The organism is Streptomyces sp. ISL-10 (genome assembly GCF_018614575.1).
In the GTDB taxonomy this organism is placed as follows: Bacteria; Actinomycetota; Actinomycetes; order Streptomycetales; family Streptomycetaceae; genus Streptomyces.
In genome coordinates, this window is record NZ_JAGGOJ010000004.1 from 1 (window position 1) to 84,322 (window position 84,322).

Sequence of the window (84,322 nt, forward strand, 5' to 3'; positions counted from 1 at the left end):
CACGATCTTCGCGCTGGTGGTCGACCGGGCCGAACCGCCGCTAGAGCTTGCGAAGTCCACTGAGCACCCTTTCGAGCAGTGTCACATCCGGCGTACCGCCGGCCTCTCCGTTGCCCGGCTGGTGAATCGCCACCATGCCGGCCTCCGCCAGGTCGGCGACGAGGATGCGGGCCACACCCAGCGGCATCGCCAGTAGCGCCGAGATCTCGGCGACCGACTTGACCTCCCGGCACAGGTGGCAGATCCGCTGGTGCTCGGGGAGCAGTCCGGCGAGCATCGCCGGGTCCGCGGTGGTGCTGACCAGCGCCTCTATCGCGAGCTGGTAGCGCGGCCGGGTCCGGCCGCCGGTCATCGCATACGGACGCACCAGCGGCTGGTCGCCCTCGTCCCCGTACGCGTCGTATGACGTGCCGTACGGATCGTGAGAGGCGGGTGGCGGGGTCATGAATCCTCCGGGCGTGACAGCAAGTGGTCGGCTGTGCCGTCTGATGGGGCCGGTGGGGGGCCTTGGGCGGCCGTTCGGTTGGCGTTGCGGTGGCGGCGGCCGGACGGCGAGTGGGGTCGCCGACGGCCGGAATGTCAGTGCAGAAGACTTCCCTGGAGCTCGGCGCGCAGATCAGGGGTCAGGACGCTGCCCGCCCGGTCGACCAGAAGAGCCATCTCATAGCCCACCAGGCCGATGTCGGCGTCCGGGTGGGCGAGAACGGCCAGCGACGACCCGTCGGAGACGGACATCAGGAACAGGAAGCCGCGCTCCATCTCCACGACCGTCTGGCTCACGGGACCGCCCTCGAAGATCCGGGAAGCTCCCGCGGTCAGCGAGGTCAGCCCGGAGGCGACCGCCGCCAGCTGATCGGCGCGGTCACGCGGGAAACCCTCGGACATCGCCAGCAGGAGTCCGTCGGCGGAGACCACCACCGTGTGCGACACCCCAGGGGTGTTGTCCACGAAGTTGGTGATCAACCAGTTCAGGTTCTGCGCCGCCTGGCTCATCGGACTCAACTATCGCTCCTGCTGGTGAGTGGGGCCGGGGTTGAAGCTGCCGGTCGTGGAGCTGTTCTGCTGCCGGCCCTGCTGAATACCCCGGCGCAGATTGGTCAGTCGGCCACGCACGTCATCGGGTGCGCGCGAGACCTGCGGACCGGACTGGTGGTTCTGCTCCTGCGCGGTGCCCGGGACGAGGTTCGCTCGCGGGACGCGACGGGGCAGACCCGAAGTGGTGACACCGCCGGCCGCGGGCTTGCGCACCCGCTCGGCCTGGCGCACCAGCTCGTCGTTGGGCGAGGTGCGCCACGAGGCGCCGTTCGCCGAGGGCGCCTCGCCCGGGATCCCCGGGTTCGGCGCAGGGTGGCGCTGCGGCATCTGCGGAGCGGACTGCTGCTGCGGCTGCTGCTCGGCGGGGCCACCGCCCTGCGACCCGTGGAACCAGTTGGTCTCCAGCGTGTCGTACAGCGGCGTGCGGCCGTCCCCCGGACCGGCCGGAGGCAGGGCCTCGGGCTGGTGCGGAGCGGGCAGGGAGGCCGCGGGCCGTGCCGGGGCGAAGCCCTCGTCCCGGCGGCGCGGCGCCTGCTGCTGCGGCGCCTGGAAATCAGGCCGGGCGAACTGCGCCGTCTGAGCCGGGTCCTGGGCGGGCGGCTGCGGGCCGTTCCGGTCCGGCCGGGCGAACTGACCTGACGGCGCCGAGTTCTGGCCGCCGTACACGTCGGGGCGGACGAACTGGCCTGTGGAACCGGGGCCCGCGGGGCCGCTCCGGTCCGGCCGGGCGAACTCGGCCGTGGCACCGGCACCGCGCGAGGCGTCGTGGTCCTCGTGGCCGCGCGGCGCGTCGGCCGCCGGGCGCTGCTGCGGAGCGGGCGCCTGCTCGCTGCCCCAGCTGGTGGTCTGCGGACGCTGCGGACGCGGCTCCTCGCGCCGGGCGGGAGACCCGCCCGGCAGCTCGGCGCGCGGACCGCCGGTCGGCGGCAGCTGCCGGCCGCGGTCGCCCGCGCCCGGCGCATTCTGACGGTAGCTGTTCTGCGGGGCCTCGCCCCGGGCAGGCGCGGGAACGCCCTGGCCGCCACGGCTTGCGCCGAACGCGCCGCCCTGACGTGAGGGGTCCTGCGGGGAGTTCTGGCCCTGGGCCGGACGAGGGGCACCGTCACGCCCCGGGAGCGCGGCGCGGGGGCCCGAGGGGGCGCCGACCTGGCCGCGCGGCGCGCCGGTGCCGAGCCGGCCGCCCGCGGGCGCACCGCCCGCGCCGGGACCGCCGCCGGGACGCCCGCCGCCGGCCGCCGGAGCACCGGGACGGCCCGCGAGACCGGGAGCGCCGCCGCCGGGGCCCTGCGCAGCCGCGCCCTGGCCGCCCGCGCCCGGCTTGCCCGGGAGCTTCTTGCCGCCGTTGGCGACATCGACGGGGAGCATGACGAGCGCGGTGGTGCCACCGGAGTCCGACGGGCGCAGCTGGATACGGATGCCGTGCCGCAGGGACAGGCGGCCGACCACGAACAGACCCATGCGGCGGGAGACCGAGACGTCCACGGTGGGCGGCGACGCCAGCCGCTCGTTGATCGCGGCGAGGTCTTCGGGGGAAAGGCCGATGCCGGTGTCGTGGATCTCGACGAGGACCCGTCCGTCGGGCAGCGCGTGACCGGTGACCCGGACCTTGGTCTGCGGGGAGGAGAACGACGTCGCGTTCTCCAGCAGCTCGGCGAGCAGGTGCACGAGGTCGTTGACGACGCGGCCGGCGACCTCGGTCGCGGGCACGGCCGCGAGCTCGATGCGCTCGTACTGCTCCACCTCGGACGCGGCGGCGCGCAGCACGTCGACGAGCGGGACCGGGCGCGTCCACCGGCGGCCCGGCTCCTCGCCCGCGAGGACGAGGAGGTTCTCGCCGTTCCGGCGCATACGGGTCGCGAGGTGGTCCAGCTTGAACAGCGAGGACAGCTGGTCCGGGTCGGCCTCGCGGGACTCCAGCTCGGAGATGAGCGAGAGCTGGCGCTGGATGAGGCCCTGGGACCGGCGCGAGAGGTTGGTGAACATCGCGTTGACGTTGCCCCGCAGCAGGGCCTGCTCGGCGGCGAGCCGGACCGCCTCGCGGTGCACGTCGTCGAAGGCCGCGGCCACCTGGCCGATCTCGTCCCGCGAGTGGACACCGACGGACTCGACGGAGGTGTCGACGTCCTGCGGGTCGGCCTCCGACAGCTGCTTGACGAGCTCGGGCAGCCGGTCCTGGGCGACCCTGGTCGCGGTGTCCTGCAGACGGCGCAGCGAGCGGATCATGGACCGGGCCACGACGAACGCGCCGACGAGCGAGACGCCGAGGACGACGAGGATCAGCGCACCGTTGATGATGGCCTCGCGCTGCGACTCCTCGCGCAGCTCACGGGCCTTGCTCTCCATCTGGCCGAGCAGGGTGGCCTCGATCTGCTTCATCGCGTTGATCCGGACCGAGTAGTCGTCGGTCCAGTCCAGGTGCGAGCGCTTGGGCAGTCTGTCGATCTGGCCCTTGGTGTCGAGCACGCGCTTGGCGTACAGCTCCGACGCGGCGATGGTCGGGTTGCCGCTGTCCAGCGTGGCGGTGAGCTCCTCGGCGTCGCCGCCGGTGGACTCGTAGATCGCCTTGAAGGCCTTGAGCTCGGTCTCGCCGTTCTCCACGGCGGCCTTGCCGTACAGACGGTCGTTCTCCGCCAGGCCGGGCGCCTTCGCGTCGTCACCGCCGGGCAGGGCCGCGGCGATGATCGCGCGCTGGATGGAGGCGTACTCCTTGGCGGACGAGAAGGCCGCCAGAGCGCGCGTACGCTTGATCATCTCCGGGTTGCTGGTCGCCTGGGCCATGTCCTGGGACAGGCTCAGCAGCGACTCGATCAGCCGGCTGTAGCTCTCCACGGTCTGGGAGTTCGGGACGTCGCCCTCGTACGCCGTGGCACGGATCTTGTTGAGGCTGTTGACCTGGACGGCGATCTGGTTCGCGTTGGCGCGGATGCTCTCCAGCGCCTCGTCGTCGTCCGTGTTGGGGATGTCACGGGTGGCGTCGAGGAAGGCCTTCTTGACCAGGTCGGTCTGGGTGCGCGGCCCGGAGACCTTGAAGTCGGTGATGGGAGAGCCGTTGGCGAGCGGTCCGGCGGACAGGTCGCGCTCCGACTGGAGCGCCTGTGCCAGGTCGGTCGCCGCCCGGGTCATCTCCGTGAGCAGCTGCATGTGGTCCAGCTGCTTCATGTCGTCCATGGACTCCTGGATACGGAGTCCGCCCAGCGTGGTCGCGGCGACGACCGGCAGGGTGAGCAGGGAGACCAGACGCGTGCTGATGCGCCAGTTGCGCAGCGCTATTCGGGAGCCGGTGTCCGTCGGACCCTTGCCCGTCGACGGGGCCTTGCCGCTGTCCGCGGAGTGCGCGGACGCACCGGGGCGCGCGGCACGCTCGCCGCTGTCGCCGGGCGCTGCCGGTCCCTGGTTGTGGGTGCGCTGGGGAGAGGCGCCGCGGTCGGTAGCACCGCGCGGCTCCTGTTCTGCCGCAGCTTCCCCTTGGCCCTGGTGGGCCTGGGGACGCCCCATGCCATCCCTCTTGAAACGTCCCTGCACTAGCGTCGCAACCTCTGGACCAGGCGTCCCTCCGCTTGTACGGCGGGACGGTGTCGGCGTCTCGGGGCAATCGCGCCCCATGGTGGTCGTGAGTGACCGGCGCTGCTCCCCCTTCCCCGCCGCCACTCGGCGCTGCGTTGCGCCCATTGCGCGCCGGCCCTGAAACCGCGGCGGTGCGTGGAATTCCAGCACAGTGCCGGATCTCCAACAAGGGCCGCGTACCGGCCTGTGACCTGGGTGACACCTTGTAAGCGTTATGTCACAAACAGTAGAAACTGTTCGTGGAGGAAACGGACTTTACGGCACGAGTCCTTTAGGGGTGGGGGGTGTCCCAGTCCTGATGATCAGGAGCGGAATGGCGCATTCAGTGGCGGAATGTCTGTTCCTGTCAGGAAGACCCATGGTCCGGATTGCCTGAAATGCCTCTCTCGTCGTGAGCAAACTCACACGTAGATCGACGTCTCCCCCTGGCTTTCCGTGGGAATTGAATGTTTAGCCTGACGCTTTACAAGGACGGCCCGTCCGTCAACCGCGCTTCTCGAAGCGTCCCTACTCCGACAAGGTCTGAAGCAGCCGATGAAGACGACGATGATGTTCCGCAACATAGCCAACCCCCGTCGCACGACGCTCGCGCACCTCGAGGACGCCGACGAGCTGCGGACGCCGGAGCAGCCGGAGCACTCGGTCGATCTTCCCACCCAGACGGCCAATCCCCGCCGCACGATCCTGATGGACGCGCCCGCTTCTTGAGGCCTGGTTCTCCCCCTGGCCCCGCCGGGGGGACCCCCGCCGGGGCGCTTTCAGCGTGTGTCGACGGTCGATCGTGCTCGGTCCTCCGTTCCTCAGGACTTTCGCGCTCCCCCCAGCTACCGCTGGGTGGTGCCCCCACTCCCTTTCGACACCCGCGCGCCCCTTCGGCTCACTCGCCACGCGGTGGGCCCGGTCGCCCCGCACCCCTTCGGCTCACTCGTCCCGTGGTGAACGTCCCGCCCGCCCGTCCCGCCCACCCGCCCACGCCGTAATGCGCGAGGCGGGCACGTCCCGCCGCGTTAGCCTGGAGCGTCAGTCTCCGGTCAGCGAGCAGGGCCGGTCAGCGAGTGAGTAGTGAGGGGCGACAGCAACCCGTGCGCATCGCCAGGTTCTCCATCGACGGCAATGTCGCCTTCGGCGCAGTCGAGGAAGGCCCCGACGGCCTCCTCCTCGACATCATCAAGGGCATTCCGTACACAGACTTCGCACTCTCGGGCACCAAGGTCCCCTTGAGCAAGGTCCGGCTGCTGCCCCCCGTGCTGCCCAACAAGGTCGTGGGCATCGGTCGCAACTACGCGGAGCACGCGGCTGAGCTCGGCAACGAGGTCCCGGACCTGCCCGTCGCCTTCTTCAAGCCCACCACCTCCGTGATCGGCTCCGGCGACGCCATCGAGTACCCCTCGTTCTCCAGCGAGCTGCACCACGAGGCCGAGCTCGCCGTCGTCATCGGCCGGATGTGCCGCGAAGTCCCGCGCGAACGCGTCAAGGACGTGATCTTCGGCTACACCTGTGCCAACGACGTCACCGCGCGCGACGCCCAGAAGCGCGAGAAGCAGTGGGCCAGGGCCAAGGGCTTCGACACCTCCTGCCCGCTCGGCCCCTGGGTGGAGACCGACCTCGACCCCGCCGATCTGACGATCCAGTGCACGGTCAACGGCGAACAGCGCCAACTGGGGCGTACGAGCGAGATGGTCCGGTCCGTCGAGGACCTGATCGTGCACATCACCGAGGCCATGACGCTGCTCCCGGGCGACGTCGTCCTCACGGGCACCCCCGCGGGGGTCGGCCCCCTCAACGTCGGCGACGAGGTCGCCGTCACCATCGAAGGCATCGGCACTCTCACCAACAAGGTGATCAAGCGTGGCTAACGGATCCGTCCGCGTACGTTTTTGTCCCTCCCCGACCGGCAACCCCCATGTGGGCCTGGTCCGCACCGCCCTGTTCAACTGGGCCTACGCCCGGCACAACGGCGGCACCATGGTCTTCCGCATCGAGGACACCGACGCGGCCCGCGACTCCGAGGAGTCGTACAACCAGCTGCTCGACTCGCTGCGCTGGCTCGGCCTCGACTGGGACGAGGGCCCCGAGGTCGGCGGCCCCCACGGTCCCTACCGCCAGTCCCAGCGGATGGACATCTACAAGGACGTCGCCGGGAAGCTGATCGACGGCGGCTACGCGTACCCCTGCTACTGCACGGCCCTGGAGCTCGAGGCGCGCCGCGACGCCGCCCGCGCCGCCGGCAGGCCGTCCGGCTACGACGGCAAGTGCCGCACGCTGACCGCCGAGCAGAAGGGCGCGTACGACGCCGAGGGCCGCGAGTCCATCGTCCGCTTCAAGATGCCGGACGAGCCCATCACCTTCACCGACCTGGTGCGCGGCGAGCTGACCTTCACCCCGGACAACGTCCCGGACTACGGCATCGTCCGCGCCAACGGTGCGCCGCTCTACACGCTGGTCAACCCGGTCGACGACGCGCTGATGGAGATCACCCATGTGCTGCGCGGCGAGGACCTGCTGTCCTCCACCCCGCGCCAGATCGCGCTCTACAAGGCGCTGATCGAGCTCGGCATCGCCAAGGAGATCCCCTCCTTCGGCCACCTGCCGTACGTCATGGGCGAGGGCAACAAGAAGCTGTCCAAGCGCGACCCACAGGCCTCGCTCAACCTCTACCGCGAGCGCGGCTTCCTCCCCGAGGGCCTGCTCAACTACCTTTCCCTGCTCGGCTGGTCCTTCTCCGCCGACCAGGACATCTTCACGATCCCCGAGATGGTCGCGAAGTTCGACCTCGCGGACGTCAACGCCAACCCGGCCCGCTTCGACCTGAAGAAGGCCGAGGCCATCAACGCCGACCACATCCGCATGCTGGACGTGAAGACCTTCACCGAGGCGTGCGAGCCGTGGCTGAAGGCCCCGAACGCCAACTGGGCGCCGGAGGACTTCGACCGGGCCGCCTGGGAGGCGATCGCTCCGTACGCGCAGACCCGTCTCACGGTCCTCTCGGACATCACCGCCAACGTCGACTTCCTGTTCCTCAAGGAGCCGGTGGAGGACGAGGCATCGTGGACCAAGGCGATGAAGGGTGACCCCGTCGCCCTGCTGACGACCGCCCGCGAGAAGCTTCAGGCGGCCGACTGGTCCAGCGCAGAGTCGCTGAAGGAGGCCGTGCTCGCCGCCGGTGAGTCCCACGGTCTCAAGCTCGGCAAGGCCCAGGCCCCGGTCCGTGTCGCGGTCACCGGCCGCACGGTGGGCCTGCCGCTCTTCGAGTCGCTGGAGATCCTGGGCAAGGAGAAGACCCTCGCCCGTATCGACGCGGCGCTGGCGAAGCTGACCGCCTGATCCGCGGGTCCCGAGGGGCGGCAGCCGTAACGGCAGCCGCCCCTCGGGTGTTTGTCGTAGCCCCCGGCTAGTGTTCGGACCGATCCGGACCACAACGGCCCCTGGGGGACCACCATGCCCATGCCCGCTCCCGACTTCGCCTGGCACTTCACGCCGGACAACCGGTTCCAGGAGGAGAACGGGGTCACCGGCACGATGTCGGTCGCCGAGGCGGGGAAGCTGTGGCTGCCCACCGGCCGTGTCGTCGCCTGCGACCCGTTCATCTCCCTCGGCTGCGGCGAGGCAGAGCCGTTCACGGCCGCGGTCGCCCCCGGCCGGTACCGGGTGGAGTGCGCCGTGGCGACCCTCACGCGCCCCGACGAGGAGCCGTCCGACACTCCGCACCAGCGAATCGCCGCCGCACGCCTGGTGATCAAGGACACGCCTCCGGTCGCGTGGGAGATCGCTCTCCAGGCCGGCCAGGACGTGAAGGAGCTCTCCGACGACGAGTTCTACGGCTACGGCGTCGACGCCGGCACCGGCTGTTTCTACGACGCCTCGTGCGACGAGTCGTTCCCCGAGTGCGAGGGCGACGAGGGCCCGCTGTGGGACGCCTTCGACGCCGATGACGCCCACCTGGGCCCGCACATCATCACGGCCCCCGACACCGGCCACACCCTGGTCGCCTTCAGCTCAGGCTGGGGCGACGGCGCGTATCCGACCTGGATCGGCCGCGACGCCTCGGGCGAGGTCGTCTGCTTCGTCACCGACTTCTTCGTGGTCCCGCCCGAGGCGGTGGCCTGATCGCCGGCCTCGGCCGTATGCCGATCCGCGCCGTCCTCCGGGGCATCGACGCTGCGTTCATCGGGGGGTGACCCCCGGGCCCCCAGCCGGGCGGTGCCGTGGCGGTACGGTCGGGGCATGCCGATCCGCGCCGTCCTCTGGGACATCGACGACACGATCTTCGACTACGCGAGCGCCGACCGCACCGGCATGGGCAAGCACCTTGAGCACGAGGGCCTGCCCAGCGGGTACGCCTCCGTCGAGCAGGCCCTCGTCGCCTGGCGGGAGATCACCGACATCCAGTGGGCCCGTTTCGCCGCGGGGGAGTCCGACTTCCCGGGGCAGCGCCGCGACCGGGTACGGCAGTTCCTCGGGGCGCCGGAGATGAGCGACGACGAGGCCGACGCCTGGTTCGGCCGGCACGTCGAGCACTATGAGGCCGCCTGGGCGTTGTTCCCCGACACGATCCCCGTGCTCGACCTGCTCGCCGGTGATTACCGTCACGCCGTCCTGTCCAACTCCAGCATCCACAACCAGGACCGCAAGCTGCGCATCCTCGGCGTGCGGGACCGCTTCGAGGCCGTGGTGTGCGCAGTGGAGCTCGGCGTCTCCAAGCCCGAAGCGGCCGCTTTTCTCGGAGCCTGCGAGGTCATCGGCCTCGCCCCGCACGAGGTCGCCTATGTCGGGGACCAGCCCGACATCGATGCCCGCGGCGCCGTCGAGGCCGGACTCACCGGTATCTGGCTCGACCGCGGCGGTCTGGGGGGCAGACCGGAGCTCATCCGGATCACCGGTCTCGACGAGCTGCCCCCGCTGTTGCGCGGAGATACCCGTTTTGGAGCGCCGTCCACCTTCGGGTAATGTTCTTCCTGCGCCAAGGAGAGCGGGCCGAAAGCCCGGAACCGGAAGCGCAAACCCGAACAAGATCCCCGCATCAGGGGGTTGCGTTTTGGTGGCCTATGGTGTAATTGGCAGCACGACTGATTCTGGTTCAGTTAGTCTAGGTTCGAGTCCTGGTAGGCCAGCTCGCAGAGCTCATCTGCAAAGCCCCCGTTGTGTAGCGGCCTAGCACGCTGCCCTCTCAAGGCAGTAGCGCCGGTTCGAATCCGGTCGGGGGTACAGATCCTTCCCGCGAGATCATCTGGGTCGCACCCGGTCGCTCTCGATGCAGGATCGCTAGGGCCCCCGTTGTGTAGCGGCCTAGCACGCCGCCCTCTCAAGGCGGTAGCGCCGGTTCGAATCCGGTCGGGGGTACTGGTCTAAACCACCATGGGCTATGGTGTAATTGGCAGCACGAGTGATTCTGGTTCATTTAGTCTAGGTTCGAGTCCTGGTAGCCCAGCGGATCCAGCACATGGATCACGATCTTGCCCCCGTTGTGTAGCGGCCTAGCACGCCGCCCTCTCAAGGCGGTAGCGCCGGTTCGAATCCGGTCGGGGGTACAGAGACCGAAGGGGTCTCCCACGCAAGTGGGAGGCCCCTTCGGCGTTCCGCGAGCCTGCTCGACGTCGTACCGGCGCGCCATCTCCACCTCCGCGTGGCCGCCGGGCAGGTGTCCCGCAGATCCATGTCGTGCACGGCGGTGGCCTCCATCTGCCGTGCGCAGGAGGCGAGTTGGCCGCCGTGAGGAGACGGCACCGCCAGCGCGGGCCAGACGTCGCCGATGTCGCGGGCGGGTGTCCCACCCGAGCTCCGTCAGCAGCCACTCGACCTCCGCGCCGCTGCGGCCGTCGCGGGATCGTCGTCCGAGGGCGCCTCGGGCTGCTGCGTCAGCGCCGCCATCGCCGCACCGAGTCGGATCGTGAGCCCGAGCGAGTCGTCCTCGACGCGGGAGGGCGCCTTGCGGATCGTCGCGACCGGGAGTGCGGCCGACTTGGATCATCGCCGCGCCGGCCGCAGGCGGAGCTGAGCCGCAGGCGGTGCTGAGGGGACTCGTCGCTCAACGCGATGCCGATGATGCTCAGGGAGCTCACCCAGGAGCGCTCCCTCGGACCGCTGCACCACCTGCTGCGGTCCATGCCGCTGGAGTCCATGCCGCCTTACGGCCCCGACGGCGCGTACGGACCGCCTGCTGGGAGACCGGGGCCAGGCGAAGGGCCGGCCGGCCGCCCGAGGCCGTGTGCGGGCATGCAGGAGCCCCCGGTCGCGGCGGGCGACGGGGGCTCGGGCAGGGCTCACACAGTGAGCGGGACCGCGTGAATCTCGTCCGCGGGGTGGCCCGTGCGCTCGTGGACGCGCTGCACGGCCTCGGCCGAAGGCCCCTCCGACAGGCAGTAGACCGTGCCGGTGTCCGGGTCGGCCCACGCCTGCTTGAAGTGCACGCCCTCCTCGCCCTCGATCGCGAGATCCGCGCGGTGCGCCTCCCTGAGCTGATCGCTCGTGATGCCCTTCATGCCATGGTGAACGTCCATGAACTCGGTCATCGCTCTCACACCTCCGTCGGTCGGCACGTAATTCCATGCTGCACCTGCGAACCGGTCCGGGCTCGGCGGGGAGCGTGCTCCTCACAGGCCCGCCGATAAACGCACGTCCGGCCGGCCCCTGCGGCGTTGGAGGGGCTGGCCGGACATGGACGCAAGGGAAGTCAGCCGGAGCGGCGCAGCGCCTCGCTGAGGCGCGCGGCGGCGTCGATCACGGCCTGGGCGTGCATACGCCCGGGATGGCGGGTCAGGCGCTCGATGGGTCCGGAGACCGAGACGGCGGCCACCACGCGGTTCGACGGGCCCCGCACGGGAGCGGAGACCGAGGCCACGCCCGGCTCGCGCTCACCGATCGACTGGGCCCAGCCCCGGCGCCGTACGCCCGACAGGGCCGTCGCCGTGAAGCGTGCGCCCTGCAGCCCGCGGTGCAGCCGCTCGGGCTCCTCCCAGGCCATCAGGATCTGGGCCGAGGATCCGGCCTTCATCGTGAGCGTGGAGCCGACGGGCACGGTGTCCCGCAATCCGGACAGCCGCTCGGCCGCCGCCACGCAGATGCGCATGTCTCCCTGCCGGCGGTAGAGCTGGGCGCTCTCGCCGGTCACGTCGCGCAGATGTGTGAGTACGGGTCCGGCCGTGGCCAGCAGCCGGTCCTCGCCCGCCGCGGCGGCGAGCTCCGACAGCCGCGGTCCGAGGATGAACCGGCCCTGCATGTCCCTCGCCACCATACGGTGGTGTTCCAGTGCCACGGCCAGGCGATGGGCCGTGGGTCGTGCGAGTCCCGTGGCCGCGACCAGACCCGCGAGGGTGGCCGGACCGGACTCCAGGGCGCTCAAGACAAGGGCCGCCTTGTCGAGAACACCGACGCCGCTAGAGTTGTCCATGCAACGATATTCACGTCTCACTCTGTGAAACGCAAGTTCAATTTTCCGTGGAACTTGCCACGCTGTAGTTGCGGCCCGCGACCAACGGGCGCTGCACAAGATCTCTAGTTGTGTCGGCGGCACAGCCGGCCGGAGGGAAAGCGATGGGTAGGACACTCGCGGAGAAGGTCTGGGACGACCATGTCGTCCGGCGCGCCGAGGGCGAGCCCGACCTCCTCTTCATCGATCTGCACCTGCTGCACGAGGTGACCAGCCCCCAGGCCTTCGACGGTCTGCGGAAGAACGGTCGCCCTGTGCGGCGGCTGGACCTCACCATCGCGACCGAGGACCACAACACCCCGACCCTCGACATCGACAAGCCGATCGCCGACCCGGTCTCCCGCGCACAGCTGGAGACCCTGCGCAAGAACTGCGCCGAGTTCGGCGTGCGGCTGCACCCGCTGGGCGATGTCGAGCAGGGCGTCGTGCACGTCGTCGGCCCCCAGCTGGGTCTGACCCAGCCCGGCACCACGGTCGTCTGCGGCGACTCGCACACCTCCACGCACGGTGCCTTCGGCGCCCTGGCCTTCGGTATCGGCACCTCCCAGGTGGAGCATGTGCTGGCCACCCAGACGCTGCCGCTGGCCCGCCCGAAGACCATGGCCATCACCATCGAGGGCGAGCTGCCCGACGGCGTGACCGCCAAGGACCTGATCCTCGCCATCATCGCCAGGATCGGCACCGGCGGCGGCCAGGGCTACATCCTCGAGTACCGCGGCTCCGCCATCGAGAAGCTGTCGATGGAAGCGCGGATGACCATCTGCAACATGTCGATCGAGGCCGGCGCCCGGGCCGGCATGATCGCCCCGGACCAGACCACGTTCGACTACCTCCAGGGCCGCGACCACGCCCCCGAGGGCGCGGACTGGGACGCGGCGGTCGCGTACTGGAAGACGCTGCGCACGGACGACGACGCCGTCTTCGACGCCGAGGTGTTCATCGACGCCGCCGAACTGGCACCGTTCGTCACCTGGGGCACCAACCCCGGCCAGGGCGCGCCCCTGTCGGCCCACGTCCCCGACCCGGCTTCGTACGAGGACGCTTCGGAGCGACTGGCGGCCGAAAAGGCCCTGGAATACATGGGGTTGACCGCCGGACAGCCGCTGCGTGACATCAAGGTCGACACCGTCTTCGTAGGCTCGTGCACCAACGGCCGCATCGAGGACCTGCGTGCGGCCGCCGGGATCATGGACGGACGCAAAGTCGCCGACGGCGTACGCATGCTGGTCGTCCCCGGTTCCGTACGGGTCGCGCTGCAGGCCGTCGAGGAGGGCCTGGACAAGGTCTTCACCGCGGCGGGGGCCGAATGGCGCCACGCGGGCTGCTCGATGTGCCTGGGCATGAACCCCGACCAGCTGGCCCCGGGCGAGCGTTCCGCGTCCACCTCCAACCGCAACTTCGAGGGCAGGCAGGGCAAGGGCGGTCGTACGCACCTGGTCTCGCCGCAGGTCGCCGCCGCCACCGCGGTGCTCGGCCATCTGGCCTCCCCGGCCGACCTGTCCGACGCCGATGTCTCTACGCCCGCGGGGGTCTGAGGAACCATGGAAGCATTCACCACACACACCGGTCGGGCCGTTCCGCTGCGCCGCAGCAACGTCGACACCGACCAGATCATCCCCGCGCACTGGCTGAAGAAGGTCACCCGCGACGGTTTCGAGGACGGGCTGTTCGAGGCCTGGCGCAAGGACCCCGAGTTCGTGCTCAACCGGCCCGAGCGCCAAGGTGCCTCGGTGCTCGTCGCCGGCCCCGACTTCGGCACCGGATCCTCGCGCGAGCACGCCGTATGGGCCCTGCAGAACTACGGGTTCAAGACCGTCATCTCGTCCCGCTTCGCCGACATCTTCCGCGGCAACTCCCTCAAGAACGGCCTGCTGACCGTCGTTCTCGACCAGCAGACGGTCGACGCGCTCTGGGAGCTGACGGAGGCGGACCCGACCGTGGAGATCACGGTGGACCTGGAACAGCGGAAGGTCCTCGCGCCGGGAATCTCCGCCGACTTCGAGCTCGACGAGAACGCCCGCTGGCGACTGCTGAACGGTCTTGACGACATCAGCCTCACCCTTCAGAACGAAGCGGACATCGCGGCGTACGAGGCGGCCCGGCCGTCCTTCAAACCCCGTACGATTGACGCCTGAGCAGCGCTTTTCCCGTACTGCGCCCTCCACCTCCGGGTTGGGGGCGCAGTCGCATGTTGAGGCCCCGTCGGGCGACAACTCGCCCCAGATGGCACAATCGGTGCATGGAACGTGACAGCCAACTCGAGCTCTACGAGGCGGTCGCGGCCCGATTGAAGGAGGCGCACACAAGAGTGCGCGAACTGCAAGTCCCGGAGGGCGTAAGGATGGCGCTGTCCCGGAAGCTGCTGGTCGTTACGGCAGCGGCGAAGCACGATCTCCCTGACGCGGCAAGGCGTCTGGACCGGTTGATGAAGGACCTCGACGAGGGCCGATTCCCTGAAGGTGACTGACCTCAGAACTCCGCTGAGGTCGACTTCGTTGCGGCACTAGGGTGATTAGCCCGTTTCGTGTTTGATTTGCGGTATATATCTGCCTAACGTGCGAAAAAGCCTGGACTCAATCGTTCCGGCCAAATGTCTCCGAAGGGGAAGACGTGAACAAGGCGCAGCTCGTAGAAGCGATTGCCGACAAGCTCGGCGGCCGTCAGCAGGCCGCTGACGCTGTCGACGCGGTACTTGACGCGATCGTCCGCGCAACAGTCGCCGGAGACCGGGTGTCGGTCACCGGCTTCGGCTCGTTCGAGAAGGTCGACCGCCCCGCCCGTTACGCCCGCAACCCGCAGACGGGTGAGCGCGTGCGGGTCAAGAAGACGTCCGTGCCGCGGTTCCGTGCCGGCCAGGGCTTCAAGGACCTGGTCAGCGGCACGAAGAAGCTCCCCAAGGGAGGCGAGGTCTCCGTCAAGAAGGCCCCGAAGGGCAGCCTTTCCGGCGGGGCTCCGACCCGTACGACGGCCAAGGCCGCCGCCAAGAAGGCCACCGCCAAGAAGGCCACGGCGAAGAAGGCGCCCGCCAAGAAGGCCGCCCCCGCCAAGAAGGTCACGGCGAAGAAGGCGCCCGCCAAGAAGGCGCCCGCGAAGAAGGCGGCGGCCGCCAAGAAGGCGGCGCCGGCGAAGACCACGGCCAAGAAGGCGGCGGCGAAGAAGACCGCGCCCGCCAAGAAGGCCACCGCGAAGAAGGCGCCCGCGAAGAAGGCGACGGCGCGCAAGACCACCGCCAAGAAGACCACTGCCCGCAAGAAGTAGGCGAAGAGCAAGCGGTACAAGGCCACAGGGCCACTCACGCGCCGGGCCGGTCTCCCTCGGGGAGACCGGCCCGCGGCGTGTGCGCGTCCGGTGTCAGAACGTGTACAGCGTCACGAGGGTGATGCGGCGCGCGTCGCCCTCGCCTTCGGTCTCGATCCGCACCCGCTGGCCGGAGCGCAGCAGCCGCAGGCCGCCCGCGTCGAAAGCGGCACGGTCGAACTCCACCGGGGTCCCGTCGTCGAGCAGCACGCTCCCGCTGCGGGTCTCGGGGTCGTACGTGTACGAGGTCGCCTGCATGTGCCCAGCCTACGGGGCCGGGGCCGGGGCCCGCCGGGCGGATCAGGGCCGGAACGCCCCCAGGGGCGTCCGGCGGATCGCGGCCGGGACACGATGCACCCCAGGCGGATGGCACTCCCCGTAGCCCTCCGGCGACGGAAGGGGCCCACGCCGCGTTGCCGGAATACCCTGACAGCTCCGCCATCAGAGCTCTCCGGGGCCCTGCGAGCCTCCCCTCGGCCCTGGCGGCCTGGGCAGCCCCCTCTCCCGGCCCCTGCGGGCCTGGGGAGACCCCATCCGCCAGGGAAAGGCCAGACCTATCCGGCCTGTTCCGCCTGGCACCCTCTAGGGCCCTTCCGGATCTTGCGCTCCCGGAGCCTTTTGGAGGCCGTCCGGCGCGGGCACGCCCGTCGTCAGCCGCCGCGCCGTCCGTGGGCCCACCCCGAGCGCCAGTGCCGCCGACAGGTCCGCCGCCGTATCCACGTCCTGGCGCACGGAATCCACCCCGCCGGCCATGATTTCCGCCGCGCCCGATGCCAAATGCCGACGGCGTGAAGGGCCGCCGAAAGCCGGGCGCAATTCCACACCCGGCAGCGCGCTCAGCAATGTCGTGCCGATTCCCGCGGCATCCGCCAGAAATGCCCGGGTAAATACCGAAGCCGCGCCGAGTACCCGCGCCAATTCCGCAGACCTCAATGCCGGCAGATCCGCGTTGAGTGCGGCGACAGCCGCCGTAGGACACTGCGCGCGCACCGACCGCGCGCCATGCGCCAGCGCCGCGTTGAGGCCCGCGGCAGGCGCGTCCGGCACGATCCGCGCCCCCAGCGCGGCCAGCGACGCAGCGGCCGCCGGGTCGTCCGTGACGACCACCACATCCCGTACCGCGGGGCAGGCCAGCGCGGCGGTCACGGTGTCCTGGGCGAAGGCGAGCGCGAGGCGCGGCCGCAGTACGTCGTCCGCGGCGCCCGCGAGCCTGCTCTTGGCGAGCGCGAGGGGCTTCAGCGGGACGATCAGGGACCACAGGAGGGTCGGCTTGGTGTCCGTGGCGGGCTCTCCGTCCGTGCGCGTCAGGGCCCCATTGTGGCGCGAGACGGTGAAGGGACCGAGGGCCGGGCGCGGCGGCAGGGGCGTACCGTGTCCTCGACAGACCAGGGGCCTGGGGCGACACTTGACCCCCAGCAGCCAGGCGACAGCCCGGTCGTAGAGGAAGGTGTCCGAGTGTCCCGCCGTAGAATCGGCTTCTGGTACCGCCTGGCGGCGGTCATCGCAAAGCCGCCGCTGTTGCTTCTGTTCAAGCGGGACTGGCGGGGAATGGAACATATTCCGGCCGAGGGCGGATTCATCACCGCCATCAATCACAACTCGTACCTGGACATGTTCTCGTACGGGCACTTCCAGTACAACACCGGACGAGTGCCCCGCTTCCTGGCGAAGGCCGCGCTCTTCAAGGCGCCCGGTGTCGGCCTGATGCTGCGCGGCACCGGCCAGATCCCCGTTTTCCGTGAGTCCTCGAACGCCGTCGGCGCCTTCCGCGCCGCCGTCGAGGCCGTGGAGCGCGGCGAGTGCGTGGCCTTCTACCCCGAGGGCACCCTCACCCGCGATCCCGGCCAGTGGCCGATGACCGCGAAGACCGGAGTCGCCCGCGCCGCCCTGCAGACCAAGGCGCCGGTCATCCCGATCGCCCAGTGGGGCGCCAACTTGGCGATGCCGCCGTACGCCAAGGAGAACAAGGTCCGCTTCTTCCCGCGCAAGACGCTGCAGGTGCTGGCCGGCCCGCCCGTCGACCTCACCCGCTTCTACGGCCAGGACCCCACGCCCGACGTGCTCAAGGACGCGACCGAGGAGATCATGGCCGCGATCACCGTGCTGCTGGAGGAGATCCGCGGCGAGAAGGCCCCCGAGACACCGTACGATCTGCGCGAAGTGCGTGCCGAGCAGCGCCGCAAGGCCGCCGGGGAGGAAGTGAAGTGACCCAGCCCGTCAAGGCAGCCGTCTTCGGAACGGGCTCGTGGGGTACTGCGTTCGGCATGGTCCTCGCCGACGCGGGCTGCGACGTCACCCTCTGGGGCCGCCGCGCCGAACTCGCCGACGCCGTCAACACCACCCGCACCAACCCCGACTATCTGCCGGGCATCGAGCTCCCGGAGAACCTGCGGGCCACCACCGACGCGGCCGAGGCCCTGCGAGGCGCCGACTTCACCGTGCTCGCGATCCCGTCCCAGACGCTGCGCCGCAATCTCGCCGCCTGGGCCCCGGAGCTGGCCCCGGACACCGTCCTCGTCTCGCTGATGAAGGGCATCGAACTCGGCACCGCGAAGCGGATGAGCGAGGTCATCGCGGAGGTGGCCCAGGTGCCCGCCGACCGCGTCGCCGTGGTCACGGGCCCCAACCTGGCCAAGGAGATCGCCTCCCGCATGCCGGCCGCCGCCGTGGTCGCCTGCCGTGACGAGGCCGTGGCCCGGCGGCTGCAGTCCGCCTGCCACACGCCCTACTTCCGCCCGTACACCAACACCGACGTCGTCGGCTGCGAGCTCGGCGGTGCCGTCAAGAACGTCATCGGGCTCGCCGTCGGCATCGCCGACGGCATGGGACTCGGCGACAACGCCAAGGGATCGCTCATCACCCGCGGGCTCGCCGAGACCACCCGCCTCGGCCTCGCCATGGGCGCCGACCCGCTCACCTTCTCCGGACTCGCGGGCCTCGGCGACCTCGTCGCCACCTGCTCATCGCCGCTGTCGCGCAACCACACCTTCGGGACCAACCTCGGCCGCGGCATGACGCTCCAGGAGACGATCGCCGTCACCAAGCAGACCGCCGAAGGCGTCAAGTCCTGCGAGTCGGTGCTCGATCTGGCACGCCGGCACGGAGTCGACATGCCCATTACGGAAACGGTCGTCGGAATCGTCCACGAGGGGAAGCCGCCGGTGGTCGCGCTCAAGGAGCTGATGTCCCGCGCCGCCAAGCCCGAGCGGCGCTGACTCCGTTCGGACCAGCGGGTAGTCTCATCGCGATATGAGCACCGAGAACCTCCCCCAGAGCCCCGAGCAGCCGCTCCGCAAGCCGCGCGTAGCCGTCGTCTTCGGCGGCCGCAGCTCCGAACACGGGATCTCCGTGGTCACGGCCGGGGCCGTGCTGCGCGCCATCGACCGCACCAAGTACGACGTGCTGCCGATCGGCATCACCAGCGACGGCCGGTGGGCTCTGACCGCCGATGAGCCGGAGCGGATGGCGATCACCGATCGCCGTACGCCGAACGTCGATGAGCTGGCCGAGTCCGACGAGGGCGGCGTGGTGCTCTCCGTCGACCCCGGCAGCCGCGAAGTCGTCTACAGCGAGCCGGGCTCCGTGCCCAAGGTGCTGGGCGAGGTCGACGTCGTCTTCCCGATGCTGCACGGCCCGTACGGCGAGGACGGCACGCTCCAGGGACTGCTGGAGCTCTCCGGTGTCCCCTACGTCGGCTCGGGCGTGCTCGCCTCGGCCGTCGGCCAGGACAAGGAGTACATGAAGCGCGTCTTCATCTCCTTCGGCCTGCCCGTCGGCCCCTACGAGGTGATCCGCCCGCGCGAGTGGGCCGCCGACCCCTCCGCCGCCCGCAAGAAGATCGTGGACTTCGCGGGCGAGCACGGCTGGCCGCTGTTCATCAAGCCCGCACGCGGCGGTTCGTCGATGGGCATCACCAAGGTCGACGGCCTCGCCGGACTCGACGACGCGATCGCCGAGGCACAGCGCCACGACCCCAAGATCCTGGTGGAGTCGCTGCTGCGCGGGCGCGAGATCGAGTGCGGCGTGCTCGAGTTCGAGGACGGCCCGCGCGCCAGCGTGCCCGCCGAGATCCCGCCCGTCTCCGCGCACGACTTCTACGACTTCGAGGCCAAGTACATCGACTCGGCGGCCGGTCTCGTTCCCGCGCCGCTCACCGGCGAGCAGACGGCCGACGTGCAGCGGCTCGCGGTCAAGGCGTTCGACGCCGCCTCCTGCGAGGGCCTGGTGCGCGCGGACTTCTTCCTCACCGAGGACGGCGAGTTCGTCATCAATGAGATCAACACCATGCCGGGCTTCACCCCGATCTCCATGTATCCGCGGATGTGGCAGGAGAGCGGCGTGTCCTACACCGAGCTGGTTGACCGCCTCATCCAGGCGGCACTGAACCGCTCCACCGGACTGCGCTAGTCCGCAGCCGGGATCACAGGGTGGCCGGGACCGTCTTCTCGACGGGCCCGGCCAGATCGGTGAGCGGGCTCGCGTCGTGCATGTACTGCTCGGCGAGCGTGACCTCGACATAGGTCTCGCGGTAGGTCGTGGTGAAGCGCGGACCGGTCTCCCGCTCCTCCAGCAGCCAGTTGACGCCGTTCACCTCGACCCCCTGCGCCTGGGGATCGGACATCCTCTCCGGCCGCGGCACGCCGCAGCGCAGTACGATCGCGGCATCGCCCCAGCCGGCGGTGAGTTCGGACGCGGGCTCGGGATCGTTGCGTTCCTGCCCCGCGACCGACGGCGGCAGCGCTCGGTCGAGCGCACGGCACAGGGCGGCTTCCCCGGCCGGGGGGCTGGGAACCGCCGCCGACGCCGATGCGTCGCTGGAGGAGCAGCCCGCGGCGGCCACCAGGAGCGCGGCGGCGGACAGGACAAGGGGCCGGCGGTCGAAAGACGTCACCGGCCAAGGGTAGACGGGGGCTACAGGTGGACGACCGGGCAGGTCAGAGTGCGGGTGATGCCGTCGACGCGCTGGATCTTGGCGACCACGATGCGGCCCAGCTCGTCGACCGTGTCGGCCTGCGCGCGCACGATGACGTCATAGGGGCCGGTCACATCCTCGGCCTGGATGACACCGGCGATCTTGCCGATGCTCTCGGCGACCGTCGACGCCTTGCCCACCTCGGTCTGGATGAGGATGTACGCCTGTACCACGGAACCTCCAGGGCGGCAGCAGGATCATGTTCCCAACCGTCGGTGGGGAGATCCCAAGGAGAAGGGTCGCCACGGTATCGCGTCGTCGCGGGCCGCGGGGAGACCCTCGCGGCTGACAGCGCCCGCAGCGTGGCGTACAGAGAACAGAAGTTGACGTATCTCTTGACGGTACCCACGGCAATAACGGGTCGCGACCGCAGTTCACGGGCGCCCGACGCGGCCGTCGGCGCACCGGATACATCGGATACATCGGATACATCGGACACATCGACAATGCGGAGAGGTGAACCTCGGTGAAGGGCACTGTGGGCGAGTTGGGGGAGTTCGGGCTCATCAGGGAGCTCACCTCCCGGCTCACCTCCACCCCCGCGGTACGGCTGGGGCCCGGCGACGACGCCGCCGTCGTGGCCGCACCCGACCGGCGGGTCGTGGCGAGCACGGACCTGCTGCTTGAGGGCCGGCACTTCCGCCGTGACTGGTCGACGGCGTACGACGTCGGGCGCAAGGCAGCCGCACAGAACCTGGCCGACATCGCGGCCATGGGCGCGGTCCCGACCGCTCTGCTCCTGGGCCTCGTCGTCCCCGCCGAACTCCCCGTCACCTGGGCCACCGAGCTGATGGACGGCATCCGGGACGAGTGCCAGGTCGCCGGCGCGGCCGTCGTCGGCGGCGACGTCGTACGCGGCGACGTGATCACCGTCGCGATCACCGCGCTCGGCGACCTGCGCAACCACGAGCCGGTGACCCGCGCGGGCGCGCAGCCCGGTGACGTCGTCGCCTACACCGGCTGGCTCGGCTGGTCCGCCGCCGGGCACGCCGTGCTCTCCCGCGGCTTCCGCTCGCCGCGTGCCTTCGTCGAGGCGCACCGCCGTCCCGAGCCGCCGTACCACGCGGGCCCCGCGGCCGCCGGACTCGGCGCCACCGCCATGTGCGACGTCAGCGACGGACTTGTCGCCGATCTGGGGCACATCGCCGAGGCCAGCAAGGTCCGCATCGACCTGCGCTCCGGGCTGATCGACATCCCCTCGCAGATGAGCGACATCGGCCAGGCCGTCGGCGTGGACCCGCTGCAGTGGGTGCTGACCGGGGGAGAGGACCACGCGATCGTCGCGACGTTCCCGCCGGACGTCAAACTGCCCGCCCGCTGGAAGGTGATCGGCGAGGTGCTCAATCCCTCCGCGCTCCCCCAGGTGACCGTCGACGGCGCACCGTGGACGAGCAAGGGCGGCTGGGACCACTTCGGGGACATCGAGGACGGAAAGCAGCCGGACGCCCCGTAGATCCGGCTGCCCGGTGCGTCCGGGCGCCCAGTAGATTCGGGGCCATGCCTCCGTCCCCTCCTCTCGTGCTCACCGTCGCCGGATCCGACTCCGGCGGCGGTGCGGGCATTCAGGCCGACCTCAAGACGATGCTGGCCCTCGGCGTCCACGGCATGAGCGTGCTGACCGCCGTCACGGCGCAGAACTCGACCGGCGTGCAGGGCGCGTGGGAGCTGCCCGTCGAGGCCGTACGGGCCCAGTACCACAGCGTCGTCGACGACATCGGCGTCCATGCCGTGAAGACCGGCATGCTGGCGTCCGCCGAACTCGTCGAGACCGTCGCCGAACTGCTCGCCGCAACCGACGCGCCCGTGGTCGTCGACCCGGTCGGCATCTCCAAGCACGGTGACCCGCTGCTGGCGGCCTCCGCGCTCGACTCCGTACGCACCAAGCTGCTGCCCAGGGCCACCGTGGCGACCCCCAACCTGGACGAGGTCGCCCAGCTCACCGGCATCGACGTGCACGACGAGCCGGGCATGCGGCGGGCCGCCGGCGCCGTGCTCGGATTCGGTCCCCGCTGGGCGCTGATCAAGGGCGGCCATCTGTCCGGCGACGCCGTCGACCTGCTGACCGACGGCAGCGAGGAGCACTGGCTGCGCGCCTCCCGCCACGACAACCGGCACACGCACGGGACCGGCTGCACACTGGCGTCGGCCGTCGCGGCGGGGCTCGCCAAAGGGATCGCCGTGCCGGAGGCCGTACGCGAGGCGAAGGAGTATGTCACCGGTGCGATCGCGGCCGGCTTCGCCCTGGGCGAGGGGATCGGTCCGGTCGACCACGGCTGGCGCCTGCGCTGACGGGACGCGGGCCGACAGCAACGGCTGCGGAGATGGCGGCGGAAACGACCGCGGAAACGGCTGCGGAAACGGCGAAAAGCCGGTCCACCGAGGTGGACCGGCTTTTCAAGGCAACCGCAGGGGCTGCGCTACGACGAAACGTCGCGGTTAGCGCGAGACCTTGCCGGCCTTGATGCACGAGGTGCAGACGTTGAGCCGCTTCGGCGTCCGACCGACCACGGCACGCACGCGCTGGATGTTCGGGTTCCAGCGACGGGACGTACGGCGGTGCGAGTGCGAAATGTTGTTGCCGAAGCCCGGCCCCTTGCCGCAGACGTCGCAGTTGGCAGCCACGGGTCACTCCAAAGACTTCAGATGCACTTACAGTGAAATCCGGCGTGCCGGAATCAGTGATCTGAAGTGGCCTGCCGGGGGAATGGCCCGATTCTCATCGGGCAACCGGAGCAGCATACAACGGCTGCGTCCGAGACACGAAACTACCATGGCTTCCCCCGCCCCCGCCCCCGTGCCTGGTGGAGGCCGGGGTCTACGCTGCGGGGCAGCCCGCCGCCCACGGCCCCGTACGGGCCGACCGAGGAGGACCACCAGGTGCCGCAGACGATGGACGCCGAAGCGGTGCGCACCTGGTGCTCGCTGGCGCTGGAGGCCCTCGGCCGCGAGCGCGAGGAGATCGACGCGATCAACGTCTACCCCGTCGCGGACGGGGACACCGGCACGAACCTCTACCTGACGGCGGAGTCGGCCGCGCAGGCCGTCGAGGCCGTCTTCGCCGCCCACGAATCCGGCCGGTCGGCCCCCGCGCTCGCCGATGTGATGCGCGCGATGGCCCATGGCGCTCTGATAGGCGCCCGCGGCAACTCCGGCACGATCCTCGCGCAGCTGCTGCGGGGCATGGCCGAGCGCATCGGCGGCGGCGATCACCTGGCCGGCGCGCTGCGACGGGCCGCCGAGATGGCCCGTGAGGCCGTCGCCCACCCCGTCGAGGGCACCATCCTCTCCGTGGCCGACGCCGCCGCCGACGCCGCGGAGAGCGCACCGACCGACACCCTGCACGCGGCCTACGCCGGCGCGCGGGCCGCCCTCGACGCCACCCCGCACCAGCTGGCGGTCCTGGACCGGGCCGGGGTCGTCGACGCGGGCGGGCGGGGGCTGCTCGCGGTTCTCGGCGCTCTGGTGGAGGCCGTCTGCGGCGAGGCCCCGGTGGCCCCCGGTCCCTCGGCCGCCCGGCCGGCGCTCCAGGCGCGCGCCGCCGAGCCGTGCGACGGAGGCGGGCCCGCGTTCGAGGTGATCTACCTGCTGGAGGCGGACGACGAGGCCGTCGCCCGGCTGCGCGCCCGGCTCGACGGGCTCGGCGATTCGCTCGTCGTCGTCGGCGGCGACGGCCTGTGGAACGTTCATGTCCACGTGGACGACGCGGGCGCCGCCGTGGAGGCGGGCGTCGAGGCGGGGCGGCCGTACCGGATCCGTATCACCCACTTCGGCAGCGTGAGCGCCGCGCCGCCGCGCGAGCAGGTGCAGCGGGCGGTCGTCGCCGTCGTCCCCGGCGAGGGCCTCCTCGCCCTGTGCGGCCAGGCGGGCGCGACGACCGTGCCTCTGCGACCGGGGGAGCCGCCGGCCAGCGGTGAACTGGTCGACGCGATCCGCCGGGCGCACGCCCGCGAAGTCGTCCTGCTGCCCAACGACGCGTCCCTGCGCCACACCGCCGCAGCCGCGGCCGAACAGGCCCGTGCGGAAGGTGTGCGGGTCGCGCTCATCCCGACCCGCTCGGCCGTCCAGGGCATCGCCGCGCTCGCCGTCCACGAACCGGACCGCCGGTTCGACGAGGACGTCGTCGCCATGTCGGCGGCCGCGGGCTCGACCCGGTACGCCGAATTCGCCGTCGCCGAACGGCAGTCGTGGACCTCGGCGGGCGTGTGTCAGGCCGGTGACGTACTGGGCCTGATCGACGGCGACGTCGCAGTCATCGGCAACGACCTCACCGACACGGCGCTGATCGTGCTGGAGCGGATGCTCTCCTCGGGAGGCGAACTCGTCACCCTCGTCCTCGGCGACGACGTCCCCAAGAGCCTCGCCGCCCGGCTGGAGGCCCATGTGCGCGAGGGGTATCTGGCGGTGGACACCCTCACCTACGAGGGCGGCGGACGCGGGACGCCGCTGCTGATCGGCGTGGAGTAGGCGTACGCGCCCGAATGACGCGCGTTGTCCACGGGTGCGCGACGGCTGTCGGTGGCGTGGTGTGCAATGGATGGCGTGCCCGCGCTGGATGAACCTCTCAAGAACGCGCTCGGAGCCGCCACCGCGAAGGTGATGGCCGAGCACCTCGACCTGCACACTCTCGGCGACCTCCTCCACCACTACCCCCGGCGGTACGCGGAGCGCGGCGAGCTGACGTCGCTGGCGGAGCTGCCGCTGGAGGAGCACGTCACGGTGGTGGCCCGCGTCGCGGACGCGCGCGTCCTGACCTTCAACCAGGGCCGTGGCAGGCGGCTGGAGGTGACCATCACCGACGGCAGCGGCCGGCTCCAGCTGGTGTTCTTCGGCAAGGGCGTCCACAAGCCCCACAAGGACCTGCTGCCGGGCACCCGCGCGATGTTCGCCGGCAAGGTCTCCATGTTCAACCGCAGGCTCCAGCTCGCCCACCCCGCGTACGAACTGCTGCGCGGCGAGGACGGCGAGGAGGCCGTGGACAGCTGGGCCGGGGCGCTCATCCCGATCTACCCGGCCACCACCAAGCTGGAGTCCTGGAAGATCGCCAAGGCGGTCGACGCCGTCCTGCCCAGCGCGCGGGACGCGGTCGATCCGCTGCCGCCCGCGCTGCGCGAGGGCCGCGGGCTGACCGGCCTCCCCGACGCCCTGCACAAGATCCACCGGCCGCGCGCCAAGGCCGACATCGAGGTGGCCCGGCAGCGGCTGAAGTGGGACGAGGCCTTCGTCCTCCAGGTCGCCCTCGCACGCCGGAGGTTCGCGGACACGCAGCTGCCCGCCGTCGCCCGCAGGCCGGTCCCCGGCGGGCTGCTCGACGCCTTCGACGCCAAGCTGCCCTTCACCCTCACCGACGGGCAGCTCTCGGTCAGCAAGGAGATCTTCGACGACCTCGCGACCGAGCACCCCATGCACCGCCTCCTCCAGGGCGAAGTGGGCAGCGGCAAGACGATGGTGGCGCTCCGCGCCATGCTCGCCGTCGTCGACGCGGGCGGCCAGGCCGCCATGCTCGCACCCACCGAGGTCCTGGCCCAGCAGCACCACCGCTCCATCGTCGAGATGATGGGCGACCTCGCGGAGGGCGGCCTGCTCGGCGGCGCCGAGCAGGGCACCAAGGTCGTGCTGCTGACCGGGTCCATGGGGGCGGCGGCCCGCCGTCAGGCGCTGCTCGACCTGGTGACCGGCGAGGCGGGCATCGTGATCGGCACCCACGCACTGATCGAGGACAAGGTGCAGTTCCACGACCTCGGCCTGGTCGTCGTCGACGAGCAGCACCGCTTCGGCGTGGAGCAGCGCGACGCCCTGCGCTCCAAGGCGCACTCCCAGGGGGAGAGGAGGTCGCCCCATCTGCTGGTCATGACCGCCACCCCCATTCCCCGTACGGTCGCGATGACGGTCTTCGGTGACCTGGAGACCTCCGTGCTCGACCAGTTGCCGGCCGGGCGCTCGCCGATCGCCAGCCATGTCGTCCCGGCCGCCGACAAGCCGCATTTCCTGGCGCGCGCCTGGGAGCGGGTGCGCGAGGAGGTCGAGGGCGGCCACCAGGCGTATGTCGTGTGTCCCCGCATCGGTGACGACGAGGACGAGAAGGCGAAGAAGAAGTCGGCCGAGGACGAAGCGGCGAAGCGACCGCCGCTCGCCGTCCTGGAGGTCGCCGAGCAGCTGACGCGCGGCCCCCTCGCGGGACTGCGTGTCGAGATCCTGCACGGGCGGATGCAGCCCGACGACAAGGACGACGTGATGCGCCGCTTCGCCGCAGGCGACGTGGACGTCCTGGTCGCCACCACGGTCATCGAGGTCGGTGTGAACGTGCCGAACGCGACCGCCATGGTGATCATGGACGCCGACCGCTTCGGTGTCTCCCAGCTCCACCAGCTGCGCGGCCGCGTGGGCCGCGGCTCGGCACCCGGACTGTGCCTGCTGGTCACCGAGATGCCCGAGGCGAGCCCGGCCCGTGCCCGCCTCGGCGCCGTCGCCGCCACACTGGACGGCTTCGAGCTCTCCCGGATCGACCTGGAACAGCGCCGCGAGGGCGATGTGCTCGGCCAGGCCCAGTCCGGGGTGCGCTCCTCGCTGCGGATGCTCGCCGTCATCGACGACGAGGAGATCATCGCGGCCGCCCGCGAGGAGGCCGTGGCCGTGGTCCAGGGCGACCCGGAGCTGGAGCACCTGCCCGAGCTGCGGACAGCCCTGGACGCCCTGCTGGACAAGGAGCGGGAGCAGTACCTCGACAAGGGCTGAGAGACTTGGGACGTCAGCCCGCACAGAGAGGCCCGAGATGACCCGCGTGATCGCCGGCGCGGCCGGCGGACGCCGCCTCGCCGTACCGCCCGGCACCGGCACCCGCCCCACCTCCGACCGTGCCCGGGAGGGGCTCTTCTCCAGCTGGGAGTCCCAGCTCGGCACCCTCGCGGGCATCCGCATCGCCGATCTGTACGCGGGCTCCGGCGCCGTCGGGCTGGAGGCCCTGTCGCGCGGCGCGGCCCACGCCCTGCTGGTGGAGGCCGACGCCCGCGCGGCACGCACCGTCCGGGAGAACGTCCGCGCACTGGGACTGCCGGGGGCCGAGGTCCGCACCGGCAAGGCCGAGCAGATCGTCACGGGCCCGCCCCCCGAGCACCCCTACGACGTGGTCTTTCTCGACCCTCCGTACGCCGTCACCGACGACGATCTTCGCGAGATTCTGCTCACACTCCGCCGCGGGGGCTGGCTAGCAGACGATGCTCTCGCCACCGTGGAGCGCAGCACCAGAGGCGGAGACTTCATGTGGCCCAAGGGTTTTGAGCCGTTGCGGGCCCGTCGCTACGGCGAAGGGACGCTTTGGTACGGTCGCGCCGCCTCTACGTGCGAAGACGCACCATGACCGGACCGGAGAGCGAGGGACTTCAGTTGCGCCGCGCAGTCTGTCCGGGGTCGTTCGACCCCATCACCAATGGACACCTCGACATCATCGCCCGCGCCTCCAAGCTGTACGACGTCGTACATGTCGCGGTGATGATCAATCAGTCCAAGAAGGGACTGTTCACGGTCGAGGAGCGGATCGATCTGATCCGCCAGGTCACCCGCGAGTACGGGAACGTCGTGGTGGAGTCTCACCACGGTCTCCTCGTCGACTTCTGCAAGGAGCGCGACATCCCCGCGATCGTCAAGGGGCTGCGCGCCGTCAGCGACTTCGACTACGAACTGCAGATGGCCCAGATGAACAACGGCCTGTCGGGTGTGGAGACCTTGTTCGTCCCCACCAACCCGACCTACAGCTTCCTCTCCTCCAGCCTGGTGAAGGAGGTCGCGGCCTGGGGCGGAGACGTCTCCCACCTCCTGCCCGAACCGGTCCACCGCGCCCTGGTCGAGCGCCTCGCGCACAAGGGCTGACTCCGTCAGGGGCCGCGCGGTCCCTGACGGCACGTCACCCGGTGTCGAGCAGGCGCCGACTGGCCTTACAGTCGTCCCGTCCGTCTCCGCCGCACTGCCCGGGGGCCGACCCCGGAACTCCGGCAAGAAGAGGTGGCGAAGCACAGTGGATGTGCAGCAGAAGCTCGACGAGATCGTCGAAGCGGTCACGAGCGCCCGGTCCATGCCCATGTCGGCCTCCTGCGTGATCAACAGGGCCGAGCTGCTCGCTCTCCTCGAAGAGGTCCGCGAGGCGCTGCCCGGCTCGCTCGCCCAGGCCGAGGAGCTGATCGGCGGCCGTGAACAGCTCGTCGAGCAGGCCCGCAAGGAGGCCGAGCGGATCATCGAGTCCGCCCACGCGGAGCGCGGTTCGCTGATCTCCGACACCCAGGTCGCGCGCGAGTCCCAGGAGCGGGCCGACCGGGTCCTCGCCGAGGCACGCCGTGAGGCCGAGGAGATCCGCGCCGAGGCCGACGACTACGTCGACTCCAAGCTCGCCAACTTCGAGGTCGTCCTCACCAAGACCATCGGCTCCGTCGACCGCGGCCGCGAGAAGCTGCTCGGCCGCGGCCCCGGCCTCGACGAGCAGGGCTTCGCCGACGAGGACGCCCCCGAGCACAGCAGTGATCCGCAGACGCTCATCCAGCGCGCCGACGAGTACGTCGACGCCAAACTGGGCGCCTTCGAGGCCGTACTCTCCAAGACCCTCGACGCGGTCGGCCGCGGCCGGCAGAAGCTGCACGGCCGGATCGCCAGCGACGATCTCGGTGCCCACATGGCTGCCCAGGACGCCGCTGGCGGCGGCCACCAGCACACGAGCGACGCCGACTATCTGGCGGGCCTGGCCGAGCTGGCCGACCCGGCCCCGGAGCGCGAGCCGCGGCAGTCGTACGCGTCGTACCAGGCGCAGGTGCAGGCCGAGCCGCAGATCCCGGCCCAGCAGGCCCCGTACGACTACCAGGAACAGCAGACGTACGCCGCCGGGGGCGCGGGCGACGGCTTCGCCGGGGGCTATGGGGCCGGACAGCCCGACCCGTACGCCGCCTACCAGGACCAGGGCTGGGACCAGCAGCAGTACGGGCAGCAGGACCCGTACGCCTACCAGCAGCCCCAGCAGCCCCAGCAGCCCCAGCCGCCGCAACCGCAGCACCAGCCGCACGCCCAGCAGGGTGCCGCGCTGGACGAGACCAGCCTCTTCGACACGAGCATGATCGACATGGAGCAGCTGCGCCGGTACGAGCAGGGCCGCTAGCCAGGCCCGTGTCCGCAACGTCTCGCCTGGTCCGCGGCGTCCTGCTTCATCACGGCCTCCGCCGTGGGAGGTGGCCCCGCCCCCGTGCCCTGCCCGGGCACGGGAGGTGCCCCCATGCTGCGTCGGTCAAGAGCCCGAGTAGCTCCGCCAGGAGGGTTTCCGGCCCCGCCTTGCGACATCCCCGTAGCCCTTCATGCACGGGTTGGACCCCCGCACCGGACGCCGCGGACCCCGCCCTGCGGGCGCACGGTGGTACTGCGCGGACAGTGCCCTCGCTCTCCAGGGCCGCCGACCGGCCCGGATTGGGTCTACGGCGGCCGTTCCAGTATCCTGGCTCTTCGGTCGCGCGTAGTTCCGCGATCCCGGCTGCCCGCTTCGCTCCACGGATCGGGACGGCCCCTCCCCACGATCCGAAAGCAGGAAGAGCCGTGAGCACGCGCCTCGACCACCGCAATCCCCTCGTGTTCGACACACACGAGCTGGGACGGCGGCCCGGTGCGCTCCAGCGGCTGTCCCGCACGGTGGATGCGCCGAAGGACCTCGGCATCGAAGGGGTCATCGGTGTGCCCGAGGGCAAGCCGGTGGAGCTGGACCTCCGCCTCGAATCCGTCATGGAAGGGGTGCTTGTCACAGGCACCGCCCGTGCGAGCGCCGAGGGGGAGTGCGTAAGGTGTCTGGAGCCGCTGCGCCAACAGGTCGCCGCGGACTTCCAGGAGATGTTCACGTACCCCGACACCGACGACCGGGGCCGCCACGCGGAGCCCGTCGACGATGCCGAGGACGAGGACACTCTTTTCCTCGAGGACGGCCTGTTCGACCTCGAGCCCGTGCTGCGTGATGCGGTGGTGCTCGCACTTCCGATGCAGCCGGTGTGCCGGGAGGACTGTGCCGGCCTGTGCCCCGACTGCGGGATCAGGCTGGACGACGACCCGGGTCACCATCACGACGCCGTCGACATCCGTTGGGCGGCACTGCAAGGACTCACCGATTCACTCGGGACCGGTGAGAAGGACAACATGAGCGGCGCCGAAGCGGGCGTCGACGAGAAGCAGGAGAAGTAGCCGTGGCTGTTCCGAAGCGGAAGATGTCGCGCAGCAACACGCGCCACCGCCGGTCGCAGTGGAAGGCTGCGGTCCCCACCCTGGTTTCGTGTGAGCGTTGCCAGGAGCCGAAGCAGCAGCACATCGCGTGCCCGAGCTGCGGCACCTACAACAAGCGCCAGGTCCTCGAGGTCTGAGCGGCTGGTGAGAGGCCCGATGTCTGAGCTGTCCAATGCCAAGAAGCAGGCAGACGCAGTGAACACAGTCAACGCAGCCTCGTCCCACACGCTTCTGGAAGGGCGGCTCGGGTATCACCTCGAGTCCGCCCTTCTGGTGCGTGCGCTGACCCACCGCTCGTACGCGTACGAGAACGGCGGTCTGCCCACCAACGAGCGACTGGAGTTCCTCGGGGACTCGGTGCTCGGCCTGGTGGTCACGGACACGCTGTACCGGACCCACCCCGACCTGCCCGAAGGCCAGCTGGCCAAGTTGCGGGCCGCGGTGGTCAATTCGCGTGCGCTGGCGGAAGTCAGCCGCGGCCTCGAACTGGGCTCCTTCATCCGGCTGGGCCGGGGCGAAGAGGGCACGGGCGGCCGGGACAAGGCTTCCATTCTCGCCGACACCCTTGAAGCGGTGATCGGCGCCGTCTATCTCGACCAGGGTCTCGGGGCGGCGTCCGAGCTGGTGCACCGGCTCTTCGACCCGCTGATCGAGAAGTCCTCGAACCTGGGCGCGGGCCTGGACTGGAAGACCAGTCTCCAGGAACTCACCGCGGCCGAGGGGCTCGGCGTTCCGGAGTATCTCGTCACCGAGACCGGACCCGACCACGAGAAGACCTTCACTGCTGCCGCCCGCGTCGGTGGTGTCTCGTACGGCACCGGCACCGGCCGCAGCAAGAAGGAAGCGGAGCAGCAGGCGGCGGAGTCCGCGTGGCGGGAGATCCGTGCCGCCGCGGACGAGCGCGCAAAGGCGGCGGCCGATGCGGCGGCCAAGGCCGCGGCCGAGACGGACGCGGTCGGCGGCGCAGGGGTCGGCGGCGAAGGGGTCGACGAGGCCCCGGCTCCGCCGGACCGGGCCTCGGCCTGAGCCGCGTCTTCGCCTTCCAGCAGTTCCCGTGAGGCCCTTCGTCACTGCGGCGAGGGGCCTCACGGCTGCCCTGCCCTCGGTGCGCGATACGCTGCGGGCATCGCCCCGACCACCGCGGAAGGAGACCCGTGCCCGAGCTGCCCGAGGTCGAAGTCGTACGCCGCGGACTGGCCACCTGGGTCGGCGGGCGCACGATCGCCGACGTGCAGGTGCTGCACCCGCGTGCGGTGCGCCGGCATGTCGCGGGCGGCGAGGACTTCGCGGCTCGGCTGAAAGGCCAGGGCATCGCGGACGTCTGCCGGCGCGGCAAGTATCTGTGGCTGCCGCTCACCGGTATCGACACCTCGGTCCTCGGTCACCTCGGGATGAGCGGACAGCTACTCGTGCAGCGGTACGACGCCCCTGACGAGAAGCATCTGCGCATCAGGTTCCGCTTCGACGACTCCCTCGGCACCGAGCTGCGCTTCGTCGACCAGCGCACCTTCGGCGGTCTCTCCCTCCACGACAACACCCCCGAGGGGCTGCCCGACGTCATCGCGCACATCGCCCGTGACCCGCTCGACCCGCTCTTCGACGACGCGGCCTTCCACACCGCGCTCCGCGCGCGCCGCACCACGATCAAGCGGGCGCTGCTCGACCAGTCGCTGATCAGCGGGGTCGGCAACATCTACGCGGACGAGGCGTTGTGGCGCTCCCGGCTGCACTACGACCGCCCGACGGCGACGCTCACCCGGCCGCGGTCGGTGGAACTGCTGGGACATGTACGCGAGGTGATGACCGCCGCCCTCGCGGTCGGCGGCACGACCTTCGACAGCCTGTATGTGAACGTCAACGGCGAATCGGGTTACTTCGACCGTTCCCTGGACGCGTACGGACGTGAGGGGCTGCCGTGCAACCGCTGCGGCACGGCCATGCGGCGCCGTCCCTGGATGAACCGGTCCAGCTACTTCTGCCCCCGCTGCCAGCGCATCCCGCGCACCACGGCCTGAACCCGCTGCCCCGCCATCCTGCCGAGGCCGCCCGGGACTTCTCTACGGGGACGCCGTCCGGTCGCCGGTCTCCTCGCGTGCCGTGTCGTACCGCTGCCGGGCCTCAAGCACCTCGGGCATCCGGCCCTCCACCAAGTGGATCAGCCCGAGCAGCTGTTCGGCGACGGCCCGGCCCAGCGCGGTGAGTTCATAGTCCACGCGCGGCGGGTTGGTGGGCTGCGCCTCGCGGTGCACGAGCCCGTCGCGCTCCAGCGCGTGCAGCGTCTGGGACAGCATCTTCTCGCTCACGCCGTCGACACGACGCCGCAGTTCGTTGAAGCGCAGCCTCTCCTCGTACAGGGCTCCCACGGTCAGGCTGCCCCAGCGCCCCGTCACGTGCTCCAGCGTGCCGCGCGACGCACAGTGCCGGGAGAACACGTCGAATGCCAGGTCGTCCATGTCGCCAGCCTACTGCGCCGCAGCGCTGACCAATGGAGTGCGCTTCCGAGAAGACAGTGCACGCGAGCGGCACAGTGCGGCAACGGGTCGGGCCCCTGTACACCGAGGTGTCAGGGGCCCGACCCATTGCGCGTCGACTGTCTAGAAGCCGAAGTTCTGCGTCCACCACGGCCCGCCGTCACCCAGGTACACGCCCACGCCCATCGTCGTGAAGTCGCAGTTCAGGATGTTGGCGCGGTGGCCCTCGCTCTGCATCCAGGCGTTCATCACCGCACCGGCGTCGGCCTGGCCGCGCGCGATGTTCTCGCCGCCGAGGCCGGAGACGCCCGCCTTGTCCGCGCGGTCCCACGGCGTCTCGCCGTCGGGGTTGGTGTGGTCGAAGAACCCGCGTACCGCCATGTCCTCGGAGTGGGCGCGCGCCAGGTCCGCCAGCGCGGTGCTCGCCTTGACCGGGGCGCATCCGACCTTCGCGCGCTCGTCGTTGACCAGGTCGAGCACGGCGGCCTCGTGCGCCGACGCACCCGAGGGGGCAGCGGCGGCCGCGGAGGACGGGGGTGACTGAGGCCGGTCCGCTTCACGGGACTCCTCACGCGCCGGCGCGGAGGTGGTCTTCTTCGGCTCGGGAGCCTTGGTCTTCGGGGCGGGCTTCTCGACAGGCTTCTTGGAAGGCGTCGCCGACGGCTTGTCCGACTTGGCCGACTTGGAGGGAGACGGCTTCGCGGGAGGCTTCGACGGCTCCGCGGTCCGGCTCGGCGAGACCGACGCACCAGCCGTCGGCTCGGCGCTCCCCTCCCCCTGTGTCTGGAGCAGTGCGGGCCCCCCGGTGCGTATCTCCGCGGGGCGGTCGCTGCTGGAGGAGCCGATCGTGTACGTGTCACCGCCCGGCAGGATGCCCGAGGTGAAGGCCACGGCGCCTACCGCCATGGCAGCGGAGACGCCGAGCAGCCCGGTGCGTACGGGAAACCCCGTGCGCTTCTTCCGATGGCGACCCATGCGGTGTGCCTTCCTGGTCCCCGACGCCGTCGTGCTCGGCGTCGAACGTCAATGAGTTCACCCGAACGGGTGACGCTCATTGCGTCCGGACTGTACGCCATGGTGCGGTGGGGGCGATGTGATCTGTACGCATTCGGCCGGTTACCGTGCACTCATGAACGACGACGCGCGACTCACCGCGTGGGTACGCGGCCGAGTACAGGGAGTGGGCTTCCGCTGGTTCACCAGGGCGAACGCACTGGAGATCGGAGACCTCAAAGGCTTCGCCCTCAACCTGGAGGACGGCCGGGTGCAGGTCGTCGCCGAGGGTCCGCGTGAGAATTGCCACCGTCTGCTGGACTGGCTGCGCTCCGGCGACACGCCCGGACGCGTCGACGGCGTCACTGAGATCTGGGACACGCCGCGCCATGTCTACGCGGACTTCGCCATCCGCTGAATGCCTCTCTCCCAGGCCGCCCGAGCCGCGCCGTCGGCTCCCTTCGGCATGTGCCTCCGGCATCGGTCCCGGAGGAAAAGAGCCTGGTGGTTGCCAAGAAGAGGCTTGTCGTGCCAGGCTGCGGAGAGAAGGATGATCGCCACGCCCCCAGGGCCCCGCAGGTCAGGCACGCCGCTCGATGGAGAGGCCGTATGCCCCCGGGATGCCCGTCGATACGGGGCGTGATCGTGTTGACCGTCAAACTTTTTGGTGAGACTCTGGAAGCCCCGCGCACCTTAGCTGTTTGGCAGTAAAGAACCACAGCAGGACACCAGCAGTACGACACAAACTGTCAGCACCGCGGGTGCGAATCCCTCACGACCCACACCGCATCGGTCGGTCACTCAGTGTGGAGGACCATCCATCATGGCAAAGGCGCTTCTCGGTTACGTCGGCGGTTCCGACCCGCGACTCCTCGCCGAGATGCGACGGCTTCAGCAGCGCGTCCAGGATCTGGAGTCCGAGCTCGTACGCATCCAGTCCGAGAACGACGCGCTCACGGCTGCCGCCGCTCAGCACCCTGGCGAGCCGCTACTCAACGGCATCGACATCGACGTACACCAGGGGGAGCCAGCGCTCACCTGAGCACGGCTCCGTCGCGCACGAAGATATGCAAGGGACGCCCAGGCGTCCCTTCTTTCTTTTCCCCCGCCTCTCCCCGTCCCCGCCCTGTACATGCTTCCTTTACCGTCTGATGTGCCCTGCGCCTTCAGAGGCGAAACCGCGAGCGAAAGGTAGAGTCCGGCGGCGTGCACCTCAAGGCCATGACCCTCCGCGGGTTCAAATCCTTCGCGTCCGCCACGACGCTGCGCTTCGAGCCGGGGATCACCTGCGTCGTCGGCCCCAACGGCTCCGGAAAGTCCAATGTGGTGGACGCGCTCTCCTGGGTCATGGGGGAGCAGGGGGCCAAGTCGCTGCGCGGCGGCAAGATGGAGGACGTCATCTTCGCCGGGACGACCGGCAGGCCGCCGCTGGGCCGTGCCGAGGTCTCCCTCACCATCGACAACTCCGACGGCGCCCTGCCCATCGAGTACGCCGAGGTCACCATCACGCGGATCATGTTCCGCAACGGCGGCAGCGAATACCAGATCAACGGGGACACCTGCCGGCTGCTGGACATCCAGGAGTTGCTGTCCGACTCCGGTATCGGCCGCGAGATGCATGTCATCGTCGGTCAGGGCCAGCTGGACTCGGTCCTGCACGCTGATCCCATGGGCCGCCGGGCATTCATCGAGGAGGCCGCGGGCGTCCTCAAGCACCGCAAGCGCAAGGAGAAGGCGCTGCGCAAGCTCGATGCCATGCAGGCCAACCTCGCCCGGGTGCAGGACCTCACCGACGAACTGCGCCGCCAGCTCAAACCCCTCGGCCGCCAGGCCGCCGTCGCCCGCCGCGCCGCCGTCATCCAGGCCGACCTGCGCGATGCCCGCCTGCGCCTGCTCGCCGACGACCTCGTCACCCTCCGCGAGGCCTTGCGCGCCGAGATCGCCGACGAGGCCGCCCTCAAGCAGCGCAAGGAAGAGGCCGAGGCGCGGCTGAAGGCAGCCGTCGCCCGCGAGGCCGAACTGGAGGACGAGGTGCGACGCCTCGCCCCCCGTCTCCAGCGCGCCCAGCAGAACTGGTACGAACTCTCACAGCTCGCCGAACGGGTGCGGGGCACGATCTCGCTCGCCGACGCCCGGGTCAAGAGCGCCACCGCCCAGCCCGCGGAGGAGCGGCGCGGTCGCGACCCGGAGGACATGGAGCGCGAGGCCGCCCGTATCCGGGAGCAGGAAGCGGAACTGGAAGCCGCGCTGGAGGCCGCCGAGCGGGCGCTGGAGGACACGGTCGCGCACCGCGCCGAGCTGGAGCGGCAGCTCACGCTCGAGGAACGCCGGCTCAAGGACGTCGCCCGCGCCATCGCCGACCGGCGCGAGGGGCTGGCCCGGCTGAGCGGACAGGTCAACGCGGCCCGGTCCCGAGCGGCATCGGCGCAGGCCGAGATCGACCGTCTCGCCGCCGCACGAGACGAGGCCCAGGAGCGGGCCGCCGCTGCTCAGGAGGAGTACGAGCAGCTCAAGGCCGAGGTCGACGGCCTGGAAGCGGACGACTCGGCCCTCGCAGAACAGCATGACGCCGCCCGTCGTGAACTGTCCGACGCCGAGGCCGCACTGAGCGCTGCTCGCGAGGCCCTCACCGGCGCCGAGCGCAAGCGTGCGGCGGTCGCGGCCCGGCGCGAGGCACTCGCGCTGGGTCTGCGCCGCAAGGACGGTACGGGCGCACTGCTCGCCGCGCGGGACCGCGTCGAAGGGCTCCTCGGACCGGCCGCACAACTGCTCACCGTGACCCCCGGCCACGAGATCCCGGTGGCCGCGGCGCTGGGGGCCGCCGCCGACGCGGTGGTCGTGGCCGACCCGGCCACGGCCGCGGAGGCGATCCGGCTGCTGCGCAAGGAGGACGGAGGACGCGCGGCACTGCTCCTGGCCGACGCGACGGGAGCAGGACAGGGCCCGGACCTGCGGGGCAACGGCCCGTCCGGGCATCCGTACGCCGCCGGTCTGGTGCACGGCCCCGACGAACTGATGGGCGCTGTGCGGCGGTTGCTGCGCGATGTCGTCGTCGTCGGGACGCTGGAGGACGCCGAAGACGTCGTATACACACATCCCGGCCTGATCGCCGTCACCGGCGAAGGTGACGTGCTCGGCGCGCACTTCGCGCAGGGCGGGTCGGCCGGGGCGCCGAGTCTGCTCGAGGTGCAGGCGTCCGTCGACGAGGCCGCCGCCGAGCTCGAACGGCTCGACGCGCAGTGCGAGGAGCTGACCGCCACCCAGCAGCACGCCGCCGCACGACGCGGCGCATGTGCCGCGGCCGTCGAGGAGCTGGGGGAGCGCAGGCGCGCCGCCGAGCGGGAGAAGTCGGCCGTGTCCGGGCAGCTGGGCCGCCTCGCCGGACAGGCGCGTGGCGCCGCGGGCGAGGCCGAGCGGGCCGGCGCGGCTGCCGCCCGGGCCCAGGAGGCGCTGGAGCGGTCGGCCGAGGAGGCCGAGGAGCTGGCCGAGCGGCTGCTCGTCGCGGAGGAGACCCCCGTCGAGGAGGAGCCCGACACGCATGTGCGGGACCGACTCGCCGCGGACGGGGCCAACGCGCGTCAGACCGAGATGGAGGCGCGCCTCCAGGTCCGTACGCACGAGGAGCGGGTCAAGGGCCTCGCCGGCCGGGCCGACGCCCTCGACCGGGGCGCACGCGCCGAGCGCGAGGCGCGGGCGCGGGCCGAGCAGCGGCGCGCCCGCCTGCGCCACGAGGCCGAGGTCGCCGCGGCCGTCGCGAGCGGCGCCCGGCAGCTGCTGGCGCACGTCGAGGTGTCGCTGGTGCGGGCCGAGGCGGAACGCGCGTCCGCGGAGGCGGCCAAGGCGGAGCGCGAGCGGGAGCTCGCGGCCGCCCGTAACGAAGGACGCGATCTCAAGGGCGAGCTGGACAAGCTGACCGACTCGGTGCACCGGGGAGAGGTGCTGGGCGCGGAGAAGCGGCTGCGGATGGAGCAGCTGGAGAGCAGGGCACTGGAAGAGCTCGGCGTGGAACCGGCGGGGCTCGTCGCCGAGTACGGACCCGACCAGCTCGTGCCGCCCTCCCCGCCCGCTGAGGGCGAAGATCTGCCCGAGGACCCGGAACATCCGCGCAACCAGCCGAAGCCGTTCGTGCGCGCGGAGCAGGAGAAGCGGCTGAGGGCCACCGAACGGGCGTACCAGCAGCTCGGAAAGGTGAACCCGCTGGCGCTGGAGGAGTTCTCGGCGTTGGAGGACCGGCACAAGTTCCTCTCCGAGCAGCTCGAGGACCTGAAGAAGACCCGGGCCGACCTGCTCCAGGTCGTGAAGGAGGTCGACGAGCGGGTGGAGCAGGTCTTCACCGAGGCGTTCCGGGACACCGCCCGCGAGTTCGAGGGGGTCTTCTCCCGGCTCTTCCCCGGCGGCGAGGGACGGCTCGTGCTGACCGATCCCGACAACATGCTCACCACCGGCGTGGACGTCGAGGCCCGCCCGCCCGGCAAGAAGGTCAAGCGGCTGTCCCTGCTGTCCGGCGGTGAGCGGTCACTGACGGCCGTGGCGATGCTGGTGTCGATCTTCAAGGCCCGGCCGAGCCCGTTCTACGTCATGGACGAGGTCGAGGCCGCGCTCGACGACACCAATCTGCAGCGGCTGATCCGCATCATGCAGGAGCTCCAGGAGAGCTCCCAGCTGATCGTCATCACGCACCAGAAGCGGACCATGGAGGTCGCGGACGCGCTGTACGGCGTCTCCATGCAGGGCGACGGCGTCTCCAAGGTCATCAGTCAGCGGCTGCGCTGACGGGCCGTGCCGGGAGGGCATGCGTCGTACGAGCGCCTAGCCGTTACAAAACCTTCAAAACTTGAACTCAAGACAACTTCCCTGGTCCCGGATCGGTGCAACCTCTCCTCTTGACTTCGAAACTTGAAGGAATAGTCTCTGCAACGTTGCTTTTACCTTCAAGTGGTGGGCGCGCAGAACCTGTGCGCCACTTGAAGGGCTCGCCCCCCACGCCCGGCGACGCCCGCCGGACGGCCCCAGGAGTACACGTGACCAGCACAGCGCAGCCCCCGCCGGCATCGGGTGCCCGCGAGGCCCACCCCGAACACCTCGGGCATGTCGTCTTCATCGCGGCGGCCGCCGCGATGGGCGGTTTCCTCTTCGGCTACGACAGCTCCGTCATCAACGGCGCCGTCGAGGCAATCCGGGACCGCTACGACATCGGCTCGGGGACGCTCGCCCAGGTCATCGCCGTCGCCCTGATCGGCTGTGCCATCGGCGCCGCGACCGCGGGCCGTATCGCCGACCGCATCGGCCGCATCCGCTGCATGCAGATCGCGGCCACGCTCTTCACCGTCAGCGCCGTCGGCTCCGCCGTCCCGTTCACCCTGTGGGACCTCGCCCTGTGGCGCGTCGTCGGCGGCTTCGCCATCGGTATGGCGTCCGTCATCGGTCCCGCCTACATCGCGGAGGTCTCCCCGCCCGCGTACCGCGGCAGGCTCGCCTCCTTCCAGCAGGCCGCGATCGTCATCGGCATCGCCGTCTCCCAGCTGGTCAACTACGGCATCCTGCAGCTCGCCGACGGTGAGCAGCGCGGTGAGATCGGCGGGCTCGAGGCCTGGCAGTGGATGCTCGGCGTCATGGTCGTCCCGGCCGTGCTCTACGGCCTGCTCTCCTTCGTGATCCCCGAGTCGCCGCGCTTTTTGATCTCCGTCGGCAGGACCGACAGGGCCAGGGCGGTCCTCGCCGAGGTGGAGGGCAAGAACGTCGACCTCGACGCCCGGGTCGAGGAGATCGACCTCGCGATGCGCCGCGAGCACAAGTCGACCTTCAAGGACCTGCTCGGCAGCCGCTTCGGCTTCCTGCCCATCGTCTGGATCGGCATCGGGCTCTCGGTCTTCCAGCAGCTCGTCGGCATCAACGTCGCCTTCTACTACTCCGCGACGCTGTGGCAGTCGGTGGGCGTCGACCCGTCCAGCTCGTTCTTCTACTCGTTCACCACGTCGATCATCAACATCGTCGGCACCGTGATCGCGATGGTCCTGGTCGACCGGATCGGCCGCCGGCCGCTCGCACTCATCGGCTCCGCCGGTATGGCGATCGCGCTCGCCTTCGAGGCATGGGCCTTCTCCGCCGACCTCGTGGGCGGCAAGCTCCCGGAGACCCAGGGCGTCGTCGCCCTGATCGCCGCCCACGTCTTCGTGCTCTTCTTCGCCCTGTCCTGGGGCGTCGTGGTGTGGGTCTTCCTCGGCGAGATGTTCCCGAACAGGATCCGCGCCGCCGCACTCGGCGTCGCCGCCTCGGCCCAGTGGATCGCCAACTGGGCCATCACCGCGAGCTTCCCGAGCCTCGCCGACTGGAACCTCTCCGGCACCTACATCATCTACACGGTCTTCGCCGTGCTCTCGATCCCGTTCGTGCTCAGGTACGTCAGGGAGACGAAGGGCAAGGCGTTGGAGGAGATGGGCTAATCCCCGCTGCCCCTCTCCTCACCACGGAAACTGCCCCGGCTCAGCGCGTGAGCCGGGGCAGTACGTCTTCGCACATCAGCTGCAGGCTCCGCCAGCCCTCGTCCACCGGCAGCCCGCCGCACAGCGGATGCAGCACCAGGCTGTCCGCGTCCAGGCCCACACACTGCTCCGGGGTGACGATCCGGTAGACGCCCTCCTGCCGAAGCCCCTCCACCGTGTCCGCGGTGGAGCGCACCGCGGAGCGGATGTCCTTGGACTGCCAGGACGCGTATGTGCGCGCCTCGTGCAGGAAGTGCTCCCCGTACAGCGCCCACGCCCGGTCCGGGTCCTCGGCGATGTGCAGCAGCGGCGTGCTCCTGGCGGGCATCATGCAGAAGCCCTCGGTGCCGTGCTCGACCCGCCGCTGGTGGTAGTACGCCTCCAGCTCCGGCAGATGCGCGCTCGGGAAGAACGGCAGGCCCAGGCGCGCCGCCCGGCGGGCGGCGGCCCGTGACGAACCGCCGACCAGCAGCAGCGGATGCGGCTGCGTGTACGGACGGGGCGTGACGCGCACCGTGCGTCCGCGGTACGCGAACTCCTCACCGGTCCACGCGGCGAGCAGCGTCTCGAGCAGCTCGTCCTGGAGCGCGCCGCGCCTGTCCCAGTCCACCCCCGCCCGCTCGTACTCCTCCGGCCGGTAGCCGATTCCGGCGACCGTGACGAGCCGGCCCCTGCCGAGCAGGTCGAGCACGGCGATGTCCTCGGCCAGGCGCAGCGGATCGTGCAGCGGCCCGATGGCGGCGGAGACGGTGACGGCGATACGGCGGGTGGTGCCGAGGATCGCGCCGGCGAGGACGAAGGGCGAGGGCAGCCAGTTGTTCGCGGCCCCGTGGTGCTCCTCGGTCTGGATGGTGTCGATGCCGCGGTCGTCGGCGTACGCGGCCATCTCCAGGGCCGCGCGGTAGCGGGCGGCGAGCGTGTCGGGTGTCGCGTCGGGCTCCACCAGGTTGAACCGGGCCACCGTGAAGGCCATGGGTCGTCCCCTCCGCCGGATGTGGGCATGGCGAAGGGGACGGTAGCTGACGCGGCGTCAGGTGAACAGGGGGCGGACCGGCCCCCGCCGCGGATCCCGGGCCGTCCCCACCGCGAAACTCTGGCCGTTCCCGCCTCGATGCCGAGCGGATCCCGAGCCGCCCCCGCCTCGGCCCCGAGTGGATTGGGGGCCGTCCACGGCGCGAACCCGGGGGCCGGATGGCCGACCCGCCCGCCACGGCGACCCACGGCGCAGCGGAGCGAACCGGGAGCGTGGCGGTCGCGCATACTGGACGCGTTATGGAATTCGTCATCCTTGCTGTAGTCATCGCCCTGGTCGCCATCGGCGTGATCAGCGGGCTCGTGGTCAGCAGCCGCAAGAAGAAGCTGCCGCCCCCGGCACCGTCGAGCACGCCGACCATCACTGCTCCGCCCGCCGAACCGCACGTCGGCGACGAGGCGGAGGCACCGCGGGACGAAGCCCGCCGCACCATCGAGGAGGTCGACCTTCCGACGGCCGAAGAGGCCGTCGGGACGCCGGTCGCCGTCGAGGACCCGGTCGTCGCCGAGCCGGTCGCGCCCGAGATCGAGATCCCCGAGCCGACCGCCGGGCGGCTCGTCCGGCTGCGCGCACGCCTCGCCCGCTCCCAGAACACCCTCGGCAAGGGGCTGCTCACGCTGCTGTCGCGCGAGCACCTCGACGAGGACACCTGGGAGGAGATCGAGGACACCCTCCTGACGGCGGACGTCGGCGTCGCCCCGACGCAGGAGCTCGTCGAGCGCCTGCGCGAGCGCGTGAAGGTGCTGGGCACCCGTACGCCCGAGGAACTGCGCAAACTCCTCCGCGAGGAGCTGCTCACGCTGGTCGGCACCGACATGGACCGCGTGGTCAAGACCGAGAGCGGTCTCGACAGCCCCGGCATCGTCATGGTCGTCGGCGTCAACGGCACAGGAAAGACCACCACCACCGGCAAACTCGCCCGCGTGCTCGTGGCCGACGGCCGCTCCGTGGTCCTCGGTGCCGCCGACACCTTCCGTGCCGCCGCCGCCGATCAGCTCCAGACCTGGGGCGAGCGCGTCGGCGCCCGCACCATCCGCGGCCCCGAGGCCGGCGACCCGGCCTCGATCGCGTTCGACGCGGTCAAGGAGGGCATCGCCGAGGGCGCGGACGTCGTGCTCATCGACACCGCGGGCAGGCTGCACACGAAGACCGGCCTGATGGACGAGCTCGGCAAGGTCAAGCGCGTCGTGGAGAAGCACGCTCCGCTGGACGAGATCCTGCTGGTGCTGGACGCCACGACCGGTCAGAACGGACTGGTGCAGGCGCGCGTCTTCGCGGAGGTCGTGGACATCACCGGCATCGTGCTCACCAAGCTGGACGGCACGGCCAAGGGCGGCATCGTCGTCGCGGTCCAGCGGGAGCTGGGCGTACCGGTGAAGCTCGTCGGCCTGGGCGAGGGGGCGGACGACCTGGCCCCGTTCGAGCCGGAGGCCTTCGTCGACGCACTCATCGGGGACTGATCCCGGCAGTCGCAGGGGCCCGGCCGCGTCGTGAGCGGCCGGGCCCCTGTGCGTGTGCCGGGCAAGAACTCACCGGCTGCGCCGGGCGGGAATTCAGCGGCTGCGGTGGCAGATGTACGCCAGTGTGCCGAGCAGCAGCCGGGCCTCGGGCGGTGCCGCCGCCGTGTCCAGGGACGGAGCGCGCAGCCACCGCACCGGGCCGAGGCCGCCGCGGTCGGACGGCGGGGCGGTGATGTGGTCGCCGGGTCCCAGGCAGCGCAGGTCCAGATCGGCGTCGTCCCAGCCCATCCGGTAGAGCAGCCGCGGCAGTCCGGCGGCTGCGCCCGGCGCGACGAAGAACTGGCAGCGGCCCTCCGGCGTCTGCGACACAGGGCCGAGCCGCAGGCCCATGCGCTCCATGCGCACCAGCGCCCGGCGGCCCGCCGGCGCGCCCACGTCGAGGACGTCGAAGGTGCGGCCCACAGGCAGCATCAGAGCGGCGCCCGGCACCTCCGACCAGGCTTTGGCGGTCTCGTCGAGGGTGGCCCCGGGCGGGACCTCCAGCGCGAAGTCCAGGGGGTGGGCGCCCGGTGCGGCGCATCCCGTGTCGCCGCAGGAGCAGCGGCCGGCGGCGGCGCGTGCTCCTGGAATCACGGACCAGCCCCACAGTCCGGTGTACTCGGCCACCGCGGTGGCCTCCGTCGTGCGCCCGCGGCGCCGGGAGCCGGGCCGGATCTGACTGATCCCCCGGGTACCGCCGATCGTGAAGCCCATGCCCCCTCCAACGGGTCGAGCGCGCCGGTGGTTACGACCGGAAGCCCTTCGGTGACGCTCCGTCGCCGTCCGTCGGCGTCGTGCGCGTGATGGCGTCCGGGGGAGTGCGGCATGCGACACGCGCCTGCCCGTGCGACACTGCGCCACCCCGAATCGTGCTGTGTCAAGTGAATCGCGCCTGACCGCAGGTGGCTTCACTCGGAGGGGTGGCGAATGGTGGCGTTTTCTGCAATCCCACCCGCTGACACGTGATCGTGGGATTACTTTCAGTGCACGAACCTGCAATTGCAGCGCACGGGCGTGGGTATGCCAGGGGCAATGCGGCTTCCCGGGCGACCGTGTGCAAGCGGACCGCCGGCAGCCGTGACCCACGGCATCCTGGTGGGGTTCGGGTGAGACGGCACCGGCGGATGGGGGCAATCCAGTGAGCGGCAGCGGCGCAGACGGTACGAGCACCGGCAAGCGCCCGAACGAACAGCTGAGCTCATGGTTCGTGCGCAGCGGCTGGTCGAAGGGCGAGCTCGCGCGCCAGGTGAACCGCAGGGCGCGCCAGATGGGCGCACACCACATCAGCACGGACACCTCCCGGGTGCGCCGCTGGCTGGACGGCGAGCAGCCCCGCGAGCCGATCCCGCGCATCCTGTCCGAGCTGTTCTCCGAGCGCTTCGGCAGCGTCGTCGCCATCGAGGACCTGGGACTGCGCACCGCTCACCAGGCACCCTCCGTTTCCGGTGTCGACCTGCCCTGGGCGGGTGAACAGACCGTCGCCCTGCTGAGCGAGTTCTCCCGCAGCGACCTGATGCTGGCCCGCCGAGGCTTCCTCGGCACCTCGCTCGCCCTCGCAGCCGGTCCCGCCCTCGTCGAACCGATGCAGCGCTGGCTCGTGCCCACCCCCGGGGAGGGAGCGGCACGGCAGGAGCCGCCCACCCCGCTGCGCAGGCACGCCCGGCTGTCCGGCCCCGAGCTCGACCTGCTGGAGTCCACCACCGCGATGTTCCGCCAGTGGGACGCCCAGTGCGGCGGCGGACTGCGGCGCAAGGCGGTCGTCGGCCAGCTCCACGAGGTCACCGACCTGCTCCAGGAGCCCCAGCCCGCCGCCACCGAGCGCCGGCTGTTCAAGGTCGCCGCCGAGCTCGCCGAGCTCGCCGGCTGGATGAGCTACGACGTCGGACTGCAGCCCACCGCCCAGAAGTACTTCGTCCTCGCCCTGCACGCCTCAAAGGAGGCCGGCGACAAGCCGCTCGGCTCGTACATCCTGTCCTCGATGAGCCGCCAGATGATCCACCTCGGCCGGCCCGACGACGCCCTGGAGCTCATCCACCTCGCGCAGTACGGCAGCCGCGACTGCGCCACCTCCCGCACCCAGGCCATGCTGTATGCGATGGAGGCCCGCGCCTACGCCGGCATGGGCCAGCCCAGCAAGTGCAAGCGGGCCGTGCGCATGGCCGAGGACACCTTCGCCGACGTCGGCCTCGACGACGAGCCGGAGCCGGACTGGATCCGCTTCTTCACCGAGGCCGAGCTCAACGGCGAGAACGCCCACTCCTACCGCGACCTCGCCTACGTCGCGGGCCGCAGCCCGACCTACGCCTCGCTCAGCGAGCCGGTCATGCAGCGGGCCGTCGAGCTCTTCGCGCGGGACACCGAGCATCAGCGGTCGTACGCACTCAACCTCATCGGCATGGCCACCGTGCACCTGCTGAAGAAGGAGCCGGAGCAGGCCACCGCCTTCGCCGACCAGGCCCTCGTCGTCGCCAGGAAGGTCCGCTCCGAGCGGGTCAACACCCGGCTGCGCAAGACCGTCGACACGGCGGCCAGGGACTACGGCGACGTCCCCGAGGTCGCCCTTTTCACGGACCGCCTCACCGCCCAGCTGCCCGAGACCGCCGAAGCGGTCTGACCTGCGGCCCTCGTACCCCGGCCGCGGCCCTCACCCCGAACTGTCCGACTCGGCTCCCCCTGTGCCAGGTCTTCGGGTGAGTGTCGCGGCCGGTCCTGTGCTGGCCGAGATGATACGACCGGCCCCGGCGGCGATCAGCCCGTTCATGGCGACGTAACATCCCGGACCTCTTCGTCACGGCCGCGAAACATCGAGCGGCATTTGTGGAAACCGCGCTGCGCCAACCTCATGGCGCATAACCGGCCCGCCTTTACCGCACTGGCTCCGCCCGCACGCGGCCGCACGACGACGAGGAGACGCCGATGCCCCCAGGCATCTCGACCCTTGCCGCAGACGCTCCCGAGCTGTCTGCCGCCAACACAGGGTTCATGCTCATCTGTTCCGCCCTGGTGATGCTCATGACGCCTGGTCTCGCCTTCTTCTACGGAGGCATGGTCCGTGTCAAGAGCACCCTGAACATGCTGATGATGAGTTTCATCAGCCTCGGGATCGTCACCATCCTCTGGGTGCTGTACGGCTTCAGCCTCGCCTTCGGCACCGACTCCGGTTCCGTCATCGGCTGGAGCTCCGACTATGTCGGCCTCAGTGGAATCGGGATCACCGAGCTGTGGGACGGCTACACGATCCCCGTGTACGTCTTCGCCGTCTTCCAGCTGATGTTCGCGATCATCACACCCGCCCTGATCAGCGGTGCGCTCGCCGACCGCGTGAAGTTCACCGCGTGGGCGCTGTTCATCACCCTGTGGGCCACCGTGGTGTACTTCCCGGTCGCGCACTGGGTGTGGGGCGCCGGTGGCTGGCTCTTCGAGATGGGTGTCATCGACTTCGCCGGCGGCACGGCCGTGCACATCAACGCCGGTGCGGCTGCCCTCGGCGTCATCCTGGTCATCGGCAAGCGCGTCGGATTCAAGAAGGACCCGATGCGCCCGCACAGCCTGCCGCTGGTGATGCTCGGCGCCGGGCTCCTGTGGTTCGGGTGGTTCGGCTTCAACGCGGGCTCCTGGCTCGGCAACGACGACGGCGTCGGCGCGGTGATGTTCGTCAACACCCAGGTCGCCACCGCCGCCGCGATGCTCGCCTGGCTCATCTACGAGAAGATCCGCCACGGCGCCTTCACCACCCTCGGCGCCGCGTCCGGCGCGGTCGCCGGCCTGGTCGCCATCACCCCGTCCGGCGGCGCCGTCTCCCCGCTCGGCGCGATCGCGGTCGGTGCCATCGCCGGTCTGCTGTGCGCCATGGCCGTCGGTCTCAAGTTCAGGTTCGGCTACGACGACTCCCTCGACGTCGTCGGCGTCCACCTCGTCGGCGGTGTCATCGGCTCCCTGCTCGTCGGCCTCTTCGCCACCGGCGGTGTCCAGTCCGACGTCAAGGGCCTCTTCTACGGCGGAGGACTCGACCAGCTGGGCAAGCAGGCCATCGGTGTCTTCGCGGTCCTCGCCTACTCTCTGGTGGTCTCCGCGGTCCTCGCCTTCATCCTCGACAAGACGATCGGCATGAGGGTCGACGAGGACGACGAGGTCTCCGGCATCGACCAGGTCGAGCACGCCGAGACCGCGTACGACTTCAGCGGCGCGGGCGGGGGTACCGGCTCCCGCAAGGCCGCGCCCGCACCCGCGGACACCGTCGCAGCCGCAGCCGAGAACAAGAAGGTGGACGCATGAAGCTCATCACCGCAGTCGTGAAGCCGCACCGGCTGGACGAGATCAAGGAGGCCCTGCAGGCCTTCGGCGTCCAGGGGCTCACGGTCACGGAGGCCAGCGGCTACGGCCGGCAGCGCGGCCACACCGAGGTCTACCGGGGCGCCGAGTACACCGTCGACCTCGTCCCCAAGATCCGCATCGAGGTGCTGGTCGAGGACGACGACGCCGAACAGCTCGTGGATGTGATCGTCAAGGCCGCCCGTACCGGCAAGATCGGTGACGGCAAGGTCTGGAGCGTCCCGGTCGACACCGCGGTGCGGGTCCGCACGGGCGAGCGCGGCCCCGACGCCCTCTGACCCCACGACGAAACAGGAGCTGCTGGGTGAGCCTCGACGTGATCGGTGAATCGGAAGACTCGGGACCCAGCGGCTATGCGGCGGCCCGGCTGCGCCTTCTCGACGAGAAGGCGCGGTCCGGGCCGCCGCGCCGTGCGGCCCTCGCCAAGCTGACGGACGACTGGCTGGCCGCCCTCTTCGCCACCGCGGCCCTGGAGACAGGGGTGCGGGGCGCCGCACTCGTCGCCGTCGGCGGCTACGGCCGCGGCGAGCTCTCGCCGCGCAGCGATCTCGACCTGCTGCTCCTGCACGACGGCAACGCGGACCCGGCGGCCGTCGCCACGGTCGCGGACCGTATCTGGTACCCGATCTGGGACCTGGGCCTCGCCCTGGACCACTCCGTACGCACCCCCGCCGAGGCCCGCAGGACCGCCGGCGAGGATCTGAAGGTGCAACTCGGCCTGCTCGACGCACGGGCCGTGGCCGGCGACCTGGGGCTCGTGGCCTCCCTGCGCACCGCCGTCCTCGCGGACTGGCGCAACCAGGCGCCGAGGCGCCTGCCCGAACTCGACGAGCTGTGCCGAGAACGGGCCGCCCGCCAAGGCGAGCTTCAGTACCTCCTCGAACCCGACCTCAAAGAGGCGCGCGGCGGCCTGCGGGACGTCACCGCGCTGCGCGCCGTCGCCGCGTCCTGGCTCGCCGACGCACCCCGCGAGGGCCTCGCAGAGGCCCGCCGCACCCTGCTCGACGTCCGCGACGCCCTCCACCGGACCACCGGACGCGCCACCGACCGCCTCGCCCTCCAGGAACAGGACCAGGTCGCCGCCGAGCTGGGCCTGCTCGACGCCGACGCCCTGCTGCGCCAGGTGTACGAGGCTGCCCGGACCGTCTCGTACGCCACCGACGTCACCTGGCGCGAGGTGGGCCGCGTGCTCAGGTCCCGCGCCGTACGGCCCCGGCTGCGCGCGATGCTGAGCGGCGGGCGCAGCGTCCAGCCCGAGCGCACCCCGCTCGCCGAGGGCGTCGTCGTGCAGGACGGCGAGGTCGTGCTCGCCCGCACCGCACGGCCCGACCGCGACCCGGTCCTGACACTGCGCGCCGCTGCCGCGGCCGCCCAGTCGGGGCTGCCTGTCTCCCGGCACGCCGTGCGACGCCTAGCCCAGGCGGCGGGCCCGCTGCCGGTGCCCTGGCCCGCGGAAGCCCGCGAGGAGCTCGTCACCCTGCTGGGCGCGGGGGAGTCGACCGTCCCCGTCTGGGAGGCACTGGAGGCCGAAGGGCTGATCACCAGGCTCATCCCCGACTGGGAACGGGTGCGCTGCCGGCCGCAGCGCAACGCCGTGCACACCTGGACCGTCGACCGCCATCTCGTCGAGACCGCGGTCAAGGCGTCCGCGCTGACCCGCCGCGTCGGCCGTCCCGACCTGCTCCTGGCCGCCGCACTCCTCCACGACATCGGCAAGGGCTGGCCGGGCGACCACTCCGTGGCCGGCGAGACCATCGCCCGCGACGTCGCCGCCAGGATCGGCTTCGACCGCGCAGACGTGGAGGTCGTCGCCACCCTCGTACGCCACCATCTGCTGCTCGTCGAGACCGCGACCCGGCGCGACCTGGACGATCCGGCCACCGTCGCCTCCGTCGCCTCCCTCGTCGGCTCCGCCGGCACCCTGGAGCTGCTGCACGCCCTCACCGAGGCCGACGCCCTCGCGACCGGGCCGGCGGCCTGGTCCTCCTGGCGCGGCTCTCTGGTCGCGGACCTCGTGCGCCGCGTCACCGCCGTACTCGCCGGCGACCCCCCACCCGAGCCGGACGACGCCGCACCCACCGCCGAACAGGAACGCCTCGCCGTCGAGGCCCTGCGCACCAGGGAGCCCGTCCTCGCTCTGCACGCCCAGGCAACGACACCGCAGGAGGAGGGCGGGACGGAACCGGTCGGCGTGGAGCTGCTCATCGCCCTGCCCGACCAGCCCGGCGTCCTGCCCGCTGTCGCCGGCGTCCTCGCGCTGCACCGGCTCACCGTCCGCGCGGCCGACCTGCGCGCCATCGAGCTGCCGACCGAACTGGGCGACGGCTCGGTCCTCGTTCTCGACTGGCGCGTGGCCGCCGAGTACGGTTCGCTCCCGCAGGCCACCCGGCTGCGTGCCGATCTCGTCCGCGCTCTGGACGGCTCCCTGGACATCCGAAGCCGCTTGGCCGAACGCGAGGCCGCGTACCCCCGGCGGCGCGGCGTCACGGCACCGCCGCCGCGGGTCACGCTCGCACCGGCCGGTTCACGTCGTGCGACGGTCATCGAGGTCCGCGCCCAGGACGCCCCGGGACTGCTGCACCGCATCGGCCGCGCCCTGGAGACCGCGGCGGTACGGGTGCGCAGTGCCCACGTCTCGACGCTGGGTGCGAACGCGGTGGACGCCTTCTACGTCACCGATCCGAAGGGTCTTCCGCTGCCCCCGTCCGAGGCCGCCCAGGTGGCTCAGGCCCTGGAGAGCGCGTTGCGCGCCTAGAGGGTTGGCGGCCGGGCGATGCCCGTGTCTGCTGCGTACTTGCCCGGCCGGATACCCTGGTGGGCGACCGACCGCCCGCTTCCGACCTTTGAGGACCCGCGACCGCCGTGTTCGATACCCTCTCCGACCGCCTTGCAGCGACATTCAAGAACCTCCGGGGCAAGGGCCGCCTCAGCGAGGCCGACATCGACGCCACGGCACGTGAGATCCGTATCGCGCTGCTCGAGGCGGATGTCGCGCTCCCCGTGGTCCGTTCCTTCATCAAGCAGGTCAAGGAGCGCGCGACCGGCACCGAGGTCTCCCAGGCGCTGAACCCCGCCCAACAGGTCATCAAGATCGTCAACGAGGAGCTCATCGGCATCCTCGGCGGCGAGACCCGCCGCCTGCGGTTCGCCAAGACCTCCCCGACCGTGATCATGCTCGCGGGTCTGCAGGGTGCCGGTAAGACCACCCTGGCCGGAAAGCTCGGTCTCTGGCTCAAGGGGCAGGGGCACTCCCCGCTCCTCGTCGCCTGCGACCTCCAGCGCCCCAACGCCGTCAACCAGCTCGCGGTCGTCGCCGAGCGCGCCGGTGTCGGCGTCTACGCGCCGCAGCCGGGCAACGGGACCGGCGACCCGGTCCAGGTCGCCAAGGACTCGATCGAGCACGCGCGCACCAAGCAGTACGACATCGTCATCGTCGACACCGCCGGCCGTCTCGGTATCGACGAGGAGCTGATGCAGCAGGCCGCGGACATCCGCGACGCCGTCAGTCCCGACGAGATCCTCTTCGTCGTCGACGCGATGATCGGTCAGGACGCCGTCAACACAGCGGAGGCGTTCCGCGACGGCGTCGGCTTCGACGGTGTGGTGCTGTCCAAGCTGGACGGTGACGCCCGAGGCGGTGCCGCGCTCTCCATCGCGCAGGTCACCGGCAAGCAGATCATGTTCGCCTCCAACGGCGAGAAGCTGGACGACTTCGACGCGTTCCACCCGGACCGCATGGCGTCCCGCATCCTCGGCATGGGCGACATGCTCTCGCTGATCGAGAAGGCCGAGCAGACCTTCAGCCAGGAAGAGGCCGCCAAGATGGCCTCCAAGCTGGCGAGCAGCAAGGGCAAGGAGTTCACTCTCGACGACTTCCTGGCCCAGATGGAGCAGGTCCGCAAGATGGGCTCCATCTCCAAGCTGCTCGGCATGCTGCCCGGCATGGCGCAGATGAAGGATCAGATCAACAACATCGACGAGCGCGACGTGGACCGCACGGCCGCGATCATCAAGTCGATGACCCCGGGCGAGCGCCACGACCCGACGATCATCAACGGTTCGCGCCGCGCCCGTATCGCCAAGGGCTCGGGTGTCGAGGTCAGCGCGGTCAAGTCGCTGGTCGAGCGCTTCTTCGAGGCCCGCAAGATGATGTCGCGCATGGCCCAGGGCGGCGGGATGCCCGGCATGCCCGGCATCCCGGGCATGGGCGGCGGTCCCGGCCGGCAGAAGAAGCAGCAGAAGCAGGCCAAGGGCAAGCGCAAGAGCGGCAACCCGATGAAGCGCAAGGCCGAGGAGGCAGCGGCCGCGGCCCGCCGCGAGCAGGCCCAGCAGGGCGGCGCGTTCGGTCTGCCCGCCGGGCAGCCGGGCGAGGACTTCGAACTGCCGGACGAGTTCAAGAAGTTCATGGGCTGACGCCCTGGTCACGCGAAGGGGCCCGCGACCGGATGGCCGTTTCCAACGGTCGCGGGCCCCTTTCGCGTACGCGGGGCGTCCGGGGTCAGGGTGTGCGGGCGATCAGATAGCGGAAGACGTTCGGCATCCAGACCGTCCCGTCGGGCCGCACATGCGGGTGCAGCGCCTCGCCGATCTCCTTCGCCACCTGGGCCTGGTCGCTCTCCGCCACCGCCATGTCGTACAGGCGCGTCGACAGCAGGCCGCGTATAGCGCTGTCCACGTCCGCGTAGCCGAAGGGGCACGCCACCCGCCCCGATCCGTCCGGCCGCAGCCCAGCGCGCGCGGCGACGTCCTCCAGGTCGTCACGCAGGGCCGGCCGCCAGCGTCCGCCCTCGGCCCGAGTCCGCCCAGCATGTCCCTCCGCCACGCGGAGCACCCCGGAGGTGGCGCACCGCTCCGGCGGGCCCCAGCCGGTGAGCACCACGGCGCTGCCGCGCTCCGCGAGCCCGACGGCGCCCCGCAGGGCCGGGCCGAGGCCGTCCGCGTCGCCGGCGCGGCAGCCGATCGGCTGGAAGACCGTGATCAGGTTGTACGCGGGCCGCCCGGGATCCGCAGCCGCGCCGGCCTCGCCGTCGTACAGGCGCGCACCCGACACGGCGGAGCCGGGGACACCCATCCGCTCCCGCGCGAGGGCCAGCCGCTCGCGGTCCGTGTCGGTCCCGCTCACCGCGGCGCCCCGCGCAGCGGCGATCAGCAGCGCCAGGCCCGATCCGCAGCCGAGGCCCAGCACCCTCGAGCCCGCGCCGACCTCCAGGCGCTCGTACACGGCTTCGTACAGCGGGACCAGCATCCGTTCCTGGATCTCGGCCCAGTCACGGGCCCGTTCGCACGCCTGAGCAGAGGTCGCCGACGCCGCGTGGGGTCGGTGCTGGACGAGCGTGGATGTCATCTGTACGCCCCATTCCGCCGAGAGAGTCGGTTGTGCCCTGAAGGACAGCCCCCGTGTGCGTTCGCCGCGCGCCCCCCGTATGTCAGGGAACTGCGCGTGCGCCCCCACGTCCAGGGGTTGTGCGGCACTGCTTGTGCGCCCGAGGTGTGCGCCCCGGCCGGCCTGGCCGATTCCCGCTCAGGTCCCGTCCGCCGTACCATGCGCGCCATGGCCAAGACACCTGTCCTGACGCCCCAGGCGGAGGACTTCCCACGCTGGTACCAGGACCTGATCAACAAGGCCGAACTGGCGGACAACGGCCCAGTGCGCGGCACCATGGTCATCCGGCCGTACGGCTACGGCCTGTGGGAGCGGATGCAGCAGGAGATGGACGCCCGTATCAAGAACGCGGGCGCTCAGAACGCCTACTTTCCGCTCTTCATCCCCCAGTCTTACCTGACTCGCGAAGCTGAGCACGTCGAGGGCTTCGCCCCCGAGCTCGCGGTGGTGACCCACGGCGGCGGCAAGGAGCTCGAAGAGCCCGTCGTGGTGCGGCCGACGTCCGAGACGATCATCAACGACTACTTCTCCAAGTGGGTCCAGAGCTACCGGGACCTGCCGCTGCTGATCAACCAGTGGGCCAATGTCGTCCGTTGGGAGATGCGGCCGCGGGTGTTCCTGCGCACCACGGAGTTCCTCTGGCAGGAGGGCCACACCGCACACGCCACCTACGAGGACGCCCGCGACTACGCCGCGTACATCCACCGGGAGGTCTACGCGGACTTCATGGTCAAGGTGCTCGGCATCGACGTCGTGCTCGGCCGCAAGACGCCCAGGGAGCGGTTCGCCGGGGCGATCAACACCCTGACCCTGGAAGGGATGATGGGAGACGGCAAGGCGCTGCAGATGGGCACGAGCCATGAGCTCGGCACCAACTTCGCCACCGCCTTCAACACCCGCTACCTCTCCAGGGAGGGCCACCAGGAGCTGGTCTGGCAGACCTCCTGGGGCACCTCGACCCGGATGGTCGGCGGGCTGATCATGTCGCACGGTGACGACAACGGGCTGCGCGTGCCACCGAGCCTCGCGGCGGTCCAGGTCGTCGTCATGGCGATCAAGGGCGACGAGGCGGTCGCCAAGGTCCGCGAGATCGGCGAGACGCTCACGGCGGCCGGCCTGCGGGTGCATGTCGACGACCGGGTGGACACGCCCTTCGGCCGCCGGGCGGTGGACTGGGAGCTCAAGGGCGTGCCCGTACGGATCGAGATCGGCCCGCGGGACCTTGAGGCGGACAACGCGATGCTGGCCCGCCGTATCCCCGGGGGGAAGGAGCCGGTGCGGATCGAGTCGCTCCCCGCTCTCCTGCCGAAGGTCCTCGACGACGACCAGGCACTCCTGCTGGAGCAGTCCCGCAGGCGCCGCGAGGACCGCACCAGCGAGGTGACGACGCTGGAGGAGGCCGCCGAGGCCGCAGCGGCGGGGGGTTGGGCCCGCATCCCGTGGGCCACGCTGGGCCAGGAGGGCGAGGCCGCGCTCGCGGAGCAGGGAGTGTCCGTACGCTGCCTGGTCGCGGAGGACGGGTCGGTGCCCGAGTCCGACGACGCGCCCGGTACTGTCGCGATCGTGGCCCGCGCCTACTGACCGTGCCGCCGTTCCGGCAGTGGCACGCCCCCGGCGTGAAGGATCTCCCGAGCGCCGGGGGCGTACGCCTTTGGTGGCACGGCCGCCACGTGCGCTACGTACCACCTTGGTGTGAGCTGTGAGACTTCTCCGCAGATCAGCGCACCCGCCCTCGTCCGGATGCATCAACGGCAACTGACGGGTACGTGCAAATTATTTGGGATGCCCCGGAATGGAACCCGGCGGGCTCCCGGCTCGTTATCACGACGTGAGCACGACACCACCTGTTCTCGCCGCAGAGCTGGCACAGGCGTGGGCCGACATTCAGCGGCACCACCCCGAACTGCCGGATCTTGCCGCGCCCGAGTCCCTGATCGGAGAGTCCTCGTCCGCCTGCGGCGCCGAGCTCTCCTTCGAGCGACTGCTCCACGAGGCAGTCCACGGCATCGCCGCGGCGCGAGGCGTCCGCGACACCTCCCGCGCCGGCCGTTACCACAACCGCCGGTTCCTCGCGATCGCTGAGGAGATGGGCCTTGACCACGTGGATGAGCCGCACCCGAGCAGCGGCTTCTCCCTGGTTGCGCTCAACCCCGAGGCCAAGCGGCGCTACCGCCCCACCATCGAGCGGCTGCAGCGTGCCCTGAAGGCGCACACGGCAGCGACGACCTCCGACACCAAGCGCACGTTCCGCGGACCGGCCGCCCGGCACGGCTCCTCGGGCGGAGGGGTGCGGGTGAAGGCCGTCTGTGAATGCGGCCGCAATGTGAGAGTGGTTCCGTCGGTCCTCGCCCAGGCGCCCATCGTCTGCGGGGGCTGCGGGAAACCGTTCCGTATCCCGGAAGCGGTCGGAGCAGCCGGCTGACCGCCCCGGAGCCCGACCACCGAGCCCGCGCCCGCGGGCACGGTGGGCAGGTGAGCGGGCAGGCCCGCCTGCCGGCTTGCGCCTCCCGCTGCCTTCGACGGGGACGGCAGGTGGTGGCGGCCGGTGAGGGCGGCCGGCAAAGAGGCCTCGGTGTGCCGGCGGGTGAGAACAGCCCCCGGCTGTATGGCACAATGGCTAGCTGTACTCGACAGCCGCACAGGAACCCTCTCGCCTCCGGCTGACGCGTCCATCGGGCACTCCGAGTACCGCAACCCCACGTGGCATCCCGTTGTGCCCAACCACGTCAAGACCAGGAGACACCACACCCGTGGCAGTCAAGATCAAGCTGAAGCGTCTGGGCAAGATCCGTTCGCCTCACTACCGCATCGTCGTCGCCGACTCCCGTACCCGCCGTGACGGCCGGGCCATCGAGGAGATCGGCCTGTACCACCCGGTGCAGAACCCGTCGCGCATCGAGGTCGACTCGGAGCGTGCGCAGTACTGGCTGTCCGTCGGCGCCCAGCCGACCGAGCCGGTTCTGGCCATCCTGAAGCTCACCGGCGACTGGCAGAAGGTCAAGGGCCTGCCGGCCCCGGAGAAGCCGCTGCTGGCCCCGGCGACCAAGGAAGACAAGCGCGCCTCCTTCGACGCCTTCGCCAAGGCTCTCGAGGGCGACGACGCCAAGGGTGAGGCCATCACCCCGAAGGCGAAGAAGGCCGACAAGAAGGCGGACGAGGCCGAGGCCGCTCCCGCCGAGTCGACCGAGGCCTGAGCATGCTCGAGGAGGCTCTCGAGCACCTCGTGAAGGGCATCGTCGACAACCCGGACGAGGTGCAGGTCGCCTCGCGCAACCTGCGCCGCGGCCGCGTGCTGGAGGTCCGGGTCCACCCCGACGACCTCGGTAAGGTGATCGGCCGCAACGGCCGCACCGCGCGCGCACTGCGTACCGTCGTGGGCGCCATCGGTGGCCGTGGCATCCGCGTCGACCTCGTCGATGTGGACCAGGTCCGCTGATCGAAGGTGAAAGCGGATCCGGGAGCGCCCGGATCCACGCAGCACCGGCTCGGGCCGGGGAGGGCTTTCGGGCCCGCCCCGGCCCGTCGTCGTATCCCAGGCCCGTCGTCGTATCGAAGGAGAGACAAGCGTGCAGCTGGTAGTGGGACGGATCGGCCGCGCCCATGGCATCAAGGGCGAGGTCACCGTCGAGGTGCGCACGGACGAGCCGGAGCTGCGGCTCGGCCCCGGCGCGGTGCTCGCCACCGACCCTGCCTCCGCGGGGCCGCTGACGATCGAGTCGGGCCGGGTGCACAGCAGCCGGCTGCTGCTGCGCTTCGAGGGCGTACGCGACCGCAACGCCGCCGAGGCGCTGCGCAACACGCTGCTCATCGCAGAGGTGGACCCTCAGGAGCTTCCCGAGGACCCCGACGAGTACTACGACCACCAGCTGATGGACCTGGACGTGGTCCTCGCCGACGGCACGGAGATCGGGCGGATCACCGAGATCAGCCACCTGCCCTCGCAGGACCTCTTCATCGTCGAGCGGCCCGACGGCAGCGAGGTGATGATCCCGTTCGTCGAGGAGATCGTCACCGAGATCGACCTGAGTGAGCAGAAGGCCGTCATCGACCCGCCGCCCGGCCTGATCGACGACAGCGAGGCAGAGGTCGCCTCCAGTCGCGAAGCGCCGGAGGACGAGTCCTGATGCGGCTCGACGTCGTCACGATCTTCCCCGAGTACCTCGAACCGCTGAACGTGTCCCTCGTCGGCAAGGCCCGCGCCCGTGGTCAGCTCGGCGTCCATGTGCATGACCTGCGCCGGTGGACCTACGACCGCCACAACACGGTCGACGACACCCCGTACGGCGGCGGCCCCGGCATGGTCATGAAGACCGAGCCCTGGGGAGAGGCCCTGGACGACATCCTCGCCGGCGGCTACGAGTCGGGCGCCCACGGCCCCGTCCTGGTCGTGCCCACCCCCAGCGGTCGCCCCTTCACCCAGGAGCTCGCCGTCGAGCTCGCCGAGCGGCCCTGGCTCGTCTTCACTCCCGCCCGCTACGAGGGCATCGACCGCCGGGTCGTCGACGAGTACGCGACCCGTATGCCGGTGTACGAGGTCTCCATCGGTGACTACGTGCTGGCCGGCGGCGAAGCGGCCGTCCTGGTCATCACGGAGGCCGTGGCCAGGCTGCTGCCCGGAGTCCTCGGCAACGCGGAATCGCACCGGGACGACTCCTTCGCGCCCGGCGCCATGGCCAATCTGCTGGAAGGGCCCGTCTACACCAAGCCTCCTGTCTGGCGCGGACGCGCGATCCCGGACGTGCTCGTCAGCGGCCACCACGGGAAGGTCGCGCGGTGGCGGCGGGACGAGGCGCTCCGCCGCACGGCCCTCAACAGGCCCGATCTGATCGAGCGTTGCGACCCCGCGGCCTTCGACAGGAAGGACAAGGAGATCCTCTCCCTGCTCGGCTGGGCCCCCGAGCCCGGCGGCCGATTTTGGCGCAGGCCCGAGGCCATGGAAGAATGAGCCGCTGCTGTACGTCCGGCCGGCGCCCCTGCCACAGGGGGAACGACGCCCGCCCGGCGGAGGCACCCCATCTCATCACGACATTCCGTCGATGACCTGTGGCATCGGCGAGGAAGCAGACCACCATGGCTCACCTGCTCGACAGCGTCAACGCGGCTTCGCTGCGCACCGACGTCCCGGCCTTCCGCCCCGGCGACACCGTGAACGTCCACGTTCGCGTCATCGAGGGCAACCGCTCCCGTATCCAGCAGTTCAAGGGCGTCGTCATCCGCCGCCAGGGCGCGGGCGTGAGCGAGACCTTCACGGTCCGCAAGGTCTCCTTCTCCGTCGGCGTCGAGCGCACCTTCCCGGTGCACAGCCCGATCTTCGAGAAGATCGAGCTCGTCACCCGCGGTGACGTCCGCCGCGCCAAGCTCTACTACCTGCGCGAGCTGCGCGGCAAGGCTGCCAAGATCAAGGAGAAGCGCGACAACTGAGCTCCGGCTCATACGCGCGCCCGGTGTCACAGGGCGGCCGGATAGGCTCTGCCACCGATGGACACCGAAGCACAGCACACGGAGCGCGACCCCTCTTCCGATCCCGCCGACGGGACTCAGGAAGAGAGGTCGCGCTCCGCGCGTCGTTGCGGCCGCTCCCCGATGTCCCTGCGCGCCGCGGCCCTGACAGGCGTCGCCTGCACCGTCTTCGTGCTGCTGCTCAGCCACTTCGTGGTGCAGCCCTTCCAGATCCCGAGCAGCTCCATGGAGCCCGCCCTGCAGGTCGGCGACCGGGTACTGGTGAACAAGCTGGCCTACCGGTTCGGCTCGCGGCCCGCACGGGGGGATGTCGTCGTCTTCGACGGCAGGGGCTCCTTCGTCCCCGAGGAACTGATGGAAAACCCCGTCAGTTCCGTAGTACGAGAGGGGCTCGCTGTGCTCGGGCTCGCCGAGCCGGCCGAGACGGATTTCGTCAAACGCGTGGTGGGCACGGGCGGGGACCGGGTGGTCTGCTGCGACACGGAGGGGAGGGTCGAGGTGAACGGTGTACCGGTCGACGAGAGATATCTGCACCCCGACGGCGTGCCCTCGGAGGTGGCCTTCGACATCGTCGTCCCCGAGGGGGCGCTCTGGGTCATGGGTGACCACCGCAGCGCCTCACGTGACTCCCGGGACCATCTCGGGGAGCCCGGCGGCGGCATGGTGCCCGTGGACAAGGTGATCGGCCGGGCCGACTGGATCGGCTGGCCCATGAGGCGCTGGTCCGGCCTGGAGGCCACCGACGCCTTCGCCGGCGTCCCGGAGCCCGGCCGGGTGCCCGGCGGTGCCCATGGGTAACCGCGGACGACGGGCGAGCCACCGGGCCGACACCCGGCTGCCCACCGGGACGCGGCCGACCGACGGCGGCCGGCCCCTGCCGGGCCGGGCGGAGCGGCGCAGGCTGGCACAGAAGGTCAAGCGCAAACGCCGCCGCTCGGCCGTCAAGGAGATACCCCTCCTGATCACCGTGGCGCTGGTCATCGCCCTGGTGCTGAAGACGTTCCTGGTGCAGGCCTTCGTCATCCCGTCCGGCTCGATGGAGCAGACGATCCGCATCCAGGACCGGGTCCTGGTCGACAAGCTCACCCCATGGTTCGGCTCGAAGCCGCAGCGCGGTGACGTCGTTGTCTTCAAGGACCCCGGCGGCTGGCTGCCGCAGCAGGAGAAACCGCAGACCGACGATCCGGTCGTGGTCAAGCAGGTCAAGCAGATGCTGACCTTCATCGGGCTGCTGCCGTCGGACGACGAGCGCGACCTGATCAAAAGGGTCGTGGCGGTCGGCGGGGACACCGTGAAGTGCTGCGACGCGAACGGCCGCGTCACGGTCAACGGCGTAGCGCTGAACGAGCCCTATCTGCACCCAGGAAACGTTCCGTCGACCATGAAGTTCGATGTGCAGGTGCCAGCCGGGCGGCTCTTCGTGATGGGCGACCACCGCTCCGACTCCGCCGACTCCCGGTTCCACCTCGACGAGGAGGGGCAGGGCACCGTCGCGGAGGACCGGGTCGTGGGCCGCGCCGTCTTCATCGCCTGGCCGCTGGACCACTGGCGCAGACTGGAGGAGCCGGAGACCTACGCATCCGTGCCCAACGGGCGTGCCGGGGCGAGTGCGGCGGCACCGCAGTCGAATAGTGTGTCGTCCAAGGATCTGAACGGAATGGTCCTGCTCCCGACCCCTGCGGAACTCCCGCTCGTTATGGGAGTGGTGGGCCTGTTCCTTGTACGGGGCAGGCGGTTCGCGCGGAGTGAGGAGTGGATGTGGGGGACGTGGCGGTCGGCGCTCGGTCCGGACACGACGATCCAGAGGAGAGGCCGGGGCGACCTCCCGAGCAGCCCTCGGACGTGACGGACGGGGAAGTGCCGATGAGCGGGGACGACGACCAAGCGCCGGAAGACGGCGGTACGGGACAGAAGAAGCAGCGATCCTTCTGGAAGGAACTGCCGCTCCTGATCGGTATCGCGCTGCTGCTCGCGCTCCTGATCAAGACGTTCCTGGTGCAGGCCTTCTCCATCCCGTCCGAATCGATGATGAACACCCTGCAGCGCGGCGACCGGGTGCTCGTGGACAAGCTCACCCCCTGGTTCGGCTCGGAGCCCGAGCGCGGCGAGGTCGTCGTCTTCCACGACCCCGGCGGCTGGCTGGAGGGCGAGCCCACCCCGGAGCCGAACGCGCTGCAGGAGGTCCTCAGCTTCATCGGGCTCATGCCGTCCGCCGAGGAGAAGGACCTCATCAAACGGACGATCGCGGTCGAGGGCGACACCGTGGAGTGCAAGAAGGACGGCCCGCTGAAGGTCAATGGCAAGGCGCTGAACGAGCCGTACATCGCCCCGGGCAGCACCCCGTGCGACGAGCGGTCCTCCTTCGGTCCGCTGACCGTGCCCAAGGACCGGATCTGGGTCATGGGCGACAACCGCCAGAACTCGCAGGACTCCCGGTACCACATGGAGGACGTCAACGGCGGCTTCGTCCCCGTCGACAAGGTGGTCGGACGAGCCGTCGTCGTCGCCTGGCCGCTGAACCGCTGGTCCACGCTTCCCGTGCCGGGCGCCTTCGACCAGCCGGGAGTGGCCGCGGCACTCTCCTCGGTGCCCGCGGCGCTCGGCCTGGCCGGTGCCTTGCCGATCGTGCTGCGGCGCAGGAGGAGGCTGACCGACGGGCGTACCGCCGGGTAGTGTGCCGTCCCGGAAGCTGTCCCGGGACCCGCATCCGGGGGACCGGATCTCCGAGGTGAGGAGCGCTGGAATGAGCGGTGCACGACGTGAGGGCGACGGCCGGGGCAGGCTCGGAGCCGCTTTGTCCGGCATGGCCGTGGCCGTCGGCTGTGTGCTCTTCCTCGGCGGATTCGTCTGGGGCGCACTCGTCTACCAGCCGTACACGGTGCCGACCGATTCCATGTCCCCGACAGTGCAGGCGGGCGACCGGGTGCTCGCCGAGCGGATATCCGGCGACGAGGTCCGCCGCGGCGACGTGGTCGTCTTCCGCGACAAGCAATGGGGCGACATGCCCATGGTCAAGCGGGTGGTCGGAGTCGGGGGCGACGAGATCGTCTGCTGCGACGGCGACGGACGTCTGACGATCAACGGCAAGCCCGTCGACGAACCGTATCTGCACATCGAGGGGCCGGCCGCCGAGCGGTTCACCGCCGAGGTTCCCGAGGGACAGCTGTTCCTGCTCGGCGACGAGCGCAAGGGCTCCCTGGACTCCCGGTCCCACCTCCAGGACGCTGGGCAGGGGTCGGTCCCCCGCTCGGCCGTGGAGGCACGGCTGGACGCAGTGGCCTGGCCGCTGAGCGGTGGAGCCGTGGAGCGGCCGGAAGGTTTCGCCGCACTGCCCGGCGGGGTGTCGCAGCCGGGGCCGGTGGGCCTCATGCTGGTGGCCGTCGCGGCCGGAGCAGTGCTCATCGTCGGCGGCGCCGCGTATGGGCCGACGGTCGACCGGCTCGGCGGGGCGCGGCGCAGGAAGGTGGTGACCGCAGGTGCTGCATGAGGCATCGGACGCGCAGACCGGACTGCGGAAGGTCGCCCGGGTCATCCTGCTCGACCCCGAGAACCGGATCCTGCTGTTGCACGGCTTCGAGCCGGACGATCCCGACGTCACGTGGTGGTTCACCCCCGGCGGCGGCCTGGAGGGCGACGAGAGCCGCGAGGAGGCCGCGCTGCGTGAGCTGGCCGAGGAGACCGGGATCACGGAAGTGGAACTGGGCCCCGTGCTCTGGCAGCGGCACTGCTCCTTCCCGTTCGCCGGGCAGCGCTGGGACCAGGACGAGTGGTACTTCCTGGCGCGTACCACCCGGACCGACGCGGTGCCGCACTCCCTCACGGAGTTGGAGCGCCGAAGCGTCGCGGGCCTGAGGTGGTGGACCTCCGCCGAACTGTCGGCGGCCCGTGAGACGGTGTACCCGACCAGGCTCGCCGAGCTGCTGCTTACGCTGCTCGACGAAGGACCTCCGCGTGTTCCAGTGGTGCTCGCCCCGGAAATCGTCTAGGGACGCGGGACGCTGGCGCACAATAGGGGGACGCAAGGCTGAAGGGGAACATGCCATGAGCGCCGAGGACCTCGAGAAGTACGAGACCGAGATGGAGCTGAAGCTCTACCGGGAGTACCGAGATGTCGTCGGGCTGTTCAAATTCGTGATCGAGACAGAGCGCCGCTTCTACCTCACCAACGACTACGAGATGCAAGTGCACTCGGTCCAGGGTGAGGTCTTCTTCGAGGTCTCGATGGCGGACGCCTGGGTCTGGGACATGTACCGCCCGGCCAGGTTCGTGAAGCAGGTGCGGGTGCTCACCTTCAAGGACGTGAACATCGAGGAGCTCAACAAGAGCGACCTGGAGCTGCCCAGCAGCTGACGCAGCCCGTCCGAGTGGCGGAGTTTTCCACAATCCGGCAGTTGTCCACGGTTTTCCACCAAGATCCAAAAGTCCGGCGCCGGTGCATCAGAGTCGGTGCCGGAGGTGGTGCCGAAATGAACGCGACGGGGGCACTGGGACGGTACGGCGAGGATCTGGCGGCACGGCTGCTGGTCGGGTCCGGAATGCGCCTGCTGGCGAGGAACTGGCGGTGCGGACGCGCCGGTGAGATCGACATCGTCGCCCGCGACGGCGACGCGGTGGTCGTCTGCGAGGTCAAGACCCGAAGAGCGGGCTCCTACGAGCATCCGATGGCCGCGGTCACACCGGCCAAGGCGAGACGGCTCAGGCGCCTTGCCGACTGCTGGCTGGAGCGGCACGGAGGGCCGCCGCCGGGCGGGGTCCGCATCGACCTGGTGGGGGTGCTGCTGCCCAGGCGCGGAGCAGCCGTCGTCGAGCATGCCCGGGGGGTGGCCTGATGGGGTTCGCCCGTGCCTGTTCGGTGGCGCTCGTGGGCGTCGAAGGTGTGGTCGTCGAGGTCCAGGCGGACCTGGAGCCGGGGGTCGCGGCGTTCACCCTCGTCGGACTGCCCGACAAAAGCCTTGTGGAGAGCCGCGACAGGGTGCGCGCGGCCGTGGTCAACTCCGGCTGCGAATGGCCGCAGAAGAAGCTCACCGTGGGGCTCAGCCCGGCCTCCGTGCCCAAGGGCGGGAGCGGCTTCGATCTCGCTGTGGCGAGCGCCGTCCTCGGTGCCGCCGAGCGCATCGACCCGCGCCAGATCGCCGATCTCGTCCTGATCGGCGAGCTCGGACTCGACGGGCGGGTGCGGCCCGTGCGCGGGGTGCTTCCCGCGGTGCTCGCCGCCGCAGAGGCGGGGTACGAGCACGTGGTCGTACCCGAGCAGACCGCTGGGGAGGCCGCGCTCGTGCCGGGGGTCTCGGTGCTCGGGGTGCGCAGCCTGCGCCAGCTCATCGCCGTCCTGGCCGACGAGCCGGTCCCGGACGAGGAGCCCGTCGAGGCGGGCCGCCCGGACGCCATGCTCGCGGGCCTGCTGGTCCCGGGCGCGGGCGTCGGCACCGGACTGGCCGTCGACCGGCCGCAGGGCGACGGGCCCGACCTGGCCGACGTGGCGGGCCAGCACACGGCGCGCACCGGGCTTGAGGTCGCGGCGGCGGGCGGACACCACCTCCTGCTCTCCGGGCCGCCCGGCGCGGGCAAGACGATGCTCGCCGAGCGGCTGCCCGCGGTCCTGCCGCCGCTGACCCGGCGAGAGTCCCTCGAGGTCACGGCGGTCCACTCGGTGGCCGGCATCCTGCCGCCCGGCGAGCCGCTCGTGCGCACCGCGCCGTACTGCGCCCCGCACCACTCGGCGACGATGCAGGCCCTGGTGGGCGGTGGCAACGGGCTGCCCAAGCCCGGCGCGGTGTCCTTGGCGCACCGCGGGGTGCTTTTCCTGGACGAAGCGCGGGAGACAGACTTACTCCGCGATCAAGGTACACGACCGATCCGGTCCAGCGCGGCGGTTCAGCGTGCGGGTGCCAGGGGACGGGCGCGCTCGGTCAGCTCACGGACGTGAGGGTTTCGCGCGTGCGGGCGAAGGGCCGAGAGCATCGCGCGGAACCGGTCGTCGGCCCGGCCAGACTGAACGTGGGGGTAGTCGTCGAGAGCCAGGTGCCAGGTCTGGACAGCTTCCTCCAGCCGACCTGTCTCCAGCTTCCACTCGGCCAGCATCGAGCGGTGCCGGACCCTGGCTCTGCGGTACACGGTGGGCCTGACCTTCTCGGACTGTTCAAGGGCACGGATGGCACCCTCACGGTCTCCGAGCTCGTAGCTGACCTGTGAGACGTGGTAGCTCAGGGACGCGGGGTCGTAGGAGCCATGGGCCTTGGCCTTGGCCTCCGCCTTCTCCATGGCGATCTCTGCCTCACGGAGCATCGCCCATGCCCCGCGCCGGTCACCTGTCTGCGCGGCGGCGTGCGCCTGCTGTCCGGCGAGGAACGCCCGCATCCTCGGTCCTGCTTCGGGGGAGGCGGCGGACGCTGCGTTGGCGTACCGCAAGGCCGCTGCGCCATGGCCGAGCTCGACCGCTTGGACGCTCATGCCGCGCAGCGTGGTGCAGTAGGTGAGATGGTCTCCGGCTGCACCGGCCAGCTCCAGGGCCTTCATGTAGTAGCTCTGGCCGAGCATGTCCAGGCGCTCGTCAACGGCCATGTACCCGGTCAGGTAGAGGTGATCAGCGGCGGCCGAGAGCATGGCCTTGCGTACGGAATCGCTGGCCGTGGCTTGGAGGTACGGGGCGATGTTGTTCACCATGAACGCGGCGGCCATGGGCCGGGCGGTACGCCCGCCGAACTGGTCATCCAGTTCGCTGATCCGTTCAGTCATGGCGATGACGGACTCGACCTCGGCGATGCCGATCCGGGTGTGCGGGTTGGTCTTGATCCGTTCGAAGCGTGACAGTACGTCGGGCCAACCGGGGATGGTCAGGGCGACCGAGTACAGGCCCCCTGCGAGAACTCCCCTCCGAGATGGGTCCATGTCCATGCTCCCGAGATCGATCAGTCCTGCAACGGTATCCGTCGCCTCGGGCTCGATGTCGGGCTGATCGGCAAAGCCTGCCTCGAACGCTGTGACCTGCCTGCCGAGCTTGCGGCTGAGGGCCTCCAGCACGACGGGTCGGTACTTGGCCATGGGGCGTGTGCCGGATAACCAGTGGGATACGGCGGACTCGTCGTACTTCAACCGACGACCGGTCTCCGTTCCGACTCGATTGACCGCACGCGCGAACTCGCCAAGGTTCCAGCGAGTCTCGGCGTAGAGGGTTGCCAGCTTGTGGTTCGGAGTACGTGCGCGTGCTGCCATGAAGGCACCCCCCTGGGCCGGGTTTCAAAGGTTTCAAGGTACCGCCAGGCTCCTTCCATGTTCACGGCCAGCGCACACCTGTTGACTCAGGGTCGTGCCACGCGGGGCGATGAGCAGGACCCTTCCGCCCCGCGTGGCCAGCCAAGCCGACAGGCGTAGCGAAGCTGCGCCCCGCCCGGAACGGAGACACAGGTGACCACCGTCGACACCGCGACGATCACGGTCGAACTGCCCGACGCGTTCGACCCGCGCTGGAACCGCCTGCCCGGTATCACCGTGGACGGCAAGAAGATCACCCTCGACCCGGCCGAGTACTTCTTCCGGTTCGAGGCCAACACCTGGCTGGTCATCGACTGGCAGACCGTGACGGACGGCCTGCTGAACGCGGACGAGACCGAGACCGCCACCGTCGAACAGATGGCGCTGGAGTTCGTGAAGGCTCACGGCCGCTCGACCAGCGACGCGGGCGAGGTCCTGGCCATCGCCTACCAGGTGTACTCGTACCTGTTCCGGGACGAGCACCTCGCCACGCTCGGCCTGCCGGACGTCACGGCCGAGCACCTGAAGATGCTCCGCGAGGCGGCCACGTTCATGGCCCTGAACAAGGTCGAGCTCGACGGCCACATCTCCAACGTGGGCCCGTGCTGGTTCTTCCCCTCCGCGACCGGCGTGGTCTTCGACCTCTCCGACGAGGGCGGCCAGATGCTGGACGAGGTCTACCACGGCGGGTGGTTCAACGAGCACCGCCGCATCGAGGGCATCAAGGCCCACGCCGCGCTCGGCGGGCGACTGGTTCACGGCTGCCAGTCCAAGCCCGACCAGACCGGCGGCGTCGTCGCCCCCTACGGCGCATCGATGGCCACGTTCGGCAAGGAACTCGCCGAGATGAAGGCCGAGTGGATCGAGCAGGTCAACTCCTACCGGGTGACCGCCGCCTGATCCCACCGTTGATCCACGGCCCGGGGTGGCAAGCGCGCTGTCGCCCCGGGCCTGGCCCCTGACCCACCCCCGAACGAACGGAACCGCCCCCGTGGACAGCAAGCTCACCGCCGCCATCCTCGCCGACATCTGCGCCCGCACCGGCCAGCCGATCCCCGCCCGCGAGGAGATGCGGGTGTGGGACATGTCGGGTGTCGAGCGCTTGCGCTTCCCCCCGCACATGCGCACCGCGATCTACAAGTACGCCGTCGAACCGTTCGCCAACGAGGACGAGATCCTTCGAGTCGCCCGCCTGTCCGGCATCCCCGTGCCGGAGGTCATCGGTTCCATCGTCCGAGACGGAACCCTCGGCATGGTCATCGAGGACCTGGGCGAAGAGGTCCGCGAGGCACAGGACACGGATGGCATCGTGGCCGCTGTCGCCCTGCACCAAGCGCCCGCCGCCCCGTCGCTCCGGGAGATGGACGAGGACGCGCTTGCCGCTCTGCCCGAGCTGGCGCTTGGCCATCTGCGCCGCCTGCGTGATGCCGGCCGCTGGAACGAGGACACCGCCGAGCTGTCGTTTGCGCTCGGCTCCCTCGCAGCGTCGGCGGAGAAGCGGGCGACCGGTGCCGAGCTGGCCCCGTACGGATGGGTGCACTCCGAGTTCCACCCGACCAGCCTCCACATCGGCGAGGACGGCTGGCGCCTCCTCGACTTCGCCCGTGCGTTCACCGGCCCCGGCCTCCTCGACCTCGCGTCCTGGCATGGCACCACCGGCGACCCGGACCCGGCGAGGTTGCGCGCCTTCATCGAGGCGTACGTGAACGCTGGCGGTGACAAGGACGCGCTCGCCGAGCGCGGCGGTCTGCCTGCCGAGCGGTGGGCGCTGGGCTGGCATCGGGTCTGGGCGAGTGAGTGGTTCATGGAGCAGGCGCTCCGCTGGATCAACAACCCCGAGGATGACCCGCTCTACATCAAGGTCGTCCGTAAGCACCTCCTCGCGGCCGTCAGGCTGCTGGAGGCGTGACGTGGACGCTTGGGACGCTCACGCCGCCCAACGCCTGGCAGAGGGCCCACTACGCCCCCTCGACCCGCCCGCTCGGATGGAGTGGACACAGCGCCCCGGCATCGGTCCCGGCGCCGAGATCCTCGGCGATGACCTGGCAGGGCGACGCGTCGTGGAACTGGGCTGCGGACCCGGCCACAACGCTGCTCATCTGACCAGCCTCGGCGCGAAGGTCACCGGAGTGGACCGCTCGAAGGGGCAGATCCAACGGGCGTGCGCCCACTACGGACACCACGGGACCGAGTTCGTCCACTCCCGCGCGCTGGGCTACCTCACCCGGGAGAGCGAACGCCTGGACGCCATCGTCTCTGTCTTCGGAGCGATCGGCCTGGACGAACCGTCGAAGCTACTCGGCGCCTGCTCACGCAGCCTCGGACGCAAGGGCGTGCTCGCCTTCTCGGTACCTCACCCGCAGCGCACCGGCACCATCCCCGTCAGTCCCCGCACCCACGACCGCATGACGTCGCTGGACGGAACCGCCGCCACGGTCGACCGGTGGGACATCGACCCGGCCGCTTGGGTGCGCGCGGTCAACCGCGCCGGACTGCTGATCACCGGAGTGCACAACCTGTTCGCCCCGGCTGACGCTCGCTGGCCGACCACCTTGCTCATCACCGCACGGAAGCCCTGACACCCGACCGAACCCGGGAGGCACCGATGCACGAACCCCCGTTCCTGCTGTTAGACATCGACGGCGTCTTCATCCCGTTCCCCGGACCGGACGGCGCCACCCCCGCTACCCACCCCCGCCACACGGTCACCACTGACGACGTGGCCAAGCCGTTCGATGTCTGGCTCAACCCGAACCACGGCAAGCTCATCACCGACGCCATCGGCACCGGTCTGGTCCGGCCCGTGTGGTGCACGAGTTGGCGGGCCGATGCCCGCCGCGTCATCGCCCCGCTGATGGGCCTGCCCGACTTCGAGCACATCGAGCTGCCCAACCTGCCGATCAAGACCAGCCACCCTGACGGCTACCTGTGGAAGCGCAACCACGTCGCGGACTGGCTCGCTACGGCTCCGGCCGTGTGGATCGATGACGACTTCACTCGCCTCGACCACCAGTGGGCGGCCGACCGTAGCGCGTTCGGAAACCCCACCCTGCTCATCGAGCCCGACCCGCACGAGGGCATCCAGCCCGAGCACATCGCGACCGCTCTGGAGTGGGCCACCGCCCTCGTATCCACAAGGGAGGCGGCTTGATGTCGGCTCGACATGCGGCACCTCCGGACCGTGACCGACTGGGCGCAGTCCTCACCGCGAGTTGGGCTGTGCTCCACCTGCTCGGCTTCGCGACGCTCGGCCTGCTCCTCCATGAGCGTCCGGCTGTCGCCGACCAGGCGACTCCCTCGGAATCTGTTTCGGACTCGGAGCCTGCACCCGCCTGACCTGCTGCGCTCGGTGCCGTTCAGCCTGCCCTGCGCCCCTGTACGGGCCCCTCTCGCCCATGGTGGAGGCTGGCCAGCTCGGGGGCGTTCGAGCCTCTCAGGCGGGCACACAGGCCCGGACATGACGACGGCCCCCGGGGTATCCCGAGGGCCTGTCTTCGTAGCTGTGCGCCTGTCTCAGGCGCTCTCTCCGAGATGGCGGTAAAGGGTGGCTCGGGAGATCCCGAGCGCCTTGGCGATGGCGCTCACGCTCTCGCCCTTCGCCTTCCTGGCACGGGCCACGGTGAGCACGTCCTCATCGACCACGGACGGCCGTCCACCGGTACGCCCCTGTGCCTTGGCTGCGTCCAGTCCTGCGCGGGTGCGCTCCTTGATGAGGCTGCGTTCGAACTCCGCCATGGCTCCGACCACCTGAAGCATGAGACGGCCGTCTGCCGTACCGGGGTCGATGTTGGCCAGTGCACCCGTGAGCACCTTGAACCCGATGCCCCGCTCACGAAGGGTGTCGACCATGGTCACAAGGTCGATGAGGGAGCGGGCGAACCGGTCCAGCTTCCACACGCACAGGGTGTCGCCAGGGCGGGCGTAGTCGAGTGCGGCCGTCAGCTCTGGCCGGTCGGTGTTCTTGCCCGATGCCTTGTCCTCGAAGATCCGGGCGCAGCCTGCGGCCGTCAGTGCGTCGCGCTGGAGCTGTGCTTCCTGGTCATCGGTGGAGACGCGGGCGTAACCGATGAGCTGCCCCGTGGGCGTGATGATCTCTGCCATGGCCCGACTGTCTCAGAACTCGTCTCAAAAGGTCAAGCCTGAGGCGGAGGTTTCGAGACGGGTTTTGAACAGGGTTGCGGCCCCTTCCGGGGTGCTTCTCATTTCGTCTCACAAACCTTGGTTTTCGAGACGCCTGTTACTGGTCACGCTGTGCCACGGTCGGAGCGGGTGAGGCGGAGACGAGTAGTGGCCCGGCTGCCTTGCTCCAGGACTCGCCATGAGACAGGGCCGACTGTCCCTCGGTGCGCAGGTCTGCGACTACGGGCGCGAGGAAGGTCTCTCGCCAGTGCTGCACTGAATCGGCAGTCATACCGCTGCCCTCGATCACGGCCCCGATCCTTGCTTCGAGTATCGCTGCGCCCTCTTGTGCATCGGGCCCGGTCCACTCATCCGCGTGCTCGCCTGCCAGCATCCAAGTCATCTTGATCATGGCCGCATCGTAGGGGCGTCGGTGGAACCTGCCGACGGCGGAAGGGTGGGGGTATGACCCCCTGGAGGGGCCTTGCCCGACCGCCGTGTCTTGGCGGCTCAAATCCTGCCACGGTTCTGGGGTCCGTTTGAGAGGCGCCTCACATGCGATGACCTGGGCCTTTACCCCTGTAGGGCTGTAGGTTTTGGAATCCTTTTGAGTCTTCGGAGAAGGGATGCCCGAGATCCAGGAACACGTATGGCGTCGTGCGCTGGTGCGCTCGGACATGAAGCACGCGGAGAAGTTGGTCGGCGTCGCCATGGCGTTGTACGCGGACTACGAGACGGGCGAGAACGTGTGCCCGTCCAACGGGACGATCGCCAGGGAACTCGGCTACGGCGGGAAGGCTCCAGAGCAGACGGTCAACAAGATCGTCGGCAGGCTGCGTAAGGCCGGCTGGCTCACGAAGACGGGCAAGGTGCCGGACGGTCCGGTGATCTACCGGCTCACGTTGCCGAAGCAGGGGGGTATGGCTGAGGAGCCATACAACCTACATACCTTCAAGAGCGACGGCGGTAGGAGTGAGCAGCCACCGGCGAAGAGCAAGCCGGTAGGCGAAGAGCGGCCCCCGGCAGGGGGCCGACAGAGCGAAGGCGAAGAGCGCAAGCGGCCAGCGAAGGTGGGCCGCGTAAGCGGCCCCCAGAAGGAAGACGAAGGGGCTGGCTCCCCTGGGGGGCCTTCGGCCCCCACCTTGTCCTTCGTAGACCTTGGCAAGGTCAAGCAAGAGGAACAGCGTCGACGCTGGTTCGGAGACGCGTACGCAGCTCCCCTGCCGGTGGACTTCGACTACGACGGCTTGACCGGCCGGCTCCAAGAAGCAGGGCAAGAGCCGCCGCCCTTCTGATCCGGCATGACGAAGCCCCGCCCTCTGGTGAGAGCGGGGCCAGTCGAGCGAGCGCTACGCGACGTGCTCAGCGGCGAAGCCGCGCACTCGGTCGTGAAGGTTCCTCGGGAGCAGGAGCTCAACCCTCCCGAGCGTGTGTCGCACCGTTCCTTCGGTTGCGCCGATCTCTGCCAAGGGGAGTGCCCACGGGAGTTCCTCCCTGTGGACGATCGCCTTCACGCCTGCCTCGCGGAGCTCCTTGTTCTTCTCTACCGAGGAGGAGAGCTCTGCCCACCTGTCCGCGTACGTCTGGCCGGTCGGGATCTCCTCCCACCTGTCCGGCACTACGGGCATGGCGGAGAGTGCCTCGCGCTTCGCTTCGAGCCGGAGGTATTCCTCCCGGTACTCCTTCTTACCGAGCTCGGAGGAGTAGAGCCCTGCCTCGCGGTCCTCGCGGAGTTCGGCCAGGGCGCGCGTCACCTCGGCCACGTCTTGCGTGTGGTCGACTCCGGGGCGGAAGGTCCGGCGGATGATCTGAGCGTGGCCCACGGCTCGGAGGAACGCCTCCTCGATGGCCTCCTCCAAATGCTTGGCTTGGATGGCTTCGTTCTGTCCGCACTCGGCACCGGAGATGTTCCGGGAGCTGCACCGGTAGTACATCGCCGTCCTTCCGTTGTTCCGGTAGAGGGGACGGCCGCAGACACAGAACGCCACACGCAGGAGCGGGCTCCTGTCGTAGCGGTGCCCGGCGTTCGGTCGAGAGTTCTCCGTGAGCTTCGCTTGAAGCTGGTCCCACTCCTTCTTACTGAGGAGCGGCTCCGCCCGCTGGAGCGGGAGCCCTTCGGCGTCCCGTACGAGACGAGTCCTCTTCTCCTTCGTGCCGTCCGGGAGGGCGATCTCCTCGGTCATCTCGACTCGACCGAGGAGTGTGTGAGAGCGGAGCATCTTGGTCAGGTTGCCGACGCGCCAGAGAGCGCCCTTCGGTTCCTTCCCTGCCCGGATGCGCTGAGCGTCCAGTGAGCTCGGAACCTTCTCCTCGTTCAGCCAGCGGCACACGGCGTTGATGGCGTGCCCCTCCTCGACGATGCGTCGGACGATCTCCCGGACGACTCCGGCGGTAGCCGTGCCGTACTCGTCGGGTACGAGCTTCCACCCGTCCCCCTCGGCGTCCTTCTCCGCCCGGTACCCGTACGGCACGAAGCCGCCTCGCCACCGGCCCGACTTCATCAGGTGCACATACGAGGACTTGGCTCGAAACTTGATCGCTTCGAGCTCTCCCTCTGCGAACGCTGCGATGAGCTGAAAGAGGATCTTGCCCATCGGCGAGGAGAGGTCGAAGCCGTCCTCTGCTGCCGCGATCTCCTTGTCATGCGTCCCTGCCCAGTCGACAAGCTGAGCGATGTGCAGGACTCGCCGAGAGATCCGGTCGAGCTTCATGCCGCACAGGATGTCCCACTCATCGACTCGCGAGAGCTCCCATGCGAGGCGCTGTTCTACCGCGCTCACGTCCTTGCCGATGGTCGACGGGAGCCACTGACCGAGACCCGGTCGCTCCCATGGGGCGATGGCGCCGGAGACGTCTACGTCCTCGACCCATCCGACGATCGTGTGCCCTCGACTGTCCGCCCATCGTTGGATGGCTACCTTCTGCCGAACGACCGAGGTCGACTCATCCGATGCTCTCGACAGACGCAGCGCGCCCAGGACCCTTGCCATGTTCCGTGTTCCTCCTGCTCAGGCCAGCACCCTACGTGCTGGCGAACTGGGCGGAGTAAGTCCCCCTCCTTGGATGAAGCGCCCGAATTCTCGGGCAAGGCCCTGGACGCACTGCGCCAGCCCTTGGAATCAGGGCATGTGGTGGTCGCCAGGAGCGGGGGAGTGGTGCGGCTGCCCGCCCGGTTCCTGATGGTGCTCGCGGCCAACCCCTGTCCCTGCGGGCGGCACACGCTGCTGGGGGTGGGCTGCGAATGCCCCTCGTCCGTGATCCGGCGGTATCAGGCCCGGCTGTCCGGGCCGCTGCTGGACCGCGTCGACCTGCGGATCGAGGTCGAGCCGGTGAGCCGCTCCGACCTGCTCGGTCACGGGACGGGCGGTGAGTCCACGGCGACCGTCGCCGACCGTGTCCTGGAAGCCAGGCAGCGGGCCGCGGCCCGTCTGGAGGGCACTCCGTGGACCGTCAACAGCGAGGTGCCCGGCCATGAACTGCGCACCAGGTGGACCGTGGCGCCCGGCGCGCTGGGCGCGGCCGAGCGGGACGTCGAGCGCGGGCTGCTGACGGCACGCGGCCTCGACCGGGTGCTGCGCATCGCGTGGACGATCGCCGACCTCGCGGGCCGGGACCGGCCCGAGGCCCAGGACGTCGCCCTCGCCCTCGAACTGCGCACCGGGATCGCCAGAGGCGTCCCGGCGGCAGCGGGGGCGGTGCGATGACGGGCGCGGGACCGGGGGATGGCAGCGGGGACGGCGCGGTGACGGGTGTGGGAGGCCCGGACGGCATCCGCGGCATCGTGGGTGACGACGCTCCTCCGAGTGTGCGGCACACCGGCAACGAGGCGGAGCGGGTGGCGCGTTCGGCGCTGACGCAGATCCTGGAGCCTGGTGACGAGAAGGGCGGCCGCTGGCTGCGGGAGTTCGGCGCCCAGGGGCTGCTGAGCCTGCTGACGGCGGGCGCGTACGAGAAGGGGGCGCTGCCGGGTGCCACCGAGCGCCGGGTGACCGGGCTGCGGGCCCGCGCCGCCGGCGTCGTGCCGGGGGAGCGGCTGGACGCGATCCGCGCGCTCGGGGGCAGATTCGTCATACCGGGCGACACGGAGTGGCCGACCCAGCTCGACGACCTCGGCGACGCCCGCCCGGTCGGCCTGTGGGTGCGCGGTCGGCCCGACCTGCGTGCCTGGGCGCTGCGCTCGGTGGCCGTGGTCGGGGCCCGGGCCTGCACTCCGTACGGGGCGCACGTGTCGGGCTCGCTGGCGACGGGGCTCGCCGAACGGGGCTGGGTCGTGGTGTCCGGGGCGGCCTTCGGGGTCGACGGCGCGGCGCATCGGGGCGCGCTCGCCGCCGGCGGAGCCACCATCGCCGTACTCGCCTGCGGCGTCGACGTGGCCTATCCGCCCGGTCACCTGGAGTTGATCAAGCGCATTGCGCAGCAGGGGCTTGTCATCGGGGAGTTGCCGCCGGGCGACCATCCCACCCCCAGCAGATTCGTCCTCCGGAACAGGGTGATCGCCGCGCTCAGCCGGGGCACCGTCGTCGTCGAGGCGGAACACCGCAGCGGGTCCCTGGTCACCGCCCGCAGGGCGCAGCAGCTCGGGCGCCTCACGATGGGTGTCCCCGGCCCCGTGACCAGCGGCCTCTCGGCGGGGGTGCACGAGCTGCTGCGCGGCGAGGCCGTGCTCGTCACCGACGCCGCCGAAGTGATCGAGCTGGTGGGTGACATGGGCGATCTCGCGCCCGAGCGCACCGGCCCGGTCCTGCCCAGGGACCTGCTCGACCCCGGTAGCAGACAGGTGCTGGAGGCGCTGCCCGCGCAGCGCGTCGCGATCACCGGCAGCGAGGTGGCCCGTCGCGCCGCCGTCCCGGACGACGATGCGCTCGGCAGGCTGTACGAACTGCACTCGCTGGGCTTCGTCGAACGGTGCGGGGAGGGATGGAAGTTGACGACGGGCGCGATCCGCGGTTCGAACGCGCGGCGAGGCGGTGCTTGACCTGGCGCATTCGGGTGAAAAGGTGAAGGCGATGACCTTCGGAGTCCCGTGCGTGATGCCTGAGGGGCCGGTGCGCTGGGCATCGGCCCCGAATCGAAGGTGTGGACGAGGGCGAATACCCGGGCAGGTTCCTTCCGCTTCCCTCGCCCACCGCGACGGCGTAGTCACGCTACGCTCACCGGGTTCCGGCCTCGGCCGCCCCTCCCCGCCCCCTCACAGCAGAACGGCTCAAGGCAACGCATGCCCCAGCACACGTCCGGGTCTGACCGCGCGGCAGTGCCACCCGCTGCCCGTGACACAGTGCGGCCCTCGGCTCCCTCGTCGCTCGAGGAGCTGTGGCGGTCGTACAAGGCCACGGGTGACGAGCGGCTGCGGGAGCAGTTGATCCTGCACTACTCGCCGCTGGTCAAATACGTGGCGGGCCGGGTAAGCGTGGGGCTGCCGTCCAATGTCGAGCAGGCGGATTTCGTCTCCTCCGGCGTCTTCGGGCTCATCGACGCCATTGAGAAGTTCGACGTGGACCGGTCGATCAAGTTCGAGACGTACGCGATCACGCGCATCCGGGGCGCGATGATCGACGAACTGCGGGCGCTGGACTGGATCCCGCGCTCGGTGCGGCAGAAGGCCCGTGCCGTCGAACGCGCCTACGCCACGCTCGAGGCCCAGCTGCGGCGGACGCCCTCGGAGGCGGAGGTCGCCGACGAGATGGGCGTCACGGTCGAGGAGCTGCACTCGGTTTTCAGCCAGTTGTCCCTGGCCAACGTCGTGGCGCTCGAAGAGCTGCTGCACGTGGGCGGTGAGGGCGGCGACCGGCTCAGCCTCATGGACACCCTGGAGGACACGGCCGCGGACAACCCGGTCGAGGTCGCCGAGGACCGGGAACTGCGCCGACTGCTCGCCCGGGCCATCAACACCCTGCCCGAGCGGGAGAAGACCGTCGTCACGCTCTACTACTACGAGGGGCTCACCCTGGCCGAGATCGGCCATGTGCTCGGGGTCACCGAGAGTCGTGTCAGCCAGATCCACACCAAGTCCGTGCTGCAGTTGCGGGCGAAGCTGGCCGACGTCGGACGTTGACGCCGAATCGCCCGGGCCGCATCCGTAGAGTGGGGACGTGCCCAGGATTCGAGCGGCCTCCGTGGCCGAGCACCGGACGATGCAGCGAGGCGCCCTGCTGGACGCCGCGCGCTCCCTCCTGTCCGAAGGCGGTACGGAGGCGCTGACCTTCCCCGCACTCGCCGAGCGCACAGGGCTCGCGAGGTCCTCCGTCTACGAGTACTTCCGCTCGCGCGCCGCGGTCGTCGAGGAGCTCTGCGCGGTGGACTTCCCCGTGTGGGCCGCGGAGGTCGAGACCGCGATGGACCGCGCGGACACTCCCGAGGGCAAGGTCGAGGCGTATGTGCGCCGGCAGCTCGACCTGGTCGGCGACCGGCGGCACCGGGCCGTCGTCGCGATCTCCGCGAGCGAGCTGGACGCCGGGGCCCGCGAGAAGATCCGGGCCGCGCACGGGCAGCTGATCGCGATGATCGTCGAGGCGCTCGGGGAGCTGGGCCAGGAGCAGCCGCGGCTCGGCGCGATGCTGCTGCAGGGCGTCGTGGACGCCGCGGTACGCCGGATCGAGCTCGGTGTGGCCGAGGACCCGGCCACCGTCGCGGACGCGGCGGTAGCGATGGCGCTGCGCGGCGTCCGGGGCTGACACCGGGGGAAGCGCTGGTTCCTCCGAGCGCAGGTGCCTGTGCCTCAGGGCGCGCTGGGCCCAGGCCCCGCAGGCCATGAGCAGCACCGCGTGGGCCGCGCCCAGCAGGCCATGGCCGATGGACCATCCATGACCGGTGGCGAGGGCGACGGCGCTCACGGGTCGGCCCCCGGCGCCGGAGCGGACCGCGCCAACGGTACGCCGAAGACCGGGAGCAGCCTGGACGGCGGGCGGCGGAGCAGCCAGGGCGGCAGCAGGGACAGCGGATCCAGGTACTCCGAGCCCCGCAGCAGGCCCCAGTGCAGACAGCCTCCGGCGCAATGCGACGACCCTGCCTCGACCGTTGCCACGACCTGGCCTGCTGCGACCGTCGCTCCTTCGTCCACCAGCGGCCGGACCGGTTCGTACGTGGTCCGCAACGGCGGGTCACCCGTATCGGTGAGGCTGATGGCCAGCACGCCACGGCCCGCGACCCGACCGGCGAACGAGACCCGGCCGGCCGCCGCGGCCCGGACGGCAGTGCCCGGCGGGGCGGCGAGATCGACGCCGCGATGCCCGGCGCCGTAGGGCGACGCGGGCGGGGTCCAGCCCCGCACGACGGTGGGTCGTGGCGGCCCGACCGGCCAGCTCCGTCCCCCCGAGCGCCCGCCGGGTCCGGCCGCACCGGATGCCGGCACCAGAGGGGGCACGGCTCCGATGCCCGCCCGATCGCCTCCGTCGCCCGTGGGTCTGATGCCCGCCCGATCGCCTCCCTCGACGGTCAGTCCGATCACCGGCCGGCTGCCTCCGCTCGCCGTCGGTTCGACCGGATCCGGTGGCAGCGCCGCCGTCAACCCGTGCGCAGCCGGACCCGATCCGGTCGCAGCCGCAGCGCTCGGGACCCCCGCCGGCCTGGACGGCGTCACACCGGTCAGGCGTGCCCCCGCCTCCGCCCCCGACCCAGGCGGAGCCACTGTTCCCGCCCCCGACCCAGGCGGCGTCCCCGCCCCCGCCCGAGGTCCCGTCCCCGCTCCGCCCAGCAGCAGCGCCACCAGCAGTACGGGGAGCGCGCGGCGCGGCCGGTCCACCCAAAGTGCGCAGTTCATGGGGGAGACCGTCCCGCGACTCCGCCCGCCCGCGATGATCATGGCCCGGATCTGTGGACAACCGGGTGGTTGTGGACAGCGCCGTCACCCGGCACGTCACGGGTCCCGTACACTTCTTCTGGCGATCCGGGTCACCGGGTCGACTTCGCACGCCCCGCCACCTCACCCTCAGCGGTCGGTGGCCGCGCTCCTCGGTCCCTTGTGGCACGGCGCGTCGGGGCGTCAGGACACAACCGAGAATCCAAGGAGATACGGCCATGGCCGTTGTCACGATGCGGGAGCTGCTGGAGAGCGGCGTCCACTTCGGTCACCAGACCCGTCGTTGGAACCCGAAGATGAAGCGCTTCATCTTCACGGAGCGCAACGGCATCTACATCATCGACCTGCTCCAGTCGCTGTCGTACATCGACCGCGCCTTCGAGTTCGTCAAGGAGACCGTCGCGCACGGCGGCTCCATCATGTTCGTCGGTACGAAGAAGCAGGCCCAGGAGGCCATCGCCGAGCAGGCGACGCGTGTCGGCATGCCGTACGTCAACCAGCGCTGGCTGGGTGGCATGCTCACCAACTTCTCCACCGTCTACAAGCGTCTGCAGCGCCTCAAGGAGCTTGAGCAGATCGACTTCGAGGACGTGGCCGCCTCCGGCCTCACCAAGAAGGAGCTCCTGGTCCTCTCCCGCGAGAAGGCCAAGCTGGAGAAGACCCTCGGTGGTATCCGCGAGATGCAGAAGGTGCCGAGCGCCGTCTGGATCGTCGACACCAAGAAGGAGCACATCGCCGTCGGTGAGGCGCGCAAGCTCCACATCCCGGTCGTCGCGATCCTCGACACCAACTGCGACCCCGACGAGGTCGACTACAAGATCCCGGGCAACGACGACGCGATCCGCTCCGTCACCCTGCTCACCCGCGTGATCGCCGACGCCGTCGCCGAGGGCCTCATCGCCCGTTCCGGCGCCGCGACCGGCGACCAGAAGCCGGGCGACAAGGCCGCCGGCGAGCCGCTGGCCGAGTGGGAGCGCGACCTGCTCGAGGGCGAGAAGAAGGCTGACGCCGAGAAGGCGGACGAGGCCAAGGCCGAGGAGGCCAAGCCGGCCGAGGCCGCCGCCGAGGCTCCGGCCGCCGAGGCTCCGGCCGAGGCCGCTGCCGACGCTCCGGCCGCCGAGGCCGAGCAGGCCTGACCTACGGCCTGACCTTCACAGGTTCGGTTGACGACGGCGGGGGCGCGCTTGCCCCCGCCGTCCACCCGTAGATCTTCCAGATCTTCGTAGATCTTTCAGACTTCGAGAGAGAAACTCAGACTCATGGCGAACTACACCGCCGCTGACGTCAAGAAGCTCCGCGAGCTCACCGGCGCCGGCATGATGGACTGCAAGAAGGCGCTGGACGAGTCCGACGGCAACGTCGACAAGGCCGTCGAGGCCCTGCGTATCAAGGGCCAGAAGGGCGTCGCCAAGCGCGAGGGCCGCTCCGCCGAGAACGGCGCCGTCGTCTCCCTGATCGCGGACGACAACACCTCCGGTGTCATCGTCGAGCTGAAGTGCGAGACGGACTTCGTCGCCAAGGGTGAGAAGTTCCAGGCCGTCGCCAACGCGCTCGCCGCCCACGTCGCCGCCACCTCCCCGGCCGACATCGAGGCGCTGCTCGCCTCCGAGATCGAGCCCGGCAAGACCGTGCAGGCGTACGTCGACGAGGCCAACGCCAACCTCGGCGAGAAGATCGTCCTGGACCGCTTCGCGCAGTTCTCCGGTGGCTACGTCACGGCGTACATGCACCGCACCATGCCCGACCTGCCCCCGCAGATCGGTGTTCTCGTCGAGCTCGACAAGGAGAACGCCGAGATCGCCAAGGGCGTCGCGCAGCACATCGCCGCGTTCGCCCCGAAGTACCTCTCCCGCGAGGACGTTCCGGCCGAGGTCGTCGAGGCCGAGCGCCGTGTCGCCGAGGAGACCACGCGCGCCGAGGGCAAGCCCGAGGCCGCTCTCCCGAAGATCGTCGAGGGCCGCGTCAACGGCTTCTTCAAGGAGGCCACCCTCCTGGGCCAGCCGTACGCGCTCGACAACAAGAAGTCGGTCCAGAAGATTCTTGACGAGGCCGGTGTCACCCTGAAGCGCTTCGCGCGCATCAAGGTCGGCATCTGAGTCCGTACGCGACGGACCCCGGACCCCGGTAGGGTCTGAAGCAGTCGGCCGCGTTCGCGCCGGACGACCGCAGATCTGACGAGGAGGCCATTGCCGGCAGGGACAGCAAGACCCCACGGCAATGGCCTTCTTCGTATGTGCACGAGGAGATCTCCATGAACCAGGGCGCCGCACAAGGCGACGACAAGCACGACAAAAGGGCCGGCCGCTTCATGCTGAAGCTGTCCGGAGAGGCTTTCTCCGGCGGCACCGGTCTCGGCGTCGACCCCGACGTCGTACACGCCATCGCACGGGAGATCGCAGCGGTCGTCCGCGACGGCGCCGAGATCGCCATCGTGATCGGCGGCGGAAACTTCTTCCGCGGAGCCGAACTCCAGCAGCGCGGCATGGACCGGGCACGCTCCGACTACATGGGCATGCTCGGCACGGTCATGAACTGCCTCGCCCTCCAGGACTTCCTGGAGAAGGAGGGCATCGACTCCCGTGTGCAGACCGCCATCACGATGGGGCAGGTCGCGGAGCCGTACATCCCGCTGCGCGCCGTACGGCATCTGGAGAAGGGCCGCGTCGTCATCTTCGGCGCCGGTATGGGCATGCCCTACTTCTCCACCGACACCACCGCCGCTCAGCGGGCTCTGGAGATCGACGCCGAAGCACTGCTGATGGGCAAGAACGGTGTCGACGGCGTGTACGACTCCGACCCGAAGGCCAATCCGGACGCGGTGAAGTTCGACGCGCTGGAGTACGGCGAGGTGCTGTCCCGCAACCTCAAGGTCGCCGACGCCACCGCCATCACCCTCTGCCGCGACAACGCCCTTCCGATCCTTGTCTTCGAACTCCTCACCGAGGGCAATATCGCTCGGGCCGTCCGGGGTGAGAAGATCGGCACGCTCGTGAGCGACCGGGACACCCGGGCCTGACCCGAGGACCTCGGGGAGCCCTCGGGGATGGACAAAGCCCTGCCGGTCGGACACCGTGCAGGGAACACGCGACGCAGGTTCCGCCGGCCCAGTCCGATGCCGGGCCCAACTCAAGACACGCAGGAGCAAGTGGTGATCGAAGAGACCCTCCTCGAGGCCGAGGAGAAGATGGAGAAGGCCGTCCTGGTCGCCAAGGATGACTTCGCCGCGATCCGCACCGGACGTGCGCACCCGGCGATGTTCAACAAGATCGTGGCGGATTACTACGGTGCCCTGACCCCGATCAACCAGCTGGCGTCGTTCTCGGTTCCGGAGCCGCGGATGGCCGTCGTGACGCCGTTCGACAAGACCGCTCTGCGCAACATCGAGCAGGCGATCCGCGACTCGGACCTCGGCGTCAACCCGAGCAACGACGGCAACATCATCCGCGTGGTTTTCCCGGAGCTCACGCAGGACCGCCGCAAGGAGTACATCAAGGTCGCCAAGTCGAAGGCCGAGGACTCCAAGATCTCGATCCGCTCCGTGCGCCGCAAGGCCAAGGAGACCATCGACAAGTTCATCAAGGACGGCGAGGTCGGCGAGGACGAGGGTCGGCGTGCGGAGAAGGAGCTCGACGACACCACCGCGAAGTATGTCGCGCAGGTCGACGAGCTGCTCAAGCACAAGGAAGCCGAGCTGCTCGAGGTCTGATGAACGACTCTTCCTGGGGGGCCTCGCACGGCGCCGGATACGCGGGTGCATGGCCGCCGCCCGACCAGGGGCCCCTCCCGGCGGGTCCCGCCTACGATGGGAACGAGGCACAGCAGACTCGGCCCATGCCCATCGTGCCGGACTTTCCCGACGCAGGTAGAGACGCCGAACACCCCGAGGAATCCGGCGGCCGGTCCGGCCGCGAGGACCGTGACCGGGGGGCCGCACGGCTCGGTGGCCCCCTGTTCCGCGACGAGAACACGCAGGAGCCCATGCCCAGCCCGCCGCCGGCCGCACCTCAGCCGCCGCAGAAGAAGCGGGCCGGTCGCGATCTGCGGTCGGCCATAGGGGTCGGTGTGGGGCTCGGCGCGGTGATCGTCGCGTCGCTCTTCATCGTCAAGGCCGTGTTCGTCGGCGTCGTCGCGGTCGCCGTCGTCGTCGGCCTGTGGGAGCTGACCAGCCGCCTGAAGGAGCGCAAGCAGATCAAGGCGCCGCTGGTGCCGCTGGCGGTCGGCGGCGCCGCCATGGTCGTGGCCGGTTATGTGCGCGGGGCCGAAGGCGCGTGGGTGGCCATGGCGCTGACCGCGCTCGCGGTGCTGGTCTGGCGTATGACCGAGCCGCCCGACGGCTACCTCAGGGATGTCACGGCCGGTGTCTTCGCGGCCTTCTACGTGCCGTTCCTGGCGACTTTCGTCGCGTTGATGCTCAGTGCGGGCGACGGACCGGAACGGGTGATCACCTTCCTGGTCCTCACGGTCGTCAGCGACACCGGGGCGTACGCGGTGGGCTGGCGCTTCGGAAAGCACAAGCTCGCGCCGCGCATCAGCCCCGGCAAGACCCGGGAAGGGCTGCTGGGCGCGGTGGGCTTCGCGATGACGGCGGGCGCGCTGTGCATGCAGTTCCTCGTCGACGACGGCACCTGGTGGCAGGGCCTGCTGCTGGGCCTCGCGGTCGCGGCGAGCGCGACGCTGGGCGACCTCGGCGAGTCGATGATCAAGCGGGACCTCGGCATCAAGGACATGGGCACCCTGCTCCCCGGCCACGGCGGCATCATGGACCGGCTGGACTCGCTCCTGCCGACGGCCCCGGTGGTGTGGCTACTGCTGGTGCTGTTCGTGGGGTCCGGCTGACCGGCGGGGGCGGCACGCGCCGGGACCGTCGGGCAGCGACCCGGCTGAACGGCTCCGGCCGGCTCCGCCCGCTGTGCGGGGCCGGCTGGCCTGCGGACTTCTTCGTGAGGGCTCGTCGTCCACAGGGCGGCGAGCCCTCCGTCGCGCGCGTTTGGCGCCGGTTGGGTACCTGCTTCGACTTGCTGGGCCGTCTCTGGGCCGTGCCCCGACGCTCAGGTGTGAGACAGACGGCGGCGCACCGCCTTGCCGCTCGCCGCCACGAACTGCTTCATGGCAGCGTCGTGCTCATCCCAAAGATCGGAATAATCTGCATCACTCACGTCCCCGCGTCGCCAGCAGCTTCCCAGCCGCCGACCAGCCCTGTTCAGCTGATCCACTGACGACAGCAGGACTTCATCCTTCGAGAGGATGTGCAGGCGGGCTGTTGCCAGCCGCAGGGCCGAAAGATCCCAACTAGCGACCCGCCCCTCCAAGCCCAGGTGACGTTCTTCCCAGATGCGATCCCGGAACTCCGTAGAGGATGCCGCCACCATGGCGCACTGCTCAAATAGAAGCTCCGAGATGCGAGCCCGTTCCTCAGACCGCTTCACCAGGTGCTGACCCACGAGCGCGATCGCGGCACCGGCAATGGTTGCTAACAACGTCCCCCATGCGCCCATGCAAGGCATTGTTCCCGTGCCTGGCACGGGCGCATGCATGTCAGGTGGCGTCGGGATGCGAGCCGTCACGGCTAGGCGATAGGACGCCGTCCACTGTTTGCCTGGTCCGCTCCTGACTCGAAGGCATGAGGTGCGCGTACACCCGCAGCGTCAGGCCCGGGTCTGAGTGCCCCGGGGTAGGTACTCGCTCACGGCCTTGATGTTCTCTCTCCAGCGTCCAGCAGGACCGAGGCATAGAAGTGCCGGAGCGCGTGCATCCCGTGCTCGCGCGCGGAATCGTACGGCTCGCCCTCTAGGGCACCGGAATGAGGCCAGCCGCGGCGATCGCCGGCTTCCACTCCTGCAAGTTGAAGTTGCTGCGCCAGACGAGCCAGTTGGCCGAGTTGGTGAACAGCAGCCGCGCGGAGACGAGCGGTCCGTCAGGCTTCCGCCAGGGCAGCGCGACGTCTACGGGCTTGTGCTGGTACATGTGCGCCCGGAGGGCCTCTGCCACGCAGCTAGGCAGGGGTACATCCCGCTCTCGGTGACGCCCGGGCGGCGATCGAGGGGCATATCGACGCCCTCGGGGCCGCGTTGGGCTGGTCATCGTCTCCGATGCGCCGCTGGAGTACCCGCTCTGCCGGCCGTGGGAGGGCTAGATCCTCACCCTGTCCGCCATCCGGGCCGCATACGCTCCGTGCGGAGCACGCGATCCAGCGCCGGTGGCTCCCGGCACCCGCACGGACGGTCGCGATGCATGTCACCGGTCGCTCGTCGAGGCAAGAGCCGCGGGCCTGTTCCAGCCGAACTGCCGTCACAGCTTGGCCGCTTACCTGCCTGGGCTGACGCCCCCTCCACCGCACCACCCGACGCCCGGCACCTCCTACGAGGACACCAGCGGCAACGGGAGATCGAGCGCGGGAGGGCACACACTGAAGGGCAGCGTCTTCACGTGCCCGCTGTTCCGTGGAGCACTCTCGGCCTTCAACCACGCCGACGAAACCATGCTTGACGACCACACGGGATTCCGGTGCGTGGCATCGTCCGAGCAAAGGGTCTGCCGCACGATCGGGTGACATCTGAACTGGCTTGCCCTGTGGGGTGGGTGGGAAGGATGTCGCTGTGCCCAAGCCTTATCCGGAGGAGTTCCGCCAGGATGTCGTGCGGGTCGCGAGGAACCGCGGGCCGGGTGTGACGGTCGAGCAGGTGGCCACCGACTTCGGGGTCCATCCGATGACGTTGTGGAAGTGGATGCGTCGCGCGGAGATCGACGACGGAACCAAGCCCGGATCGACCAGCCAGGAGAGCCTCGAGCTTCGGGAAGCGCGTCGGCGGATCAAGTTGCTGGAGCAGGAGAACGAGGTCCTGCGGCGGGCCGCGGCCTATCTGTCGCAGGCGCATCTGCCGGGAAAAGGATCTACCCGCTCGTGAAGGAGCTGGCCGGGGACGGGGTGCCCGTCACGGTTGCGTGCCGGGTGCTGTAGCTCGCCAGACAGCCCTGCT

82 protein-coding genes, 5 tRNA genes and 3 pseudogenes are annotated in these 84,322 nt (G+C 70.3%); 68 read left to right on the forward strand and 22 right to left on the reverse strand.

The features are described from left to right. Positions 1-40 precede the first annotated feature (40 nt). From J7E88_RS04440 to J7E88_RS04450, 3 genes are all read right to left on the reverse strand, one after another. Entirely contained in the window at positions 41-445 is a 405-nt protein-coding gene (locus J7E88_RS04440; protein WP_215177534.1) for a DUF742 domain-containing protein, read from the reverse strand. A gap of 134 nt (positions 446-579) precedes the next feature. After that, the gene (locus J7E88_RS04445) at positions 580-993 is read right to left on the reverse strand and encodes a roadblock/LC7 domain-containing protein (protein WP_215177658.1); all 414 of its coding nucleotides are present in this window, start codon (positions 991-993) and stop codon (positions 580-582) included. 9 nt (positions 994-1,002) lie between these two features. Then, entirely contained in the window at positions 1,003-4,530 is a 3,528-nt protein-coding gene (locus tag J7E88_RS04450; protein WP_215177536.1) for a nitrate- and nitrite sensing domain-containing protein, read from the reverse strand. Between the two features lie 603 nt (positions 4,531-5,133). Here J7E88_RS04450 and J7E88_RS04455 point away from each other — a divergent pair. The 10 genes from J7E88_RS04455 (at position 5,134) to J7E88_RS04500 (ending at position 10,127) form a co-directional block, all read left to right on the forward strand. Beyond that, entirely contained in the window at positions 5,134-5,307 is a 174-nt protein-coding gene (locus J7E88_RS04455; protein WP_215177537.1) for a hypothetical protein, read from the forward strand. 374 nt (positions 5,308-5,681) lie between these two features. Further along, a complete protein-coding gene (locus J7E88_RS04460) occupies positions 5,682-6,455 on the forward strand; it encodes a fumarylacetoacetate hydrolase family protein (protein WP_215177538.1) in 774 nt (257 codons plus the stop codon). Next, positions 6,448-7,923 (forward strand): glutamate--tRNA ligase, encoded by a 1,476-nt coding sequence (gltX, locus tag J7E88_RS04465; RefSeq protein WP_215177539.1) that lies wholly within the window; start codon positions 6,448-6,450, stop codon positions 7,921-7,923. The genes J7E88_RS04460 and gltX overlap by 8 nt, the downstream gene beginning before the upstream one ends. 114 nt (positions 7,924-8,037) lie before the next feature. After that, positions 8,038-8,706 (forward strand): DUF4241 domain-containing protein, encoded by a 669-nt coding sequence (locus J7E88_RS04470; RefSeq protein ID WP_215177540.1) that lies wholly within the window; start codon positions 8,038-8,040, stop codon positions 8,704-8,706. A gap of 117 nt (positions 8,707-8,823) precedes the next feature. Then, positions 8,824-9,546: an HAD family hydrolase gene (locus J7E88_RS04475; protein ID WP_215177541.1), complete on the forward strand. Its 723-nt coding sequence runs from the start codon at positions 8,824-8,826 to the stop codon at positions 9,544-9,546. Between the two features lie 92 nt (positions 9,547-9,638). Then, positions 9,639-9,710: transfer RNA gene (locus J7E88_RS04480), tRNA-Gln, on the forward strand. 21 nt (positions 9,711-9,731) lie between these two features. After that, positions 9,732-9,804 (forward strand) — tRNA-Glu (locus J7E88_RS04485). 62 nt (positions 9,805-9,866) lie between these two features. Continuing rightward, a tRNA-Glu gene (locus J7E88_RS04490) sits at positions 9,867-9,939 on the forward strand. Between the two features lie 16 nt (positions 9,940-9,955). Beyond that, positions 9,956-10,027, forward strand: a tRNA-Gln gene (locus J7E88_RS04495). A 27-nt stretch (positions 10,028-10,054) separates the two neighbouring features. Continuing rightward, a tRNA-Glu gene (locus tag J7E88_RS04500) sits at positions 10,055-10,127 on the forward strand. 732 nt (positions 10,128-10,859) lie between these two features. On the opposite strand, the gene J7E88_RS04505 is transcribed toward J7E88_RS04500, so the two are convergent. Both J7E88_RS04505 and ndgR read right to left on the reverse strand, forming a co-directional pair. Continuing rightward, a complete protein-coding gene (locus J7E88_RS04505) occupies positions 10,860-11,108 on the reverse strand; it encodes an SCO4226 family nickel-binding protein (RefSeq protein ID WP_215177543.1) in 249 nt (82 codons plus the stop codon). 161 nt (positions 11,109-11,269) lie between these two features. After that, positions 11,270-11,986 (reverse strand): IclR family transcriptional regulator NdgR, encoded by a 717-nt coding sequence (gene ndgR / locus J7E88_RS04510; RefSeq protein ID WP_147988306.1) that lies wholly within the window; start codon positions 11,984-11,986, stop codon positions 11,270-11,272. Between the two features lie 143 nt (positions 11,987-12,129). Here ndgR and leuC point away from each other — a divergent pair, with 143 nt between their 5' ends. From leuC to J7E88_RS04530, 4 genes are all read left to right on the forward strand, one after another. After that, positions 12,130-13,560, forward strand: coding sequence for a 3-isopropylmalate dehydratase large subunit (gene leuC / locus J7E88_RS04515; RefSeq protein WP_215177545.1), 1,431 nt, complete (start codon positions 12,130-12,132; stop codon positions 13,558-13,560). Positions 13,561-13,566: 6 nt separating this feature from the next. Further along, positions 13,567-14,160 carry a 3-isopropylmalate dehydratase small subunit gene (gene leuD, locus J7E88_RS04520; RefSeq protein ID WP_215177547.1) on the forward strand — a complete coding sequence of 198 codons (594 nt, stop codon included), beginning with the start codon at positions 13,567-13,569 and terminating at the stop codon, positions 14,158-14,160. Positions 14,161-14,264: 104 nt separating this feature from the next. Next, positions 14,265-14,492: a hypothetical protein gene (locus J7E88_RS04525; protein WP_215177549.1), complete on the forward strand. Its 228-nt coding sequence runs from the start codon at positions 14,265-14,267 to the stop codon at positions 14,490-14,492. A gap of 143 nt (positions 14,493-14,635) precedes the next feature. Beyond that, the gene (locus tag J7E88_RS04530; protein ID WP_215177550.1) at positions 14,636-15,283 is read left to right on the forward strand and encodes an HU family DNA-binding protein; all 648 of its coding nucleotides are present in this window, start codon (positions 14,636-14,638) and stop codon (positions 15,281-15,283) included. A gap of 93 nt (positions 15,284-15,376) precedes the next feature. Here J7E88_RS04530 and J7E88_RS04535 read toward each other — a convergent pair whose 3' ends face one another. Further along, positions 15,377-15,580 (reverse strand): hypothetical protein, encoded by a 204-nt coding sequence (locus J7E88_RS04535; protein WP_215177551.1) that lies wholly within the window; start codon positions 15,578-15,580, stop codon positions 15,377-15,379. A 324-nt stretch (positions 15,581-15,904) separates the two neighbouring features. Next, on the reverse strand, positions 15,905-16,630 hold the full coding sequence (gene cofC / locus J7E88_RS04540) for a 2-phospho-L-lactate guanylyltransferase (protein ID WP_215177660.1): 726 nt from the start codon (positions 16,628-16,630) through the stop codon (positions 15,905-15,907). 147 nt (positions 16,631-16,777) lie between these two features. On the opposite strand from cofC, the gene J7E88_RS04545 reads away from it, so the two are divergent. From J7E88_RS04545 to J7E88_RS04555, 3 genes are read left to right on the forward strand one after another with little or no spacing between them, the layout of a single operon-like run. Further along, entirely contained in the window at positions 16,778-17,530 is a 753-nt protein-coding gene (locus J7E88_RS04545; RefSeq protein ID WP_215177552.1) for a 1-acyl-sn-glycerol-3-phosphate acyltransferase, read from the forward strand. Further along, positions 17,527-18,537 carry an NAD(P)H-dependent glycerol-3-phosphate dehydrogenase gene (locus tag J7E88_RS04550; protein WP_215177553.1) on the forward strand — a complete coding sequence of 337 codons (1,011 nt, stop codon included), beginning with the start codon at positions 17,527-17,529 and terminating at the stop codon, positions 18,535-18,537. Before J7E88_RS04545 ends, J7E88_RS04550 begins: the two co-directional genes overlap by 4 nt. A 34-nt stretch (positions 18,538-18,571) precedes the next feature. Next, positions 18,572-19,729, forward strand: a complete 1,158-nt coding sequence (locus tag J7E88_RS04555; protein ID WP_215177554.1) for a D-alanine--D-alanine ligase family protein — start codon at positions 18,572-18,574, stop codon at positions 19,727-19,729. Between the two features lie 13 nt (positions 19,730-19,742). Here the strand turns inward: J7E88_RS04555 and J7E88_RS04560 are convergent, their stop codons facing one another. Together J7E88_RS04560 and J7E88_RS04565 are read right to left on the reverse strand one after the other, a co-directional pair. After that, positions 19,743-20,213, reverse strand: a complete 471-nt coding sequence (locus tag J7E88_RS04560) for a DUF3515 domain-containing protein (protein WP_215177555.1) — start codon at positions 20,211-20,213, stop codon at positions 19,743-19,745. 20 nt (positions 20,214-20,233) lie between these two features. Then, positions 20,234-20,467, reverse strand: coding sequence for an Lrp/AsnC family transcriptional regulator (locus J7E88_RS04565; protein WP_215177556.1), 234 nt, complete (start codon positions 20,465-20,467; stop codon positions 20,234-20,236). 293 nt (positions 20,468-20,760) lie between these two features. On the opposite strand from J7E88_RS04565, the gene J7E88_RS04570 reads away from it, so the two are divergent. Next, on the forward strand, positions 20,761-21,747 hold the full coding sequence (locus tag J7E88_RS04570) for a thiamine-phosphate kinase (RefSeq protein ID WP_215177558.1): 987 nt from the start codon (positions 20,761-20,763) through the stop codon (positions 21,745-21,747). Between the two features lie 44 nt (positions 21,748-21,791). Then, complete coding sequence (gene thiD / locus J7E88_RS04575) at positions 21,792-22,583, forward strand: bifunctional hydroxymethylpyrimidine kinase/phosphomethylpyrimidine kinase (protein ID WP_215177560.1); 792 nt, start codon at positions 21,792-21,794, stop codon at positions 22,581-22,583. A gap of 147 nt (positions 22,584-22,730) precedes the next feature. Here the strand turns inward: thiD and rpmB are convergent, their stop codons facing one another. Further along, positions 22,731-22,916 (reverse strand): 50S ribosomal protein L28, encoded by a 186-nt coding sequence (gene rpmB / locus J7E88_RS04580; RefSeq protein ID WP_003957616.1) that lies wholly within the window; start codon positions 22,914-22,916, stop codon positions 22,731-22,733. Positions 22,917-23,171: 255 nt separating this feature from the next. Between rpmB and J7E88_RS04585 the strand changes: the two genes are divergently transcribed. From J7E88_RS04585 to mutM, 9 genes are all read left to right on the forward strand, one after another. Then, on the forward strand, positions 23,172-24,758 hold the full coding sequence (locus tag J7E88_RS04585; protein WP_215177561.1) for a DAK2 domain-containing protein: 1,587 nt from the start codon (positions 23,172-23,174) through the stop codon (positions 24,756-24,758). A gap of 66 nt (positions 24,759-24,824) precedes the next feature. Then, complete coding sequence (recG, locus tag J7E88_RS04590) at positions 24,825-27,026, forward strand: ATP-dependent DNA helicase RecG (RefSeq protein ID WP_215177562.1); 2,202 nt, start codon at positions 24,825-24,827, stop codon at positions 27,024-27,026. 37 nt (positions 27,027-27,063) lie between these two features. Further along, a complete protein-coding gene (gene rsmD, locus J7E88_RS04595) occupies positions 27,064-27,648 on the forward strand; it encodes a 16S rRNA (guanine(966)-N(2))-methyltransferase RsmD (RefSeq protein ID WP_215177566.1) in 585 nt (194 codons plus the stop codon). Continuing rightward, positions 27,645-28,157 (forward strand): pantetheine-phosphate adenylyltransferase, encoded by a 513-nt coding sequence (coaD, locus tag J7E88_RS04600; protein ID WP_215177575.1) that lies wholly within the window; start codon positions 27,645-27,647, stop codon positions 28,155-28,157. Before rsmD ends, coaD begins: the two co-directional genes overlap by 4 nt. A 145-nt stretch (positions 28,158-28,302) precedes the next feature. Next, positions 28,303-29,427: an ATP synthase F0 subunit B gene (locus J7E88_RS04605; protein WP_215177577.1), complete on the forward strand. Its 1,125-nt coding sequence runs from the start codon at positions 28,303-28,305 to the stop codon at positions 29,425-29,427. A gap of 428 nt (positions 29,428-29,855) precedes the next feature. Beyond that, positions 29,856-30,488: a DUF177 domain-containing protein gene (locus J7E88_RS04610; RefSeq protein WP_215177578.1), complete on the forward strand. Its 633-nt coding sequence runs from the start codon at positions 29,856-29,858 to the stop codon at positions 30,486-30,488. 2 nt (positions 30,489-30,490) lie between these two features. Further along, entirely contained in the window at positions 30,491-30,664 is a 174-nt protein-coding gene (gene rpmF, locus J7E88_RS04615; protein ID WP_026165248.1) for a 50S ribosomal protein L32, read from the forward strand. 19 nt (positions 30,665-30,683) lie between these two features. Beyond that, positions 30,684-31,553 (forward strand): ribonuclease III, encoded by an 870-nt coding sequence (gene rnc, locus J7E88_RS04620; protein ID WP_251022157.1) that lies wholly within the window; start codon positions 30,684-30,686, stop codon positions 31,551-31,553. Between the two features lie 128 nt (positions 31,554-31,681). Further along, a complete protein-coding gene (gene mutM / locus J7E88_RS04625) occupies positions 31,682-32,542 on the forward strand; it encodes a bifunctional DNA-formamidopyrimidine glycosylase/DNA-(apurinic or apyrimidinic site) lyase (RefSeq protein ID WP_215177579.1) in 861 nt (286 codons plus the stop codon). A 42-nt stretch (positions 32,543-32,584) separates the two neighbouring features. On the opposite strand, the gene J7E88_RS04630 is transcribed toward mutM, so the two are convergent. Further along, positions 32,585-32,980, reverse strand: coding sequence for a helix-turn-helix domain-containing protein (locus J7E88_RS04630; RefSeq protein ID WP_215177580.1), 396 nt, complete (start codon positions 32,978-32,980; stop codon positions 32,585-32,587). Positions 32,981-33,121: 141 nt separating this feature from the next. Continuing rightward, positions 33,122-33,973 (reverse strand): CAP domain-containing protein, encoded by an 852-nt coding sequence (locus tag J7E88_RS04635; RefSeq protein ID WP_215177581.1) that lies wholly within the window; start codon positions 33,971-33,973, stop codon positions 33,122-33,124. Between the two features lie 154 nt (positions 33,974-34,127). On the opposite strand from J7E88_RS04635, the gene J7E88_RS04640 reads away from it, so the two are divergent. From J7E88_RS04640 to J7E88_RS04655, 4 genes are all read left to right on the forward strand, one after another. Beyond that, positions 34,128-34,409, forward strand: a complete 282-nt coding sequence (locus J7E88_RS04640) for an acylphosphatase (RefSeq protein ID WP_215177582.1) — start codon at positions 34,128-34,130, stop codon at positions 34,407-34,409. A gap of 405 nt (positions 34,410-34,814) precedes the next feature. Beyond that, on the forward strand, positions 34,815-35,033 hold the full coding sequence (locus tag J7E88_RS04645; RefSeq protein ID WP_177151413.1) for a hypothetical protein: 219 nt from the start codon (positions 34,815-34,817) through the stop codon (positions 35,031-35,033). 164 nt (positions 35,034-35,197) lie between these two features. Continuing rightward, positions 35,198-38,764, forward strand: coding sequence for a chromosome segregation protein SMC (gene smc, locus J7E88_RS04650; protein ID WP_215177584.1), 3,567 nt, complete (start codon positions 35,198-35,200; stop codon positions 38,762-38,764). Positions 38,765-39,012: 248 nt separating this feature from the next. Next, positions 39,013-40,434 (forward strand): sugar porter family MFS transporter, encoded by a 1,422-nt coding sequence (locus tag J7E88_RS04655; RefSeq protein ID WP_215177586.1) that lies wholly within the window; start codon positions 39,013-39,015, stop codon positions 40,432-40,434. 40 nt (positions 40,435-40,474) lie between these two features. Here J7E88_RS04655 and J7E88_RS04660 read toward each other — a convergent pair whose 3' ends face one another. After that, complete coding sequence (locus tag J7E88_RS04660; protein WP_215177588.1) at positions 40,475-41,446, reverse strand: LLM class flavin-dependent oxidoreductase; 972 nt, start codon at positions 41,444-41,446, stop codon at positions 40,475-40,477. A 299-nt stretch (positions 41,447-41,745) separates the two neighbouring features. On the opposite strand from J7E88_RS04660, the gene ftsY reads away from it, so the two are divergent. Further along, the gene (ftsY, locus tag J7E88_RS04665; RefSeq protein WP_215177590.1) at positions 41,746-42,966 is read left to right on the forward strand and encodes a signal recognition particle-docking protein FtsY; all 1,221 of its coding nucleotides are present in this window, start codon (positions 41,746-41,748) and stop codon (positions 42,964-42,966) included. Positions 42,967-43,059: 93 nt separating this feature from the next. Here ftsY and J7E88_RS04670 read toward each other — a convergent pair whose 3' ends face one another. Further along, positions 43,060-43,719 carry a bifunctional DNA primase/polymerase gene (locus tag J7E88_RS04670; RefSeq protein ID WP_215177591.1) on the reverse strand — a complete coding sequence of 220 codons (660 nt, stop codon included), beginning with the start codon at positions 43,717-43,719 and terminating at the stop codon, positions 43,060-43,062. 424 nt (positions 43,720-44,143) lie between these two features. Here J7E88_RS04670 and J7E88_RS04675 point away from each other — a divergent pair, with 424 nt between their 5' ends. The 5 genes from J7E88_RS04675 to ffh all read left to right on the forward strand — a co-directional run bounded on the left by J7E88_RS04675 (position 44,144) and on the right by ffh (position 51,750). After that, positions 44,144-45,619 carry a hypothetical protein gene (locus tag J7E88_RS04675; RefSeq protein WP_215177592.1) on the forward strand — a complete coding sequence of 492 codons (1,476 nt, stop codon included), beginning with the start codon at positions 44,144-44,146 and terminating at the stop codon, positions 45,617-45,619. A gap of 302 nt (positions 45,620-45,921) precedes the next feature. Further along, positions 45,922-47,280 carry an ammonium transporter gene (locus J7E88_RS04680; RefSeq protein WP_215177593.1) on the forward strand — a complete coding sequence of 453 codons (1,359 nt, stop codon included), beginning with the start codon at positions 45,922-45,924 and terminating at the stop codon, positions 47,278-47,280. Continuing rightward, positions 47,277-47,615 carry a P-II family nitrogen regulator gene (locus J7E88_RS04685; RefSeq protein ID WP_005311372.1) on the forward strand — a complete coding sequence of 113 codons (339 nt, stop codon included), beginning with the start codon at positions 47,277-47,279 and terminating at the stop codon, positions 47,613-47,615. Before J7E88_RS04680 ends, J7E88_RS04685 begins: the two co-directional genes overlap by 4 nt. A 26-nt stretch (positions 47,616-47,641) precedes the next feature. Beyond that, entirely contained in the window at positions 47,642-50,092 is a 2,451-nt protein-coding gene (locus J7E88_RS04690) for a [protein-PII] uridylyltransferase (protein ID WP_308307287.1), read from the forward strand. 107 nt (positions 50,093-50,199) lie between these two features. Continuing rightward, a complete protein-coding gene (ffh, locus tag J7E88_RS04695; RefSeq protein ID WP_215177594.1) occupies positions 50,200-51,750 on the forward strand; it encodes a signal recognition particle protein in 1,551 nt (516 codons plus the stop codon). 85 nt (positions 51,751-51,835) lie between these two features. On the opposite strand, the gene J7E88_RS04700 is transcribed toward ffh, so the two are convergent. Beyond that, entirely contained in the window at positions 51,836-52,681 is an 846-nt protein-coding gene (locus J7E88_RS04700; protein WP_215177595.1) for an SAM-dependent methyltransferase, read from the reverse strand. Between the two features lie 207 nt (positions 52,682-52,888). Here J7E88_RS04700 and proS point away from each other — a divergent pair, with 207 nt between their 5' ends. From proS to J7E88_RS04775, 15 genes and pseudogenes are all read left to right on the forward strand, one after another. Next, the gene (gene proS / locus J7E88_RS04705) at positions 52,889-54,301 is read left to right on the forward strand and encodes a proline--tRNA ligase (protein WP_215177596.1); all 1,413 of its coding nucleotides are present in this window, start codon (positions 52,889-52,891) and stop codon (positions 54,299-54,301) included. A 211-nt stretch (positions 54,302-54,512) separates the two neighbouring features. After that, positions 54,513-55,142, forward strand: coding sequence for a hypothetical protein (locus J7E88_RS04710; RefSeq protein ID WP_215177598.1), 630 nt, complete (start codon positions 54,513-54,515; stop codon positions 55,140-55,142). A gap of 328 nt (positions 55,143-55,470) precedes the next feature. Next, the gene (gene rpsP / locus J7E88_RS04715; RefSeq protein WP_215177600.1) at positions 55,471-55,914 is read left to right on the forward strand and encodes a 30S ribosomal protein S16; all 444 of its coding nucleotides are present in this window, start codon (positions 55,471-55,473) and stop codon (positions 55,912-55,914) included. A gap of 2 nt (positions 55,915-55,916) precedes the next feature. Then, positions 55,917-56,156 carry an RNA-binding protein gene (locus tag J7E88_RS04720; RefSeq protein ID WP_020868149.1) on the forward strand — a complete coding sequence of 80 codons (240 nt, stop codon included), beginning with the start codon at positions 55,917-55,919 and terminating at the stop codon, positions 56,154-56,156. A gap of 130 nt (positions 56,157-56,286) precedes the next feature. Beyond that, positions 56,287-56,844, forward strand: coding sequence for a ribosome maturation factor RimM (rimM, locus tag J7E88_RS04725; RefSeq protein ID WP_215177608.1), 558 nt, complete (start codon positions 56,287-56,289; stop codon positions 56,842-56,844). Then, a complete protein-coding gene (gene trmD / locus J7E88_RS04730) occupies positions 56,844-57,665 on the forward strand; it encodes a tRNA (guanosine(37)-N1)-methyltransferase TrmD (protein ID WP_215177609.1) in 822 nt (273 codons plus the stop codon). Before rimM ends, trmD begins: the two co-directional genes overlap by 1 nt. A 125-nt stretch (positions 57,666-57,790) precedes the next feature. Next, positions 57,791-58,141, forward strand: coding sequence for a 50S ribosomal protein L19 (gene rplS / locus J7E88_RS04735; protein ID WP_177151397.1), 351 nt, complete (start codon positions 57,791-57,793; stop codon positions 58,139-58,141). Positions 58,142-58,198: 57 nt separating this feature from the next. Beyond that, positions 58,199-58,978, forward strand: a complete 780-nt coding sequence (gene lepB / locus J7E88_RS04740) for a signal peptidase I (RefSeq protein WP_215177610.1) — start codon at positions 58,199-58,201, stop codon at positions 58,976-58,978. Continuing rightward, positions 58,971-60,045, forward strand: a pseudogene (lepB, locus tag J7E88_RS04745) (signal peptidase I); the annotation flags it as partial. The gene lepB (J7E88_RS04740) and the pseudogene lepB (J7E88_RS04745), both read left to right, overlap by 8 nt. Further along, positions 59,948-60,853 (forward strand): signal peptidase I, encoded by a 906-nt coding sequence (gene lepB / locus J7E88_RS04750; protein WP_215177664.1) that lies wholly within the window; start codon positions 59,948-59,950, stop codon positions 60,851-60,853. The pseudogene lepB (J7E88_RS04745) and the gene lepB (J7E88_RS04750), both read left to right, overlap by 98 nt. 70 nt (positions 60,854-60,923) lie before the next feature. Beyond that, a complete protein-coding gene (gene lepB / locus J7E88_RS04755) occupies positions 60,924-61,667 on the forward strand; it encodes a signal peptidase I (RefSeq protein ID WP_215177611.1) in 744 nt (247 codons plus the stop codon). Next, a complete protein-coding gene (locus tag J7E88_RS04760) occupies positions 61,657-62,166 on the forward strand; it encodes an NUDIX hydrolase (protein ID WP_308307290.1) in 510 nt (169 codons plus the stop codon). The genes lepB (J7E88_RS04755) and J7E88_RS04760 overlap by 11 nt, the downstream gene beginning before the upstream one ends. A 55-nt stretch (positions 62,167-62,221) precedes the next feature. Then, the gene (locus J7E88_RS04765; RefSeq protein WP_215177613.1) at positions 62,222-62,530 is read left to right on the forward strand and encodes a DUF2469 domain-containing protein; all 309 of its coding nucleotides are present in this window, start codon (positions 62,222-62,224) and stop codon (positions 62,528-62,530) included. A gap of 116 nt (positions 62,531-62,646) precedes the next feature. Further along, entirely contained in the window at positions 62,647-63,009 is a 363-nt protein-coding gene (locus J7E88_RS04770) for a YraN family protein (RefSeq protein WP_215177615.1), read from the forward strand. Then, positions 63,009-64,001 (forward strand): annotated as a pseudogene (locus J7E88_RS04775) (YifB family Mg chelatase-like AAA ATPase); the annotation flags it as partial. The gene J7E88_RS04770 and the pseudogene J7E88_RS04775, both read left to right, overlap by 1 nt. A gap of 53 nt (positions 64,002-64,054) precedes the next feature. Here J7E88_RS04775 and J7E88_RS04780 read toward each other — a convergent pair. Further along, a complete protein-coding gene (locus J7E88_RS04780) occupies positions 64,055-65,392 on the reverse strand; it encodes a tetratricopeptide repeat protein (RefSeq protein ID WP_215177617.1) in 1,338 nt (445 codons plus the stop codon). Positions 65,393-65,584: 192 nt separating this feature from the next. On the opposite strand from J7E88_RS04780, the gene J7E88_RS04785 reads away from it, so the two are divergent. The 4 genes from J7E88_RS04785 to J7E88_RS04800 all read left to right on the forward strand — a co-directional run bounded on the left by J7E88_RS04785 (position 65,585) and on the right by J7E88_RS04800 (position 68,582). After that, positions 65,585-66,331, forward strand: coding sequence for a hypothetical protein (locus J7E88_RS04785; RefSeq protein ID WP_215177619.1), 747 nt, complete (start codon positions 65,585-65,587; stop codon positions 66,329-66,331). A 91-nt stretch (positions 66,332-66,422) separates the two neighbouring features. Beyond that, positions 66,423-67,340 carry a phosphotransferase gene (locus J7E88_RS04790; RefSeq protein WP_215177621.1) on the forward strand — a complete coding sequence of 306 codons (918 nt, stop codon included), beginning with the start codon at positions 66,423-66,425 and terminating at the stop codon, positions 67,338-67,340. A 1-nt stretch (position 67,341) separates the two neighbouring features. Next, complete coding sequence (locus tag J7E88_RS04795) at positions 67,342-68,010, forward strand: class I SAM-dependent methyltransferase (protein ID WP_308307291.1); 669 nt, start codon at positions 67,342-67,344, stop codon at positions 68,008-68,010. Positions 68,011-68,036: 26 nt separating this feature from the next. Beyond that, entirely contained in the window at positions 68,037-68,582 is a 546-nt protein-coding gene (locus J7E88_RS04800) for an HAD domain-containing protein (protein ID WP_215177622.1), read from the forward strand. Between the two features lie 362 nt (positions 68,583-68,944). Here J7E88_RS04800 and J7E88_RS04805 read toward each other — a convergent pair whose 3' ends face one another. Further along, positions 68,945-69,532, reverse strand: coding sequence for a recombinase family protein (locus tag J7E88_RS04805; protein WP_215177623.1), 588 nt, complete (start codon positions 69,530-69,532; stop codon positions 68,945-68,947). Between the two features lie 136 nt (positions 69,533-69,668). Further along, complete coding sequence (locus J7E88_RS04810) at positions 69,669-69,962, reverse strand: hypothetical protein (RefSeq protein ID WP_215177624.1); 294 nt, start codon at positions 69,960-69,962, stop codon at positions 69,669-69,671. A gap of 214 nt (positions 69,963-70,176) precedes the next feature. Between J7E88_RS04810 and J7E88_RS04815 the strand changes: the two genes are divergently transcribed. After that, complete coding sequence (locus tag J7E88_RS04815; RefSeq protein WP_215177625.1) at positions 70,177-70,845, forward strand: helix-turn-helix domain-containing protein; 669 nt, start codon at positions 70,177-70,179, stop codon at positions 70,843-70,845. Between the two features lie 54 nt (positions 70,846-70,899). Here the strand turns inward: J7E88_RS04815 and J7E88_RS04820 are convergent, their stop codons facing one another. Next, entirely contained in the window at positions 70,900-72,540 is a 1,641-nt protein-coding gene (locus J7E88_RS04820; RefSeq protein ID WP_215177626.1) for a recombinase family protein, read from the reverse strand. A 69-nt stretch (positions 72,541-72,609) separates the two neighbouring features. Between J7E88_RS04820 and J7E88_RS04825 the strand changes: the two genes are divergently transcribed. The 4 genes from J7E88_RS04825 (at position 72,610) to J7E88_RS04840 (ending at position 76,221) form a co-directional block, all read left to right on the forward strand. Beyond that, positions 72,610-73,254 (forward strand): ATP-binding protein, encoded by a 645-nt coding sequence (locus tag J7E88_RS04825; RefSeq protein ID WP_374196225.1) that lies wholly within the window; start codon positions 72,610-72,612, stop codon positions 73,252-73,254. Next, the gene (gene dprA, locus J7E88_RS04830; RefSeq protein ID WP_215177632.1) at positions 73,251-74,525 is read left to right on the forward strand and encodes a DNA-processing protein DprA; all 1,275 of its coding nucleotides are present in this window, start codon (positions 73,251-73,253) and stop codon (positions 74,523-74,525) included. The genes J7E88_RS04825 and dprA overlap by 4 nt, the downstream gene beginning before the upstream one ends. A 240-nt stretch (positions 74,526-74,765) precedes the next feature. Further along, positions 74,766-75,602 carry an RNA polymerase sigma factor WhiG gene (whiG, locus tag J7E88_RS04835; protein ID WP_215177634.1) on the forward strand — a complete coding sequence of 279 codons (837 nt, stop codon included), beginning with the start codon at positions 74,766-74,768 and terminating at the stop codon, positions 75,600-75,602. Positions 75,603-75,663: 61 nt separating this feature from the next. Next, entirely contained in the window at positions 75,664-76,221 is a 558-nt protein-coding gene (locus J7E88_RS04840) for a TetR/AcrR family transcriptional regulator (protein ID WP_215177671.1), read from the forward strand. A gap of 155 nt (positions 76,222-76,376) precedes the next feature. Here J7E88_RS04840 and J7E88_RS37315 read toward each other — a convergent pair whose 3' ends face one another. Then, positions 76,377-76,817, reverse strand: a complete 441-nt coding sequence (locus J7E88_RS37315; RefSeq protein ID WP_374196226.1) for a peptidoglycan DD-metalloendopeptidase family protein — start codon at positions 76,815-76,817, stop codon at positions 76,377-76,379. Between the two features lie 746 nt (positions 76,818-77,563). On the opposite strand from J7E88_RS37315, the gene rpsB reads away from it, so the two are divergent. From rpsB to J7E88_RS04870, 5 genes are all read left to right on the forward strand, one after another. Then, positions 77,564-78,481, forward strand: a complete 918-nt coding sequence (gene rpsB / locus J7E88_RS04850; RefSeq protein WP_215177638.1) for a 30S ribosomal protein S2 — start codon at positions 77,564-77,566, stop codon at positions 78,479-78,481. A gap of 123 nt (positions 78,482-78,604) precedes the next feature. After that, entirely contained in the window at positions 78,605-79,441 is an 837-nt protein-coding gene (gene tsf / locus J7E88_RS04855) for a translation elongation factor Ts (protein ID WP_215177640.1), read from the forward strand. Between the two features lie 155 nt (positions 79,442-79,596). After that, a complete protein-coding gene (gene pyrH / locus J7E88_RS04860; protein ID WP_215177644.1) occupies positions 79,597-80,361 on the forward strand; it encodes a UMP kinase in 765 nt (254 codons plus the stop codon). A gap of 132 nt (positions 80,362-80,493) precedes the next feature. Further along, positions 80,494-81,051 (forward strand): ribosome recycling factor, encoded by a 558-nt coding sequence (gene frr / locus J7E88_RS04865; RefSeq protein WP_215177646.1) that lies wholly within the window; start codon positions 80,494-80,496, stop codon positions 81,049-81,051. Then, positions 81,051-82,181, forward strand: a complete 1,131-nt coding sequence (locus J7E88_RS04870; RefSeq protein WP_215177648.1) for a phosphatidate cytidylyltransferase — start codon at positions 81,051-81,053, stop codon at positions 82,179-82,181. Before frr ends, J7E88_RS04870 begins: the two co-directional genes overlap by 1 nt. 212 nt (positions 82,182-82,393) lie before the next feature. Here the strand turns inward: J7E88_RS04870 and J7E88_RS04875 are convergent, their stop codons facing one another. Further along, positions 82,394-82,840 (reverse strand): hypothetical protein, encoded by a 447-nt coding sequence (locus J7E88_RS04875; protein WP_215177650.1) that lies wholly within the window; start codon positions 82,838-82,840, stop codon positions 82,394-82,396. 40 nt (positions 82,841-82,880) lie between these two features. After that, positions 82,881-83,375: pseudogene (locus J7E88_RS04880) on the reverse strand (site-specific integrase); the annotation flags it as partial. Positions 83,376-83,941: 566 nt separating this feature from the next. On the opposite strand from J7E88_RS04880, the gene J7E88_RS04885 reads away from it, so the two are divergent. Beyond that, a complete protein-coding gene (locus J7E88_RS04885; protein ID WP_215177656.1) occupies positions 83,942-84,250 on the forward strand; it encodes a transposase in 309 nt (102 codons plus the stop codon). Positions 84,251-84,322: the final 72 nt, after the last annotated feature.

Coding starts and splice junctions, on each gene's coding strand:
- J7E88_RS04440 (WP_215177534.1), bottom strand. CDS start 445: ATGACCCCGCCACCCGCCTCTCACGATCCGTACGGCACGTCATACGAC.
- J7E88_RS04445 (WP_215177658.1), bottom strand. CDS start 993: ATGAGCCAGGCGGCGCAGAACCTGAACTGGTTGATCACCAACTTCGTG.
- J7E88_RS04450 (WP_215177536.1), bottom strand. CDS start 4,530: ATGGGGCGTCCCCAGGCCCACCAGGGCCAAGGGGAAGCTGCGGCAGAA.
- J7E88_RS04455 (WP_215177537.1), top strand. CDS start 5,134: ATGAAGACGACGATGATGTTCCGCAACATAGCCAACCCCCGTCGCACG.
- J7E88_RS04470 (WP_215177540.1), top strand. CDS start 8,038: ATGCCCATGCCCGCTCCCGACTTCGCCTGGCACTTCACGCCGGACAAC.
- J7E88_RS04475 (WP_215177541.1), top strand. CDS start 8,824: ATGCCGATCCGCGCCGTCCTCTGGGACATCGACGACACGATCTTCGAC.
- J7E88_RS04505 (WP_215177543.1), bottom strand. CDS start 11,108: ATGACCGAGTTCATGGACGTTCACCATGGCATGAAGGGCATCACGAGC.
- ndgR (WP_147988306.1), bottom strand. CDS start 11,986: ATGGACAACTCTAGCGGCGTCGGTGTTCTCGACAAGGCGGCCCTTGTC.
- leuC (WP_215177545.1), top strand. CDS start 12,130: ATGGGTAGGACACTCGCGGAGAAGGTCTGGGACGACCATGTCGTCCGG.
- leuD (WP_215177547.1), top strand. CDS start 13,567: ATGGAAGCATTCACCACACACACCGGTCGGGCCGTTCCGCTGCGCCGC.
- J7E88_RS04525 (WP_215177549.1), top strand. CDS start 14,265: ATGGAACGTGACAGCCAACTCGAGCTCTACGAGGCGGTCGCGGCCCGA.
- J7E88_RS04535 (WP_215177551.1), bottom strand. CDS start 15,580: ATGCAGGCGACCTCGTACACGTACGACCCCGAGACCCGCAGCGGGAGC.
- J7E88_RS04555 (WP_215177554.1), top strand. CDS start 18,572: ATGAGCACCGAGAACCTCCCCCAGAGCCCCGAGCAGCCGCTCCGCAAG.
- thiD (WP_215177560.1), top strand. CDS start 21,792: ATGCCTCCGTCCCCTCCTCTCGTGCTCACCGTCGCCGGATCCGACTCC.
- recG (WP_215177562.1), top strand. CDS start 24,825: ATGGATGGCGTGCCCGCGCTGGATGAACCTCTCAAGAACGCGCTCGGA.
- rsmD (WP_215177566.1), top strand. CDS start 27,064: ATGACCCGCGTGATCGCCGGCGCGGCCGGCGGACGCCGCCTCGCCGTA.
- coaD (WP_215177575.1), top strand. CDS start 27,645: ATGACCGGACCGGAGAGCGAGGGACTTCAGTTGCGCCGCGCAGTCTGT.
- rnc (WP_251022157.1), top strand. CDS start 30,684: ATGTCTGAGCTGTCCAATGCCAAGAAGCAGGCAGACGCAGTGAACACA.
- J7E88_RS04630 (WP_215177580.1), bottom strand. CDS start 32,980: ATGGACGACCTGGCATTCGACGTGTTCTCCCGGCACTGTGCGTCGCGC.
- J7E88_RS04635 (WP_215177581.1), bottom strand. CDS start 33,973: ATGGGTCGCCATCGGAAGAAGCGCACGGGGTTTCCCGTACGCACCGGG.
- J7E88_RS04640 (WP_215177582.1), top strand. CDS start 34,128: ATGAACGACGACGCGCGACTCACCGCGTGGGTACGCGGCCGAGTACAG.
- J7E88_RS04645 (WP_177151413.1), top strand. CDS start 34,815: ATGGCAAAGGCGCTTCTCGGTTACGTCGGCGGTTCCGACCCGCGACTC.
- J7E88_RS04660 (WP_215177588.1), bottom strand. CDS start 41,446: ATGGCCTTCACGGTGGCCCGGTTCAACCTGGTGGAGCCCGACGCGACA.
- ftsY (WP_215177590.1), top strand. CDS start 41,746: ATGGAATTCGTCATCCTTGCTGTAGTCATCGCCCTGGTCGCCATCGGC.
- J7E88_RS04670 (WP_215177591.1), bottom strand. CDS start 43,719: ATGGGCTTCACGATCGGCGGTACCCGGGGGATCAGTCAGATCCGGCCC.
- J7E88_RS04680 (WP_215177593.1), top strand. CDS start 45,922: ATGCCCCCAGGCATCTCGACCCTTGCCGCAGACGCTCCCGAGCTGTCT.
- J7E88_RS04685 (WP_005311372.1), top strand. CDS start 47,277: ATGAAGCTCATCACCGCAGTCGTGAAGCCGCACCGGCTGGACGAGATC.
- J7E88_RS04700 (WP_215177595.1), bottom strand. CDS start 52,681: ATGACATCCACGCTCGTCCAGCACCGACCCCACGCGGCGTCGGCGACC.
- proS (WP_215177596.1), top strand. CDS start 52,889: ATGGCCAAGACACCTGTCCTGACGCCCCAGGCGGAGGACTTCCCACGC.
- J7E88_RS04710 (WP_215177598.1), top strand. CDS start 54,513: ATGGAACCCGGCGGGCTCCCGGCTCGTTATCACGACGTGAGCACGACA.
- J7E88_RS04720 (WP_020868149.1), top strand. CDS start 55,917: ATGCTCGAGGAGGCTCTCGAGCACCTCGTGAAGGGCATCGTCGACAAC.
- trmD (WP_215177609.1), top strand. CDS start 56,844: ATGCGGCTCGACGTCGTCACGATCTTCCCCGAGTACCTCGAACCGCTG.
- rplS (WP_177151397.1), top strand. CDS start 57,791: ATGGCTCACCTGCTCGACAGCGTCAACGCGGCTTCGCTGCGCACCGAC.
- lepB (WP_215177610.1), top strand. CDS start 58,199: ATGGACACCGAAGCACAGCACACGGAGCGCGACCCCTCTTCCGATCCC.
- lepB (WP_215177611.1), top strand. CDS start 60,924: ATGAGCGGTGCACGACGTGAGGGCGACGGCCGGGGCAGGCTCGGAGCC.
- J7E88_RS04765 (WP_215177613.1), top strand. CDS start 62,222: ATGAGCGCCGAGGACCTCGAGAAGTACGAGACCGAGATGGAGCTGAAG.
- J7E88_RS04770 (WP_215177615.1), top strand. CDS start 62,647: ATGAACGCGACGGGGGCACTGGGACGGTACGGCGAGGATCTGGCGGCA.
- J7E88_RS04780 (WP_215177617.1), bottom strand. CDS start 65,392: ATGGCAGCACGCGCACGTACTCCGAACCACAAGCTGGCAACCCTCTAC.
- J7E88_RS04800 (WP_215177622.1), top strand. CDS start 68,037: ATGCACGAACCCCCGTTCCTGCTGTTAGACATCGACGGCGTCTTCATC.
- J7E88_RS04805 (WP_215177623.1), bottom strand. CDS start 69,532: ATGGCAGAGATCATCACGCCCACGGGGCAGCTCATCGGTTACGCCCGC.
- J7E88_RS04810 (WP_215177624.1), bottom strand. CDS start 69,962: ATGATCAAGATGACTTGGATGCTGGCAGGCGAGCACGCGGATGAGTGG.
- J7E88_RS04815 (WP_215177625.1), top strand. CDS start 70,177: ATGCCCGAGATCCAGGAACACGTATGGCGTCGTGCGCTGGTGCGCTCG.
- J7E88_RS04820 (WP_215177626.1), bottom strand. CDS start 72,540: ATGGCAAGGGTCCTGGGCGCGCTGCGTCTGTCGAGAGCATCGGATGAG.
- dprA (WP_215177632.1), top strand. CDS start 73,251: ATGACGGGCGCGGGACCGGGGGATGGCAGCGGGGACGGCGCGGTGACG.
- whiG (WP_215177634.1), top strand. CDS start 74,766: ATGCCCCAGCACACGTCCGGGTCTGACCGCGCGGCAGTGCCACCCGCT.
- rpsB (WP_215177638.1), top strand. CDS start 77,564: ATGGCCGTTGTCACGATGCGGGAGCTGCTGGAGAGCGGCGTCCACTTC.
- tsf (WP_215177640.1), top strand. CDS start 78,605: ATGGCGAACTACACCGCCGCTGACGTCAAGAAGCTCCGCGAGCTCACC.
- pyrH (WP_215177644.1), top strand. CDS start 79,597: ATGAACCAGGGCGCCGCACAAGGCGACGACAAGCACGACAAAAGGGCC.
- J7E88_RS04870 (WP_215177648.1), top strand. CDS start 81,051: ATGAACGACTCTTCCTGGGGGGCCTCGCACGGCGCCGGATACGCGGGT.
- J7E88_RS04875 (WP_215177650.1), bottom strand. CDS start 82,840: ATGGGCGCATGGGGGACGTTGTTAGCAACCATTGCCGGTGCCGCGATC.